The organism is Methylobacterium sp. Leaf106 (genome assembly GCF_001422895.1).
GTDB lineage: Bacteria > Pseudomonadota > Alphaproteobacteria > Rhizobiales > Beijerinckiaceae > Methylobacterium > Methylobacterium bullatum.
Genome location: NZ_LMNB01000031.1, coordinates 172,127 through 283,234 on the forward strand (window position 1 = coordinate 172,127; position 111,108 = coordinate 283,234).

The 111,108-nt window shown below is 67.5% G+C and carries 108 protein-coding genes (1 of these 108 running past the window's edge); 59 read left to right on the forward strand and 49 right to left on the reverse strand.

The window, feature by feature from the left end:
* The 7 genes from ASF34_RS16315 to ASF34_RS16345 form a co-directional block, all read right to left on the reverse strand.
* Nucleotides 1–251, reverse strand: partial view of a F0F1 ATP synthase subunit B family protein gene (locus tag ASF34_RS16315; protein ID WP_198290853.1) — the 5' portion only. Its footprint begins 235 nt before the window's first position; only the first 251 of its 486 coding nucleotides appear in the window; the start codon lies at nt 249–251; its stop codon lies beyond the left edge, outside the window.
* A gap of 73 nt (nt 252–324) precedes the next feature.
* On the reverse strand, nt 325–888 hold the full coding sequence (locus tag ASF34_RS16320) for a F0F1 ATP synthase subunit B family protein (protein WP_018044494.1): 564 nt from the start codon (nt 886–888) through the stop codon (nt 325–327).
* 106 nt (nt 889–994) lie between these two features.
* Nucleotides 995–1,222, reverse strand: a complete 228-nt coding sequence (locus tag ASF34_RS16325) for a F0F1 ATP synthase subunit C (RefSeq protein WP_018044493.1) — start codon at nt 1,220–1,222, stop codon at nt 995–997.
* A 90-nt stretch (nt 1,223–1,312) separates the two neighbouring features.
* The gene (locus tag ASF34_RS16330) at nt 1,313–2,068 is read right to left on the reverse strand and encodes a F0F1 ATP synthase subunit A (protein ID WP_018044492.1); all 756 of its coding nucleotides are present in this window, start codon (nt 2,066–2,068) and stop codon (nt 1,313–1,315) included.
* Nucleotides 2,069–2,150: 82 nt separating this feature from the next.
* A complete protein-coding gene (locus ASF34_RS23795; protein ID WP_443136545.1) occupies nt 2,151–2,369 on the reverse strand; it encodes an AtpZ/AtpI family protein in 219 nt (72 codons plus the stop codon).
* Between the two features lie 381 nt (nt 2,370–2,750).
* On the reverse strand, nt 2,751–3,404 hold the full coding sequence (locus ASF34_RS16340) for a DsbA family protein (RefSeq protein WP_026176049.1): 654 nt from the start codon (nt 3,402–3,404) through the stop codon (nt 2,751–2,753).
* Nucleotides 3,405–3,534: 130 nt separating this feature from the next.
* The gene (locus tag ASF34_RS16345) at nt 3,535–4,026 is read right to left on the reverse strand and encodes a DUF721 domain-containing protein (RefSeq protein ID WP_056162477.1); all 492 of its coding nucleotides are present in this window, start codon (nt 4,024–4,026) and stop codon (nt 3,535–3,537) included.
* Nucleotides 4,027–4,162: 136 nt separating this feature from the next.
* On the opposite strand from ASF34_RS16345, the gene mutY reads away from it, so the two are divergent.
* Nucleotides 4,163–5,488, forward strand: a complete 1,326-nt coding sequence (gene mutY / locus ASF34_RS16350) for an A/G-specific adenine glycosylase (RefSeq protein WP_056162634.1) — start codon at nt 4,163–4,165, stop codon at nt 5,486–5,488.
* Between the two features lie 62 nt (nt 5,489–5,550).
* Here the strand turns inward: mutY and ASF34_RS16355 are convergent, their stop codons facing one another.
* The gene (locus ASF34_RS16355; RefSeq protein ID WP_274533764.1) at nt 5,551–6,744 is read right to left on the reverse strand and encodes a site-specific DNA-methyltransferase; all 1,194 of its coding nucleotides are present in this window, start codon (nt 6,742–6,744) and stop codon (nt 5,551–5,553) included.
* 646 nt (nt 6,745–7,390) lie between these two features.
* On the opposite strand from ASF34_RS16355, the gene ASF34_RS16360 reads away from it, so the two are divergent.
* From ASF34_RS16360 to ASF34_RS16385, 6 genes are all read left to right on the forward strand, one after another.
* Entirely contained in the window at nt 7,391–7,696 is a 306-nt protein-coding gene (locus ASF34_RS16360; RefSeq protein ID WP_018044485.1) for a septal ring lytic transglycosylase RlpA family protein, read from the forward strand.
* 213 nt (nt 7,697–7,909) lie between these two features.
* Entirely contained in the window at nt 7,910–8,227 is a 318-nt protein-coding gene (locus ASF34_RS16365; protein ID WP_018044484.1) for a polyhydroxyalkanoic acid system family protein, read from the forward strand.
* Between the two features lie 82 nt (nt 8,228–8,309).
* Nucleotides 8,310–8,540 (forward strand): hypothetical protein, encoded by a 231-nt coding sequence (locus ASF34_RS16370; RefSeq protein WP_056162480.1) that lies wholly within the window; start codon nt 8,310–8,312, stop codon nt 8,538–8,540.
* Nucleotides 8,541–8,597: 57 nt separating this feature from the next.
* Nucleotides 8,598–10,412 (forward strand): ABC-F family ATP-binding cassette domain-containing protein, encoded by a 1,815-nt coding sequence (locus ASF34_RS16375; RefSeq protein WP_056162483.1) that lies wholly within the window; start codon nt 8,598–8,600, stop codon nt 10,410–10,412.
* Between the two features lie 809 nt (nt 10,413–11,221).
* Complete coding sequence (locus ASF34_RS16380; protein WP_244479022.1) at nt 11,222–13,219, forward strand: BON domain-containing protein; 1,998 nt, start codon at nt 11,222–11,224, stop codon at nt 13,217–13,219.
* Between the two features lie 12 nt (nt 13,220–13,231).
* Entirely contained in the window at nt 13,232–13,618 is a 387-nt protein-coding gene (locus tag ASF34_RS16385; protein ID WP_056162488.1) for a hypothetical protein, read from the forward strand.
* Between the two features lie 29 nt (nt 13,619–13,647).
* On the opposite strand, the gene ASF34_RS16390 is transcribed toward ASF34_RS16385, so the two are convergent.
* Entirely contained in the window at nt 13,648–15,954 is a 2,307-nt protein-coding gene (locus ASF34_RS16390; RefSeq protein WP_056162491.1) for a lytic transglycosylase domain-containing protein, read from the reverse strand.
* A 185-nt stretch (nt 15,955–16,139) separates the two neighbouring features.
* Between ASF34_RS16390 and dapA the strand changes: the two genes are divergently transcribed.
* Nucleotides 16,140–17,039, forward strand: coding sequence for a 4-hydroxy-tetrahydrodipicolinate synthase (gene dapA / locus ASF34_RS16395; RefSeq protein WP_056146379.1), 900 nt, complete (start codon nt 16,140–16,142; stop codon nt 17,037–17,039).
* A 137-nt stretch (nt 17,040–17,176) separates the two neighbouring features.
* Entirely contained in the window at nt 17,177–17,650 is a 474-nt protein-coding gene (smpB, locus tag ASF34_RS16400; protein ID WP_018044478.1) for an SsrA-binding protein SmpB, read from the forward strand.
* Nucleotides 17,651–17,870: 220 nt separating this feature from the next.
* Here the strand turns inward: smpB and ASF34_RS23025 are convergent, their stop codons facing one another.
* Nucleotides 17,871–18,080 (reverse strand): hypothetical protein, encoded by a 210-nt coding sequence (locus tag ASF34_RS23025; protein WP_056162494.1) that lies wholly within the window; start codon nt 18,078–18,080, stop codon nt 17,871–17,873.
* Between the two features lie 129 nt (nt 18,081–18,209).
* Between ASF34_RS23025 and ASF34_RS16410 the strand changes: the two genes are divergently transcribed.
* Nucleotides 18,210–18,833, forward strand: a complete 624-nt coding sequence (locus tag ASF34_RS16410) for a prephenate dehydrogenase/arogenate dehydrogenase family protein (RefSeq protein ID WP_018044476.1) — start codon at nt 18,210–18,212, stop codon at nt 18,831–18,833.
* Nucleotides 18,834–18,896: 63 nt separating this feature from the next.
* On the opposite strand, the gene ASF34_RS16415 is transcribed toward ASF34_RS16410, so the two are convergent.
* The 4 genes from ASF34_RS16415 to rpoZ all read right to left on the reverse strand — a co-directional run bounded on the left by ASF34_RS16415 (nt 18,897) and on the right by rpoZ (nt 23,544).
* Nucleotides 18,897–19,595 carry a LabA-like NYN domain-containing protein gene (locus ASF34_RS16415; RefSeq protein ID WP_018044475.1) on the reverse strand — a complete coding sequence of 233 codons (699 nt, stop codon included), beginning with the start codon at nt 19,593–19,595 and terminating at the stop codon, nt 18,897–18,899.
* A 348-nt stretch (nt 19,596–19,943) separates the two neighbouring features.
* On the reverse strand, nt 19,944–20,534 hold the full coding sequence (gene pyrE, locus ASF34_RS16420) for an orotate phosphoribosyltransferase (RefSeq protein WP_018044474.1): 591 nt from the start codon (nt 20,532–20,534) through the stop codon (nt 19,944–19,946).
* Between the two features lie 165 nt (nt 20,535–20,699).
* Nucleotides 20,700–22,937: a RelA/SpoT family protein gene (locus ASF34_RS16425; RefSeq protein WP_018044473.1), complete on the reverse strand. Its 2,238-nt coding sequence runs from the start codon at nt 22,935–22,937 to the stop codon at nt 20,700–20,702.
* Between the two features lie 196 nt (nt 22,938–23,133).
* Nucleotides 23,134–23,544, reverse strand: a complete 411-nt coding sequence (gene rpoZ / locus ASF34_RS16430) for a DNA-directed RNA polymerase subunit omega (protein ID WP_018044472.1) — start codon at nt 23,542–23,544, stop codon at nt 23,134–23,136.
* A 256-nt stretch (nt 23,545–23,800) separates the two neighbouring features.
* Between rpoZ and ASF34_RS16435 the strand changes: the two genes are divergently transcribed.
* The 11 genes from ASF34_RS16435 to ASF34_RS16485 all read left to right on the forward strand — a co-directional run bounded on the left by ASF34_RS16435 (nt 23,801) and on the right by ASF34_RS16485 (nt 33,451).
* A complete protein-coding gene (locus ASF34_RS16435; RefSeq protein ID WP_018044471.1) occupies nt 23,801–24,523 on the forward strand; it encodes a carbonic anhydrase in 723 nt (240 codons plus the stop codon).
* A gap of 84 nt (nt 24,524–24,607) precedes the next feature.
* On the forward strand, nt 24,608–25,549 hold the full coding sequence (fabD, locus tag ASF34_RS16440) for an ACP S-malonyltransferase (RefSeq protein WP_056162638.1): 942 nt from the start codon (nt 24,608–24,610) through the stop codon (nt 25,547–25,549).
* A gap of 14 nt (nt 25,550–25,563) precedes the next feature.
* Nucleotides 25,564–26,304 (forward strand): 3-oxoacyl-[acyl-carrier-protein] reductase, encoded by a 741-nt coding sequence (gene fabG / locus ASF34_RS16445; protein WP_018044469.1) that lies wholly within the window; start codon nt 25,564–25,566, stop codon nt 26,302–26,304.
* Between the two features lie 269 nt (nt 26,305–26,573).
* Nucleotides 26,574–26,810, forward strand: a complete 237-nt coding sequence (locus ASF34_RS16450; RefSeq protein WP_018044468.1) for an acyl carrier protein — start codon at nt 26,574–26,576, stop codon at nt 26,808–26,810.
* A 92-nt stretch (nt 26,811–26,902) separates the two neighbouring features.
* The gene (gene fabF, locus ASF34_RS16455; protein WP_026176042.1) at nt 26,903–28,162 is read left to right on the forward strand and encodes a beta-ketoacyl-ACP synthase II; all 1,260 of its coding nucleotides are present in this window, start codon (nt 26,903–26,905) and stop codon (nt 28,160–28,162) included.
* A 605-nt stretch (nt 28,163–28,767) separates the two neighbouring features.
* Nucleotides 28,768–30,144: an endolytic transglycosylase MltG gene (mltG, locus tag ASF34_RS16460; protein WP_056162642.1), complete on the forward strand. Its 1,377-nt coding sequence runs from the start codon at nt 28,768–28,770 to the stop codon at nt 30,142–30,144.
* Nucleotides 30,145–30,302: 158 nt separating this feature from the next.
* On the forward strand, nt 30,303–31,181 hold the full coding sequence (locus ASF34_RS16465) for a YicC/YloC family endoribonuclease (RefSeq protein ID WP_056162497.1): 879 nt from the start codon (nt 30,303–30,305) through the stop codon (nt 31,179–31,181).
* Between the two features lie 11 nt (nt 31,182–31,192).
* The gene (gene gmk / locus ASF34_RS16470) at nt 31,193–31,846 is read left to right on the forward strand and encodes a guanylate kinase (RefSeq protein ID WP_018044463.1); all 654 of its coding nucleotides are present in this window, start codon (nt 31,193–31,195) and stop codon (nt 31,844–31,846) included.
* Nucleotides 31,847–31,859: 13 nt separating this feature from the next.
* Entirely contained in the window at nt 31,860–32,249 is a 390-nt protein-coding gene (locus ASF34_RS16475; protein WP_056162500.1) for a glyoxalase superfamily protein, read from the forward strand.
* A 149-nt stretch (nt 32,250–32,398) separates the two neighbouring features.
* Entirely contained in the window at nt 32,399–32,857 is a 459-nt protein-coding gene (locus tag ASF34_RS16480; protein WP_056162501.1) for an excisionase family DNA-binding protein, read from the forward strand.
* Between the two features lie 126 nt (nt 32,858–32,983).
* The gene (locus ASF34_RS16485) at nt 32,984–33,451 is read left to right on the forward strand and encodes a PIN domain-containing protein (RefSeq protein WP_244479029.1); all 468 of its coding nucleotides are present in this window, start codon (nt 32,984–32,986) and stop codon (nt 33,449–33,451) included.
* Between the two features lie 57 nt (nt 33,452–33,508).
* Here the strand turns inward: ASF34_RS16485 and ASF34_RS16490 are convergent, their stop codons facing one another.
* From ASF34_RS16490 to ASF34_RS16535, 10 genes are all read right to left on the reverse strand, one after another.
* Complete coding sequence (locus ASF34_RS16490; protein WP_018044459.1) at nt 33,509–34,588, reverse strand: lysylphosphatidylglycerol synthase domain-containing protein; 1,080 nt, start codon at nt 34,586–34,588, stop codon at nt 33,509–33,511.
* Between the two features lie 196 nt (nt 34,589–34,784).
* On the reverse strand, nt 34,785–35,111 hold the full coding sequence (locus tag ASF34_RS16495) for a (2Fe-2S) ferredoxin domain-containing protein (RefSeq protein ID WP_018044458.1): 327 nt from the start codon (nt 35,109–35,111) through the stop codon (nt 34,785–34,787).
* 117 nt (nt 35,112–35,228) lie between these two features.
* The gene (flbD, locus tag ASF34_RS16500; protein ID WP_018044457.1) at nt 35,229–36,593 is read right to left on the reverse strand and encodes a sigma-54-dependent transcriptional regulator FlbD; all 1,365 of its coding nucleotides are present in this window, start codon (nt 36,591–36,593) and stop codon (nt 35,229–35,231) included.
* Between the two features lie 52 nt (nt 36,594–36,645).
* Nucleotides 36,646–36,990 (reverse strand): flagellar motor switch protein FliN, encoded by a 345-nt coding sequence (fliN, locus tag ASF34_RS16505; protein ID WP_018044456.1) that lies wholly within the window; start codon nt 36,988–36,990, stop codon nt 36,646–36,648.
* 47 nt (nt 36,991–37,037) lie between these two features.
* The gene (locus tag ASF34_RS16510; protein ID WP_056146408.1) at nt 37,038–37,631 is read right to left on the reverse strand and encodes a FliH/SctL family protein; all 594 of its coding nucleotides are present in this window, start codon (nt 37,629–37,631) and stop codon (nt 37,038–37,040) included.
* Nucleotides 37,628–38,677, reverse strand: a complete 1,050-nt coding sequence (fliG, locus tag ASF34_RS16515) for a flagellar motor switch protein FliG (RefSeq protein WP_018044454.1) — start codon at nt 38,675–38,677, stop codon at nt 37,628–37,630. The genes ASF34_RS16510 and fliG overlap by 4 nt, the downstream gene beginning before the upstream one ends.
* 61 nt (nt 38,678–38,738) lie before the next feature.
* Nucleotides 38,739–40,298: a flagellar basal-body MS-ring/collar protein FliF gene (gene fliF / locus ASF34_RS16520; protein WP_244973620.1), complete on the reverse strand. Its 1,560-nt coding sequence runs from the start codon at nt 40,296–40,298 to the stop codon at nt 38,739–38,741.
* Between the two features lie 307 nt (nt 40,299–40,605).
* Nucleotides 40,606–40,881 (reverse strand): CtrA inhibitor SciP, encoded by a 276-nt coding sequence (gene sciP, locus ASF34_RS16525; RefSeq protein WP_018044452.1) that lies wholly within the window; start codon nt 40,879–40,881, stop codon nt 40,606–40,608.
* A gap of 104 nt (nt 40,882–40,985) precedes the next feature.
* Nucleotides 40,986–41,666 (reverse strand): flagellar hook assembly protein FlgD, encoded by a 681-nt coding sequence (locus ASF34_RS16530; protein ID WP_018044451.1) that lies wholly within the window; start codon nt 41,664–41,666, stop codon nt 40,986–40,988.
* Between the two features lie 10 nt (nt 41,667–41,676).
* Nucleotides 41,677–42,852, reverse strand: coding sequence for a flagellar hook-length control protein FliK (locus tag ASF34_RS16535; protein WP_244479023.1), 1,176 nt, complete (start codon nt 42,850–42,852; stop codon nt 41,677–41,679).
* Between the two features lie 744 nt (nt 42,853–43,596).
* Here ASF34_RS16535 and mnmA point away from each other — a divergent pair.
* From mnmA to ASF34_RS16555, 4 genes are all read left to right on the forward strand, one after another.
* Entirely contained in the window at nt 43,597–44,754 is a 1,158-nt protein-coding gene (gene mnmA, locus ASF34_RS16540; RefSeq protein ID WP_056162510.1) for a tRNA 2-thiouridine(34) synthase MnmA, read from the forward strand.
* A 48-nt stretch (nt 44,755–44,802) separates the two neighbouring features.
* Nucleotides 44,803–45,453 carry a class I SAM-dependent methyltransferase gene (locus ASF34_RS16545; RefSeq protein ID WP_018044448.1) on the forward strand — a complete coding sequence of 217 codons (651 nt, stop codon included), beginning with the start codon at nt 44,803–44,805 and terminating at the stop codon, nt 45,451–45,453.
* A gap of 22 nt (nt 45,454–45,475) precedes the next feature.
* Nucleotides 45,476–46,327 (forward strand): TVP38/TMEM64 family protein, encoded by an 852-nt coding sequence (locus tag ASF34_RS16550; protein WP_056162513.1) that lies wholly within the window; start codon nt 45,476–45,478, stop codon nt 46,325–46,327.
* A 110-nt stretch (nt 46,328–46,437) separates the two neighbouring features.
* Nucleotides 46,438–47,922 carry a sensor histidine kinase gene (locus ASF34_RS16555; protein WP_082494206.1) on the forward strand — a complete coding sequence of 495 codons (1,485 nt, stop codon included), beginning with the start codon at nt 46,438–46,440 and terminating at the stop codon, nt 47,920–47,922.
* 2 nt (nt 47,923–47,924) lie between these two features.
* On the opposite strand, the gene bioB is transcribed toward ASF34_RS16555, so the two are convergent.
* From bioB to ASF34_RS16570, 3 genes are all read right to left on the reverse strand, one after another.
* Nucleotides 47,925–48,956: a biotin synthase BioB gene (gene bioB, locus ASF34_RS16560; protein WP_056162518.1), complete on the reverse strand. Its 1,032-nt coding sequence runs from the start codon at nt 48,954–48,956 to the stop codon at nt 47,925–47,927.
* A gap of 91 nt (nt 48,957–49,047) precedes the next feature.
* Entirely contained in the window at nt 49,048–50,040 is a 993-nt protein-coding gene (locus tag ASF34_RS16565) for a DUF808 domain-containing protein (RefSeq protein ID WP_056162520.1), read from the reverse strand.
* A 212-nt stretch (nt 50,041–50,252) separates the two neighbouring features.
* Entirely contained in the window at nt 50,253–51,137 is an 885-nt protein-coding gene (locus tag ASF34_RS16570; RefSeq protein ID WP_056162523.1) for a fumarylacetoacetate hydrolase family protein, read from the reverse strand.
* 389 nt (nt 51,138–51,526) lie between these two features.
* On the opposite strand from ASF34_RS16570, the gene ASF34_RS16575 reads away from it, so the two are divergent.
* Complete coding sequence (locus ASF34_RS16575; protein WP_056162648.1) at nt 51,527–52,849, forward strand: OmpP1/FadL family transporter; 1,323 nt, start codon at nt 51,527–51,529, stop codon at nt 52,847–52,849.
* A gap of 200 nt (nt 52,850–53,049) precedes the next feature.
* Here ASF34_RS16575 and ASF34_RS16580 read toward each other — a convergent pair whose 3' ends face one another.
* Nucleotides 53,050–54,852, reverse strand: coding sequence for a PHA/PHB synthase family protein (locus ASF34_RS16580; RefSeq protein ID WP_056162525.1), 1,803 nt, complete (start codon nt 54,850–54,852; stop codon nt 53,050–53,052).
* A 115-nt stretch (nt 54,853–54,967) separates the two neighbouring features.
* Between ASF34_RS16580 and ASF34_RS16585 the strand changes: the two genes are divergently transcribed.
* The 3 genes from ASF34_RS16585 (at nt 54,968) to ASF34_RS16595 (ending at nt 57,006) form a co-directional block, all read left to right on the forward strand.
* Entirely contained in the window at nt 54,968–55,339 is a 372-nt protein-coding gene (locus tag ASF34_RS16585) for a hypothetical protein (protein ID WP_056162528.1), read from the forward strand.
* Nucleotides 55,340–55,446: 107 nt separating this feature from the next.
* Nucleotides 55,447–56,664 carry an LL-diaminopimelate aminotransferase gene (locus tag ASF34_RS16590; protein ID WP_018044439.1) on the forward strand — a complete coding sequence of 406 codons (1,218 nt, stop codon included), beginning with the start codon at nt 55,447–55,449 and terminating at the stop codon, nt 56,662–56,664.
* A gap of 129 nt (nt 56,665–56,793) precedes the next feature.
* Nucleotides 56,794–57,006 (forward strand): hypothetical protein, encoded by a 213-nt coding sequence (locus tag ASF34_RS16595; RefSeq protein WP_018044438.1) that lies wholly within the window; start codon nt 56,794–56,796, stop codon nt 57,004–57,006.
* An 86-nt stretch (nt 57,007–57,092) separates the two neighbouring features.
* Here ASF34_RS16595 and ASF34_RS16600 read toward each other — a convergent pair whose 3' ends face one another.
* Complete coding sequence (locus tag ASF34_RS16600) at nt 57,093–57,386, reverse strand: hypothetical protein (protein ID WP_018044437.1); 294 nt, start codon at nt 57,384–57,386, stop codon at nt 57,093–57,095.
* 226 nt (nt 57,387–57,612) lie between these two features.
* Between ASF34_RS16600 and ASF34_RS16605 the strand changes: the two genes are divergently transcribed.
* Entirely contained in the window at nt 57,613–57,933 is a 321-nt protein-coding gene (locus ASF34_RS16605) for a hypothetical protein (protein WP_043764740.1), read from the forward strand.
* A gap of 3 nt (nt 57,934–57,936) precedes the next feature.
* Here ASF34_RS16605 and ASF34_RS16610 read toward each other — a convergent pair whose 3' ends face one another.
* Nucleotides 57,937–58,362: a ribosomal maturation YjgA family protein gene (locus ASF34_RS16610; protein WP_056162530.1), complete on the reverse strand. Its 426-nt coding sequence runs from the start codon at nt 58,360–58,362 to the stop codon at nt 57,937–57,939.
* A gap of 127 nt (nt 58,363–58,489) precedes the next feature.
* On the opposite strand from ASF34_RS16610, the gene prfB reads away from it, so the two are divergent.
* A protein-coding gene (prfB, locus tag ASF34_RS16620; protein WP_147830138.1) for a peptide chain release factor 2 occupies nt 58,490–59,618 on the forward strand; the annotation gives its coding sequence in 2 pieces (ribosomal slippage) (nt 58,490–58,558 and nt 58,560–59,618; 1,128 coding nt in all).
* Between the two features lie 27 nt (nt 59,619–59,645).
* On the opposite strand, the gene ASF34_RS16625 is transcribed toward prfB, so the two are convergent.
* Both ASF34_RS16625 and ASF34_RS16630 read right to left on the reverse strand, forming a co-directional pair.
* Nucleotides 59,646–60,881 carry a M23 family metallopeptidase gene (locus ASF34_RS16625; RefSeq protein WP_082494207.1) on the reverse strand — a complete coding sequence of 412 codons (1,236 nt, stop codon included), beginning with the start codon at nt 60,879–60,881 and terminating at the stop codon, nt 59,646–59,648.
* Nucleotides 60,882–61,005: 124 nt separating this feature from the next.
* On the reverse strand, nt 61,006–61,473 hold the full coding sequence (locus ASF34_RS16630; protein ID WP_056162536.1) for a peroxiredoxin: 468 nt from the start codon (nt 61,471–61,473) through the stop codon (nt 61,006–61,008).
* Nucleotides 61,474–61,640: 167 nt separating this feature from the next.
* Here ASF34_RS16630 and ASF34_RS16635 point away from each other — a divergent pair, with 167 nt between their 5' ends.
* Nucleotides 61,641–65,099 carry a YhdP family protein gene (locus ASF34_RS16635; RefSeq protein ID WP_056162538.1) on the forward strand — a complete coding sequence of 1,153 codons (3,459 nt, stop codon included), beginning with the start codon at nt 61,641–61,643 and terminating at the stop codon, nt 65,097–65,099.
* A gap of 403 nt (nt 65,100–65,502) precedes the next feature.
* Here the strand turns inward: ASF34_RS16635 and tyrS are convergent, their stop codons facing one another.
* Nucleotides 65,503–66,792: a tyrosine--tRNA ligase gene (gene tyrS / locus ASF34_RS16640; RefSeq protein ID WP_056162541.1), complete on the reverse strand. Its 1,290-nt coding sequence runs from the start codon at nt 66,790–66,792 to the stop codon at nt 65,503–65,505.
* Nucleotides 66,793–66,915: 123 nt separating this feature from the next.
* Between tyrS and ASF34_RS16645 the strand changes: the two genes are divergently transcribed.
* The 3 genes from ASF34_RS16645 to ribB are packed head-to-tail and all read left to right on the forward strand — an operon-like array spanning nt 66,916 to nt 70,333.
* On the forward strand, nt 66,916–68,055 hold the full coding sequence (locus tag ASF34_RS16645; RefSeq protein ID WP_200913312.1) for an anhydro-N-acetylmuramic acid kinase: 1,140 nt from the start codon (nt 66,916–66,918) through the stop codon (nt 68,053–68,055).
* A gap of 49 nt (nt 68,056–68,104) precedes the next feature.
* Complete coding sequence (gene aroC / locus ASF34_RS16650; RefSeq protein ID WP_018044427.1) at nt 68,105–69,208, forward strand: chorismate synthase; 1,104 nt, start codon at nt 68,105–68,107, stop codon at nt 69,206–69,208.
* Between the two features lie 48 nt (nt 69,209–69,256).
* On the forward strand, nt 69,257–70,333 hold the full coding sequence (gene ribB, locus ASF34_RS16655; RefSeq protein WP_018044426.1) for a 3,4-dihydroxy-2-butanone-4-phosphate synthase: 1,077 nt from the start codon (nt 69,257–69,259) through the stop codon (nt 70,331–70,333).
* 7 nt (nt 70,334–70,340) lie between these two features.
* On the opposite strand, the gene ASF34_RS16660 is transcribed toward ribB, so the two are convergent.
* Nucleotides 70,341–71,276 carry a histone deacetylase family protein gene (locus ASF34_RS16660; RefSeq protein ID WP_018044425.1) on the reverse strand — a complete coding sequence of 312 codons (936 nt, stop codon included), beginning with the start codon at nt 71,274–71,276 and terminating at the stop codon, nt 70,341–70,343.
* A gap of 184 nt (nt 71,277–71,460) precedes the next feature.
* Here ASF34_RS16660 and ASF34_RS16665 point away from each other — a divergent pair, with 184 nt between their 5' ends.
* From ASF34_RS16665 to ASF34_RS16680, 4 genes are all read left to right on the forward strand, one after another.
* The gene (locus tag ASF34_RS16665) at nt 71,461–72,144 is read left to right on the forward strand and encodes a L,D-transpeptidase (RefSeq protein WP_056146459.1); all 684 of its coding nucleotides are present in this window, start codon (nt 71,461–71,463) and stop codon (nt 72,142–72,144) included.
* Between the two features lie 204 nt (nt 72,145–72,348).
* Nucleotides 72,349–72,801, forward strand: a complete 453-nt coding sequence (locus ASF34_RS16670) for a hypothetical protein (protein ID WP_018044423.1) — start codon at nt 72,349–72,351, stop codon at nt 72,799–72,801.
* Between the two features lie 250 nt (nt 72,802–73,051).
* Nucleotides 73,052–75,055, forward strand: coding sequence for an acetyl-CoA carboxylase biotin carboxylase subunit (locus ASF34_RS16675; protein ID WP_056162543.1), 2,004 nt, complete (start codon nt 73,052–73,054; stop codon nt 75,053–75,055).
* Between the two features lie 124 nt (nt 75,056–75,179).
* Entirely contained in the window at nt 75,180–75,611 is a 432-nt protein-coding gene (locus ASF34_RS16680; protein WP_056162546.1) for a gamma-glutamylcyclotransferase, read from the forward strand.
* Nucleotides 75,612–75,698: 87 nt separating this feature from the next.
* Here the strand turns inward: ASF34_RS16680 and ASF34_RS16685 are convergent, their stop codons facing one another.
* The gene (locus ASF34_RS16685; RefSeq protein WP_056162548.1) at nt 75,699–76,790 is read right to left on the reverse strand and encodes a DUF4272 domain-containing protein; all 1,092 of its coding nucleotides are present in this window, start codon (nt 76,788–76,790) and stop codon (nt 75,699–75,701) included.
* 319 nt (nt 76,791–77,109) lie between these two features.
* Between ASF34_RS16685 and ASF34_RS16690 the strand changes: the two genes are divergently transcribed.
* From ASF34_RS16690 to ASF34_RS16700, 3 genes are all read left to right on the forward strand, one after another.
* On the forward strand, nt 77,110–77,367 hold the full coding sequence (locus ASF34_RS16690; RefSeq protein ID WP_082494208.1) for an acylphosphatase: 258 nt from the start codon (nt 77,110–77,112) through the stop codon (nt 77,365–77,367).
* Between the two features lie 158 nt (nt 77,368–77,525).
* A complete protein-coding gene (locus ASF34_RS16695) occupies nt 77,526–78,263 on the forward strand; it encodes a DUF599 domain-containing protein (protein ID WP_018044418.1) in 738 nt (245 codons plus the stop codon).
* A complete protein-coding gene (locus ASF34_RS16700; RefSeq protein WP_018044417.1) occupies nt 78,260–78,556 on the forward strand; it encodes a DUF3253 domain-containing protein in 297 nt (98 codons plus the stop codon). The genes ASF34_RS16695 and ASF34_RS16700 overlap by 4 nt, the downstream gene beginning before the upstream one ends.
* 20 nt (nt 78,557–78,576) lie before the next feature.
* Here ASF34_RS16700 and ASF34_RS16705 read toward each other — a convergent pair whose 3' ends face one another.
* From ASF34_RS16705 to epmA, 3 genes are read right to left on the reverse strand one after another with little or no spacing between them, the layout of a single operon-like run.
* Nucleotides 78,577–79,389: a YdcF family protein gene (locus ASF34_RS16705; protein WP_018044416.1), complete on the reverse strand. Its 813-nt coding sequence runs from the start codon at nt 79,387–79,389 to the stop codon at nt 78,577–78,579.
* A 49-nt stretch (nt 79,390–79,438) separates the two neighbouring features.
* Nucleotides 79,439–80,500, reverse strand: coding sequence for a lysine-2,3-aminomutase-like protein (locus tag ASF34_RS16710; RefSeq protein ID WP_056162658.1), 1,062 nt, complete (start codon nt 80,498–80,500; stop codon nt 79,439–79,441).
* 20 nt (nt 80,501–80,520) lie between these two features.
* Nucleotides 80,521–81,591 (reverse strand): EF-P lysine aminoacylase EpmA, encoded by a 1,071-nt coding sequence (gene epmA, locus ASF34_RS16715; protein ID WP_056162551.1) that lies wholly within the window; start codon nt 81,589–81,591, stop codon nt 80,521–80,523.
* 160 nt (nt 81,592–81,751) lie between these two features.
* On the opposite strand from epmA, the gene efp reads away from it, so the two are divergent.
* The gene (gene efp / locus ASF34_RS16720; RefSeq protein WP_018044413.1) at nt 81,752–82,318 is read left to right on the forward strand and encodes an elongation factor P; all 567 of its coding nucleotides are present in this window, start codon (nt 81,752–81,754) and stop codon (nt 82,316–82,318) included.
* A gap of 104 nt (nt 82,319–82,422) precedes the next feature.
* Here the strand turns inward: efp and ASF34_RS16725 are convergent, their stop codons facing one another.
* Nucleotides 82,423–83,460: a heparan-alpha-glucosaminide N-acetyltransferase gene (locus tag ASF34_RS16725; protein ID WP_056162662.1), complete on the reverse strand. Its 1,038-nt coding sequence runs from the start codon at nt 83,458–83,460 to the stop codon at nt 82,423–82,425.
* A gap of 443 nt (nt 83,461–83,903) precedes the next feature.
* Between ASF34_RS16725 and ASF34_RS16730 the strand changes: the two genes are divergently transcribed.
* The 9 genes from ASF34_RS16730 to ASF34_RS16770 all read left to right on the forward strand — a co-directional run bounded on the left by ASF34_RS16730 (nt 83,904) and on the right by ASF34_RS16770 (nt 89,974).
* The gene (locus ASF34_RS16730) at nt 83,904–84,521 is read left to right on the forward strand and encodes a cold-shock protein (protein ID WP_018044411.1); all 618 of its coding nucleotides are present in this window, start codon (nt 83,904–83,906) and stop codon (nt 84,519–84,521) included.
* A gap of 12 nt (nt 84,522–84,533) precedes the next feature.
* Nucleotides 84,534–85,019, forward strand: a complete 486-nt coding sequence (locus tag ASF34_RS16735) for a DUF192 domain-containing protein (protein ID WP_056162554.1) — start codon at nt 84,534–84,536, stop codon at nt 85,017–85,019.
* Nucleotides 85,020–85,176: 157 nt separating this feature from the next.
* Complete coding sequence (locus ASF34_RS16740) at nt 85,177–85,638, forward strand: hypothetical protein (RefSeq protein ID WP_056146474.1); 462 nt, start codon at nt 85,177–85,179, stop codon at nt 85,636–85,638.
* A gap of 70 nt (nt 85,639–85,708) precedes the next feature.
* Nucleotides 85,709–86,608, forward strand: coding sequence for a dienelactone hydrolase family protein (locus tag ASF34_RS16745; protein WP_056162557.1), 900 nt, complete (start codon nt 85,709–85,711; stop codon nt 86,606–86,608).
* A 236-nt stretch (nt 86,609–86,844) separates the two neighbouring features.
* Nucleotides 86,845–87,279, forward strand: a complete 435-nt coding sequence (locus ASF34_RS16750) for a response regulator (RefSeq protein WP_026176030.1) — start codon at nt 86,845–86,847, stop codon at nt 87,277–87,279.
* Nucleotides 87,280–87,390: 111 nt separating this feature from the next.
* Nucleotides 87,391–87,600: a hypothetical protein gene (locus tag ASF34_RS16755; RefSeq protein WP_244479026.1), complete on the forward strand. Its 210-nt coding sequence runs from the start codon at nt 87,391–87,393 to the stop codon at nt 87,598–87,600.
* Nucleotides 87,601–87,758: 158 nt separating this feature from the next.
* On the forward strand, nt 87,759–88,940 hold the full coding sequence (locus tag ASF34_RS16760; protein ID WP_056162560.1) for a poly(ethylene terephthalate) hydrolase family protein: 1,182 nt from the start codon (nt 87,759–87,761) through the stop codon (nt 88,938–88,940).
* A 114-nt stretch (nt 88,941–89,054) separates the two neighbouring features.
* A complete protein-coding gene (locus tag ASF34_RS16765; RefSeq protein WP_056162667.1) occupies nt 89,055–89,666 on the forward strand; it encodes a glutathione S-transferase family protein in 612 nt (203 codons plus the stop codon).
* A gap of 74 nt (nt 89,667–89,740) precedes the next feature.
* Nucleotides 89,741–89,974 (forward strand): hypothetical protein, encoded by a 234-nt coding sequence (locus ASF34_RS16770; protein WP_056146480.1) that lies wholly within the window; start codon nt 89,741–89,743, stop codon nt 89,972–89,974.
* A gap of 36 nt (nt 89,975–90,010) precedes the next feature.
* Here ASF34_RS16770 and ASF34_RS16775 read toward each other — a convergent pair whose 3' ends face one another.
* Together ASF34_RS16775 and ASF34_RS16780 are read right to left on the reverse strand one after the other, a co-directional pair.
* Nucleotides 90,011–90,838 (reverse strand): MipA/OmpV family protein, encoded by an 828-nt coding sequence (locus ASF34_RS16775; protein WP_018044402.1) that lies wholly within the window; start codon nt 90,836–90,838, stop codon nt 90,011–90,013.
* A gap of 181 nt (nt 90,839–91,019) precedes the next feature.
* Entirely contained in the window at nt 91,020–92,201 is a 1,182-nt protein-coding gene (locus ASF34_RS16780; protein ID WP_056146623.1) for a hypothetical protein, read from the reverse strand.
* A gap of 213 nt (nt 92,202–92,414) precedes the next feature.
* Here ASF34_RS16780 and ASF34_RS16785 point away from each other — a divergent pair, with 213 nt between their 5' ends.
* The 6 genes from ASF34_RS16785 to hpnK all read left to right on the forward strand — a co-directional run bounded on the left by ASF34_RS16785 (nt 92,415) and on the right by hpnK (nt 98,972).
* The gene (locus tag ASF34_RS16785; protein WP_056162565.1) at nt 92,415–93,566 is read left to right on the forward strand and encodes a flippase-like domain-containing protein; all 1,152 of its coding nucleotides are present in this window, start codon (nt 92,415–92,417) and stop codon (nt 93,564–93,566) included.
* Entirely contained in the window at nt 93,557–94,180 is a 624-nt protein-coding gene (locus ASF34_RS16790) for an MlaC/ttg2D family ABC transporter substrate-binding protein (RefSeq protein WP_056162567.1), read from the forward strand. Before ASF34_RS16785 ends, ASF34_RS16790 begins: the two co-directional genes overlap by 10 nt.
* A 106-nt stretch (nt 94,181–94,286) precedes the next feature.
* Nucleotides 94,287–95,501: a bacteriohopanetetrol glucosamine biosynthesis glycosyltransferase HpnI gene (gene hpnI / locus ASF34_RS16795; RefSeq protein ID WP_056162570.1), complete on the forward strand. Its 1,215-nt coding sequence runs from the start codon at nt 94,287–94,289 to the stop codon at nt 95,499–95,501.
* A 58-nt stretch (nt 95,502–95,559) separates the two neighbouring features.
* Nucleotides 95,560–96,993 carry a hopanoid biosynthesis associated radical SAM protein HpnJ gene (gene hpnJ, locus ASF34_RS16800; RefSeq protein WP_056162575.1) on the forward strand — a complete coding sequence of 478 codons (1,434 nt, stop codon included), beginning with the start codon at nt 95,560–95,562 and terminating at the stop codon, nt 96,991–96,993.
* A gap of 336 nt (nt 96,994–97,329) precedes the next feature.
* Nucleotides 97,330–98,121, forward strand: a complete 792-nt coding sequence (locus tag ASF34_RS16805) for an SPFH domain-containing protein (protein ID WP_056162579.1) — start codon at nt 97,330–97,332, stop codon at nt 98,119–98,121.
* 2 nt (nt 98,122–98,123) lie between these two features.
* Entirely contained in the window at nt 98,124–98,972 is an 849-nt protein-coding gene (hpnK, locus tag ASF34_RS16810; protein ID WP_056162582.1) for a hopanoid biosynthesis-associated protein HpnK, read from the forward strand.
* Nucleotides 98,973–99,059: 87 nt separating this feature from the next.
* On the opposite strand, the gene ASF34_RS16815 is transcribed toward hpnK, so the two are convergent.
* A complete protein-coding gene (locus ASF34_RS16815; RefSeq protein WP_056162585.1) occupies nt 99,060–101,726 on the reverse strand; it encodes an MMPL family transporter in 2,667 nt (888 codons plus the stop codon).
* Nucleotides 101,727–102,330: 604 nt separating this feature from the next.
* Here ASF34_RS16815 and hpnH point away from each other — a divergent pair.
* On the forward strand, nt 102,331–103,494 hold the full coding sequence (hpnH, locus tag ASF34_RS16820) for an adenosyl-hopene transferase HpnH (protein WP_018044393.1): 1,164 nt from the start codon (nt 102,331–102,333) through the stop codon (nt 103,492–103,494).
* A gap of 95 nt (nt 103,495–103,589) precedes the next feature.
* Here the strand turns inward: hpnH and ASF34_RS16825 are convergent, their stop codons facing one another.
* The 7 genes from ASF34_RS16825 to ASF34_RS16855 form a co-directional block, all read right to left on the reverse strand.
* Nucleotides 103,590–104,270, reverse strand: coding sequence for a phosphorylase (locus ASF34_RS16825; protein ID WP_056162588.1), 681 nt, complete (start codon nt 104,268–104,270; stop codon nt 103,590–103,592).
* A 147-nt stretch (nt 104,271–104,417) separates the two neighbouring features.
* Nucleotides 104,418–106,415: a squalene--hopene cyclase gene (gene shc, locus ASF34_RS16830; protein WP_018044391.1), complete on the reverse strand. Its 1,998-nt coding sequence runs from the start codon at nt 106,413–106,415 to the stop codon at nt 104,418–104,420.
* Nucleotides 106,416–106,453: 38 nt separating this feature from the next.
* On the reverse strand, nt 106,454–107,770 hold the full coding sequence (gene hpnE, locus ASF34_RS16835) for a hydroxysqualene dehydroxylase HpnE (protein WP_056162591.1): 1,317 nt from the start codon (nt 107,768–107,770) through the stop codon (nt 106,454–106,456).
* Nucleotides 107,770–108,624 (reverse strand): presqualene diphosphate synthase HpnD, encoded by an 855-nt coding sequence (hpnD, locus tag ASF34_RS16840; protein ID WP_056162594.1) that lies wholly within the window; start codon nt 108,622–108,624, stop codon nt 107,770–107,772. Before hpnD ends, hpnE begins: the two co-directional genes overlap by 1 nt.
* Nucleotides 108,621–109,535 carry a squalene synthase HpnC gene (gene hpnC, locus ASF34_RS16845; protein ID WP_056162597.1) on the reverse strand — a complete coding sequence of 305 codons (915 nt, stop codon included), beginning with the start codon at nt 109,533–109,535 and terminating at the stop codon, nt 108,621–108,623. The genes hpnD and hpnC overlap by 4 nt, the downstream gene beginning before the upstream one ends.
* Complete coding sequence (gene hpnA, locus ASF34_RS16850; RefSeq protein WP_056162600.1) at nt 109,532–110,572, reverse strand: hopanoid-associated sugar epimerase; 1,041 nt, start codon at nt 110,570–110,572, stop codon at nt 109,532–109,534. Before hpnA ends, hpnC begins: the two co-directional genes overlap by 4 nt.
* A gap of 152 nt (nt 110,573–110,724) precedes the next feature.
* Nucleotides 110,725–111,108, reverse strand: a 384-nt coding sequence (locus tag ASF34_RS16855; protein ID WP_274533765.1) for a transketolase C-terminal domain-containing protein, incomplete at its 5' end; no start/stop codon positions are given.

Below are 111,108 nucleotides of genomic sequence, written 5' to 3' on the forward strand. Positions count from 1 at the left end.
CGCTGGGCCTCTTCGCGGGCTCCGGCGACGATCGCTTCGGCTTCGGACTCAGCCTGGCTGCGGCGCTTCTTGTAGTCGGCCAGCACCGTGGCGGCCTCCTCGCGCAGGCGGCGGGCCTCGTCGAGTTCGGAGCGAACGCGGCGGCCGCGGGTGTCGAGGGCCTTGGTGATCTGAGCGAAGCCGCCGACCTTCCACACGACGCCCATGAACAAGACGAAGGCGACGGCGACCCAGAACTCGGCATCCAACAACATTCTCGTCGTCCTATTTCGTTGGCGTCCGGCCGGTCAGGGGCCGGACCGGTCACGTCTGCTGCTGGCGCACTCAGTGCGGGATGGCGACGCGGTTCAGTGCGGTATCGAGGCTGGCCTGGTCGGGAGCCGTCCCGGTGAGGCGCTCGACGATGGCGGAGGCCGTTTCGCCGGCGATGGAGCGAACGCTGCCCATGGCTTCGGCGGTGCGGGTGCGGATCGTGGCTTCGGAGGCGGCGATCCTGTCGTTGAGCTCGGCCTCGAGCGTCTTGCGACGGATTTCAGCCTCGGAGGTCAGGGCAGCGCGGGTCTCGGCGGCTATGGTGCGGGCCTTCGCCTGGGCATCGGCCAGCGACTTCTCGTAGGCGGCGCCGGCTGCCTCGGCCTCGGACTTCATGCGCTGGGCCTCGTCGAGATCGGACGAGAGGCGCGTGGCGCGATCGTGCAGGATCGCCTGGATGCGGGGCAGGGCCACCTTGTCCATCAGGTAGTAGAGCAGGCCGAAGGCCAGCGCGAGCCAGATCAACTGCGAGAGAAAGGTATGGCTCTCGAAGGGCGGAAAGCCGCCGCCATGTTCGGACGCGGGCGATGCCATGATGCCTTCATGGGTTGCGGTCGGATGGGCCGGCTGAGCCATGACGTCCTTCGCTCAAAGTAAGTTCGTGAATGAGGACCGGGCGCGCGTCCAGAAGAATGGGGCGCCCGGTCCGGGTCTGCTGTCGGATCGACGAACGTCGTCGGTCTCAGACGGCGAACAGGAGGAGCAGCGCGACGAGCAGCGAGAAGATGCCGAGCGCTTCCGTCAGCGCGAAGCCGAGGAGCAGGTTGCCGCGCTGGCCGTCGGCAGCAGACGGGTTGCGAAGGGCACCGGCGTAGAACTGGCCGAAGAGATTGCCGAGGCCGATGGCGGCGCCCGCCATTCCGAGGCAGGCGAGGCCGGCGCCGATGTACTTAGCGGCTAAGGGATCCATCAAATTGCTCCTGGTGTCGGTTCGTTCGTTGCGTGGAGAGAAATCCGGCCGCAACCGCGGACCGGGGACGGAAGGGGATACCGCCGGGGCCTAGTGGCCGGGGTGGAGGGCATCGCTCAGGTAGATCGAGGCGAGCGTCGCGAAGACGTAGGCCTGCAGACCGGCGACGAGGAACTCGAGGGCCGTGACCGCGACGCTGAGAGCCAGCGGCAACGGCGAGATCGCACCCCAGGCGCCCGCGGCGAGGAGCGCCGGAACGAAGCCCGCGAAGATCTTGAGGGCGATGTGGCCGGCGAGCACGTTGGCGAAGAGACGCACCGCGAGGCTGATCGGCCGCGAAACGAAGGAGACGATCTCGATGGCGACGATCATCGGCATCAGCCAGCCCGGCACGCCGGAGGGCACGAACACCTTCAGGAACTTCGTGCCGTGGGCCATGAAGCCATAGACGATGACGGTGGTGATCACGAGGAGCGCCAGCGCAAAAGTCACGATGATGTGGCTTGTCACGGCGAACGCATAGGGGATCATGCCGAACATGTTCAGGACGAGGACGAACATGAACAGGGAGAAGATCAGCGGCATGAACCGCTCGGACCCGTGCCCGGCCGACTGACGGAGGGTCGATCCGATGAACTCGTAGAACACCTCGGCCACGGACTGCATCCGGCCCGGCACCACCGAGCGCTGCGCCGTCGCCACGATCGTGATCAGCGCGATGATCCCGACAGCGGCGAACATGTACAGCGCCGACTGGGTGAACGCGATTTCCTGATTGCCGATATGACCGAAGGATACGAGCGGCTTGAGCTCGAACTGGTGGATCGGATCCATCTTTACGGCCATTGCCGCTACCGTCCTTCTGTCCACGAGCGGGCGAGATGCCCGCTTTGCCTCAGGACCGCTCGAAAGCGGCAAAATTCGCCGATCAGGACCGTTCCCGATCCTGGTTCTTGTCGACCGCGCTTTTCGCGACCGGCCTCGAGAGCGAGCCCGAGACACGCATGACGTTATAGACGCCAGTTGCGAAGCCCAGCATGATCAGAACGATCAGACCCCAGGGCTTCGTCCCCAGAAACTGATCGCACAACCAGCCGAGAATGCCTCCGGCGAGGACACCGGCGATGAACTCCGTGGAGAGTCGCATCGCCAGACCCAAGGATGACGCCCCGTTGGAGGCACCGGCACCCGGCAAGGGGCGGGAAGGAGCGGCGGGCCGCTTCTCCTCGATCCGCCTCTCGAGATGCTTCAGTCTCGCCGAGAGATCCTCGTCCGGCTTCTGCCGTCCATCTCCATTCCCATCCCCTGCGTCGTTACCGCTCACGGCGAAAACTCACATTGGCGAGAGTGGAGGGAACCGGCCTGAAAACCCCGTCAAGCGCGGCGCACCATAGTTTCGCCTATCTTGAGTGTCAAGGCGCGCCGAATAGGCTCTAAGTTGCTGTAATATATAGATAAACATGCCCTTGCGGCGATCCTGCGGGATGCGCCCGGTGCATGAAGGGCAAGCGGCGGCCAAGCTTGGGTCTCAGGCGCCCAGAATCGGCTTGATGACCTTCTCCATCCCGTCGATCGTCATCTCACCCTTGAAGCGCTCGCCATTGATGAAGAAGGTCGGCGTCGAGTCGACCTTGAAGGTGTCGAGCCCCTTCTGCTTCACCGCGTTCACGGCGGCGTAGAGCTTCTGATCCTTGAGACAGGTCTCGAATTTCTCCTTCGAGAATCCGGCCTGCCGCAACATCTGCTCCAGGGCATCCACCGGCGATTGCGGCTTCTGCACGTAGGCCCAGCCCTGCTGCTGGTCGAACAGCAGATCGGTGATGGGATAGTATTTCGCGTCGCCATCGCAGCGGGCCAGCATGAAGGCTGCGGTCGCCAGCGGATCGAGCGGGAATTCACGCAAGGTGAAGCGCACCTTGCCGGTGTCGATGTAGCGCTCCTTCAAAGCCGGCCAGGTGTTCTTGTGGAACGCGGCGCAGTGGGAGCAGGTCATCGAAGCATATTCGATGATCGTCACCTTGGCGTCCTTCGGACCCAGCCAGACGTCGCCGAGGGGGCCCGGCTCCATGAGGGAAGCGAGGTTCGCATCCTGGGCGAAGGCGTCGAGGGTCAGCCGGGGCAGGAGCGCGGCTGCGCCGATCGCCATGCCGGTGAGTTTCAAGGTGTCGCGACGGGTGATCATGATGTCGACGGGCTCCGCTCGCAGATCCGATCCATGCGGCTTGCGGTAGAGACCTGCGGACAATCTGACAAGACGCGACAGGCGGCTCCGCTTCCATGCGCCGCGACAAGCGCGGGGCCGAATGCGGAATTCAGCCCGATCGCGGCGGTGCGGAGGCGACGATCGCCACGCCGAGCCTGTCGAGCGCATCGCGCAGCGCATCGTCGTCGATGGAGGAGACCGCCAACGCGACTTCGCCACGCTTCACCGGATCGAGGGGCGGCACGACCCGCTTGCGAACGGCCTGATGAACGCGCCCCTGCTTGAGGACGAGCTTGCCGATGCAGGCCCAGCCATAATGGGCGTTGATGCGCTGGATCACCACGGGAGCCAGATGCTGCAATTCCAGGGCGAAGACGCCCTCCACCCGCACCACGAGCGTGCCTGGATCCGGCCGACCCTGCTCCTCGCGGCGGGCGCGGCGGGGCCATTCGAGCTTCGAGGGCTGGCAGAAACGGGCGAGGCGTTCGCCGACAATATCGGGCCAGGCCGCGAGGATATCGGTGGAGGCGAATCCCTGCGCGGCGAAAGCCGGTCCGATGCAGGTCTCGATCAGCTCGGCGAGGGGTTTGATGCGGGCCATGAGCTCCGAGGGATTCCGATGCGGGCGGACGCCGCATGATAGCGTGAACGGTGCCGGCTTTCGAATGCTTTGATCGTTCGCGGCCACCCTGTATGGACGGGCGCCCAACACGCCGGATCTCATGTCGCGGGATTTCATGTCACCGGACTTCACGGCAGCGACGGGGGCATCCGCCCGAGACCCGCGAGCCACCGACCTCCTCGCCTGGTACGACAGGCATCGCCGTGTGCTGCCGTGGCGTGCCTTGCCGGGCGAGACGCCCGACCCCTATCGGGTCTGGCTGTCAGAGGTGATGCTGCAGCAGACCACGATCGCGGCGGTCAAACCCTATTTCGAGCGCTTTCTCGAACGCTTCCCCTCCGTGGAGGCCCTCGCGGCGGCGCCGGAGGAGAGCGTCATGTCGGCTTGGGCCGGCCTCGGCTATTACTCCCGCGCCCGCAACCTCCATGCCTGCGCCAAGGCGGTCACGGAGGCCGGCGCCTTCCCCGACACGCTCGACGGCTTGCGCAAGCTGCCCGGCATCGGCGCCTATACGGCCGGCGCCATCGCGGCCATCGCCTTCGACAGGCAGGAAGCGGCGGTGGACGGCAATGTCGAGCGGGTGGTGACCCGGCTCTTCGCCATCAAGACGCCGATCCCCGCCGCGCGTCTCGAGATCCGACGGCTGACGCAGAGCCTCGTGCCGGCACAGCGGCCCGGTGACTTTGCCCAAAGCCTGATGGATCTCGGTTCGACCATCTGCACGCCGAAGCGGCCGGCCTGCGCCCTCTGCCCCTGGATGGCACCCTGCGAGGCCCGCACCCTGGGGCTGCAGGAAACGTTTCCCCGCAAGATCAAGAAAACCAAGGGCGTCGAGCGCTATGGCGCCGCCTTCGTGGCGATCCGTAGCGGCGACGAGGCCGTATTGCTGCGGACCCGCCCCCCCGAGGGGCTGCTCGGGGCCATGGCGGAGCCTCCGACCAGCGCATGGGAGAGCGGTTACGACGTCGCCCAGGCCCTGCTCGACGCTCCGCTGGACGCGCGATGGAAGCGGCTGCCGGGCGTCGTGCGCCACGTCTTCACGCATTTCCCGTTGGCACTGACCGTCTTCGTCGCCCGCGTCGGCCTCGCCACGAAGGCACCGGCCGGCATGCGCTTCACGCCCAGGCGCGACCTCGACGAGGAACCGTTGCCCGGGGTCATGAAGAAGGTGCTGGCCCATGCGTTCGATCCGAAGCCCGAGGCCGTGAGGCGCGGACGGCCCAAGGCCATGCGGGCGGTCCAGGACACGCCACTCTTCGCAGACGTCGAGGCTCCGCCGCCCGAGCCGCGCCCGAGCTTTCGCCCGGTGCCCAAGCCGGTGCCGCGTGCGGTGGCAAAGCCGCCGATCGAGGACGGGGAGGGGTTCTTCAACGAGCCCGAGGAAGCGCCCCCGCCCGTGGCGCCGCGCAAGCGCGGCAGGCCGAAAACGCGTCCTCGATAGGACAAGCGCGCCCCCCTGCGGGAGAAGTCGGCTCGCGGCCGATCCTCTCAGCTTCGAAAGAACTAGGCGGCCGAGCCCATCGCGGCCCGCATCCGGCCGCGGAACACGTCGATCAGAACCAGTTTCCCGTCACGCTTGGCGTGCCAGAAATCCCAACCGTTGCAGGAGGGGAAGCCCTGGACGAGGGCGCCGATCTTGTGGATCGAGCCCATGGCCGGCCCGACCATCAGCGTCCCGTCGGGACGCACCACGGCTTCGTGGCGACCGCGCGCATCGGTGAGGATCTCACCCGCGCGGATATGGCCGGCCTCGATCACGCTGAGGAAGGCGACGCGCGGCTCGGCGCGCTTGGTCGGGGCGACGAGGAGGGCCGCCTGGGACAGGGGCTCCACGGCGTCGATCCGGGCGCGGGCCGCCTCGGCATAGACCGTCTCCCGCTCGATGCCGATGAAGCGCCGGCCGAGCCGCTTGGCGACGGCCCCGGTGGTGCCCGTGCCGAAGAACGGATCGAGCACCACGTCGCCGGCATTCGTCGCCGAGAGCAGGGTCCGGGCGAGCAGGGCTTCGGGCTTCTGGGTCGGGTGGACCTTCTGGCCGTCGGCGCCTTTCAGGCGCTCGTCGCCGGTGCAGAGCGGGATGAACCAGTCCGAACGCATCTGGACGTCGTCGTTACCGCCCTTCAGCGCCTCGTAATGGAAGGTGTAGCCCTTCGATTCCGCCGAGCGGGACGCCCAGATCAGGGTTTCATGGGCATTGGTGAAGCGCTTGCCGCGGAAGTTCGGCATCGGGTTGGCTTTCCGCCAGACGATGTCGTTGAGGATCCAGAACCCGAGGTCCTGAAGCACCGAGCCGACGCGAAAGATGTTGTGGTAGGAGCCGATGACCCAGAGGGTGGCGTTCGGCTTCATCACCCGGCGGGCGGCGGTGAGCCAGGCACGGGTGAACTCGTCATAGGCAGCGAAGCTCGAGAACTGGTCCCAGGCGTCGTCGACGGCGTCGACCCGGCTCTGGTCGGGCCGCAACAGCGAGCCGTCCCCGAGTTGGAGATTGTAGGGCGGGTCGGCAAAGACGCAGTCGACGCTTGCCGCCGGAAGGGCGTTCATGGCGGCGATGCAATCCCCGACGAGGATTTCGTCGAGGGGGAGACGCTGGGCGGCGGGTACGAGACCCATCCGCGGCGCCGACACGAGTCGCCCGGTACGCGAGACACTTTTCCGGGCGACGGTGTCGGCAACCGCGGTACGCAGGGAAGCCATGGCAAACACCGGTTACGCGACTGACCGGCAGACCATGGGGCCGTTAACGTAAAGGGCGGGTTGCCGGGGTGCAGACAATGCGTCTCGATTTGGGGCTGCAGATTTTGCCTACCCGCTCCGATACTGACGAATTTCCAGCTCTTGCTTGATGGATTTAACTATCTGTTCACCCTGAAATAACGGCCGAACGTAGATCACGCAGCCGATTGCGAGTTCGACTTGGATGTTCGTCCGAGCCCGTCGCGGATGCCTTCAGCCCTCACGCATTCCATCGGCCGCCATTCCGGAACCGATAGGGTCACGGGCGACGCGCGTCTCCCATGCACGGCGCGCCGGGTTACGGCGATGTCTCGCCATCGATGTGGCGGGGGCCGTGACGGCGTTGGAGAACGGGACCAAACCTGTCGACGACCGCCTCCCTCCGCTCTCACTATAGAATTTCAGCACACGTCTGATTTGCAAGATATTTAGATTTTATTCACACATTCTGAGACCGTCGGAGGCTAAAGAAGGCAGCCTCTGCCACATTCTACTGATCTCATTTCAGCCTTCATTGGCTCTATGTTCCGCGGCCTCTGCAACAGCAAAGGGAATGCGGATGAATATGAAGCCTGTTCGTTGGACCGCTGCCGCTATTGGAACCGCCATGTCTCTCGCCGCGCTCAGTGCACCGGCCGCAGCCCAATCCGGCGCGGCCTCCTGGTACGGCAGCGGCCGCAAGACGGCGAATGGCGAGCGCTTCAATCCGAATGGGATGACCGCCGCCCATCGCAGCCTGCCGTTCGGCACCCGTGTCCGGGTCGAGAACAAGCGCAACGGCCGCTCGGTGGTGGTGCGCATCAACGATCGCGGACCTTTCGTGCGCGGCCGGATCATCGATCTCGCCAAGGGCTCTGCCCGAGCGCTCGGCATGGGCGGCACGACCTACGTCTCGCTCAAGGTCGTGAACTGATGCGGAACCCGTGAGATCATGGGCATGCCAGAGGATGGCGGTGCCGGGTCGCGACGACGTGCGGCATGCCTCATCCTCCTGACGCCGCATGGTGATTCCGCGCGAGGCGTGTTTCACTGCCGCGCTTGATCGACTAAGGGGCCGGTCGCCGTTGCATGGATGGCAATCGGCCCCATCTTGACGGCTGGATGCGTGTTTGAGGATGGTCCCCCCATGGCAAAGCCCCTGATCGTCGAGATTCCCCACGAGATCGGTCCCGTCGAGGCGAAACGGCGGATCTCGAACGGGCTGGACAAGGCGAAGGCGGCCTGCGCCAAGGCCGGAATCAATGTCGAGCACATGACCTGGACGGACGACCGCCTGAACTTCGCCATGTCGGCCATGGGCCAGAAGGTGGACGGCGAGGTCGACGTCCTCCCTGAGACGGTCCGTATCGAAGTGCGCCTGCCGATGCTGCTGGCTCTGTTCGCCGAGCGGATGAAGAAGATCATCGGCAAGGAAGGCAACCAGCTCCTGATCAAGAAGGGCTGAGGAGCGCCATCGGGGGAACGGCAACGGGCACTCGCCCGTTTCCAGCCCTCTCCCGAAACCTCGCGAGCAGGTGGCGTCGCCCATGTCGAATCCCGGCCCGATAGATCCCGCGCCCATCCCGGAAGCTCCGGTTCCCGATACGCCCTACGAGGCCCCCCAGACGCCGCCGCCGGCGCCCGGGCCGGATATCCCCGCATCGACTCCGGCCGAGGCGCCCACCGAGAGCCCGACGGAGATCCCCGTGATCGATCCGAGCCCCGCTCCCGTCTCGCCCGATCCGTCGCCAACCGGCCCGGCTAACCCGACGATGTAGCCTCACAGGCAAAACCGCATTTGTTCGGGAGCGGCTGCGCTGCCATAAGCCCGCATCATGGCTGCTCCCCCGCTTCTCACTCTTCAGAACGTCGCGCTCACATTCGGCGGCACTCCGCTGATCGAACAGGCAGATCTCGCGATCTCTCCCGGCGAACGGACTTGCCTCGTCGGCCGCAACGGTTCAGGCAAGTCGACGCTCATGAAGATCGCCTGCGGGCTCATCGAGCCCGACAAGGGCGTGCGCTTCGTCCAGCCCGGCACGACCATCCGCTACCTCGCACAGGAACCGGATTTTTCGGGTTTTTCCACCACCCTCGATTTCGTCGAACACGGCCTCACCCATGGCGACGACGCCTATCGCGCCCGCTACCTGCTGGAGAGTCTGGGCCTGACCGGCGCCGAGAACCCGGCGAGCCTGTCGGGCGGGGAGGGGCGGCGCGTGGCCCTGGCTCAGGCGCTGGCACCCGAGCCCGACATCCTACTGCTCGACGAGCCCACCAACCATCTCGACCTGCCGGCCATCGAATGGTTGGAGGCGGAATTGAAATCCGTGCGCGGCGCGCTCGTGCTCATCAGCCACGACAGGCGCTTCCTGTCCGCACTCTCGAAGACCACCGTCTGGCTCGATCGCGGTATCACGAGGCGGATCGAGCAGGGCTTTTCCACCTTCGAGGCCTGGCGCGACGCGTTCTTCGAGGAAGAGGAGCGCGACCGGCACAAGCTCGATCGCAAGATCGCCGACGAGGAGCATTGGCTGCGCTACGGCGTCACGGCGCGCCGCAAGCGCAACGTCCGGCGGCTCGGCAACCTCCACGCCCTGCGCAAGGACCGGCGGGAGGACCGCCGCCCCGTCGGCACCGCGACGATGACCTCTACCGAGGCGGAGAGTTCCGGCGCCCTGGTGATCGAGGCCAAGAATGCCGCCAAGGCCTATGGTGAGCGCCGCATCGTCGACGATCTCTCGATCCGGGTGATGCGTGGCGACCGGCTCGGCATCGTCGGCGCCAACGGTGCCGGCAAGACCACCCTCATCAACCTGCTCACGGGACAGTCGGCACCGGATTCCGGCACCGTCGCCTTGGGCACGAACCTCAAGATGATGCTCCTCGACCAGGCTCGGGCTGTACTGGACCCGTCGATGACGGTCACCGAGGTGCTCACCGGCGGTAGCGGTGACAGCGTGGTCGTCGGCGGCGTGAGCCGCCATGTGATCGGCTACCTCAAGGACTTCCTGTTCGCCCCGGAACAGGCCCGGACCCCGGTGAGGGTGCTCTCCGGCGGCGAGCGCAACCGCCTTCTCATCGCCCGGGCACTGGCCCAGCCCGCCAACCTCCTGGTCCTCGACGAGCCCACCAACGACCTCGACCTCGAGACCCTCGACCTTCTGCAGGAGATGCTGTCCGATTATTCCGGCACGCTGATCCTGGTGAGCCACGACCGTGACTTCCTCGATCGCGTCGTCGGCAGCGTCCTCGTCAGCGAGGGGGAGGGGCGCTGGGTCGAATATGCCGGCGGCTATACCGACATGGTGACGCAGCGCGGCCAGGGCGTCGAGGCGCGCAAGAGCGCCACGGCGCCTCGCCCCGACGGCAAGGTCAAGCCGGGCCGCCTCGCCAGCACGTCCGCGCCTCCGGCGCCCAAGACGAAGATGGGGTTCAAGGACCAGCACGAGCTGAAGACCCTGCCGGAGCGAATCGCGAAGCTGCAGACCGAGATCGCCAAGCACCGCGCCGTCCTCGCCGATCCGCATCTCTACAGCCGCAATCCGGCCCTGTTCCAGAAGGCTTCGGCGACCCTCGCGGCGGCGGAGGCCGACCTCTCGGCGGCCGAGGACCGCTGGCTGGAGCTAGAGATGCAGCGGGAAGGGTGAGGCGGGTCGCCCTCCGCACCGGATGCCCGGCAGAGCGTGTCGGCTCGGGCTCCCCGCTCGGTGACGCGCCCCCCTCGACCGGGGGAAGACGGAGCGTTCTCGAGACCTTCGCCCCCGATGGGACGCGAGAGATCGCCGAGGCTTCCCGATCGCGGTCCCATGGCCGAGACCGTTCTCCCCGACATGGAATTTCTTGACAAAATTCCTATTTTCTGCCCATATCCCCACACCTGCCGCCCGGCGAAGGGGGCCTGCCCGGTGACCGACCGGGTGGGCCGAAAGGGGCGGTGGGGCGGTGCCTGCGTCGGTGGTGTCGGTCACCATCGCCCCGGGCGGCGGCTCGATAGTCTGGGGGCTCGGATGGGGGCGCGGTAGGTCGGGAGTTAAATGCCCCGGCACTGACCCTGATCTCGGCTGCCATGATGAGGTTTGCGGCCCCTCCAATACGAGAGGGCGTGCGGGGCAAAGTCCGTTCGAACAGCCGGGCTGGGATGCAACACGACCACCTCAGGCGCGACGCAACGCGAGGACCGCTGGAGACACCGCGACGCAAAACAGGCCCCGGCGGGAACGCCGGAGCCTGACGGGACGCCGGGGGACCGGCAAATACTTATAGCGCTCAATGGGTTCCGCGGCGTCCCGCGTCCCCCTGTTGGGACTTTTCTTGGGCCATGCCCCCGGCGTTGTCGCGCGCGGGGGTGAAGGCATGTGGACAAGGAAGCAGGCGGCAATCGATGGGAATGAGCCTGCGTCGTCTTCAAGATGCCGCGAAGCGGGTGTCTGGTGGCGGCCGATCCCCGAGGTTCGCATTGCCCGCCCTCCCGTCCTCCCCCTTGCTCCGGAAATTCGGCTGGGCCGTCGGCCTGCCCGGACTGGCGCTCATCGTCGGCGTCGCGACGCCGTTCCTCGCCAGCCGCGCGGAGCGGCGGCTCGATGAGACCGCCGGCCCGGTCGTGCGTGCGACGGCCGAGACGGGGTTGGAGCCCTGGCTGCGCCTGACGGTGCGGGGCCGTGACCTCATCGCCACCGGGGAGGCGCCGGACGAGGCCGGGCGCGTGGCGGCCCTCGACAGGCTCAAGCGCCTGCCCGGCCTGCGCCACGTGGTCGGGCGTATCGGTATCGTCGAGGATGCCTCTCCCTTCGTCTGGACGGCGACGCGCACGAGCCCGGAGCGGATCGAACTGACCGGCAACCGTCCTGTCGAGATCGGCCCGCGGGCGCTTGCCGCGAAGCTCGCCCCGGAACTTCCCTACGAGACCAGGATCGTCGATCAGGCCAAAGCCGCGCGCGGGGCACCGCCGGACTTTTCCACCGCTTCCGCCTTCGCGCTCGAACAACTGAAGCCGCTGGCTCCGGGCGCCAGCGCCACCATCGCCGATACCACCGTGTCGCTCAGCGGCGAGGCATCGACGGTGGCCGATTACGAGGCCGTCAGGCAGGCCTTGGCCCATCCTCCGACCGGCTTCACCATGGGCAAGATCGACATCCGGCCGGCGGCGACCCCCGATTTCCGGTTTGCGGTGACCCGCGAGCGCGGCGGCAGCCTCGTCCTTTCGGGGAATGTCGTCTCGGAGACGGCACGCGAGGAGATCCGCGCCATGGCGGACGATGCCGCCGATGGCGCCACGGTGGACGACCGGATGCAGACCGCCCGTGGTCTCGCGGATGGGATCGATCCGACCACGCTCGGCCGCTTCGCCTTCCGGCTTTCCTCGCTGTTGCAGGATGGCAGCGTCACCTATGCCGACTCGCGCCTGTCGGTCTCGGGCACCGCCCTCGACGGGCAGGCCATCGGCGAGATCGACGCGCTGCTGCGCGACGGGCGACCGTCCGGTACCAGGGCCGGGCCGGTCGATCTCGCCGCCATGCCGCTCTCGCCCTATCGGTTCATGGTCCGCCGCGAGAGCGATGCGGTGACGCTGACCGGGCACCTTCCCGACGGCGCTACGCGCGACCGTATCCTGGCGACGCTGCGACCACGCTTCTTCCGCGAACGCATCGTCGACAAAAGCCGCATCGCCGAGGGCGCACCGCCTAACCTTGCCGGCGCCGTCGAGGCCGGCATCACCGGCCTCGCCATGCTCGCCACCGGCGACCTCCGCCTCTCGGACAGGAGGCTCGCCCTGACCGGCGACAGCCTCTACCGCGAGAGTGCCGGTCGGTTCGAGGCCGATCTCGCCCGGCGGATGCCGGCCGGCTGGCAGGCGCAGGCCGAGGTGAAGCCGCCGCCCGGCACGACCCTGGACGACCCGGCGGCCTGCCGGAATTCGTTCGACCGCGCGACAAACGGGAGCCGCCTCGTCTTCGCACCCGGCGGCGTCACCCTGAGAGCGGAGTTCTATCCGACCCTCGACGCAGTGGCCTCGGCGGCGAAAGCCTGCCCCGGTCTGCGCATCGAGGTGACGGGTCATAGCGACCCGGCCGGTGCCGCGAGCGCACCGAAACCCGCCCTGGACGCGGGCGTGGAGAACACCTCTTCGGTCGATTCGGGAAAGTCTCGGGACGCCGACAAGGCCTCGAAGCCGGTGGTCGCGAAGGCCGACAAGCCTAATACGAAGCCCGCCGATCCCAAGCCCGCCTCTGTGAAGGACGGCAAGGACAAGGCGGCGAAGGACAAGGATGCCAAGGCGGAGGCTCCGAAGGAGGCGAAACCGGCGGAGCCTGAACCCGACATCGCTCGACAGCGGGCGCTTGTGATCGTCGAGTATCTGCTCCAGGCCGGCATCCCGGCGGACAGGATCGTCGCCGCGCCCGCCGGTCGCGCCAATGCCACCGGGCAGGGCGTCGGCCTCGCCCTGCGCTCCTGAGAGATCGTCCCGATGCTCCTGCTGTTGACGATTCTCTGGCCCGCGCTCGCCGCCAGCCTCGCGCTGGGCACCGCCATCGGATGGCACTTCGGACCGCCACGCGACCGACTTTCGACCGCCATCGGGCTCGGACTCGGATCCGGGGCGGTTGCGCTCGCCGGGCTCGCTTTCAGCGGGCTCGTACCGGGCCGCCCCGGCTTCTGGGTGGAGAGCGCGGCGCTGAACCTGGCGGCCTACCTCGTCGGCGCCGGGACCGGAGCCCTGGCGAGACTGGCCCGTCCGTCGCCGCCGAGGGCGTCGGGCATCGACAGTGTCGGCGGCTCCCCTGACCGCCTCGCTCCATCACCTCGACCCGCTGCCGGTGCCGAGCGGAGGCTTCGAGGGAAAGCTTCGGGATGAGATGGGTCGGGGGAGGATACCCCCTCCGCTCACCGCGCCCCGCGCTGAAGGTCGCCCTCGATCAGCAAGGCGCTCTTGCCTTCCAGGCGGCTGCGGTAGACCTGCAGGTTCTCCATCACGCGCTGGACGTAGTTGCGGGTCTCGGTGAAGGGGATGCGCTCGACCCAGTCGATGGGATCGACCCCGGTCCTGCGCGGATCGCCATAGGCGTCGATCCACTTCTTCACGTTGCCGCCGCCGGCATTGTAGGAGGCGAAGGCGAGGATGTAGGAGCCGCGCCAATCCTCCATCAGCTCCCCGAGATGGGCCTGGCCGAGGCGGGCGTTGTAGGCGGGATCGCTGGTGAGGCGGTCCTGGTCGTAGGAGGCGCTGACCCGCCGGGCCGTGCGCTGGGCGGTGGCCGGCATCATCTGCATCAGCCCGCGGGCGCCGACGCTGGATTGGGCACGGGGATCGAACTGGCTCTCCTGGCGGGCGATGGCGAAGACCATGGCCTTCTCCACCAGGGGAACGGCGGCGGAGGCCTCGTAATCGGGAATGCCGATGGTCGGGTAGGCATGGGCGTCGAGGGGCAATCCGCGCTGGACCGCGAGCTTGCCGATGGCCACGAGGGCGCGGGAATTTCTCACATCGACGGCGAGGTTGCCGAGCGCGCTGATCTCGGCCGGGTTGGTGAGGCGGTTCGCCGTGTCGATGTAGAGCGGCAGCGCCAGATCCTTGAGCGAGGCCGCCTCGAGCATGCGCAGGGCCCGCGTGGTCAGGCGGTTCTCGAACGCCGTCGCGGCGGCGGGCTCGAGTTCCGAGACGACGCGCAGCGGCAGGCTCGCCTGTCCGAGCTTCGCCCGGGCGAGTTGCCCGTAATAGGCGATGGGCTGGAGCGCCGCGCGCTCGTAGAACGTCTTGGCGAGGCCGGCATCACCCGCCGCCTCGGCGGCACGGCCCTGCCAATAGGCGACACGGGCGAGCGAGATCGGCGTCTCGGCGATGGTCGCGGCCTTGGCGAAATGGCTGGAGGCCTTGGCCGGATCGTCGAGGAAGCGCAGGGCGATCCAGCCGGCATGGAACTCGGCTTCGATCCGCTTCTCCACCGTGCGGCCGCTATGGCCGGCGGCGACCTCGTAGGCGAGGCTCGGATTGCCGATGTCGATGAGCTTGCGGGCGACGATCCGGCGCTCGACCCACCATTCGTCGCCATCCACGAGGACGTCGCCGTTGGTGGGGGCGGTGGCGAGGATCGCGGCGGCCTCCACCGGCTTGTCGGCCCGGCGGAGATACTGCGCCCGCGACAGGATGTAGGACGGATCGCTGCGGAGCGACGGCGGCACGGCGTTGAGCGCGGAAGCGGCCGTGGAACTCTTGTCCTCCACGGCCCGGCGAGCCCGCACCAGGCTGGCGTAGCCGCCGCCGGCATAGGCAGCGGCCCGGCCGGCCGACTCGTAATCCTCCTTCAGGAGGGCGCGCTCCATGCGGAAGCGGTGATCGACGCGGGTGAGGACACCCGGAAAGGCGTCCATCACCTTGGTCTCGAGGGCGCGCCCGAAGGTCTCGGAGCGCCACAGGTCGCGGACCAGAGAGGCGGCGTCCTCGTCGAGGGCCTCCGCCCGGAAGGCGAGGGCGAGGGCGAACTTGCCCGGAGCGCTCGACGGACGGGTGCCCGCGAAGAAGGCGCGCACGGTCGCCGGGTTCTTGCGCTCGGTGAGAAGCGCCTCCTCGGCGCGGCGGCGCAGGAGCGGACCCGCCGGCCATTCCGGGTTCGTCCGGGTGAAGGAGACCGTGCGCTCGAAGCCGATGCCGGAGCCGGCGCGGATCGCCACCCATTCGAGCAGAGCGAGGGCGGCGGGATCGGTGAAGCCGTCGCGCAGGCGGTCGCCCTCGGACACCTTGCCGCGTCGATAGGCATCGATGGCCTGGCGCAGAGCGGGGAGATCGACATCCGGCGCCACCTGGGCCGCGCGGGCGGGATCGGGCACCTCCGGAACGGGCGCGGCCGGAGTCATCGCCGCATCGGGAAGCGGGAAGGCGATCGGCGCTTCAGGATCGGCGGAGGCATAGGCCTTGGCGGCGGCGGGCAGGGCCTTGCTCGGCGCGGTCTCGGCGCTGCGATCGTCCAGCTTCAAGGCGTCGGCCGCGACCGCATCGGTGGCGGCGGCCCGGCTGTCCGGCACAAGGACGGACGGGGCGACGGCATCGCTCGACGGCCGGGTGACGATGTCGTCCCCCTGGCCGGCCGCCACGGGGAAAACCGAGGCCGGCCCGATCCACATCGTCGTCCCCGCCAAGGCGACGGCGAGGGACACGGGGAGGGCGGCACGATAGGAGCGCGTCCAGAACGCCATGGTTCTTCCAGTCCCGTCGGATGCGGACATGCTTAAGCTGTCCCAGAGGGCATTAAGAAGTCATTAACTGCGCCGACGGACCGTTTGCGCGCGTGCAAGCGAGGCCCTATGTCTGCCCGTCCGCGAGAGCGGTGACGCGGCCGGCACACCGGCCCACCGAAAGATCGACGGCCGGGAACGCCAGGATGACCGACACCACGACCCAACGCCTCAAGGGCGCCATGACCGCCCTCGCCACGCCGTTTCGCGACGGCGCCTTCGACGAGGACGCCTTCCGCAAATTCGTGGTCTGGCAGATCGAGCAGGGCATCCATGGCCTCGTGCCCGTGGGCACCACCGGCGAGACGCCGACCCTGAGCCATGACGAGCACGACCGTGTCGTGGCCGCCTGCATCGCCGAGACCGCCGGCCGTGTGCCGGTGATCGCGGGCGCGGGCTCCAATTCCACGGCCGAGGCCGTCGAACGGGCCGTCAACGCGGAGAAGGCCGGCGCGGATGCCGTGCTCGTGGTGACGCCCTACTACAACAAGCCGACGCAGGCGGGGCTCTACGCGCATTTCAAGGCCGTCAACGACGCCATCGGCATCCCGATCATCATCTACAATATTCCCCCGCGTTCGGTAGTCGACATGAGCGTCGACACCATGGCGCGGCTATATGAGCTCAAGAATATCGCCGGCGTGAAGGACGCCACGGCCAAGCTCGACCGTGTCAGCCTGCAACGCCAAGCCATGGGTGAAGACTTCATCCAGCTTTCGGGCGAAGATGCGACGGCGATCGGATTCAATGCGCAGGGCGGCGTCGGCTGCATCTCGGTGGTCTCGAACGTCGCACCGCGCCTCTGCGCCAAGTTGCAGGAAGCGACCCTGTCGGGCGATTACGCCACGGCTCTGCGGTTTCAGGACCAGTTGCTGCCGCTGCATGTGGGATTGTTCGCGGAATCGAACCCGTCGCCGGTGAAATATGCCCTGTCGCGGCTCGGCCACATGAGCGACGAGGTGCGCCTGCCGCTCCTCACGGTCAGCGACGCCACCAAGGGCATCGTCGACGCCGCCCTGCGCCATGCCGGCCTGATCGACGGCTGATCACCCCTCGCAGGCGAAACGCCGGCGAACCATATGAATGTCGATCGGCCGCATTGCGCGGCCGATGACGGCACCAGCTTCCTTCCAGACAAGGGGTATCGGCGCGGACAGGCCGATGCCCCAGAACCGACGATGTGATGGCTCCCAAACCGCAAGACACCCGCCGCGTCGTTGCCGACAACCGCGCCGCCCGCTTCCACTACGAGATCTCGGACGTCCTCGAGGCGGGCATCGCCCTGACCGGGACGGAGGTCAAATCCCTGCGCAAGGGCAAGGCGGCCATCGGTGAGGCCTATGCCGGGCCGTCGGGCGATGAGCTGTTCCTGTTCAACGCCTACATCCCGGAATATCTCGAAGCCAACCGGTTCAACCACGAGACCAAGCGTCCGCGCCGTCTGCTGCTCCACCGCAAGCAGATCAACAAGCTCATCGGCGCGACGAAGCGCGAGGGCTACACGGTGGTGCCGTTGAAGATCTACTTCAACGAGCAGGGCCGCGCGAAGATCGAACTCGGCCTCGGCCGGGGCAAGAAGCTCCACGACAAGCGCGAGAGCGCCAAGGAGCGTGACTGGGAGCGCGACCGCGCCCGGATCATGCGCGACAAGGGCTGATCGGCGCACGCTCCATTGACGGGCGATGCCCGTCCTGCCAAGACACCGCCCATGACGACGAGCCCGATCCTATCCGGATTGTATTACGCGCCGCTCCCTTAGCGGCGAGGTGCTTTGTCACGTCTCAACCGCCCCGGTCGTCGGCGGTTGACCCTCTTCCAAGCACCGCTGGCCCCTCGGCTTCATCGAGGTCAGTTCCGTGTCTTGTGTCATCTCCCCTTCATTGAGCATTCCCATTGGGATCATCGGCTTCGGCGCATTCGGCCGGCTGATCGCCGAGCATCTCGGTCAGCATTTCCCCCTGCACGTCTACGATCCCGCCCTGCCGCAAGGCGACGATATTCAGGCACCTCACGGGATGCGCGGAGCCCCTCTCCTGGAGGGAAAGGGACAGGATCGGGTGTGCGACTTCTCCGGTGATGGACCACACCTAACCCCATGCCGCTCCTTCCAGGACAGGGAGCCCGTCGAGCCTCATGTCGAATCCGATTGCGAAGCGAGAACCGCTGGCGACCGCGTCTCCGAATCCAAGAGACTGAAGGGTGGAAGTCAAGCCGGGGTGCGGCTCGGCTCGCTCGCCGAGGCGGCTTCCTGTCCCGTCGTCGTCCTGGCCGCTCCGGTCTCCAAACTCGCCGAGGTGGTCTCCGCCATCGGACCCCACCTGCGGCCGGGCGCCCTCGTCCTCGATGTCGGTTCGGTGAAGATGGTCGCCGCGCGGATCATGGCGGACGGGTTGCCCGATCACGTCGAGATCGTTGCGACGCATCCGCTCTTCGGACCGCAGAGCGCGCGTTCGGGCGTGAAGGGGCTGAAGATCGCCGTATGTCCGATCCGGGGGAGGGGAGGCTGGCGTGCCGCGGCTTTCCTGCGCAAGCAGCTAGGCCTCGACGTCATCCTCACGGACCCGGAGGCGCACGACAGGGCCGCCGCCTCTGTCCAGGGGCTGACCCATCTCATCGCCAAGGTCTTCGTCGAGATGGAGCCGCTGCCGACCCGCATGACGACGAAGAGCTTCGACCTGCTGATGCAGGCGGTCGGCATGGTCAGGCACGATGCGCCGGAAGTCTTCGACGCGATCGAGCGCGCGAACCCCTACGCGGCGGATGTCCGCCGCCGGTTCTTCGCGCACGCCTCGCGGTTGGAAGCGGAGCTGTCGGCTCAGGGCGCGGACGCCACGGGCTGAGAGCGATGCTCCGGATCGCTGCCGAGGAGGCGGTCTGCCGCGCTTCCCCGGTGACAGATGTCGTTACTGTTCGGTCGCGTCGTCGCCCTGGCGGATACCGTAGCGGGTTTCCAGACCGGGATTGGGACGCGCCGCCGGCCGTTCGGCCACGTCGCGCGGCAGGTCTCGTGGAATGTCTCGCGGCAACTCGCGCGGACCGCGCGCCGGACCGTCGCCCTGGCTTCGGACGCCACGCTCGCCGGGGTCGCGACCGACCCGGGGAATGAGATGGACGAGGTCGACGAACTCGTCGGCCTGCCGACGAAGGTCGTCGGCAATCATGGCCGGCTGTGTCTGGATCGTCGAGACGACGGTGACGCGGACGCCGCGCCGCTGCATCGCTTCCACCAGGGAGCGGAAATCGCCGTCGCCGGAGAACAGCACCATGTGGTCGATGCGGGGCGCGAGCTCGAGGGCATCGATGGCCAGCTCGATGTCCATGTTGCCCTTGATCTTGCGACGGCCGGCGGAATCGGTGAATTCCTTGGCCGGCTTCGTCACCACGCGGTAACCGTTATAGTCGAGCCAATCGATCAGCGGACGGATCGATGAATACTCTTGATCTTCCACCATCGCGGTGTAGTAGAAAGCTCGTATCAAATTATCGCGAGCCTGAAATTCCTTGAGCAGCCGGCGATAGTCGATATCGAAACCGAGTGCCTTCGTCGCCGCATAAAGATTTGCCCCGTCTATGAACAGGGCGCTGCGCTGTTGTGCGCTCATTGAATGATCCATTTTCTCATCAGATTTTTCACATGTAAGGCAAGAAAGTCCGAAAGCTCAAAGCTTCACCAGAAGACTTGCAAACCCGAATGCTTGATAACGCGAAGAATTTGATCCTAATAATCAAATCATAAATAAAACCAAGAATTAGCGGGCCACCGAAGCTACCCGCCTATCGTATCCTTTGTTATTGTCCGAGCGCGGCGCTTGTCAACCATGACCTGTATGCAATCACCAGAGAAATCGATTGAAAGCTAGGTCTGCCTACAATATTCCACTTTGCGCAACTGATATGCCTAATTGCATGTCAGAAAAACGACTACCTTAAGTTTCTAATCTTGCTTAGGATCAGCCCGGTGCTTTCACTCGGCTGCCGGGCTTGACGGCAGGCAGCGCGGCGAGTTCCGGCGGCAGCGCGTCTGCAGGATAGACCGGAATGTCGAGGGTGACCAGGGAGACGAGGGGAAGGCCGATTTCGCCGCGCCCGCCCGAGCGGTCGATGAGACACGCCGCGCCGATGACCTCTCCGGCCTCGGCCTGGAGGGAGGCGAGGCATTCGCGGGCGGAGAGGCCCGTGGTCACGATATCCTCCACGATCACCGCGCGCTGGCCGGCCGGGATGCTGAAGCCGCGACGAAGGGAGAATGGCCCGCCGGGATCGCGTTCGACGAAGATGGCGCGCGCCCCGAGATGGCGGGCCGTCTCGTAGCCGGGCACGATGCCGCCGATGGCGGGGGACACGACGATGTCGATGGGGCCGAAACGGGCGACGATGACCTCAGCCAGGGCCTTGCACAGTCGCTCCGTCCGGACCGGGTCGGAGAAAATCGCCATCTTCTGCAGGAAGACACCGGAATGGAGCCCGGAACTGAGGACGAAATGCCCTTCGAGCAGGGCACCCGCCTCGCGGAATTCCGCGAGCACCGCGTCTGGCGTCATGAGAAAAGTGTTCCTAGGATGAGACGGTCCAGCGGGGTTTGTGGCAGCGTGGACCACGAGGCGCAAGGCGCCCCGACCCGCCGGGGGCCTTCCCACACCAAGGCTTGGTAAACAGAGCGTTGCGCGGCGGTGATGGCCGACGACGCGTCGCGGGAGCCCGGCCGTTCAGCCGTTGACGCGGTCGACCCTGCTCACGGTGCGCTTGCCACGCAGCTCGGCGACGATGGCGTTGAGGTGCTTCAGGTCCCAGACGGAGAGGTCGATGACGATCTCGGTGAAATCCTGGGTGCGCCGCTTCATCGAGACGTTGTCGATATTGCCGTCGTGATCGGCGATGACCTGCGCGATCTGGGCGAGGACGCCGGGCTCGTTGATCGATTGCAGGGCGAGGCGCGCGGGAAACCGCTCGCTCCCTCCCGCCTCGACGTCCCAGCGCACGTCGAGCCAGCGCGCCGGCTCGTTGTCGAAATCGGCGAGCGCCGCCGACTGGATCGGATAGATCGTCACCCCGACGCCGGGCGTCAGGATGCCGACGATGCGGTCACCCGGCACCGCGCCGCCATTCGGGGCGAAGCTCACCGGCAGGTCGTTGTCGAGGCCGCGAATCGGGATGGCGTCGGCACGGCCCATATCGGCGGCGCCTTCGGGGAAGGTCAGGCGCATGGCCTGCCCCTTGGCGAGGCTGAGACGCCCCGCCCCTCCATCCATGGGCTGCTGCAGCGCGGCCGGGCCCGTGCGACGCTCCTCCTTGTGGTCGGGATAGACGGCGCGCACCACGTCGCCCGAGAACATCTCGCCACGGCCCACCGCCGCGAACACGTCCTCCGTGCTCTGGCGCGCCAGACGGGGGAGCGCGCCCCGCAGCTTGTCCTCGGAGAAGCTCTTGGCCGCCCGCTCGAAGGCGCGGTCGAGGATCTGGCGACCGAGGCCGGCATATTGCCGCCGCACGGCCGAGCGGGTCGCCCGCCTAATCGCGGCGCGTGCCTTGCCGGTGACCACAAGGGATTCCCAGGCCGCCGGAGGCGATTGCCCGTCGGCCCGCGCGATCTCGACCTCGTCGCCATTGACGAGCTCGATCAGCAGCGGCGCCATGCGGCCGTTGATCTTGGCCCCCACCGCCGTGTTGCCCACATCGGTATGGACCGCATAGGCGAAATCGATGGGCGTCGCGCCGCGCGGCAGGGCGATGAGGCGCCCCTTCGGCGTGAAGCAGAACACCTGGTCCTGGAACAGTTCGAGCTTGGTGTGTTCGAGGAACTCCTCCGGGCTGTCGCCCTCGGCCAGGAGCTCGATGGTCCGCCGCAGCCATTGATAGGCGCCGCTTTCCGTGGCGAGGCGCGGATGAACGCCGCCGATCTCGTCCTTGCCGCCGCTCTCCTTGTAATGGGCATGCGCGGCGATGCCGTATTCGGCGATCTCGTCCATGGCCGCGGTGCGGATCTGCAGCTCGACGCGCTGGCTCTTCGGCCCGATCACCGTGGTGTGGATCGAGCGGTAATCGTTCTGCTTCGGGGTGGAGATGTAATCCTTGTAGCGGCCCGGCACCATCGGCCAGGTAGTGTGGACGACTCCCAGGGCGCCGTAACATTCGGACAGGGATTCCACGATGATGCGGAATCCGAAGATGTCCGAGAGCTGCTCGAAGGCGACCGATTTGCGCTCCATCTTGGCGGAGATCGAGAAGGGCCGCTTCTGCCGCCCGGTGACCACGGCGTTGATGCCCTGCGCGGCGAGCTTGGCGGTGAGATCCCGCTCGATGCTCTCCACCAAGCGCTCCGACTTCACCGCGAGATCGGCCAGCCGCTGGGCGATCGTCGCGTAGATCTCGGGCTTGAGGTTGCGCAGCGCGAGGTCTTCGAGTTCCTCGCGCAGTTCCTGCATGCCCATGCGGCCGGCGAGCGGCGCGTAGATGTCCAGCGTCTCCTGGGCGATCCGCTCGCGCTTCTCCGGCTTCATGTGGTGGAGCGTTCGCATGTTGTGCAGGCGGTCGGCGAGCTTCACCAGCAGCACGCGCACATCCGCCGCCACGGCGAGCAGGAGCTTGCGGAAGTTCTCACCCTGGACCGCGCGTTTCGACACGAGGTCGAGGCGCTTGAGCTTCGTCAGCCCGTCCACCAGGGCGCCGATCTCGGGGCTGAAGAGCTCGCGGATCTCGTCGAGGGTGGCGGCCGTGTCCTCCACCGTGTCGTGGAGGACGGCGGCGACGATGGTGGCGTCGTCGAGCCGGAGATCGGTGAGGATCGCGGCGACTTCGAGGGGGTGGGCGAAGAAGGGATCGCCCGATGCCCGCTTCTGCGTGCCGTGAGCGCGCATGGCGTAGACATAGGCGCGGTTGAGAAGGGCCTCGTTCACGGCGGGGTTGTAACGCCTCACCCGCTCCACGAGCTCGTACTGGCGCATCATCCGCCGCAACACCCTTCACACATCGTGACTGCCCGCCTTTGTCTTATGTTGTCCCGCATCGCGGCCGGGCACGCCAGACCCATGGCGCCGCATGACACCGGTTTCTCGCGCCGAAAAACGAAAAACCCGGCGCATGGCCGGGTTTTCGCGAGATTGTCAGTCAAACAGGATCGTCAGTCGAAAATGGGTCGTCCGATCACTCGGCCTCTTCGTCCGTCTCGGTGGGCGGAGCGAGGTTCTCGAGGCCGCGCAGCAGATCCTCTTCGCTCATCCGGTCGAACTGGACGGCGCCGTCGTCGCTGGAGGATTGCGGCGCCACGGCGGCGGCGGCGGGCGAGCTCGACAGCAGCGGCACCGTCTCGGCCTCCGGCTCGTCGACCTCGACATATTTCTGCATCGAATGGATGAGCTGTTCCTTGAGGTCGTCGGCCGTGATCGTCGCGTCGCCGATCTCGCGCAGCGCGCAGACCGGGTTCTTGTCGCGGTCGCGGTCGATGGTCAGCGGCGCTCCGGCGGCCAGCAAACGGGCGCGGTGGCTCGCGAGCAGGACGAGCTCGAAACGGTTCTCGACCTTGTCGATGCAGTCTTCAACGGTGACGCGAGCCATGCGGGAGGGCTCCTTCCATAGACCGGGAATGTAGAGATTGATCCGGTTCTATACACCGCCTCGCGCGGCGCAACAAGCGCGACCGGCATATTGCATCCGCCGCCCACACGGGCAGCACGTTCGGGACCGGCGTTCCATCCCGGCCCGGGGCCGCTGCTTATCGCCAGGGCGACAGCACTCCGCGCCACGGTTATGCGTGGCCCTGGTCAAGCTCATGCGAGCCTTCGCATGGCGATTGGAAGAGGGCCCAAACCTCATGACGAAGACGCTCAGCCGCCGCGGCCTGTTCAGCTGTGCCTGCCATCTCGGCGCAGCGGCCTTCGCCGCCACCGCCATGCCGAATCTCGGTCTGGCGGCCAGCCCGTCCACGAAGAAGACGGACCTGACGGCCGACCAGGCCCTCGAGCTGCTGAAGGAAGGCAATCGCCTCTACAAGACCGACAGCCCGGTGCGCTCTGTGCAGGGCCGCGACCGCCGGATCGAGATCGCCCTCGGGCAGACGCCGTTCTGCGTGCTGGTGAGCTGTTCGGATTCCCGCGTCTCGCCGGAGATCCTGTTCGGGCGCGGTCTGGGCGAGCTCTTCATCGTCCGCAATGCCGGCAACACCGCCGATACCGCCGCCCTCGGGTCGGTGGAATACGCCGTGTCGCAGCTCGGCGTTCCGCTGGTGCTGGTCATGGGCCACAGCCGCTGCGGTGCCGTGCTGGCGGCGGCCGACGTGGTGGAGAACAACACCGTCTATCCCGGCTCCATCGGCCGGATGATCGAGCCGATCGTGCCGGCGGTGCTGTCCGCACGCGGCAAGCCCGGCGACTTCATCGAGAATTGCGTGCGCGCCAATGTCGACCGGGTCGTCACCCGTATGCGCACGGCCTCCGAGCCCGCCCTCCTCGATCCGCTGAAGGCGGGCAAGCTGCGCATCGTCGGCGCCTCCTACAGCCTCGATACCGGGGTGGTGGACTTCTTCAACGAGGCCTGACCCGGCCCGCGATGGCGGCGCCTCGTGTTGACACCCGGAGCGGGCGGTGCGACTGCGCCGCCCTTTCCGTGCGAGAACATGACCATGGCGCGCGCATTCATCTTTCCAGGCCAGGGTAGCCAGGCCGTGGGCATGGGCCGGGCCCTGTCGGAGGCCTTCCCCCAGGCGAGGGCGGTCTTCGACGAGGTCGACGAGGCGCTCGGCCAGTCGCTCTCGACGCTGATGTTCGAGGGACCGGTGGAGGAACTGACCCTCACCGCCAACGCCCAGCCGGCCCTGATGGCGGCCAGCATCGCCACCCTGCGCGTACTCCAGGCGACACGCGGTCTCGATCTCGTCCGCGACGTAGCGGCGGTGGCCGGCCATTCCCTCGGCGAATACACGGCGCTCGCCGCCGCCGGGACCTTCACCCTGGCCGACACCGCCCGCCTGCTGCGCATCCGCGGCGAGGCGATGCAGGGCGCGGTGGCGCCCGGTGCCGGGGCCATGGCGGCCCTCATCGGCGCCGATGCCGAACTGGCCGGCTCCGTCGCCGTGGAGGCCTCCGAGGGCGAGGTCTGCGACGTCGCCAACGACAACGGAGCGGGGCAGGTGGTGCTCTCGGGCGCGAAGGCCGCCGTGGAGCGCGCGGTGGCGATCGCGCAAGCGCGCGGGATCAAGCGCGCGGTGATGCTCAACGTGTCGGCGCCGTTCCACTGCTCGCTGATGGTGCCGGCGGCCGAGGCGATGCAGGACGCCCTCACCCGGGTGGCGATGAAGCCTCCCCTGGTGCCGGTCTATTCCAATGTCCTGGCCGCGCCGGTGCTGGAGCCGGCGGCCATCCGCCAGGCCCTCGTCGCCCAGGTGACGGGCACCGTGCGCTGGCGCGAATGCATCGCCGCCATGGCCGCCTCCGGCATCGATCAGTTCCACGAGATCGGCACGGGCAAGGTGCTCTCCGGCCTCGTCAAGCGGATCGCCCCCGGCGCCACCGCCATCCCCGTGGGCACGCCCGACGACGTGGCCGCCTTCCCGACGCTCAGCTGACAACAGGATTGCCCATGTTCGACCTGACCGGCCGCAAGGCCCTCGTCACCGGCGCGACCGGCGGCCTCGGCGGCGCCATCGCCCGGGCGCTCCACGCCCAGGGTGCCACCGTCGCCGTCTCCGGCACCCGCGCCGAAGCGCTGGACACACTCTCGGCCGAACTCGGCGGCGAGCGCGTCCATGCCCTGACCTGCGACCTCTCCGACAAGGACGCCGTCGAGGCCCTGGTGCCGGCGGCGGAAGCCGCCCTCGGCGGCCTCGACATCCTCGTGAACAATGCCGGCATCACCCGCGACAACCTCTTGCTGCGGATGAAGGACGACGAGTGGGACGCGGTGATCGCCGTGAACCTCTCGGCCGCGTTCCGCCTCTCGCGGGCGGCGGTGAAGGGCATGATGAAGCGGCGCCACGGCCGCATCGTCAATATCGGCTCCGTGGTCGGCGCCACCGGCAATCCGGGCCAGGTGAACTACGCCGCCGCCAAGGCCGGCCTCGTCGGCATGACCAAGGCCATGGCGGCCGAGGTCGCCACCCGCAACCTCACCGTCAACTGCATCGCGCCGGGCTTCATCACCTCGCCGATGACCGACGCCCTCAACGAGAAGCAGCGCGAGGGCATCCTCACCCGCGTGCCGATGAACCGCCTCGGCACCGGCGAGGAGATCGCGGCCGCGGCCGTCTACCTCGCCTCGAACGAGGCCGCCTACGTCACCGGCCAGACCCTGCACGTGAACGGCGGCATGGCGATGTACTGAGAGGGTCTCCCGACACGGCAGGCGGGAAAACCCAACGATTGTCCGGGAAAAAGCCACGGCGATGAACGGTTTGTGAACCGGCCCTCGCCAGCGCCAAAACCCTGTGCTACCACCCCGGCTGCCGTGCGAGGGGGGTTGACGGTTCAGCGTGTTGCGGGTTCTCAAGACCACGCGCGATCGGACACCGGCCGCTTCCAGAGATCCGCACCAGCGGGACGGCGGCCACGGCACCTTCACCATCACGATCGAATAACCAAGGACCAAGAACGATGAGCGATATCGCTGAGCGCGTGAAGAAGATCGTTGTCGAGCACCTCGGCGTGGAGCCGGAGAAGGTGGTCGAGGGCGCCAACTTCATCGATGACCTCGGTGCCGACAGCCTCGACACCGTCGAGCTCGTGATGGCCTTCGAGGAAGAGTTCAACGTCGAAATCCCGGACGACGCTGCCGAGACCATCCAGACGGTCGGCGATGCCGTGAAGTTCCTCGAGAAGAACTCCGCGTAAGCACGACGGGACGAGAGGCGCGAGGAGCGGGGTCCACGTGACCCCGCGCGCCGAACGACAGTGACATGACGGGACTGGTTCGGGATAACGCGATGCGTCGGGTGGTGGTGACGGGCTTGGGTATGGTGACGCCGCTGGGAAGCGGGGTCGAGGCCACCTGGAGCCGGTTGATCGCGGGAGACAGTGGAGCGTCGCAGGTGACAGCCTTCGACGTGTCCGATCTCGCCTGCCGCATCGCGTGCTCGGTCCCGTTCGGAGACGGCAGCGACGGCACCTTCAATCCGGACCAATGGATGGAGACGAAGGAGCAGCGCAAGGTCGATCCGTTCATCGTCTACGCCATGGCCGCCGCCGGCCAGGCGCTGGACGATGCCGACTGGCATCCCAAGAGCCACGAGGATCAGTGCGCCACCGGCGTGATGATCGGCTCCGGCATCGGCGGGATCGGGGGCATCTACGACGCCTCCGTGACCCTGCACGACAAGGGGCCGCGACGGATCTCGCCGTTCTTCATTCCCGGGCGAATCATCAACCTCGCCTCCGGGCAGGTCTCCATCGCCCACGGCCTCAAGGGGCCGAATCACGCGGTGGTCACCGCCTGCTCCACCGGAGCGCATGCCATCGGCGATGCCGCCCGGCTGATCCAGTTCGGCGATGCCGACGTGATGGTGGCCGGCGGCGCCGAATCTCCGGTGAACCGCCTGGCGCTCGCGGGCTTCGCCGCCTGCCGCGCCCTCTCCACCGGCTTCAACGACCAGCCCACCAAGGCTTCGCGCCCCTACGACAAGGACCGTGACGGCTTCGTCATGGGCGAGGGCGCCGGCGTCGTCGTGCTCGAAGAGTACGAGCATGCCAAGGCACGCGGAGCCCGGATCTACGCCGAGGTGGTCGGCTACGGCCTCACCGGCGACGCCTATCACATCACCTCGCCGGCCCCGGACGGCGACGGCGCCTTCCGCTGCATGAGCGCCGCGGTGAAGCGCGCCGGCCTCCAGGCCTCCGACATCGACTATATCAACGCCCACGGCACCTCGACGCCCATGGGCGACGAGCTCGAACTGAAGGCCGTGGAGCGGCTGCTCGGCGAGCACGCCGCCAAGGCCGCCATGTCCTCCACCAAGTCGGCCGTGGGACACCTGCTGGGCGCGGCCGGTGCCATCGAGGCGATCTTCTCGATTCTCACCATCCGCGACGGAGTGATGCCGCCGACGCTGAACCTCGACACCCCCTCGGTGGAAACGGCCATCGACCTCGTGCCGCACGAGGCCAAGCGCAAGCAGGTGGATGTCGTGCTGTCGAATTCTTTTGGATTTGGCGGGACGAATGCCTCGCTGGTGATGCGCCGGGTCTAAAAGACCCGGCCCGGTCCGACGTTCCCGCCAGGATCGCCCGGATATTGGCCGGGACCTCACCGAAAACGACCACCTCGCCCTTTTGGCGCTAGTGGGCGTGGTCTTCCAGCCGGCGGACGCGATCCTCCGTCAATGAACAACGCCGCTGCTGTTAGAATTCGCCGCCGGGCTCGCGCTCGCCGCTGGATTCGGCCCTCAGGCACCGGCAGGGGCTTGGTGATGCTCGGTATCGGCGTGATCTGGGCCGGAGGGCTCGCTCGCCTCGGCATCTACGACCAGCATGACCGCCTGCTCACCTGGGTGTCCGGCCGTCCTCATCGTGTGCGGCGCGCTGGCCATCGTGCGGGCGGGACGGTGGAGCGATAATACGCCTTTTTGCCACAAAACCGGTTCAATCCGGCTCGCACAACCCGCCCGCCCGGGTGTAGTCAGGTTTGACGCAAGGATCCCGAAGCTTCTTGGCGAGAAGCCCATCCATGCGTCGGCACCTATTGCCTCGAGTCTCTTGGCCTGAGTCTCGTGCCCCGGTCGGCCAGGACGACACGACGGTCGCATCGTCGGGCCGAGACAAGGTTGGCGAGAGGCGAGGCCCGAACAGGATGTCCATGTTCTTCCGCAAGCGCAAAGACCCGGAGCAGGCGGCGATCGCGGTCCCGTCCGACGAGCCGTCCATGCCGCACCGGGTGTCCCCGCGCAGCCCCAGCGAGGCGATCAAGCCCACGGCCGCGCCGCCCCCGCCGGACCGCCCCGTGCGCGAGCGCGGCGGGTTGCTGAGCACGATCAGCGGCCTGCTCACCGCCGCCGTGGTCCTCGCCATCGCGGCGATGATTGGCGTGACGCTGTTCGACCGGCAGATCCGCGAACCCGGCCCGCTCGCCGCCGACAAGGTCGTGGTCATCCCGCCCCGCAGCGGCACCTCCGAGATCGCCGACGCCCTCAGCCGCGAAGGCGTCATCGCCCATACCGCCCTGTTCGAATGGGCCTCCCGCTTCTCCGGCAAGGCCCTGAAGGCCGGCGAGTACACATTCAAGGCCCATGCCAGCATCGGCGACACGATCGAGACCCTGTCCACCGGCCGGCAAGTGCAACACGCCATCACCTTCCCCGAGGGCCTGACCTCCGAGCAGATCGTGGTGCGCCTCAACGACAACGACATCCTCACGGGCGACCTCAACGAGATCCCGCCCGAGGGCTCGCTCCTGCCCGACACCTACAAGTTCGAGCGCGGCGCCACCCGCCAGCAGATCGTCAACCTGATGCGCGCCAAGCAGCGCGAGGTGCTCAACCAGATCTGGCTGCGCCGCTCGGCCGAGATCCCGGTGAAGACCCCGGCCGAGATGGTGACCCTGGCCTCCATCGTCGAGAAGGAGACAGGCCGGGCCGACGAGCGGCCGCGCGTGGCCGGCGTCTTCGTCAACCGCCTCAACAAACGGATGAAGCTGCAATCGGACCCCACCATCGTATACGGGCTGGTGGGCGGGCGCGGTACCCTGGGGCGCGGCATACAGCGCTCCGAGATCGACCGGGCGACCCCCTACAACACCTACGTCATCGAGGGCCTGCCGCCGGGCCCCATCGCCAATCCCGGCCGCGCCGCGCTCGAGGCCGTCGCCAACCCGTCACGCACCAAGGACCTCTACTTCGTCGCCGATGGCACCGGCGGCCACGCCTTCGCCGACAGCCTGGAAGGCCATTCCCGCAACGTCGCCCGCTGGCGGCAGGTGGAGCGCGCCCGCAAGGAGACGCCCACCGACGCCGCCCCCGTGGACAAGGCCGAACCGCCGTCCGATCCCTCGGCGGTCCCGGGCCGGGCCTCGGCCTACGCACCGGACGGCACCAATTTCGCCGGCAGCGCCCCGGACCCGTCGGCCCCGCGCCCGAAAGCCTTCGACGCCTCGGAAGGCACCAAGCTCGACCCGCTGCGTAACAAGACCTTCGACCTCAACTCGGCCAAAAGCGTCCCGGCGCTGAAGGCGCAATAGGGCACTGCCGTCACTCTCCTCCCACGTGTGAGGAGGAATTGGCGGTGGGGAGGGTGGCGGTGGCCTCCACTGCCTAAGGGTCGCCCAACCACCCCCACCCTTAATCCCTCCCCACAAGGGGGAGGGAGGTTCGCACGACCGACTAAAGTTCAGACATCATGATCCTCTCCAGCATGACGGGCTTTGCCCGCGCCACCGGCACCACCGGCCCGGTCCAGTGGGCCTGGGAGGTCCGCAGCGTGAACGGGCGTGGGCTCGACGTGCGCCTGCGCGTGCCCAACGGCCTGGAATCGGTGGGCGAGGTGGCCCGCACAGCCCTGCAGAAGACCCTGACGCGGGGCCAGTGCCAGCTCTCGCTCAACCTCACCCGGCCCGAGACCAGGGCGCGGGTGCGCATCAACGAGGCCCTGCTGGCAGAACTCGCCGCCGCCACTGCCCGCGTTCCGCGCCCCGAAGGCCTCGCCCCGGCCTCCCTCGACGGCCTGCTCGGCATCCGCGGCGTCATCGAATCCGAGGACGAGCCGGCGGCGGAATCGGACAGCCTCGCCCATGACCTCGCCGAGGGCGTGGTGCGCCTCGTGGCCGACCTCGTGGAGGCACGCCGCGCCGAGGGGCGCCAGCTGCGCGCGATCATCGAGGGGCAGCTCGTCGCCATGTCACGCCTCCGCCAAGCCGCCGAGGCCTGCCCCGGCCGCCAGCCCGAGGCGGTGAAGGCACGGCTGGCGGCCAGCATCGCCGCGCTGTTGGAAGCCGGCGGGCTCGATCCCGACCGCCTGCACCAGGAGGCCGTCCTCATCGCCGCGAAAGCCGACGTGCGCGAGGAGCTCGACCGCTTGAGCGCCCATCTCGACAGCGTCGGCGAGTTGCTGGCCAAGGGTGGCGCCATCGGCCGCAAGCTCGATTTCCTCGCCCAGGAGCTCGGCCGCGAGGCGAATACCCTCTGCGCGAAGGCCGGAGACATCGCGTTGTCGCGGATCGGACTCGACTTGAAGGCCGTGGTGGAGCAATTCCGCGAACAGGTTCAGAACGTCGAGTAGGTTTTTCGGACATGCAGGCCACGACGATCGGGCGGCGCGGGTTCATCCTCATCCTGTCCTCGCCCTCGGGAGCGGGGAAGACCACGCTGACGCGCGCGGTCGCCAGCGACCCGAAATGGGGGCTCGACCTCTCGATCTCGGTGACGACGCGACAGCGCCGGCCCTCCGAGATCGACGGGAAGCACTACAATTTCATCGACCGCGAAGCCTTCGACGCCCTGCGCGGTGCCGACAACCTCCTCGAATGGGCGGAAGTCCACGGCAATTTCTACGGCACGCCGCGCCGCCCGGTGGAGAAGGTCCTCGGCGCCGGCCGGGACATGATCTTCGACATCGACTACCAGGGCACGCGGCAGGTGCGGGCAAAGCTCGCCGAGGACGTGGTGACGGTGTTCATCCTGCCACCGAGCCTCGCCGAGTTGCGCCACCGCCTCGAACGCCGGGCCGAGGATTCGCCCGAGACCATCGAAAAGCGCCTCGCCAATTCCCGCGTCGAGATCCAGCGCTGGAACGAGTACGATTACGTCCTCGTCAACGACGACCTGAACGACGCCTTCGCCAAGCTCCAGGGCATCCTCGTCGCCGAGCGCCTCAAGCGCGTCCGCAACACCGGCCTGTCGGATTTCGTCGACGGGCTTCTGGCCGAGCCCGACAGGATCGCCTGAGGAGCCGAGCCCGATGTCGACACCCGACCGGACCATCCGCTTCGACCAGACCTGCCCGGTCCTGCGCATCTTCGACGAAGCGAAGGCGCGCGAGTTCTATGTCGACTTCCTCGGCTTCAGCCTCGATTGGGAGCATCGCTTCGGCGACGACTTTCCGCTCTACGCCCAGGTCTCGCGCGCCGGCCTCGTCCTGCATCTCAGCGGCCATCACGGCGATGCGACGCCGGGCTCCACGAGCTTCGTGCGGATGGCGGGCATTCATACCTTCCAGGCGGAACTCGGCGCCCATAACTATGTCCATGCGAAGCCGAGCGTAGAGAGCCTGCCCTGGGGGCTGGTGATGACGGTGACCGACCCTTTCGGGAACACCTTGCGTTTCTGCGAGGTCAAGCCCGAGCCGTAGGGCGGAGGCGCGGCTCGATAACGGCGATCTCGTCCTGTATCGCCCGGACGTCATCGCGAACGCGCCACGACGGACGGCATTTCGCTTGTTGCGCTGGTTTCGTTTATTGCAGATATATCGCAGGAACGATCCAAGGGAGTCGGCTCACGATGACACTGCCCGCCTCCGCTCAGGGCCTCGGCGGCCGGCTACCGTCGGACGGCGAGCGCAAGACCGCCAACACCCTGCGCCGCCTCCTGGCCACTCAATCATCCGAGCAGACGAAACTGCGCGTGTTCGACGACGTTCGCAAGGAATCTGCTGAGATCACGCTCACTCCGGCCATCTCGAACCTTCTGATCGATCTCCTCCGCCATATCGGCCGGGGCGACGCGGTGACGCTTGTTCCGGTGACCCAGATGCTCACGACGCAGCAGGCCGCAGATATCCTCAACGTGTCGCGTCCCTATCTCGTATCGCTTCTGGAGCGTGGCGAGATCGCTCACATCACGGTCGGGCGCCATCGCAGGATCAAGGCCGAAGACTTGTTCGCGTACAAGGATGTCCGGGACGGAACCCGGAGCCAGGCGCTCTCGAACCTCGCCGCCCTCGATGGCGAGTTCCTGTAAGCGGTGTTCGCCAACCGCTTCACCGCGCTCGTCGATGCCTGCGTGCTCGCGGGTGCCCTCAAGTGAAACCTGCTTCTGACCCTAGCGGAACGAGAATTCTTTCGCCTGCGGTGGTCGATACCGATTCTGGATGAGACCGAACGCGCGATTTCGGACATCCTGGCGAAGAGGAGTGTCGCCGATAGCGAGGAGCGGGCTCGCCGGGCGCGGCTCTGCATGGAAACCGCTTTCGACGATGCGATGGTCTCCGATTTCGCCCGCTTTCTCGGCGCCTGCGAAGGGCTGCCCGACATAGGCGATGCCCACGTCGTCGCGGCGGCCCTGAAAACCCAGGCAGCGACCATCGTCACGGGCAACATCAAGCATTTTCCGGCGTCGGTTCTCGGTCCGTTGAATCTCGAAGCGCGAACGGCCGACGCCTTCATCGCCGACACCATCGCTCTCGATGAGGGCAAGGCGGTCGATGCCGTGCGGCAGCTTCGCCTGCGTCTGCGCCGACCAGAGAAGAATGCAGGGCAGTTGCTTCTCGATATGGAGGCTGTCGGACTGACCTCGACCGTCGATGTTCTCCGCTCGCATGAAGCGTCCCTGTAGACGGTACGCCCCGGCTTCTAGACGGGACCAAATCGCCGGCCTCTCGGCGACGACGACCTACCCCCGCGGAGGAGCCATCACCGTCGCCCGGCGGGCCTCTAGGGTCTGCCACAGGATCAGGGAGGGCAGGCCGAGCACCACGTCCGGCACGCGCTTGGCCAGCGACAGGGCGATGGCGGTGCCGGGATCGATGCCGAACAGGCCGCCCACGAGGACGAACCCGCCTTCCTGAACCCCTAATCCACTCGGCACCGGGAAGGCCGCCGATTTGATGGCCTGGCTCAGGGCCTCGATGATGACGACTTCGGCGAGGCCCACGCCCTCCACGCCCATGCAGGTCAGCGCGATCCAGATCTCCACGGCGCCGAGCATCCAGGCGAGGAGGTGGAGGACGATGCCCTGGAACAGCAGGGGCCAGCGCTTCGGAGCCCAGACCGTATCGAGGGCGCCATGCACACCGGCGTCGCCGGGCGCCGAGCCGGGTGCCGCCTCGCCCGGGTCGCGCAGGAAGCGCCGGCCGAGTTCGGCGACGCGGCGCTCGACGCCGCGCATGAGCGGGCTGCGCTGGAACAGGAAGAAGGCGGTGAGCACGATGGCGGTGACGCCGAGCGCACGCAGGGCCCAGGCCGCGAGGGACGCGGCGGACTCGCCTTCCATCTGCATCAGTAGCGTGACGCCGATGAGCACGAAGATGGCCTGCGTGCCGACCTGGATCAGCATGTCCACCAGGATCGAGGCTGCAGCGAACGTGCCCGACACGCCCCAGAAGGTGAGGAGACGCCCGCCGACGACGTCGCCCCCGACGGAGGCCACCGGGAGGAGCACGTTGATCCCGTCACGCACGAAGCGGAGGATGAGGAAAGCACCCGCCTCGGCGGTGGTGGAGAGCCGGTGCAGCACCCGCTCCCAGGCGAGACCACAGAGGGACAGGACGACGACGCGCATGAGCACGATGCCGGCGAGCCCGACGATTCCGATCCGTCCGAAGGCATTGGCCACCGAGGCGAGATCGTGGGTCGCCACCAGCCAGATGGCGAGGCCGAGGCCCAGCACCGTCCCCAGGACGGGCAGGTAGCGCAGGGCCTGTCTTCCGAGGCCCGCTCGGGCGGGCGGAGGCGCCACGACGCGGCGGGTCAAAGGGCCGGACTTCTGAAATGGACGAGCGCCAACGGAGACGATCCTCTCAATGCGGGTTTCGCAGACATGGACCCCGGTTCTACGATGACGATCTGCGACACATCGAAGGGACAGCGCATCCGGCGCTCCGCCTGTCACGCACAATCGAACTCGGGCCGATCCTATCGTGGCATTGGGGCTGAAATCGGAGACCGCCTCACTCGGACCGGCGGGCGGGCGGATAGACCGTGTCGAGGGCCTGCTCGGCATTGCCCTCCGGGTCGATCAGGACGATGCGGTTGCGCGATAGGCTGAAGGAGGTCGCCACCGCCACGAACCGCTTCGGGCAGGGGCCGAGGCAGCCCGTGGACACCACGCGGGTCATCCCGCCGAGGCCGCGCCTTTTCACCTCCCGCTTGAGCCGCCCCCGGATCTCGTCCTTCTTCAGGCCGACACGCTTGGTGCATTTCGCGCAGACCAGGACGATGTCCGAATAGCCGGACTTCGCCGTGCGAACGGTCGTGTCCTTCTCGTGTTTTGCCAAATCCGGGTGCCCGTTCCGTGCCCGGCGAGCCGGGGACCGGGACGCCATCCGGGCCACACCTAAGTCAAAGGGGGGAGGGGCGGCAACGGGGCGTGATGCCCCGCCGGCCAGCGCCCCTCAGCCATAGGCCGCCACGGCCCGGACGCTGCCGGGCTCCGCGACGCTGATGCCGGCATCGACATATTCGTTGAGCTTGTTGCGCAGGGTCCGGATCGAGATGCCGAGAATCTTGGCGGCATGGGTGCGGTTGCCGAGGCAATGGTCGAGCGTGTCGAGGATCAGCTCGCATTCCACCTGCGCCACCGTCCGTCCCACGAGACCGCGGGTGGCCGCCTCGGCGACCTGGGCGGCGCGCTCCACCGGCCCGGCGGAGCGGGCGAAGGATTCGCCCTCCGGGGTGGAGATCGCGTCGGCGTCGATCTCCGCTCCCGTCGCCAGCAGGACCGCCCTGTGGAGGGTGTTTTCGAGTTCGCGCACGTTCCCGCGCCACGGATTCTCACGGATGATGGCCTGCGCCTCGCGGCTCAAGGACCGGACCGGCACGCCGTTCACCTCGGCGTATTTCTTGGCGAAATGGGTGGCGAGTTCGAGGATGTCGGCCGGGCGCTCGCGCAGCGGCGGCAGGCGCAGGTGCACCACGTTGAGGCGGTAGAACAGATCCTCGCGGAAGGTGCCCTTGCGGACCTCGTCGATGAGATTGCGGTTGGAGGTAGCGAGCACCCGGATGTCGACCTTCACGGGAGCGGTGCCGCCGACCCGGTCGATCACCCGTTCCTGCAGGGCGCGCAGCAGCTTCGACTGGAGGCGGACATCCATCTCGGAGATTTCGTCGAGGAGCAGCGTGCCGCCATTGGCTTCCTCGAACCGGCCGATCCGGCGGGCGACGGCGCCGGTGAAGGCCCCCTTCTCGTGGCCGAACAGTTCGGATTCGAGCAAAGCTTCCGGGATCGCGGCGCAGTTGACCGAGACGAAGGGCCGGCTCGAGCGGGTGGACTTCACATGGACGTGGCGGGCCAGCACCTCCTTGCCGGTGCCGCTCTCGCCGGTGATCAGCACCGAGGCCTCCGACCGCGCCACCTGCTCGGCGAGCTTCACCACCCGCTCCATGGAGGCGTCGCGCCAGACGAAGGCGCGCCCGTCCTCGGAGACCGCCTGCAGCACGGCGGCGATCAGTTCGGGATCGGGCGGCAGGGGGATGTACTCGCGGGCGCCGGCCTGGATCGCGGCCACCGCCGCCTTGGCATCGGTGGCGACGCCGCAGGCGACCACCGGGGTGCGGATGCGCTCGTCGGAAAGCGCCGTCACGAGTTCGCGGATCGGCTGGCCCACATCGATCATGACGAGGTCGGCGCCCTTGGCGCGCAGCACGGCGAGGCCCTGCGGCACCCCGTCCGCATGGGTCACGGCCGCGCCGCGGTTCATGGCGATCTTGGAGGCGGTGACGAGTTCGCCGCTCAAGCGTCCGATGATGAGGAGCCGCATGGTCTAGTATCCTGTGTCGGTGGAGCCTCGCGCAGCAGCGCGGCGGGCGGGATCAGTGGTCGCTCTTGATGATCTCGGTCATCGTCACACCGAGGCGCTCCTCGACGAGGACGACCTCGCCGCGGGCGACGAGGCGGTTGTTGACGAAGATGTCGATCGCCTCGCCGACCTTCCGGTCGAGTTCCAGCACCGCGCCCGCCTGCAGCCGCAGCAGATCGCCGATGGGCATGCGCGACGAGCCGAGCACGGCCGAGACCACCACGGGGACGTCGAAGACCTGTTCGAGGTCGGAGGCGCTCTTGGGGGTCGTGGGCGCCTCGCGGATCGATTCGGAGCCGAGCCCGTCGAAGGACGAGTCGACGCCATTGAGCTGCGGCAGGCTGAAATTGTCGGACATCACGGGCTTTCAAAGTCGAAGGCGTTGCGGGGGCGAGGGGCGAGGGATCAGGAGTCGAGAGGGTGGCCGATGGCTTCGAGCACGGCGGCCTCGATACGGGCGCGGTCGCGCACGACCCCGCCATCGGCCCATTCCATCCGGGCATCGCCGGGGGCGAGGTCGGGCTCGCCGAGGACGATGAGACGACCCTCGAAGCCGCGCTCGCGGGCGAGGCTCTTCACCAGCGCCTCGGCCTCGTCCACCAGCCTGTCGTTCACGCGCACCACCAGATGCGGCACGCCGCGCAGGTGCTGCAGGGCCGTGCGGGCCGCGTCGCCGATGGCCGCGAGCGGCTGGGTGTCGAGGGCATCGCCGGCGATGCGTCGCGCCAGGGAGACGGCGAAGGCCAGGGCCTCCTCCTCGCGCGCCGCATCCCGCGCGTCCGCCTGACCGATGAGGCCGGCCGCGGCGAGGCCGACGCGGGTGAGGGCATCGGCCATGCGGGCCTGGGCCTGGGCCTCGGCCTGGGCGCGCCCTTCCTGAACGCCGCGGGCATGGGCCTGCGCCACGGCCTCGGCCAGGGCCGCCGCCTCCTTGGGCGGGACGGTCGCGCCCTCGCGCGGCCGGAAATCGGTGTCGAAGAGGAACCGGCGGGCGTTCAATAGACCAGCTCCTCTTCGCCGCTGGACTTAGCGATCATGATCTCGCCCTTCTCGGCCAGTTCCTTGGCGAGCTCGGTCATCTTGGCCTGCGCCTCATCGACGTCCTTGAGGCGGATCGGGCCGAGCGAGCCCATCTCGTCGGTGATGTTCTTGGCCGCGCGGGTGGACATGTTCTTGAGGAAGAAGTTGCGCACCCGTTCGTCGGCGCCCTTGAGGGCGCGGCACAGGGTGTCGTTGTCGACCTTACGCAGCAGCGTCTGCACACTGCCCGCATCGAGCTTCAGCAGGTCCTCGAAGGTGAACATGAGCTGGCGGATCTTCTTGGCCGAGCCGCGATTGGCCTGGTCCAGGGCCGCGAGGAAGCGGCCTTCGGTCTGGCGGTCGAACGCATTGAACACGTCCGCCATCAGTTCGTGGGCGTCCCGCCGTGTGGTCTGCGCGATGGTGGAGACGAACTCCACCCGCAGGGTCTCTTCGATGTGGCGCAGGGCCTCCTTCTGCACCGTCTCCATCCGCAGCATGCGGTTGAGGACGTCGATGGCGAAATCCTCGGGCAGGATCGTCAGGACCTTCGCCGCATAGTCGGGGCGCACCTTCGACAGCACCACCGAGACCGTCTGCGGATACTCGTTGCGCAGGAACGAGGCGAGGATCTCCGGGTCGATCTGCGTCAGGCTCGCCCAGACCCGCTTGCCCGAAGCGCCCTTGATCTCCGCCATGATCGCCGAGACCTGCTCGGTGGGAAAGATCTTGAGAAGCAGCGATTCGGTGCGTTCATAGTTCGAGGTGATGCCGCCGCCCGAGGAGAGCCGCGAGACGAAGTCCACGATCAGCCTCTCGACGGTCTCCGCCTCCAGCGATCCGAGCTGGACCATGGCGTGGGAGACCATCTTGACCTCTTCCTCGTCCAGCATCTGCCAGATCGGCGCGCCCTCCGTCTCGCCGAGGAGCAGGAGAAGCGCAGCCGCGCGCTGGGCGCCGGTCATGGCGCTCAAGCCCGCCTTGCCGAGATCCTGATCCGCGATGACGCTCAACCCCGAGGCCATGCCTCACTCCTCTTCGCCGTTGCCGTTGCCGCTACCGTTTCGAATGCCGTCGCCGTCCCGCTCAACTGTCGTGGATCCAGTTGCGCAGGACCTCCACCGTCTCGCTCGGGCTGCCGCGGACCATGTCCACCACCCGCTGGACGGTCTCCGCCTGCACCTTGCCGTTCAACTGCGCGAAGTCGACGAGGCGGGCCGTGGGGTTGTCGCGAGCCGGAAGCATCTGATCGGCGCCGGGATCGCCACCGGCCAGTGCCGGTCCTGAGACCAGAATGGCCTGGGTCGGTTCGGCGGTGAGGATGCGGCGCACGAGGGGACGGACCACGGCGAGGAGAACGATCACCGTCAGGAGGAGAAGCACCGACAGTTCGACCATGCGCATCACGTCCTCCTTCGACGGAGCCATGAGCGACTGGATCAGCGAGGGCTCGGTGAACTCGACGGGCGCCGGCGTCTCGGCGAAACGCAGGTTGACCACTTCGACCTGATCGCCACGATCCTTGTCGAAGCCGATGGCGGTGCGAACCAGGGTGGCGATCCGCTCGATGTCGTTGGCCGGGCGCGGCTGATAGACGGGGCGGCCATCCGCTCCCGGGACGTAGGCGCCGTCGACGAGGACCGCCACCGACAGGCGCTTCAGACGTCCGCCTTCCTCGACCACCGTCTTGGTGACGCGGGAGATCTCGTAATTCGTGGTCTCCTCGTCCTTCTTCGAGGAATCCTTCGAATTGGGGTTCGGGTTCGGCTGGTTGGCGCCCGGCAATTCGTTTCCGACGGTCACGGCGCCCTCGTTGCCCCCCGTGAGCGCGCTTTCGCTGCGGGTCTGCGTCGAGCGCACGACCTTGCTCTCCGGATCGAAGGTCTCCGAACGGCTCTCGATGCGGTTCCGGTCGAGTTCCGCCGTGACCTGCACCCGCGAGCGGCCCGCGCCGACGATGCCGGCCACGATCTCCTCGATCTGGGACCGCAGGCGGCGCTCGAGGCCGACCTGCTTCTCCTCCATGCCGGCGCCGGTCTCGGCCTCCGCACCCCGAGCCCCGTCCGCCAGCAGGCGGCCACGCTCGTCGACGATGGAGATCCGCTCCGGCTTCAGGCCCTCCACCGCGGAAGCGGCGAGATGGCGGATGGCGCGAACCTGGGAGGGGTCCATGTCACCGACGAGCTTGAGCACGATGGCGGCGCTGGGCAACTCGCGGTCGCGCTCGAACAGGCGGCGCTCCGGAATGACGAGGTGGACGCGCGCGGCCTGGACCCGTCCGATGGCCCGGATGGAGCGCGCGAGTTCCCCCTCCAGGGCGCGCAGGTGATTGACGTTCTGGACGAAGTTGGTGGACGAGAACGCATCGCCCTTGTCGAAGATCTCGTAGCCGACGCCCGAGGCGCTGGGCAGGCCCTTGCCGGCGAGGTCCATCCGCAGGCGGGGCAGGTCGGCGCGAGGCGCCATGATGGTCTGGCCCGCATCGCCGCGCGTCTCGTACTTGATGCCGCGCGCATCGAGGTCCCGGATGACAGCCCCCGAATCCTGCATCGACAGGTCGGCGAAGAGGACGCCCATATCGGGCTTCGACACGCGAAGGATCACGAAGGCGAAGAAGCCGATCAACGTCAGGGTCACGGCCGCCATGGCCGCGAGCCGCGCCGGTCCCAACTTCGTCACCACTTCGAGAACGGACTTCACGACGCGACGTACCCACCCGAACCGGAGCGGCGGAAGGGCCGCGCTCGCTCGGCAAAATTTGCCCAGGTCGTGGTTAGCGTCCGGTTAACGATTTCCTTAACCCAGGAAAAAAGGATGGTCGGCGTTCGTCCGTTTCGAGCCGCCCCCGAAACGGAAAGAACCGCGCCCCGGGGAGGGCGCGGTTCTTTTTCAAGGAGATCGTTGCTCGAAGGGGACTTCCGGAACCCGGCCCGGATGCCGACCCTCCTCGATCTCAATGGCGGTAGTGCTGAATACGGGTGGTCCGCAATCCGGCCAGGCCATGCTGGTCGATGGAGAACTGCCAGCTCAGGAATTCCTCGGTGGTAAGGGTATAACGCTGGCAGGCTTCCTCAAGGCTGAGAAGACCGCCGCGGACGGCTGCGACGACTTCGGCCTTGCGGCGGATGACCCATCGTCTGGTCGTGGTCGGCGGAAGATCCGCGATCGTCAGCGGGCTTCCATCTGGCCCGATGACGTATTTGACTCTCGGGCGGCTTGGTTCGGTCATGATACGCTCTACAACTCGACTGACCTGTCGAGGTTGGAAGCTACTTGCGCCCGCTTAAGATATGTTGAAGCGGATCGATTGCATCTGATTCGTTTTTTCCAGGATCATGTGGACAACCCGGATCCGATGTTCTGCACGCCCGATATCGGCAGCCGCGATTTGCCGATCAGCAGCACCGGCTCGCTGCCGCTGAGATCGACGCCGTCGACTTTTCCGGCGACCTGCGTGTCGACGCTAACCTGTGCACCAGTGGCGTCGAAGGCATCGATCTTGATCGAGTAGCTGCCGTTGGCGGAGGTGAAACCGGAGGTGGACCGTCCGTCCCAGGCGAAGGTCTGCGCCCCGGCGGTCAGGGCCTTCGTCTGTGTGGCCACCACGTTGCCCTTGGCATCGCTGATCGTCATCGTCGCCTGCTTGGCGGCACGCGCGGGCGTCAGGGTCCAGACGGCCGAGCCGTCCTTCAGGTTGGCGACCCGACCGTCCGCCGTCACGCTCTGGCCGATGAAGCCCGTGGCGGCGGCCGCGCTCGATGCCTTCGCGTTGTTGAGGATGGAATCGAGCCGGTCGTTCGACTTCAGCTGCTGCTCGACGCCGGCATATTGCACGAGCTGCTGCGTGAACTGGTTGGTGTCCAGGGGGTCCATCGGGTTCTGGTTCTTGAGCTGCGTCGTCAGCAGGGTCAGGAACTGCTGGAAATTGCCGGCGATCTCCTGGGAAGCGCCGGTGGCCGTGCTCGGGTTCGTGATGGAGGAGCTGCTCGAAGCTCCGGTGATGCCGGCTGTCATGGCGGTCTCCTCAGATTCGGATGTCGATGCCGCCGAGGCCGCGCAGCATACGCAGCGGCACGACGTCGTTGGAAAGGCGCGGGTCCTTCAGGTCGGAACCGGGCGTGCCGGAGCGGCCATCCCGGCCGCCCCCGCCATCCCGCTCGGCGCCGTTGCCCCCATCGGAGCCGGTGTCGCTGCGCAGGGACAGGTTGATGGCGGCCTCACCCGCATCGAAGCCGGCCTGCGACAGAGCTTGTTGCAGGTTGCCGACATCGCGCTGGAGCAGGGCCAGGGTCTCCGGCCGGTCGACCGTGAGATATGCGGTGACGGTGCCGCTGTCCTTGTCGATATCGAGATTCACGTCGATCCGCCCGAGATCCTTCGGATCGAGGCTGATCTCGAAACGGTTCGACCCGGCCAGCGACCGGAGCCCGATGGTCATCGGCACCGCGCCGAGGGGCACCGGCGCCGCCTGGGCCTGGGGGAAGGCGCCGGCGGGGTCGGGCACCGGTGCGGAAATGTGGGCTGCCGGCACAGGGCTGAACGTCGCCGTAGGAGCCGAAGCGAGATCGTCGGCAGCCACGGTCGAACCGGGGGCTAGCTCGTCGAAAGCCTTGGCCGACGAGGTCTCGCGCTCGGAGGAGGCCGGGTGATCGGTGCCGGGTACGGCGACCGGACGACCGGCGGCAGCTTGCGCGCCGCCCGCGCCGGGTGCAACGATTGCGCTCGGTTTCGGAGACGACACGGCACCGGCCTGAACCGCCATCGCGGGAGCGTTGGCCGGGGGCGGAGGCGCGAGGAGTTCGGGCGGGGCGAGGGCGGACATCGCCGTCGCGGTGGGGTCCGCAACCGCGCCGTCCGCCGGAACCTCCACATCGTCGTTCCGCTCTTCGGTCGCCGTGACCGCCTCGGCAGCGACGGCCGCAGACGCGATCGCCTGAACCGGAACGGGTATCCCACTCTGTCCAGCCATCGAAGGCGGCAAGGCATTCCCAGCCTGAGGCGGGGCGGCGGATTGAGGGGTCTCACGTCCTGCCTGCACGGAAGAGGCGGACAATGGTCCGGCGCCGCCGGTCATCGGCAAGCCTGCCTTGCCGGCTGGCTGCGGGAAGCCCGGCGCCGCCATGATCGATGGATCTCCCCCCTGTTGCGGCAGGGTGGGCTGCATGTCCGTCCCCTGCGCCGCCGAAGCGTCACGCTGCACCGGCAAACCTCCGAGACCGGCCTCGTTGGGCGGCGTAGCCTGATCCTCGTCCCTTCGGGCTCGCAGCGGCCGTGTCTCGGCCAAGTCTTCTATCTGCCCTGAAACCGGATCCTGTTCTCGCAGCGCCGCTTCGGCCGCGCCCATGCCTCCGGCATCGACTTGGACCGGCCCGCGATAAACGCTCCGCTGCGAAAGCGCCCCCGGCCGTGCGGCATCGCCCTTCGGCCGCGGCGAGGACGGTTCCGCGGTCGGCGAAGCCACCGACGTCGCGACGCCGGTCTTGGCCGCATCACGCTCGCGGATGGCCGTCTTCGGCTCCAAGGCCCTGCGTGAGGCCGGCGCCGGATGCGACTCGCCTGCGGGGATACTGAAACGTTCGAGGTCCGCCGCATCGGTGGCAGGAATCGGGGCGGAACGCGGGGCGACCGCGCTCGCGAACCGCGAGGCCTGGTCTCGGTTGATCGACGTGGTGGCCATTCGGCGTAGTCTCCTCGCCCCCCACCGCGCAAACTTCGAGCCACGCATCGCACTTGATAACCCGTTGTTTCGACAGGAAAACTTTTTCGTCGCTCGCAAACCGATCCTCCGCGACCCGGCGAAATCGTCCCTGTCCAGGCAGGATTTGCCGGGTCCGGCGCGTCGGCATGCGAGACCTGCTCCCGGCCTGCCTGGAAGTTCCACCTCAGGATCGCTATAGACTCCGCATGTGCGGGCGCTGCGGCCTGCCGGCGAACCCGTGACGTGATGAACTCCCTCGACCTTCCCAAGGCCCCGCACGAGACGCGCGTCGTCGTCGCCATGTCCGGCGGCGTGGATTCCTCCGTGGTGGCCGGGCTGCTCAGCCAGCAGGGCTACGACGTTGTCGGGATCACGCTGCAGCTCTACGACCATGGCGCGGCGGTCCATCGCAAAGGCGCCTGCTGCGCCGGTCAGGACATCCATGATGCGCGCCGCGTCGCCGAGACGCTCGGCATCCCGCATTACGTCCTCGATTACGAGGACCGCTTCCGGGAATCGGTGATCGACCGTTTCGCCGAGAGCTATCTCGCCGGTGAGACGCCGATCCCCTGCGTGGAGTGCAACCGGTCGATAAAGTTCCGTGATCTCCTCGCCACCGCCCGCGACCTCGATGCCGACGTGCTGGCCACCGGCCATTACGTGGCCAGTCGCCCCCTCGAAGCCGGCGGGCGCGGCCTCTATCGCGCCCTCGATCCGGCCCGTGACCAGAGCTACTTCCTCTACGCCACCACGGCCGAGCAGCTCGATTTCCTGCGCTTTCCCTTGGGCGAACTGCCCAAGGACGAAACCCGACGCCTCGCCCGCGAGCTCGGCCTCGCCATCGCCGAGAAGGCCGACAGCCAGGACATCTGCTTCGTGCCCCAGGGGCGCTACGCCGACGTCATCGCCAAGCTGCGGCCGGATGCGGCGCGCGCCGGCGACATCGTCGATCTCGAGGGCCGGGTGCTCGGCCAGCACGAGGGCATCATTCATTACACGGTCGGACAGCGGAAGGGTCTCCGCCTCGCCGTCGGCGAGCCGCTCTACGTGGTCCGACTGGAGCCGGGTTCCGCCCGGGTGGTGGTGGGGCCGCGTTCCGCCCTCGCCACCAGCCGCATCCGCCTCGACGATCTGAATTGGCTCGGGATCCTGCCGTCCGGCGGGGTCGTCGACATGCCGGTGGCCGTGCGGGTCCGCTCGACCCGTGAGCCGCGCGCCGCGCATCTGACGGTCGATTCCGGTGGAGCAGCAGCCGAGGTCGTGCTGGCCACACCGGAAGACGGCGTCTCTCCGGGCCAGGCCTGCGTCATTTATGCCGATGACAGCCCACGCTCGCGTGTGCTCGGCGGCGGCACCATTCGTCGCATCGACGCGTTGGCAGCCGGAACGGCGCAAGCCGCCTGACGCCGACCCGAGCCAGAACCTTCCCCATCCGCAGGATCTAGAGACGATATGCTGAGCGAGCCGCAGGCCGGTCCGAGCACGGCCCTGATGCGCAAGGCCTATGCCCGCTGGGCACCGGTCTACGACGTCGTCTACGACAAGCTCACCGAGCCCGCCGCGCGCGACGCGGTGATGGCGGCCACCGCCTGCGGGCCGCGTATCCTGGAAGCCGGCGTCGGCACGGGATTGTCCCTCGGCTATTATCCGGCGGGCAGCTTCGTCTGCGGCGTCGACCTGTCCGAGGACATGCTGAAGCGTGCCCGCGCCAAGGTGCTGCGCCGGCGGCTCACCCATGTCCGTGGCCTTCAGGTGATGGATGTGTGCCGCCTCGGCTATGCCGATGCCAGCTTCGACGCGGTGGTCGCGCAGTTCCTCATCACCCTGGTGCCGGACCCCGAAGCCGCGTTGTCGGAATTTCTCCGCGTGGTGCGGCCGGGCGGCGAGATCGTCCTCGCCAACCATTTCGGCCAGACCAAGGGCGCGGTCGCGAAGGTCGAGGAGATCGTGGCGCCGCTCTGCACCAAGATCGGCTGGTCCTCGGCGTTCAAGTCGACGCGGATCGAGGCCTGGGCGCGGCGCAACGGCGTCGAGTTCATCGGCGTCTCGCCGACCTTTCCCGGTGGTTTCTTCAAGATTTTGAGGATGCGGAAGCCCGGCTGATCCGGCCCGGTGAAGCGGGGACATGACACGCAACTCGAGCGGCGTCCTCCGCCGCGCCCTGCGGTGGCTTCCGATCCTCGCCCTCGTGGCCATCTCGCTGGGCGTCCTCATCTCCGGCGCCCCGCACCTTCTCAGCCTCGACCGCCTGCTGTCCTATCGCGCAACGCTGATGGAGGCTGTGGCCGCAGACCGGTCGCGAGCCATCGGTGTCGCCTGCCTCGTCTATATCGGCTGCGTGATCGTGTCCGTGCCGGCCTCGCTGGTGCTGACCATCCTGTCGGGTTTCCTGTTCGGGGCCGCCACAGGCGCGGGGATCGCCCTCGTCTCGGCGACGACCGGCGCGGCCATCGTCTTCTCCATTGGCCGTGGGCCGATGTCGGAGTTTCTCGTGACCCGCGCCGGACCGCGCCTCGGCCGCCTCGCGGCGGGGTTCCGCGACGACGCGTTCGGCTTCATCCTCGTCCTGAGGCTCCTGCCGATCTTTCCGTTCTGGATGACGAATCTCGCCCCGGCGGCCTTCGGCGTTCCCCTGCGCACCTTCGTGCTCGCGACCTTTCTGGGCCTCGCCCCCGGCGCCGTCGTCTATGCGGCAGCCGGATCGGCGATCGAGGATGTCGTCGCGGCCAACGAGGCGGCCAAGGCGGACTGTCTGGCGAGCGGCGCCGAGGCCTGCGACGAGGCCCTGTCCCTGCGGTCTCTCGTCACCGTCAAGACCCTGGCCGGCCTCGGCGGCCTCGCCGCCTTCGCGTTGCTCTCCATAGGGCTGAGACGCCGGTTCGCCCGCAAGCGTAGCGTCACGTCGCAGATCCCTGTGGCCGGGCAGTCGACGGCGCGGCGGCCGGAGCGTAACCGTGATGTAAATCAATCGCATTAAGACGTAGAGTTGATCGCCGAGAGATCGGAATGACCGCCGCGGGAGGCACTGCGCCGGGGAGACCGGGACGAGCCAAGAAGCCCGGGATGAGGGATGATCGGAACCCCGTGATGGACGCGACGCCACGCGCCGGCATGGAACTGCCTGTCCCCGCCGAGGCGGAGGCGCGGGCGGGAATCGGCCGTCATCTCGGCCTGTCGGGACGGCTGTTCCTCGTGACCATCGCCTTCGTCGCCCTGGTCGAGATCCTGATCTACGTGCCGACCGTGGCGAACTACCGGCGCATGTGGCTGTCGGACCGCATCGCCGCCGCCCAGATCGCTGCCCTCGTCCTCGAAGCCTCGCCGGATCAGCACGTCTCGGAAGACCTCGCGCGCCATCTCCTGAGGGGGGTCGGCGCCAGCGCCATCGCGGTGCGCGGCGACGGGACGCGCCGCCTCCTTGCCGTGGACACGATCCCCTCGGAGGTCGCAGGCCTCGTCGACCTGCGTTCCCATGACTGGATCGCCTCCATCGGGGGGGCATGGCGCACCGTCTTCACCGTGAGCAACGGCCCGGTCCGGGTCATCGGCCATGGCCGGGACGGGTTCGACCTCGTGGAGATCCTCCTCGACGAGGCGCCCCTGCGCGAGGCGCTGATCGACTTCGCCGACCGGCTGCTGCTCTCGTCGCTGGCGATCGCCGCGGCCGTGGCCGGCCTCGTCTTCCTGATGCTGCAGCGGATCATCGTGCGCCCGGTCCGGCGCCTCGCCCGCAACATCACGGAATTCGCCGACGATCCCCAGGGGAGCGACCGCATCATCACGCCGTCGCGCCGGACCGACGAGATCGGTCACGCGGAGGTGGCGCTCGCCCGCATGGAGACGGCGTTGGCCGGCGAGCTGCGCCAGAAGCGCCGCCTCGCCGAGCTCGGCCTGTCGGTGAGCAAGATCAACCACGAATTGCGCAACCTCCTGACCACGGCGCAGCTTCTCGGTGACCGGCTGGAATCCGTGTCGGACCCGGCGGTGGAGCGCATCGCCCCCCGCCTCCTCGCCACTCTCGGCCGGGCGATCCGCTTCTGCGAGGAGACGCTGGCGTATGGCCGGGCGAGCGAGGCCGTCCCGCAACGGCGCAAGGTCGAGCTCGCGCCGATCCTGGCCGAGCAATCCGACCTGTCCAGGCTCGACGGCGCGTCTCGGGTGACGATTCGCGTGGCCTGCGACGAGAATGTCGAGGTGGAGGTCGATCCCGACCAGTTCTCGCGGGCGCTCACCAACATCGTGCGCAACGCCGTTCAGGCCATCGGTTCGGACAAGGCGCGGCTGCTCGATCCGGTGATCGAGATCGAGGCCACGCGCCACGGCCGGCCGGGGGCGGGCGGGGTGACGATCCTCATCGCGGATAACGGGCCGGGGCTTCCCGAACGGGCGAGGGCGAACCTGTTCTCGCCGTTCGAGGGGTCGACGCGCGCGGGCGGGACCGGGCTCGGGCTTCCGATCGCCGCCGAACTGATCGAGCTTCAGGGCGGCTCTCTCACGCTGGATCCGACGGGGGAGGGGGAAGGCGCCCGCTTCCGGATCGTGATCCCGGACCGCCCGACGACGTCGCCCTGAGCCTATTCCGCGGCCGCCAGGGTCAGGCCCGGCACGGTGATGCCGATGTCGCGAAGCAGTTCGGCATCGGCATCGGTCTCGTTATTGGCCGTGGTGAGGAGGCGCTCGCCGTAGAAGATCGAGTTCGCGCCGGCGAGGAAGCAGAGGATCTGCGCTTCGCGGGTGAGCCCCTTGCGGCCGGCGCTGAGACGCACACGCGCCTTCGGCATGACGATGCGGGCGGTGGCGCACATCCGCACGAGATCGAGCGGGTCCACGGGCGGACGGTCCTCGAGAGGGGTCCCCTCGACGGCCACCAGGGCGTTGATCGGCACGCTCTCGGGATGGGGGGCGTGGTTGGCGAGCACCTGAAGCATCGCCGCGCGGTCCTTCACGCCCTCACCCATGCCGACGATGCCGCCGCAACAGACGCCGATCCCGGCATCGCGCACGTTCTGAAGGGTGTTGAGGCGATCCTCGTAGGTCCGCGTCGAGATGATGTCGCCGTAGAAATCCGGGCCGGTATCGAGGTTGTGGTTGTAGGAGGTCAGCCCGGCCTCGGCGAGGCGGCCCGCCTGAGACGGGGTGAGCATGCCGAGCGTGACGCAGGCTTCCATTCCGAGGCCGCGGACACCGCGCACCATGGAGAGGACGGCATCGAATTCCGGGCCGTCCTTGGGCTGGCGCCAGGCGGCGCCCATGCAGAAGCGATGGGCCCCGGCGGCTTTCGCGGCGGCGGCCTCCTTCAGCACCTTGTCCACCGCCATCAGGCGCTCGCGCGGCAGGCCGGTGCCCTTGTGGTGCGCCGATTGTGGGCAATAGGCGCAATCCTCGGGACAGGCGCCGGTCTTGATCGACAGCAGGGCGGCGCGCTGGATATCGGCCGGGTCGTTATGGGCGCGGTGGACCTGTGCCGCCCGGAACACAAGGTCGAGGAGCGGCAGGTCGTGGATCGCCTGGATCTCGGCCACGATCCAATCGTGCCGGATCGCGGGGATCTCGGTGGCGGGCAAAGGGGTGGGGAAGGGGGCGAGGGGGGCCACGGTGTCAGTCATGGCCCCATGAGGCGAATCTTCGCCGGAAAATCAAGCCGGGCCGGCCGCATGCCCCGATGCATTTGGCTTCAGGCCGGCCAGGATCGCCCCCTCACGCCGTCTTGCCGCGCAACCCCGACAGGCCCGACCAGAGCGGCGCGAAGAGGTAGCTGGTGATCGGAATCAGCGCGGCCCCGACCACGAGGCCCACAATGCCGGAGCCGATGGCGGTGACGATCCATTCGACGACGGGTCCGACCGGCGGCACCATCTTCGCGCTGCCGGCAGCGGCGTCGTGGATCACGTGGGCGACCTGGGGCAGGCCGTAACCTTCGAGACCATGGACGAGGATGCCGCCGCCGACCCAGATCATCGCGGCGGTACCGATGATGGCCAGAAGCTGCAGGAAGACCGGCATGCCCTTGACCAGGGCACGGCCGAAACCGCGGATCGCGCTGCCGAACACGGACGCCGAAGTGTTCTTCGCCATCGCGACCCCGGCATCGTCCGCCTTCACGATGAGCGCCACGCCGCCATAGACGAAGACCGTGATGCCGATGGCGACGACCGCGAGCACGATCGCCTTCGTCCAGATGCTGCCTTCGGGAAGAGAGGCCAGGGAGATCGCCATGATCTCGGCCGACAGGATGAAATCCGTCTTGATCGCGCTGGAGACCTTGCGCGCTTCCAGAGCCGCGCCGTCCCCGGCATCGGCATCGAGCTTGGCCTCATGCGCATGCGCCTCGTGCGGGAACAGCGCCTCGTAGACCTTCTCGGTGCCCTCGTAGCAGAGATAGGCCCCGCCGAGCATGAGCAGCGGGGTGATGGCCCAGGGGGCGAAGGCCTGCAGCAGCAGGGCCGCCGGCAGCAGGAACAGCATCTTGTTGCGCAGCGAACCGACGGCGATCTTGCCCACGATCGGCAATTCGCGCTCGGCCGCGAAGCCCACGACGTAGCGCGGCGTCACGGCGGCGTCGTCGATGACGACCCCTGCCGCCTTCGCACCGGCCTTGGCGGCTTGCGCGGCGACGTCGTCGAGGGAAGCGGCCGCGACCTTGGCGAGCCCCGCGATGTCATCGAGGAGGGCGATCAGTCCGATGCTCAAGGTTAGGTCCTTCCAACTACCAGGGGCCGAGCCGTGCGATGCGATTTACCGGCCAAGCTGCCTCTAAGCAGGTTTCGCAGAAGGGGCCCCCGGTTCTGCGACAAAACCCTGCGACACAGCAAAGAGCCAAGAAGGGTGAAGCGTTGGCTTGCCAACGCGAACCCGCTTAGGAGAGGAGACGAGCGAGCGGGGATTTCGATCCCCGCCCCGTTTCAATGAGTGGATTCGCCGGCGGCGACCTTCGCGGTCCAGTCGTCGAAGGCGACGATTTCCTGGCGCTGCTCACCGAGGCCGGTGATGCCGAGGGTCATTACGTCACCGTTCTTGAGGAAGCGGGGCGGCTTGCGTGCCATCCCGACACCGGGGGGCGTGCCCGTGGTGATGACGTCACCGGGCTCCAGCATCATGAAATGCGAGAGATAGGCGACGATCTGGGCGACGCCGAAGATCATCGTCGATGTCGAGCCCGACTGCATCCGCTCGCCATTCACGTCGAGCCACAGGTCCAGGGCGGACGGGTCGGGGATCTCGTCCAGCGTCACCAGCCACGGCCCGAGGGGACCGAAGGTCGGGCACCCCTTGCCCTTGGTCCAGGTCCCGCCGCGCTCCATTTGAAACTCGCGCTCGGAGACGTCGTTGCAGAGGCACAGGCCCGCCACATAGGACAGGGCCTCGTTGGCATGGACGTAGGATGCGCGCGCGCCGATGACGATGGCGAGCTCCACCTCCCAATCCGTCTTGGCCGACCCCTTCGGCAGAATGACCCGGTCGTTGGGGCCGGAGATGCAGGAGGGCGCCTTGTTGAAGACGATGGGCTCGGCCGGGATGTCGGCACCGATCTCCGCCGCGTGATCGGTATAGTTCAGCCCGATCGCGATGAAGTTGCGGGTGCCGCCGACGCAGGGGCCGAGCCGCGTCTCCGCGGGGAGGAGCGGCAGCGTCTCGGGAGCGATGGCGCGCAGGCGCTCCAATGACGTCGTGGCGAGGGCCGCGCCGGAAATATCGCGCAGGATGCCCGACAGATCGCGCAACCCGCCCTCGGCATCGATCAAGCCGGGCTTCTCGTCGCCCACATCTCCGTGACGCACAAGTTTCATCGGTTCTCGCTCCGCTTCGATCCATTGTCAGCCCGAGACATCGGTCCCTCCACCGTCCCTGGCAAGGTGTCGAGACCGTACAGAGACATGTTGCATAATTCATACATCCCTTTGAAAATTCCGCGCGATACGCATTTTTCTGCAGGATATGAGATACGTAAATCGAACAGTTTAGATGTGAACGATTCGCTGCGATGCCTTTCGGTGACACGGGCGACGATGTCGGCGAAGGCATAGCCAAAGTAAATCGCAGCTTATGAAACGATTAACACTTTGCCGCACATGGATTGCATAGACCGGCCAAGAACGGCACTCTTCTGCTCAAGATGCCGGCCGGGGATCACGCCGCGGTAAATCCGAGCATCGCAAGCAAGGGTCGGGAGCAGGACATGGCCATGACGATTCGCAACACGGCTCTGGCGGGACTCTCCGCCGCCGTCCTGACCCTGACGGCAGGGGACGCCATGGCCGGCGCGTTCGGCATCCGCGAACAGAGCACCCTCGCGCAGGGTCAGGCTTTCGCGGGCGCCGCGTCCGGCTCCGGCGGCGTCTCCTCGATGTTCTGGAACCCGGCCACGATCACCATGAACCCCGGCTGGGTCAGCGAGCAGAATCTCAGCTTCATCAACCTCTCCTCCAAGATCACCCCGACCGACGGCACCTCGCCATTGTTCGCGCCGCTGGGCGGCAGCGGCGATATCGGCCAGGGCGCCGTGATCCCGGCCGGCGCCACCTCCTACCAGCTCACAGACCGGCTCTGGATCGGCATCCAGACCGGCGCTCCCTTCGGCCTCGTGACCAAGCCTCGCGACGACTGGGCCGGCGAAGTCTACGGACGATCGAGCCGCATCTTCTCGCTTTCGTTCAACCCGACCATCGGCTTCAAGGTCAACGAGTGGCTCTCGATCGCCGCCGGGCCGAACATCGAGTATTTCCGGCTGACCCTTCGCCAGGCCTTCCCGCTCTCGTTCAGCCCGCTCATCGCCCCCAACGCGTCGCTCAAGGGAGAATCCTGGGGCGTCGGCTTCACGGCGGGCGTGCTCATCACCCCCTGGGCCGGCACGGCGTTGGGCGTCGGCTATCGCTCCTCCGTGCATCACGACATCGAAGGCGCCTTCCTTTTGCCGGGGCCGGCGGCCTTCCTGAGCCAGCAGGTCACCGCCAACCTCAATACGCCGGAGAAGTTGAGCGTCGGCCTGACCCAGGCCGTCAGCCCGGTCGCCCGCGTCAATCTCGGTTTCGAGTGGGACAATTGGTCGAGGCTCGGCGATGTCGGCATCGTCGGCCGCACCACCGGCGGCATCGCGACCACGCTGCCCCTGAACTACAAGGACGGCTACACCTATTCCGTCGGCGGCGAGTACGATTGGTCGCCGGCCCTCACCGTCCGGGCCGGTCTCGCCTACGAACAATCGCCCATCGATTTCTCGAACCGCTCGGTTCGGCTGCCCGACAGCGACCGCTTCAACGTCTCGCTCGGCGGCAGCTATCGCTGGAGCGAGAAGCTGACCCTCAACATCGCCTATTCTCACCTCTTCCTCGTGGGCGATTCGAAGCTCCTCGCCGGTCCGGGCCGCGACTACAACTTCCGCGACATTCCCTTCGCCGCCGATACGAGCGGCAGCGCGGACATCGTTTCGGTGGGCTTCCGCTACGTCTTCGGCACGCCATCGGCGCCGGTCGCTCCCGCTCCACTGGTGCGGAAGTTCTGAGGGTATTCGGCCGGAACACCGAGGCAGTGTGGAGATCTTCCCCTCGTCGACCTCATCCTGAGCTGCGGCGACAGCCGCCTCGAAGGATGAGGTGAAGGGGATCCTAAAAAAACACACCCGACTAACCATCATCCGGCCGCAGGGACCACCGACGATCTCGTTCTCGACTTGGCCATTCGAGCCGAATGGCGTCTGACGGATCACGCCTTCATGCGGACATAGGTTCCGGGCGCCGGCCCCAGGGAGGCGAGGCCTCCTTCTCCCGGAATTCTGGCAGGCACACGGGCGGGCGCCTGCTTTTCCAGCCATTCGAACCAGTAGGGCCACCATGACCCTTTGTGCTCGGTCGCCGCCGAAATCCAATCCTCCAGGCGGCCCTTGGCGGCCCCGCCGGTCCAGAACCCGTATTTCGGCTTGGAGGGCGGGTTGACCACGCCCGCGATGTGACCGGACCCGGCCAGCACGTAATCGACCTTGCCGCCGAACTTCGACGACCCTTCGAAGACGGAGATGGCGGGGGCGATGTGATCCTCCCGGGTGGCGAGGTTGAAGATCGGCACCTTCACCTTCTTCAGGTCGAGACGGACGTTGCCGAGGATCATGCGCCCCTGGGCCAGGGTGTTATCGAGGTAGCAGTTGCGCAGGTAGAAGGAATGGTTGGCCGCCGGCATCCGCGTGGCGTCGGCGTTCCAGTAGAGCAGGTCGAAGGCCGAGGGCGTCTGCCCCTTCACGTAGTTGTTGACCACGTAGGACCAGATCAGGTCGTTCGGCCGCAGCATGTTGAAGGCGGTCGCCATGCCCGAGCCTTCGAGGTAGCCGCGCTTCTTCATCCGCGCCTCGATGCTGCGGATCTGCTCCTCGTCGGCGAAGACCTTGAGGTCGCCGGCATGGGTGAAGTCCACCTGCGTCGTCAGGAAGGTGGCGCTGTTGATGCGCTTGTTGCCCGTGGCCGCCTGCATCGCCAGGGTCACCGCCAGCAGGGTGCCGCCGACACAATATCCCGCCGCCGCCACCTCGCTCTCACCGGTGGCGACACCGATCGCGTCGATGGCCGCCTCGATGCCCTCGCGCATGTAGCTCTCGAAATCCTTGTCGGCGTGGCGCTCGTCGGGGTTCACCCATGAGATGCAGAAGACCGTGAGGCCCTGCGACACCATCCAGCCGATCAGGCTCTTCGACGGGTTGAGATCGAGGATGTAGAACTTGTTGATCCAAGGCGGCACGATCAGGAACGGGCGCTTGAGCACCGTCTCGGTGGTCGGCGAGTATTGAATGAGCTCCATCAGGTCGTTGCGGAACACCACCTCGCCGGGGGACACCGCGACGTTGACTCCGACCTCGAAGCCGGACGGATCTGTCTGGCGGACCCGCAGTTGGCCTTTCCCGGCCTCGATGTCCTCGGCGAGCATCTTCATGCCGCGCACGAGATTGGCGCCGTTCTCCTGCAGCGTGTGCCGAATCAGCTCGGGATTGGTCATCACGAAATTGGAGGGCGAGAGCGCGCCGACGATCTGGCGCAGGTAGAACTGCGCCTTGTGCCGCGTATGCTCGTCGATCCCGTCGGCCTCGTCGACGAGCTCTTCCGCCCAGCGGGAGGTGATGAGGTAGCTCTGCTTGATGAAGTCGAAGATCGGGTTGGTGGACCATTCCGCGTGTTTGAAGCGGTTGTCCTTCGCCTCGGGCAACGCCACGGGCGACGCTTCCTCGCCCTGGAGGCGATGCCAGGTCGAGCCCCAGAGGGTGATGAACGCGTCGCTGAGCTTCTTCTGGGCTTCGAGGGACTTCTGCGGGTCGACCATCCAGCGCTCGACCACGGTGCCGAGGGTCTTGACGACGTCGTTGACCTCTTCCGGAGGCTTGGCCAGTTCGGGATCGAGCGGGTCCGCCTGGCTGATCGGCTTCATGTAGGCGCCGGCGGTGCGGGTGAACTCCTCGATCAACAACGTCGCGTTGCGGGACAAGGCGTCGATATCGGGAAGCGGTGTCGTCCTGTCGGTCGTCACGCGTTGATTTCCCCTCTATTTCCGCGGGACGGCCCGGCCGAACCGTCCTCGTTCTCGACAAATTAACGCGGCACCTCGACTTTCCGCCAGGGCGCGGCTTACGTTTCAGGTCATTATGTCAGAGCCTTCATCACGGAATCACAGGCGGTGCGGCTTCGTCCCCCGTCTGGCCCTCGTCCTCGGCGGCCTTCTCGCCGCGGGAGGATGCTCCGGCGACCTCAACGCCATGCGCGGCGCCTATACGCTCGCCGGGGGCGGGCCGAAGGATGTGAAGGCGCCCGATTTCGTGGTGCAATCCCGCAAGACCGACGCCGAATACCTGCCCGTCGGCGTCGCAGCACCGGCCAGACCCATCAGCGCCCGCACCGCCGAGGGGACCAGAAGTCTCGAGAACGATCTGATGGGCGCGCGCGGGCGTAACGAAGCCAAGGGCCGTGCCGCCGAGAGCGCCGCCCGCGCCACGGGCCAGATCCAGCCTGCACAATAACGGTCGGCTCCGGGCCGCCGAGATGGTAGACAGGTCGACCACGTCAGAGTGATGACAGTTTTGAACGCGCGAATCATGCGATTGGCGCATCGGACCCCGTGAAGCCCATGACCGATTTTCACCGCATCAAGCGCCTGCCCCCTTACGTGTTCGAGCAGGTCAACCGGATCAAGGCCCAGGCGCGCGCCAATGGCGCCGACATCATCGATCTCGGCATGGGCAATCCCGATCTCGACGCCCCGCGCCACGTCATCGCCAAGCTGGTGGAGACGGCCGGCCGGCCGCGCACGGACCGCTATTCGTCCTCGAAGGGCATCGCGGGTCTCCGCCGGGCGCAGGCGAACTACTACAAGCGCCGTTTCGGCGTGAGCCTGAACCCCGACACGCAGGTGGTGGCGACGCTGGGTTCCAAGGAGGGCTTCGCCAACATGGCGCAGGCGATCACCGCGCCGGGCGACGTGGTGCTGGTGCCGAACCCGAGCTACCCGATCCACGCCTTCGGCTTCCTGATGGCGGGCGGCGTGATCCGCTCCGTGCCGGCCGAGCCGACCCCGGCCTTCTTCCCGGCCGTGGAAAAGGCCATGCAGCACTCGATCCCCAAGCCGGTGGCGATCGTGGTCTGCTACCCTTCGAACCCAACGGCCTATGTCGCGAGCCTCGATTTCTACCGGGACCTCGTCGCCTTCGCCAAGCGCCACGAGATCATCATCCTGTCGGACCTCGCCTATGCTGAGGTCTATTTCGACGGCGAGCCGCCGCCCTCCGTGCTGGAGGTGCCGGGCGCCATCGACTGCACGGTGGAGTTCACCTCGCTCTCCAAGACGTTCTCCATGGCCGGCTGGCGCATGGGTTTCGCGGTGGGCAACGAGCGCCTGCTCGCCGCCCTCACGCGGGTGAAATCCTACCTCGATTACGGGGCGTTCACGCCGATCCAGGTGGCGGCCACCGCCGCCCTCAACGGACCCGAGGATTGCATCGTGGAGATGCGCTCGATCTACAAGAAGCGCCGCGACGCGCTGATCGAGTCGTTCGACAAGACCGGCTGGAAGATCCCGAGCCCGTCGGCTTCGATGTTCGCCTGGGTGCCCATCCCGGAGAAGTATCAGGGCCTCGGCAGCCTCGAATTCTCCAAGCTCCTCCTAGAGAAGTCGGACGTGGCGGTGGCACCGGGCATCGGCTTCGGCGAACACGGCGACAATTACGTTCGTATCGCGCTGGTGGAGAACGAGCAGCGCATCCGCCAGGCGGCCCGCAACATCCGCCGCTTCTTCGAGACGTCGGACCGCACGCTCCACAACGTCGTCCCGCTCACGAAAGCGGGCTGAATCGCGTCATCGGTGATGTTGCGGGGGGGAGACAGGTCGCGCCAAAGCGGCCCGAGCCCCTCTCATGTGCTTGTCACATGCCGTCCCGGTGAGCAGGGTCGCGCCATGTCGCCTGCCACCGAGGATCGTATGCGCGGATTGACCCTAACCGTCGCGCTGCTGCTGGCCGGATCGGCCGGTGCCTGCGCGCCGAACCCGATCGTCGCGCGTGATCCGGTTCCCGCACCGGATCCGGGTCTCAGCTATGTCTGCGATTCGCAGCCCCTCGTCCTGAACGCGGTCCGCACCAATTGCGTGCCGGTGGAACGCGAGCCTCAGGTCGTCCTGCGCGCCAAGGGCTGAGCTGCGCGGACACGGCGTCCCATCCATAGAAAAAGGCCGGAGCATCGCTCCGGCCTTTTTCTTTTGTCAGGCGCTGGCCCCTGATCTTAGCGGACGGCCGGTGCCGGCGAGACGGGCCGCGGCGCTGCGCTCGGATCGTTGGTGGTCATGCCGGGAGTGGAGGGCATGGCGTTGCCCGGTGCCGTGCGGGCGCCCGGCGCGGTCGCGGTGCCTGTGGTGGCGGGGCCTGCCTCCATGCTGTCCCCCTTGCCGACCACGCCCGACTTCGAACCGGCGGCGTTCGTGCCATGACTCTCGGGCATTCCGGTCTGCGCGAAGGCGGCGCCGGACAGGGCAACGACCAATGCGGCGGCGGCGGTGGAGATCTTGATGGCGGTCATGGTGGGCTCCTTGCTGAATGCGCTTATCGGTTGCGCTTGCTGGTTCAACGCGGAGAATCCGGGCTGGTTGCCCCCTGGATCGGGAAGCATCTCCCCCGTGCGGGACCGGCCGGCATCGAAAAAGATGGATCTTGGAGCGGCGAGGACACGGACAGGCAACCTCTCATGGGGCATGGTAGGGCATGAGCGGCTGCGGCCGCATGTGAACACCGCGACGGAGCGACCCGTGCAGCATCTCTCGACCTTCGCCGCCGCAGGCCTGATCGGCCTCGGCCTGTCCCTCGCCTCCGGCGCCGTTGCTCAAACGTCCTATACGGCGGCGAATGGCCCCTACATCCTGCCCACAGACCGGGCGACGGGCCGTCCCGTCCCGGACGATGCGCGCGCCATTCCGGTGCCGAGCGTCATGAATGGCGGCGGGTTCGGCCTCAGCGGCAACAGCTATTTCGAGGATTCGCCAACGGAAGGTCCGCTGAACGGGCGCCGTCGGCCGCACGAGTTCGTCCTGGCCCCGGCACGCGTCGCGCCTCCCGCCTACGGCCGCTGACACCTATCCGCCTTTCGCGCGGAGGCCGGCCCACCGATCCACGAGGGCAGATGCGGTGAGGCCTGCGGCATAGGCGACGAGGTTCCAGGGCGAGAAGATCCGCCCGAGCAACAAGGCGCCGGGGAGCGTCAGTCTGAACGCGTCGAGCCACGGCGTATGGACGAGGCGGGAGAGCTCCACCACCAGGGCGATCGCACCGGCCACGAGGAGGATCGCCTGCCCATTCCGGTGCGGCAGCAACGCCGCGACCAAGGCGTAGACCATTGCCGCCCACAGGGCCGAACCGCCGTATTTGACGATCCCCATCGGCAGACCGAGGGGCACGAAGCGCAGGCTCAGCCCCACGACGATGATGGCGAGACCCGCCGCGAGACAGCCCCCTCGCGACCGAATGCGGCCCGTGGGTCGAGAGGTGGTGGCTGGCGTCATGCGGGGGACCGTCCCGGACCTAAGGGAAGAGGAAGACGGGCGCCGCCGTTTACACCGGGCGGGCGTCTCGGTATCACCCGCGCTCACACGCTAAGCCCTGTACCTTCACCACGAGCCGAAACACCAGATGCGCGCCGAGATCGAACAACTCTCGGATGCCGCCAAGCAGTCGATCGGACTGCTGAGGAGGCATCTTTGACTGGGATACCGTCGAGAAACGCCTCGCGGAGCTGAACGCAGCCTCCGAGGATCCCAACCTGTGGAACGACGCCGAGGCGGCGCAGAAGGTCATGCGCGAGCGCGGCGCCCTTGAGGACGCCGCGGGCGCGATCAAGAAGCTCAGCCAGGATCTCGATGACGCCGCGACGCTCATCGAGCTCGGCGAGATGGAAGGCGACCAGGACACCATTCTCGAAGGCGAGAACGGCATCCGCGCCGTCGAGAAGGAGGCCGCGCGCCGCCAGATCGAGACGCTCCTCTCCGGCGAGGCCGACGGGCTCGACACCTATGTCGAAGTCCATGCCGGGGCCGGCGGCACCGAGAGCCAGGACTGGGCGAACATGCTCCAGCGCATGTACGGCCGTTGGGCCGAGCGCCGGAAGTACAAGGTCGACATCGTCGAGTGGTCGGATGGCGACGAGGCCGGGATCAAGGGCGCCACGCTCATGGTCAAGGGCCACAACGCCTATGGCTGGCTCAAGACGGAATCCGGCGTCCACCGCCTCGTGCGCATCTCTCCCTACGATTCGAGCGCGCGGCGCCATACCAGCTTCGCCAGCGTCCGGGTCTATCCGGTGATCGACGACCGCATCGTCATCGAGATCAAGGAATCGGATTGCCGCATCGACACCTATCGGTCGTCGGGCGCCGGTGGCCAGCACGTGAACACCACCGATTCGGCGGTGCGCATCACCCACAACCCCACCGGGATCGTGGTGGCGTGCCAGCAGGAGCGATCCCAGCACAAGAACCGGGCCACGGCCTGGAACATGCTGCGCGCCCGGATGTACGAGGCCGAGCTCAAGAAGCGCGAAGAAAAGGCCAATGCCGAGAACGCGGCCAAGACCGATATCGGCTGGGGCCACCAGATCCGGTCCTACGTGCTGCAGCCCTACCAGCTGGTGAAGGACCTGCGCACAGGCACCCAGTCGACGGATCCCGACGAAGTGCTGGATGGTGCACTCGATCCCTTCATGGAAGCGTCGCTCGCTCAGCGCGTCTATGGCGGGGCCGGCGAAGTCGAGGACATCGATTAGTCCTCGCTTCCCTTCAGTTGGGCTCTCCTATCTAGCGGCGAGGAACTGCGCGTCCGATCCGCCGAGGACGCGCAGGAAGCGCTGCGGGTCCACGGGCTCGCCGTCGATCCTCGTCTCGTAATGCAGATGACTTCCCGTCGAGCGGCCGGTGGAGCCGACACGGCCGATGGCGGCTCCGGCCTCGACCCATTCTCCCGCGCCTACCGCGATGGATGACAGATGGGCGTAGCGCGTCACGAGCCCGCTGCCGTGATCGACCTCCACTATGTTGCCGTAGCCGCCATTGTAATCGGCGACCGTCACCCGGCCGGCCGCCGTCGCGCGCGCGCTTTCCCCGAACTCGGCCTTCATGTCGAGGCCGGTATGCAGGGCGAGCCCGCGCGTGAACGGATCGAGACGGGGTCCGAAACCGCTCGACAGGCTGTAATTGCCGGCCAGGGGCTGCCGCACGGGGAGGGCGGATGCGATGCGGCGGAGGCGGTCTTCCTCTCCCAGAGCCCGCCGGACCTGCCCGACCGCGATGCCGAAGGGATCGGCAGAGAGCGGCACGAGCGGCCCACCAATCCCCGCCTCGCGCTGGCGCTCGAAACGCTGCGGGTCGAGGCCGACACGGATGACGATGTCACGCAGGCGCTGCGAGCCGCGGATCGCGCGCACGCCGAGCGCGTCCAGGGTTCGGATCTGGTGCGCGCCCAGACCATCGAGGCGCCGATCCAGCCCCGCCAGAACCTGCTCGGTCTCTCGCAGGGACTGCCGGCCGGGCGCGTCGTCCCGTGAGCGCAACTCGAAGGCGTCGGGCGTCGGAAAGGGTTTTGGCGCAGGCTTGGCCGGAGTTTTGGCGACAGGGTCGGTGATCGTGGCCGCGTAACCGAGCGCCCCGGTCTCGGCGGGATCGTCCGCCGCACTCCGGCCGGCACTCGCGATGGGGTGTCCTGCCTCGCTCGCGAGGAGCGAAAGCTGGGCCTGACGCTTTTCCATCGCGGCTTGGCGCTGGGACAGATCGGCCACCCGCGCGACCAATCCCTCGCGCGTGGCGAGATGCTCCATCGTCGCCCGGTCGAGCTGAAGCCTGAGGGCTCCGATCCGCTCCTCGTAGGCATATTGCAGGGCGGTCTGCTGGGATACGAAGCGGGCCAGGATCTCGTCGTGGAACACGAGGTACCATGTGGCGGCACCGGCCCAGAGCGTGGCGATGGCGAGGCCACAGACGAGGGCCGGCACGAGGCGTTGTCCCGCGTTCGGCAGGCGTATTCCACCGATCATGGGAAACGAAAAACGCATCCGGGCCCACCCCACTCCAACTCCCGCCATTGGAGGGGATCAGGGTTAACGAAGCGCAAAATCCCGCCCGCGAGACGTCGACCTCGAGACGCGCGCGGCAGTGGCTTCAGGCCAGCGCGCGCGCCGCGGCGAGAACCTCCTCCGCATGGCCGGGCACCTTCACCTTCGACCAGACGCGCGCGATGCGCCCCTCGCCGTCGATGAGCACGGTGGTGCGCTCCACCCCCATGTACTTGCGGCCGTACATGCTCTTTTCCACCCAGACGCCGTAGGCTTCGAGCATCGACTTGCTCTCGTCGGAAGCGAGGGGGAAGGTCAGATCGTACTTCGCCCGGAACTTATCGTGGCTGTTCACGCTATCGGGGGAGACGCCCACCACCACGGTATTCGCTTCCCCGAAGGCGGCGCCGAGGGCGTTGAAGCCTTGTGCCTCCAGGGTGCAACCGCTGGTATCGTCCTTCGGGTAGAAGTAGAGTGCGACCTTGCGACCCTTGAGCGCGCCGAGGCTGATTTCCTCACCGCCCGCGCCCGGTAATGTGAAGGCGGGAGCGTGATCTCCGGTGTCGAGAGGCATGATGCCTTCCTTTCGGCCGATTGATAGTGTGCCACAAGAGACGTTGATCGAGGGGCACATGACCCCTCGGCTGAGGACCAAAAGATTGCCGGGTCAAGGCAACCCCGAATCCCGGACACCTGCTCGATAGCGTGAGCGGCCCGTCCGATCCAGCGGCTCAAGGATCGATGAACCAGGACACCGCCACAGCTTTGCGACGGGGTAGGTCGCCTCGGCGGCGGCGGCGGCCGCTGCTATGGCTTTCGCTCGTTCTCGTGGCCGCCCTCACGCTCGCCGTTTCCGGGGCATTCTGGCGTCTGACCAACGGTCCCCTGCGCATCGACGGCATGTCCGAGCGCGTGGCCTCGGCCATCGCGGGCAGTATCGGCCCCGGTTGGCGGGTGGACCTGCGCGACAGCACCATCGAGCTCGATTCCGAGAATTCCCTGGCGCTTCAGGTCGCCGGCCTCGACATCCACAACCCGGACGGCGCCCTCGTCCTGCGCGCTCCCATGGCGGTGGTGAGCCTGGATACCTGGGGTCTGCTGCGCCTCGCGGTCCAGCCGAGGGCCATCGAGTTCCGCGACCTGCAGATGACGGCCCTGGTCCACCGCGACGGGTCCATCGCCTTTGCCGGTTCCGATCCGGCCCATGCCGCAGCGGAGCCTCATACGCTGCCCAGCGTCGATAGTGCCCGGGGAACTTCGTCGCCGATCTCGGCCGCCATCGCCTCGATCTTCGGCATCGTCCTCGATCCGGCCGGAGTGGTCGGAGCCCTCGACCGGGCGCGGATCACCAATGGGCGCCTGACGCTGATCGACGACGACGCCCGCCAGCGTGGGGTGTTCGAACACGTCAACGGGCTGTTCCGACGCGACGCGGTGCGGGATTCGCGGGTGTTCGAGTTGCGCATCGACGGCCCTCACGGGGAATGGCGCTTCGGCGGTGACCTGCACGAGGGCGGCAACGGAAAGCGCAACGGCATCATCACCCTGGACGATCTGCCGGTCACCGATCTGCTCCTCCTCTCGGGGCAATCGAAACTGCCGATCGAGACCGACCTGAAGGTCTCGGCCAAGGCGGAGGTCGGGCTCGACAACGGTCGGGTCGAGGCCCTGAAAGCGACGGTCAAGACCAGCGACGGCAATTTCCTCATCGAGGAGAAGGACTTCAACCCGGTCACCATCGAAAGCCTGACCGCCTCGGTCAGTTGGGACGAGGCCAAGCGGGTCCTGAACCTCGACAGCATCGATTATCTCGGAGCCGGCAACGCGGTGCATCTCGCCGGTGTCTGGACCGCGAGCCCGGTGGGCGGCCCCACGGCCTGGACCCTGGCCCTCGCGGGCAAGGATGCGATCCTGCGCGGCGCCGCCAGGACCGACAAGCCGGTCAAGCTCGACGCCCTCTCGGCCCATGTCACGGGGCGCGACGGCGGCCTCTCCATCGACGAGTTCACCGTGGCGGGGGCCGGCGGAGCCACCGGCCGGGTCACCGGCACGGTAGACACCAGCGCGGATGAAGGCGGCCTTACGCTGAAGATCAACGCCGCCCATACCGATGGGCGCATGGCCCTGCGCCTGTGGCCGGAGCATATCGCTCCGCCCGCCCGCGAGTATCTGGTGGACAACCTCCAGGGCGGCCTCGTGGACAAGGTCGACATCACCGTGGACATGAGCGGCAGCGAGCTCGCCGCCGCGACGCGTGGCGAGCCGATGCCGGACAGCGCCATCCATATCGATTTCGCCGTCTCCAACGCGACGCTGGCGGTGAGCGAGGGCGCTCCCCCCCTGAGCCGCGGCCGGGTGACGGGGACCATCACGGGCCTGACCACGAACATCCGCGGCGTCACCGCCGACATCAAGATGCCGGACGACCGGACGCTCTTCATCACGGACGGATCCTTCGTGATCCCGAAGATCACGCCGGACACCGTCGTCGCCCAGATCGGCCTCAAGCTCGGCGGCGGGGCGGACGCCCTCGTCGCCCTGCTCCAGACCAAGATGTTCAAGAACCTCACCGGGGTCGAGATCGACCCGGCCTCGGTCAAGGGGAACGCCGACCTGCGCATCGACTTCCCGCTGAACCTCAAGCGCATCCCCGACCTGCCGGACCTGCCCGTGAGCCTCACCGGTACCCTGAGCGACCTCGCCGTCGAGAAGGCTTTCGGAAAGGAGAAGCTCGAGAACGGCCGCTTCGCCGTCACCTACGAACGGGGCGGTTTCACCCTGAAGGGCGACGGCCGGGTGCTCGGCTCGCCGCTCACCCTCGACCTGCGTCAGCCGAAGGCGGGCGCGCCGGGCGAGGTCAACGCCACGCTCCTCCTCGACGAGGCCCTGCGGGCGAGGCGAGGCCTGCCGGTGGCGCCGCAGCTCGCCGGGCCGATCCCGTTGAAGATCAACCTCGCCATCGGAAAGGGCAGCCCGGCGCGCTCGCCCATCCGCATGGAAGCGGATCTGTCCCGCGCCTCCATCGATGGCCTGATCCCGGGCTTCGTCAAACCGGCCGGCAAGCCGGGGCGCGTCAGCTTCGTCATGACCGAGGTCAGCCCGGGCGGGGCCATGGACCTGCGCGACATCGTCCTCGACGCCGGCAGCGCCAGCGCGCGCGGCACGGCGGCGATCAATGGCGATGGGCAATTCGACCGGGCCGACCTCTCGAGCTTCAAGCTGTCGCCCGGCGACGACATGCGCATCCAGATCGACCGCAGCGGCAACCTCTACAAGGTGGGCGTGAAAGGGGCCGTGGCCGATGCGCGGCCCTTCATGAAATCGCTCGGAGGACCGGAGGGCAAGGCCGGCAAGGAAAGCGGCCGAGACCAGTCCAAGGAGATCGAGGCCGATATCAGCTTAGGCATCATCACGGGATTCAACGGCGAGGCCCTGACCGGCGCCAGCGCGAAGCTCTCGATGAAGGGCAAGGATTTCCGCTCGGGCCGCCTGCAGGGCCGCTTCAACGGAGCCGGCTTCTCGGCGGTGGTGTCCCGCTCGGGCCGCGGCGATCCCTCGATCAACATCGAGACCACCGATGCCGGGGCTACCCTGCGCTTCGTCGATATCTACAAGCGCATGTATGGCGGGCGCCTCGTCCTCGGCAGCACCCTCGGGGACGGGCCGCAGACCGGCGTGGTCCAGATCCGCGATTTCACGCTGCGCAACGAGCCGGCCCTGTCGAGCATCATGGCGCAGGGTCCGGCGACCAGCGAGGTCGTCGATGCCAAGGGCCGCAAGCAGATCATCCAGAACGCCGGCAACGACGTGAGCTTCGACCGCCTGCGGGCGAACTTCACCCGCACCGGCAGCCGCGTCGACTTCACCGACGCCGCCATCTCCAACGCGGCGATGGGCTTCACCATGAGCGGCTACCTCGACACGGCCAAGGAACGCGCCGACATCAACGGCACCTTCGTCCCGCTCTACGGGCTGAACAACGTCGTCTCGCGGCTCCCCCTGTTCGGGCAACTCCTCGGCGGCGGGAACAACGAGGGCCTGTTCGCCCTGAATTTCCGAGTCTCGGGCCGCCTGTCCAAGCCGGATGTGAGCGTGAACCCGCTCTCCGCTTTGGCGCCCGGCATCCTGCGCCGTCTGTTCAGCGCCGGAGGAAATGACGGCTTTCCCGGCGCGACCTCCGCCGGAGAAACCGAACGCTGAGCTAGCCGGCCGCTTCTTCCCTCTGCGGGCCACTGAATTGACGCAGCTGCTCTTTTAGGCAGAGCGCGTCCCTCTTCCCCTTGTGGGGAGAGGTTAGGAGTGGAGGTGGCTTCGCCAGCCTCCGCAGCAGCAGGAGGGGCACCCGACCACCCCCACCTCCAACTCCTCCCCACAAGCTCGACGGATCTCGGGCAGGCCCGAGATCCGCTGGGGAGGAGGGCAGGGTGGCGCATCCCGCGAACGATGTGAATGCCGTAGCGCCGCCAGCGGGAGAGGGGGCGATCTCTCCGAACAACGCGCTCCGCTCATCCGACCCTCTGCGCGGGCCACCTTCCCCCGCAGAGGGGGAAGGGAGACGCGCCACACTTTCGAAACCCGCGCTTGAGGTTCTACCCCCGTCGCCTCACTCGACCCGGAGAAGCACGTGCTTCTTGCGGCCGAAGGAGAGCTTCACCACCCCATCCTGGCCGAGATCGGCCAACGTCAGCACCGCCTTCTCGTCGCTGATCTGCACGTCGTTGACACGCAACCCGCCGCTCTTGATCTGGCGCCGCGCCTCGCTGGTGGAGGGGACGAGCCTGGCGTGGTCGGGACCGAAGGCCGAGAGTACGCCGAGACCGGCCTCCAGGACGGAGCGGGCGACGGTGACGCTCGGCAGGTCCTGCGCCACGGCGCCTTCCACGAAGGTCTTGCGCGCGGTCTCGGAAGCGGCGTCAGCCGCCTCGCGTCCGTGCATCAGGGCCGTCGCCTCGGTAGCGAGCACCTTCTTCGCCTCGTTGATCTCGGCGCCCTGCAGCGCCTGAAGCCGGGCGATCTCATCCATCGGCAAAAGGGTGAACAGCTTGAGGAACCGCGCCACGTCGGCATCCTCGGTGTTGCGCCAGAACTGCCAGTAATCGTAGGGGCTCAGCATCCCGGCATCGAGCCAGACTGCGCCCGCCGCCGTCTTGCCCATCTTCGCGCCGGACGCCGTGGTGAGCAGCGGGCACGTCAGCCCGTAGAGCTGCGGCGTGCCCATGCGGCGGCCGAGATCGATGCCGTTGACGATGTTCCCCCACTGGTCCGATCCGCCCATCTGCAGCACGCAGCCGTAGCGGCGGTTGAGCTCGACGAAGTCGTAGGATTGCAGGATCATGTAGTTGAACTCGAGGAACGACAGTTCCTGGTCGCGCTCCAGACGCATCCGCACGCTGTCCATGGACATCATGCGGTTGACCGAGAAGTGCCGGCCGATATCGCGCAGCATCTCGATGTAGTTGAGCTTGGTCAGCCACTCGGCGTTGTCGACCATGGCGGCAGCATTGCCGCCGCCACCGAAGGTCAGGAACCGCGAGAAGGTCTTCTGGATCCCGGCCTTGTTCTCCTCGATCTGCTCCAGCGTCAGGATCTTTCGCGACTCGTCCCGACCGGACGGGTCGCCGACCCGGGTGGTGCCGCCGCCCATCAGGGTGATCGGGGTGCCTCCCGTCGCCTGTAGCCAGTGCAGCATCATGATCGAGAGCAGATGCCCCACATGGAGCGAGGCCGCCGTGCAATCGTAGCCAACATAGGTCGTCAGTCGGCCTTCCAGGGCCGCCGCGTCGATCCCGGCGAGGTCCGATCCCTGGTGGATGTAGCCGCGCTCGGACAGAACCCGCAGGAAGTCGGATTTCGGCGCGAAGGTCTCGGGCTGGTTCGGCGTGGCGGTGGACATGCGGGGTTCCGGATTCGACTGGTCGCGGCGCGGGACAGGAGAAACGCCGGCGTGATAGCAGCAGGTCAAGTGATGCGCGGCTCTTAGCAGGGCTCACCGCGGAAGGCACGGGGCGTAAACGGCATGACCATGATGCGGGCGATCGGCCTGATGAGCGGCACCTCCCTCGACGGCGTCGATGTCGCCCTGATCGAGACCGACGGCGAGGACGTGAAGGTGGTCCGCAGCCATAACGGCTATCTCGAACCCCTCGGCCCCACCGGCTATCGCGGCTACACCGATGAGGATCGCGAGTTGCTCCGCCGAGCGCTGTCCGATTCCGAAGCGGTGGTCGCCCGCGAGGATCGGCCCGGCTGCCTCGCGGAGGCGGAGGCCTTCGTCACCGCGGCCCATGCGGAGGCGGTGGAGGCCTTCCTCTCCGCGAACGGCCTGAGCGCCAGCGATATCGACGTGATCGGCTTCCACGGCCAGACCGTAGTCCATCGCCCCGACCAGCGCATGAGCGTGCAGATCGGCGATGGCGCCGCACTGAGCCGCCGTCTCGGGATTCCGGTGGTGTCGGACCTGCGTCACGCGGACATCGCCGCGGGAGGGCAGGGGGCGCCGCTGGTGCCGGTCTTCCACAAGGCGCTGGCCAAGGCCGCCGGGTTCGAGGGTGCGCTCGGCATCCTCAATATCGGCGGGGTCGCCAATGCCACTCTCATCGCCTCCAACGGCGACGTGATCGCCTTCGACACCGGCCCCGGGAATGCCCTCATCGATGACTGGATGCGCGAGCGCACCGGCCGGCCCCTGGACGATGGCGGGCGCACGGCGGCGCGGGGACGGCCGGACGAGCCGCTCCTCGCCTGGCTCCTGACCCATCCGTTCTTCTTCCGCCGGCCGCCGAAATCGCTGGACCGCAACTGGTTCTCGCATAAGCTCGCCGGCCAGCTTTCCACCGAGGACGGGGCGGCGACGCTCACCGCCTTCACCGCCCGCGCCGTGGCACGCGCCCTCGACCACGCGCCGGAGATCCCCACGCGCTGGATCGTCGCCGGCGGCGGCGCCCGCAACGGCGAGCTGGTGCGGCTCCTGAACTACCATCTGCGCGCCGAGATCACGACGGCGGACGCCATCGGCTGGTCCTCGGCCTATCTCGAAGCCCAGGCCTTCGCGCATCTCGCCGTGCGCTCGCTGACGGGCCTGCCGATCACCTTCCCGTCGACGACGGGCGTGCGGGAGGCGATAACCGGCGGGGTGCTGGCGCGGCCGGACGCATGAGCCCGGCGCTTTGCCCTCAGCCGAAACCCGCGCTAGAGCGTCTTCCACCATGTCGCACAACACTTTCGGCCATCTCTTCCGCGTGACCACCTTCGGCGAGAGCCACGGGGTGGCCCTCGGCTGCGTGGTGGACGGGTGCCCGCCCGGGATTGCCATCGAGGCGGCGGACATCCAGGCGGAGCTCGACCGGCGCAAGCCCGGCCAGTCGCGCTTCACCACCCAGCGCCGCGAGCCCGACCAAGTCCGCATCCTGTCGGGCGTCTTCGCCGACGACCGCACCGGCGGCGTCCAGCTGACCACCGGTACGCCGATCGCCCTGGAGATCGAGAACACCGACCAGCGCTCGAAGGATTACTCCGAGATCCGCGACAGCTATCGGCCGGGCCACGCCGACTACGCCTACGACGCCAAATACGGTATCCGCGATTATCGGGGAGGCGGGCGCTCGTCGGCCCGCGAGACCGCCGCCCGCGTGGCGGCCGGGGCCATCGCGCGGCGGGTCCTGCCGGCCGACATCGTCATTCGGGCCGCCCTGGTGCAGATGGGACCGCATGCGGTCGACCGGTCGCGGTGGGATTGGGACGAGGTGGCGCGCAACCCGTTCTTCTGCCCCGATGCCGAGACGGCCAAATTCTACGAAGAGTATCTCGACGGTATCCGCAAGGACGGCTCGTCCATCGGCGCCGTCATCGAAGTGGTCGCCGAAGGCGTGCCGCCGGGCCTCGGAGCGCCGATCTACGGCAAGCTCGACGCGGATCTCGCCGCCGCGATGATGTCGATCAACGCGGTGAAGGGCGTCGAGATCGGCGACGGCTTCGCCTCGGCGACTCTGCGCGGCGAGGAGAATGCCGACGAGATGCGCTCCGGCAATGCCGGCGCGCCGACCTTCCTCGCCAACCATGCGGGCGGCGTCCTCGGCGGCATCTCCACCGGCCAGCCGCTGATCTGTCGCTTCGCGGTGAAGCCGACCTCCTCGATCCTGACGCCGCGCATGAGCGTGACGACCAACAATCGTGACGTCGACCTCGTCACCAAGGGCCGCCACGACCCCTGCGTCGGTATTCGCGCCGTCCCCGTCGCCGAGGCGATGATGGCATGCGTGCTGGCCGATCACTATCTGCGTCACCGGGGGCAGGTCGGGACGCGGGGGTGACCCGGCGCGCCGCAGCCCATCCGCCCAGCGAATTTCAAGAGATATCCCGTGCCCCATACCCACGTCACGCAGGCCATCGAGGCCTATGCCCGCGGCGAGATCGTCGTCGTCACCGATGACGACGATCGCGAGAACGAGGGCGACCTTGTCGTCGCGGCCTCCCTCTGCACGCCGGAGAAGATGGCCTTCATCGTCCGCAACACCTGCGGCATCGTCTGCGCGCCCCTGACCCGCGCCGAGGCGCGGCGCCTGCGCCTCGACCCGATGGTGGCCTCCAACGATGCGCCGCTGGGCACCGCCTTCACCGTCACGGTGGATGTGAAGCACGGGCTGACCACCGGCATCTCGGCTGAGCAGCGCTGCAACACCGTGCGGGCGCTGGCCAACGGCAATATGGGCGAATCCGATTTCGTCCGTCCCGGCCACGTCTTCCCTCTCATCGCCAAGGATGGCGGCGTCCTCATGCGCTCCGGCCACACGGAAGCAGCCGTCGACCTGTGCAAGCTCGCCGGGCTGCCGCCCGTGGGCGTGATCTGCGAACTGGCCAACGATGACGGCACGGTGATGAAGGGGCCGCAGATCACGGCCTTTTCGGAACTGCACGGCCTCAAGCGCGTCTCGGTGGCCGACCTCATCGCCTACCGCCAGGCGCGCGAGAAGCTGGTGGAGCGGGTCGGGACCTTCCCGGTGAAGTCGGAATTCGGCGAGCTCACGGGCTTCGCCTACACGACCCCGTTCGAGACGGTTCAGCAATTCGCCTTCGTCCAGGGCGATATCGGCGACGGACGCGACGTGCTCGTCCGCCTGCATCGCTCCAACGTGGTGGCCGACGTGATCGGCGGGGGCAAGTCGATCGACTGCGTCCTGCGCCGTTTCGCCAAGGAAGGACGCGGCGTCCTCGTCTACCTGCGCGACGGCACCGCCGGCGTGCCGCTCTCGTCCTATGCGGAGGAGGGGGCGGAGGCCCAGCGTGTGCGGCAATGGCGCGAGGTCGGACTCGGCGCCCAGATCCTGCGCGACCTCGGCATCGTCTCGATCCGCAACCTCTCGACCTCGTCCCGCTCCTATGTCGGCCTGTCGGGCTTCGGCATCGAACTGCTGGGCGAGGTGCCGCTGGACGGGTGAGTCCTCCTCACCGTCCCATCAGCGCATCCATATGGGCGGTGACCGAACGGGCGAGACCGTCCAGGCTGTAGCCGCCCTCCAGCACTGAAACGATCCGGCCGCCGGCATGCTTGTCGGCGATCTCCATGAGCTTCCGGGTGGCCCAGCCGAAATCCGCCTCGTCGAGTTCGACGCTGGCCAGCGGATCGAGGCGGTGGGCGTCGAAGCCAGCAGAAATCACGATCAGGTCGGGGGCGAAGGCGGAGAGGCGGGAGAGAACCCCCTTCTCGAACTTCTCGCGGAAGATTGCGCTGTCGTCGCCGGCCCGTAACGGCACGTTGACGATGGTGTCGTGGGTGCCACGCTCGCCCACCGCGCCCGTGCCGGGAAACAGCGGCATCTCGTGGGTCGAGGCGTACATCACTGCCGCATCGTCCCAGAAGATATCCTGCGAGCCGTTGCCGTGGTGGACGTCCCAATCCACCAGCGCCACGCGGCTGGCTCCGTGGCGTTCCCTGGCGTGGCGAACGGCGATGGCGGCGGAGTTGAACAGGCAGAAGCCCATCGCCTGCATACGCTCGGCATGGTGGCCCGGCGGCCGCATGGCGACGAAGGCGTTCGAACAGGCCCCGCTCATCACCGCGTCCACGGCATGGACGGCGCCGCCGACGCCGCGCAGGGCCGCGTCGAGGGTGCCGGGGGACATCAGCGTATCCGAATCGATCTGGATATAGCCGGATCGCGGGGAGGCCGCGATGATCGCCTCCACATAGGGAACGGGATGGGCCAGGGCGACGGTTTCCGTTTCGGCGCGGGGCGCCGATTCGCGCAGCAGACCGGAGAACCGCTCCTTCTCCAGAGCGGCCTCCACGGCGCGGATCCGGTCCGATCGTTCCGGGTGCCCCTCGGGCATCTGGTGATCCAGCGCGGCGGGGTGGCTTACGTACAGGGTCGTCACGCTCATCCCTCCGAACGATCCCGGTCGTTCCACCCGACCCGACTGTGCTTTTCGCACAACATACGATGCAAATGCGCCACGGTTCAGGGTAGCGAGATTACGCGCCGATCAGTCTGCGAGTTAGATGGCGACATAATCCATCAACCACATTCTTCGAAGCCCTTTGGCTTCGAGACAGGCTCACTCTCACATGTCGCCCACGACCCGGTCGCCCATCCTCTCCCATTACGGCGTCCTGCGCCGCTCGCTCGGCGCCGCGACGATCCTGTCCGCCCTCGCTCTCGGCGCCTGCAACACGCAGACGGCGACCACCCCGCTCAGCCCGCCCACCGCGCATACGGCCCTGGCCCAGCCCGCCGCCCTCACCGGTGAGGCCCGCGACAAGGAATGGCTGAAACAGGCACCGCAAGGCAATGTCGATCCCAAGATCGCCCGCACCACCGTCGACTACAAGACGAACGAGCCCCCCGGCACCGTCATCGTCGTGACGAAGGAGCGCCGCCTCTATTACGTTCTGCCGGACGGTAAGGCGATGCGCTATCCCGTGGCCGTGGGCCATGCGGGCATGGCCTGGGCCGGCACCGCCAATGTCGACCGCAAGGGCGAGTGGCCGGATTGGAACCCGCCGCCCGAGATGATCGCCCGCCGCCCGGAACTGCCCAAGCGCCTCGAGGGCGGTCCCACCAGCCCGATCGGAGCCCGCGCGCTCTATCTCGCCGAGGGCAAGAAGGACACGCTGTTCCGCATCCACGGCACCAACGAGCCGGAGAAGATCGGCCAGGCGGTGTCGTCGGGCTGCATCCGCATGCTCAACGCGGACGTGGTCGATCTCTACGAGCGCGTTCCGATCGGCGCCAAGGTGGTGGTCCGCTGAGGCGAAACTGGACCCAGGCTCCGTCGCCGAGGCGGCGGAGCCTGGGTCCAATGATACGATTCGGAAAGGCTCATTCGTGAGCAGGCTTTAACCTGAACGTTGATTCAGATTTGGCCGTTAACTTCTTGAATGGGTGCCTCCTGCATAGTCATCGACATGCAGAAACACAGACCGGCGCAAATAAATCCGGGGAGGCACCAACCAATGATCAACCATTCGCTTCAGCTTTTCTGTAACCGTGTCGTCGCCGCCGGCCGCATCAGCGCCGCGGACGTCGTGATCCTCGGCCGCGACATCCTCCCGGACGGCATCTCGCATGCAGACGAGGCCGACATGCTCATCGCCCTCGACCGGGCCGTGCCGCAGAGCGATGCCTCCTATGCCGACCTGGTCAGCGCCGCAGTGGTGAATTTCGCCGTCTGGGGCGAGCGCCCGACCGGCTACGTCGATATCGAGATCGCCCGCTGGCTCGTCGGCTCCCTGCGCAGCGATGCCGGCCCGACCCCGCTCGCTGCCCGCATCGCCTTCGAGATCGTGCGTGAAGCCGAGACCAGCCACGAGATCCTCGTGGCCTTCGCCATCGGCAGCGCACACCGTCGCGTCCATGCGGAGGATTCCGCCTCGGCCCCCGTCGCAGAACTGCTCGAAGCCGCCTGAGGATCGGGCTGTCAGAACTTGTCTGCGGGCCGACGACGCGCTCTCTCGGGCCAAGGAAAACCGGCGCAACCGCTGCGCGGCCGTGTGGTCGCCATCCCCCGTGATTTTGAATACACATGCACCCCGGCGCAGCGCATGAACAATCCTTCATTGGCCCAGCTTTGCGAAGCCGCACAACTGCTTTAACGGGAGCGAGCTTGAGCGCGACGGCGCTCGTGACCTTTCCTGCTTCACCAGAGTGCCTGGACCGATGTTCGAGAAAATCCTGATTGCGAACCGCGGCGAGATTGCGTGCCGCATCATCAAGACCGCGCGCAGGATGGGCATCAAGACGGTCGCCGTCTATTCCGATGCCGACAGGGACGCCGTGCATGTGGCGATGGCCGACGAGGCCGTCCATATCGGCCCCGCTCCGGCCGCACAGTCCTACCTGATCATCGACAAGATCATCGAGGCCTGCAAGCAGACCGGCGCCCAGGCGGTCCACCCCGGCTATGGCTTCCTGTCCGAGCGCGAGGCGTTCCCGCGCGCGCTGGCCGAGGCCGGCATCGTCTTCATCGGCCCCAATCCCGGCGCCATCGCCGCCATGGGCGACAAGATCGAGTCGAAAAAGGCCGCGTCGGCCGCCAACGTCTCCACCGTGCCGGGCTTCCTCGGCGTCATCGAGAGTCCTGAACACGCCGTCACCATCGCCGACGAGATCGGCTATCCGGTGATGATCAAGGCCTCCGCCGGCGGTGGCGGCAAGGGCATGCGCATCGCCTATTCCTCCGACGAGGTCGCGGAGGGCTTCGCCCGCGCCAAGTCCGAGGCCGCGTCCTCGTTCGGCGACGACCGCGTGTTCGTGGAGAAGTTCATCACCGACCCGCGCCACATCGAGATCCAGGTGATCGGCGACAAGCACGGCAACGTCATCTATCTCGGCGAGCGCGAATGCTCGATCCAGCGCCGCAACCAGAAAGTCATCGAGGAGGCGCCGTCGCCGCTCCTCGACGAGGCGACCCGGAAGAAGATGGGCGAGCAGGCCGTGGCTTTGGCCAAGGCCGTCTCCTACGATTCAGCCGGTACCGTCGAGTTCGTCGCCGGCCAGGACAAGTCGTTCTACTTCCTCGAGATGAACACCCGTCTCCAGGTCGAGCATCCGGTCACCGAGATGATCACCGGCCTCGATCTCGTGGAGATGATGATCCGCTCGGCCTATGGCGAGGCGCTGCCGCTGACGCAGGATCAGGTGAAGCTCAACGGCTGGGCCGTGGAGAGCCGCGTCTATGCCGAGGACCCGACCCGCAACTTCCTGCCCTCCATCGGCCGCCTGACCACCTACCGGCCGCCGGAAGAGGGGTCGTTCGGCTCGGCCATCGTGCGCAACGATACCGGCGTGGAGGAGGGCGGCGAGATCGCGATCCACTACGATCCGATGATCGCCAAGCTGGTGACCTGGGCGCCGACACGCGCCGAGGCGATCGAATCGCAGGGCGAGGCGCTGGATTCCTTCGCCATCGACGGCATCCGCCACAACATTCCGTTCCTGTCGGCCCTGATGGCGCATCCGCGCTGGCGCTCGGGCAACATCTCCACCGGTTTCATCGCCGAGGAATTTCCGGAGGGCTTCTCGGCGCCCGAGCCGACGGGCGAGATCGCCCAGCGCATGGCCGCCGCCGCCGCCGCGATCGACCACAAGCTCAACACCCGCAAGCGCGGCATCTCGGGCCAGATGCGCGATCCGGCCCTGCTCCATTTCGAGCGCGACCGCGTCGTGATCCTCGCCGGTCAATCCTACCCGGTGACGGTGGACGATCTCGGCGACCAGATCGTCGTCACGGCCGAGGACGGCAAGACCTGGACGGTGGAGAGCGACTGGCGTCCGGGCGAGCCGGTCTGGTCGGGTGAGATCGACGGCACCCGCGTGGCCATCCAGGTCCGCGGCCTCCTCAACGGCGTGGCGCTCCAGCACGGCGGAGCGGCGGCCGAGGCTCGGGTCTTCACCCGGCGCGAGGCGGAGCTCGCCGCCCTGATGCCGGTCAAGGAGAATGCCGGCTCCGGCAAGCAGGTGCTCTGCCCGATGCCCGGTCTGGTGAAGGCCATCCTGGTCAAGGAAGGCCAGGAAGTGAAGAACGGCGAACCCCTCGCCATCGTCGAGGCGATGAAGATGGAGAACGTCCTGCGCGCCGAGCGTGACGGCACGATCTCCAAGATCGCCGCGAAGGAAGGCGACAGCCTGGCGGTCGACGCGGTCATCATCGAATTCGCCTGAAGGCGACTTCCTCCGGACCGGCGGAGTGGGCATCGTCTCACCCAGCCGGTCTGTGCGCTTCACCGTTCCGGGACAGGGGACCGGAGGCGGGGCGCTCGACAACACCCACCCGGTCACCCAGCCCATGCCCCTCTATTTTTCCTACGGCGCCAACATGGATGCCGCCGCCATGGCGGCGCGCTGCCCCGGCGCGACCTCCCTCGGCACGGCACGACTGAACCGGCACCGCTTCATCATCATGCGGGAGGGCTACGCCTCGGTGGTGCGGGCCCCCGCATCCACCGTCTGGGGCGTCCTCTGGGATCTGGCGCTGGCCGATGTGCCGGCCCTCGACCGCTACGAGGGTGTCGCCGGGCGGCTCTATACCAAAGCCTATCAGCCGGTGACGACCTCGACCGGGGTGAAACGCGCTCTGATCTATCTCGGATGCAGTGCCGTTCCGGGCGCTCCGAGACCCGATTATCTTCAGCCCGTCCTGGCCGCCGCCGAAGCCGCCTCGCTCCCGCCCGCCTATATCGCGGAGATGCGCCGCTGGCTGCGGGCGCCGCGCGGCTGAGGAGAATCCATACCAAGCCTCTGCGGGGGCAGACGATCCGGCCGTCGCGAAGGAGATCGCCCCGCACCCGCGCGCCGGCGCCTACCACTACGTCGGGGTGTCGATGTCGTCCCACGCGGTCTCGTGCCCATTCTGGAACCCGGTGAGCCAGTTCATGGCGACGTGGCGTTCCGCGACGACGTCGCCATTGAGGCTCTTGAGGCGGAGGTCCTTCTGACGGGCCTGCCGCACGATCCAATGCTCCCGCCACACTCGGTCGAGGGCGTCGAGAATCTCTCCGGACGGGCGAAGACGCAATTCCCCCGAAGCGCTTCCGTCTCTGGCGAGAGCCGCGACGGACCGCCAGAGGGCGTCGACATCGATCAGCCGATCGCTTTCGGCGATCCGCGCGGCATCGATGCCCAAAGCCCAGAACAGGGTGTTGGCCGCCTCGTAGCGCCACGTCATGGCGAAGGCGTCCTCAGCCGCGACGGCTCGGACCTGACCCGTCTCGCGAGGCGTCAGGGCATCGAGGCCCACCGGATTGCAGGCCGGCTGCCCCGCCGCGATCGGCTCGCCGCCGGTCGCGTGCGCCTGGCCGTGGGCGGCGACATACAGCAGCGCGAGGGCACGCCGGAGCACGTCTCCCGGGCGTCGCAGGACGAGTTCGGCCTCCCCGATGGCGGGCGGCATGGCGGCCGGTGGTTTCGGCTCCATCTCTTGCAGGCGGTCGAGGGTCCGCGCGCGGCGCGCGACGGCGTCGGGCGGATAGGGCAGGACGGCAGCCGGGTCGGATTCACCCTCGGCCGAGATGACGACCTTCATGTCGGGCGCTCGCACGGACCCGTCCGGGAGGAACAGGACCGCATTGGCGGCGTTCGCCCAGGCTTCCACGTCGTCGAGATCAACGGTCACCACCTCGAAACTCACGTGGTTTCGAACGCGTTGCAGATGACGCCAGAGATGGTAGCGAGAGGCCGTCATCTGGCCGTCTCCGCGTCCCATCACGTAGCCGATGAACCCTTCGAGATGCGGCGCGAGTTCGGGATCGGACAGATCGCGCCGTCCGAACAATTCATGCGGAAAATCGAGCGGCGGCAGGTCGCGGACGGTGGCATAGGCATTGACGATGAGCGTCTCGACCGGGGCTGCCTCGGACCGCTCCCGGCTTCGCCCGAACAGTCGCCTGAGAATGTCCATCGTCGCTCCTTATCGACACTTCGCGCGTGTCCCGACCGCGCCGAAGGGGGCCGGGACCTTCGCGTCGCCGCGATCGCCCCATGACGGCGGCCGGATATCTCGCGTCCATCTTCGACTCAAGCGCCCACCGCGATGCCGTCGATGGCGGACCCGGCAGGACGTGCTTGCCTGATGTCCCGCACCCATCATGTTCGGACGAAAGTCATCGCAACACCATTTGCTTGTTGAGTCGAGCCGAGTTTCCAGCCACGAGATCGCCCCGGTTCGAGCGCGCGGACCTGAGAGGAGCGTTTCCCTGGATACGATCAGAACCGTCGACGTGGTGATCCGCGGCCGGGTGCAGGGCGTCGGCTACCGGTACTGGACCTCGCGCGAAGCGGAACGTCGCGGCCTGAACGGGCATGTCCGCAACCGCGCGGATGGCGGTGTGGAAGCCAGGTTCAGCGGAGCGTCCGAGGCGGTCGCCGCCATGCTCGATGCCTGCCGGCTGGGGCCCGCCGGTGCCGCCGTGTCCTCGGTCGAGGCGATCGACGCGGCCGATCCGCCCGATGCGGGATTTCGCATCCTGCGAGACTGATCTCCCTCCGCCGTCGTCCATGACAGCGGGTTACTCCGATCCGTCACCGTCAGAGATTCGTTTCCCACGGATCGGGCCGATGCCCTATGGTCCGCGCCGCAGGCGGACAGGTGAGACCGGGTTCCGGTCGGCCACAAGCCGGGAAGCGATCAGAGCCCATGCAGCACCCGTTCACCCTCGCGGATTTCTCGCCGCTCGACATTGCCGGCCTCCTCTACTTCGTCACCGCCTGGGCCGGCTACGGCATAGCGGTGGCGCGGATGCGCGGGCGGCGCACGAGTCTGAGCCAGATCATGAACCGCCAGCGGGAGGAATGGTCGCGCCAGCTCACCGTCCGCGACAACCGCGTGGTCGACACCACGATCAACGCCTCCCTCCAGAACGGGACGGCCTTCTTCGCCTCGACCTCCCTCATCGCGCTCGGCGGCGTGCTGACCCTGTCCCGCTCCGGCGACGACGTGCTCACCCTGTTCGGCGCGCTGCCCTTCGGCGCCATCGCCACCCGCGTCACCTGGGAGATCAAAGTGGCGGGCCTCGCCATGGTCTTCGTCTACGCGTTCTTCAAATTCGCCTGGGCCTACCGCCTGTTCAATTACGGCGCGATCCTCATCGGGGCGGTGCCTCCCAAGGGCACAGGCGCCCCGAAAGCCGACATGGACCGCGCCGCCCGCCGGGCCGCCGCCATGAACATCGCCGCCGGCAGCCATTTCGCGAAGGGGCAGCGCGCGTTCCTCTTCGCGCTGGCCTATCTCGGCTGGTTCGTGAATGCCTGGTTCCTGATGATCGCCACCACGGCCGTTATCTGTGTCATGTGGCGCCGGCAATTCACCTCCGACATCCGCGCCATCCTCCTCAACGAGGACGACGAGGCCACCCTGCAGGACACCGAGTCATGAGCACAGAGCGCAAATCCGTGAGCGAGGAGGAGATCGGCGAATCGATCCTCCGCCTCGTCGCCGAGCGAGGCGAAGGCAAGACCGTCTGCCCCTCGGAAGTCGCGCGTCATCTCGGCGGGCCGCATCCGGACGCCTGGAGCCCGCTGATGCAGCCGGTTCGCCGCATGGCCGTGCGCCTCACCAAGGAAGGCCGCATCGCCATCCTGCGCAAGGGCAAGCCCGTGGCCGACCCGGACGACTTTCGCGGGATCTACCGCCTCGGAATGCCCGCCCCGGACACCGGGGAAGCCTGAGCCGCGCCGCCGCGAAGGGGTCAGTCGGACTTCGCCTGCGGCGCCGGCAGCAGCGCGTCGGTGTAGCCGGCGAGCCGGTAGACGATCAGCCCGATCCATTCCTTGACCACGAGGTCGAGGACCAGCAGCCCGTCGGAGGCGAAGCTCTTCGGCTTCCACGCGTCGCTCCATCCCACCGTGCGGTAATCGACCGGATAGGCCGTCACGTCGAAACCGGCCTGGCGGAAGCAGCCGATGGCGCGCGGCATGTGCCAGGCGGAGGTGACGAGCAGCCAGCGTTCACCCGTCACCGGCTTGACCAGATCGGCCGAGAAGCGCGCGTTCTCGTGGGTGTTGCGCGAGCGGTCTTCCAGGATCAGGCGCGTGCGCGGCAGCCCGAGCGTATCGGCGAAGCGGCTGACGATCGCGGCCTCGGACGTCCCGTCGTTGCCGAGCAATCCGCTCCCCCCGGAGAAGAGGAGCCGCGCCTGCGGGTAGAGGCGGGCGAGATCCGCGAAGGCGATCTGGCGCTCGCCAGCATCGTTCACCGAGAGCTGGCCGCGCGCCAGCGTCGTCTGGGTCTCCACCGCGCCACCCAGCACGATCACGCCCGTGATCGGTGCACCGTCCTCCGCGAAGCGTGGGAACCGGTTTTCGAGGGGCAGGGCGATCCAGGCGGAGAGAGGCAGGAGACCGCCGAGGAAGAGCCCGGCGAAGCCGAGGAGGGCCAGCCCGCGCCCGAGGCGCGGCGTCCAGCCGCCGAACATCAGGACGCAGCCGAGAAGCCCGATCAGGATGAAGAAGTTCGACGGCGTGATCACGAAATAGATCAGTTTCGAGAGCGGAAAGAACATGTCTGGACCCTGAAGCCTCGTATCTGCCGGACGATTCCGCGTGTGTGGGTCAGTCCCGATCCGGTCCGTCCGCATCCGGCGGGTAGGGATGCTCCTGCCCCTGCGGGTCGGTGACCCGCCAGCCGGATTCGTCGGCCCCGAGATAGGACGGCCCCACCGGCACCTTGCCGTGGCCGCCGGGAATATCGAGGACGTAGAGCGGCTGGGCGAGGCCGGACAGGCGCCCGCGCAGGCGCCCCATGAGATCGCGCCCCGCCGCCAATCCGGTGCGCAGGTGGCCGGTACCTGGCGCGAGATCGCCGTGATGGAGGTAGTAGGGCTTCACCCGGTTCTCGACGAATCTCCGCATCAGGCTCGCGAGGGTCTCCGGGTCGTCGTTGACCCCGGCGAGCAGCACCGTCTGGCTCACCATCGGGATGCCGGCATCGACGAGACGGGCGATGGCGCCTGTCGCGGCCGGCGTGAATTCGCGCGGATGGTTGGCGTGGAGCGCGACGTAGACCGCGCCGCCGAAGCGCTTCAGGGCAGCGACGAGATCGTCGTCCACGCGGGCGGGCTCGACCACCGGCACGCGGGTATGGATCCGCAGGACCTTGACGTGCGGGATGGCGGCGAGGGCCTCGGCGATCTGCCCGAGCCGGCGGCCCGAGAGCGCGAAGGGGTCGCCGCCGGTGAGGATCACCTCCCAGATGTCGGGCCGGTCGGCGATATAGGCGAAAGCGGCGGCGAGTTCGTCCTCGCTCAGGGTGCCGAGCCCGTCCGGCCCCACCATCTCGCGGCGGAAGCAAAAGCGGCAATAGACCGGGCAGACATGGAGCGGCTTCAGCAGCACCCGGTCGGGATAGCGGTGGACGAGGCCAGGAAGCGGCGAATGCGCGGCATCGCCGATCGGGTCCGAATCCTCCTCCGGACGTGTCGCCAGTTCCTCCGCGCGCGGCAGGAACTGTCGGGCGATGGGGTCGGCGGGATCGGTGGGGTCGATGAGTTCGGCCATGTCCGGCGTCACCGAGACCGCGTATCGCGCCGCCACGGCTTCGAGCGCGGGAAGATCGGAGGCCGCCACGAGCCCGGCTTCGACGAGCTGCGCGGGGTCGCGGAGGGAGCGGGGCAGGGAGCGAGGAAGCGGCCTGTTCACGCGTTGCCATCCATCGCCGCCGGCGTCTCCGCCACGGGCGTCCAGATCACGTCGTCGATGCGCGGCGCGCCGACCGCGAGCATGACCAGCCTGTCGAGGCCCAGCGCGATGCCGCTCGCTTCCGGCATGATGGCGAGAGCCGAGAGGAAATCCTCGTCGATCGGGTAGGTCTCACCGTAGATCCGCGCCTTCTCCGCCATCTCGATCTCGAACCGGCGCCGCTGCTCGTGCGGGTCGGTGAGCTCGCCGAAGGCGTTGGCGAGCTCGACGCCGCAGGCGTAGAGCTCGAACCGCTCCGCCACCCGGGGATCGCGGGCGCTGGGACGGGCCAAGGCCGCCTCGCTCACGGGATATTCGTAGAGCAGGGTCGGCCGCCCGTCGCCGAGCCTCGGCTCGATCAGGGCGACGAGGACGCGGCTGAACAGGTCGGCCCAGGAATCGTCGGCCGCCACCCGCAGGCCGCAGGCGGCCACGGCGGCGGCAAGAGCGTCCCGGTCCGTGCCGCCGGGCTCGATCGTCGCCAGGAGGTCGATGCTGGCATGGCGCTCGAACGCCTCGGCGAGGGTGAGGCGCTCGAAGGCCGCGAAAGGATCGGATTCCCGGCCGCGAAAGCGGAAGGAGCGGACCTTCGCCTCGTCGGCCGCCAGTGCCAGGATGTCGGCGCAGTCGCGCATCAACACCTCGTAGTCCTCGCCGGCCCGGTACCATTCGAGCATGGTGAATTCCGGATGGTGCAGGGGACCGCGCTCTCGGTTGCGGAACACCCGCGCCAGACTGAACAGCCGCGTCTCACCCGCCGCCAGCAGCTTCTTGCAGGCGAATTCCGGTGACGTGTGGAGATAGAGCGGGGAGGCGGCGCCATCATGGCCGATGGCCGAGGTGGCGAAGGCCGAGAGATGGGCCTCGTTGCCCGGCGAGACCTGGAGGGCGGCGGCTTCGACCTCGACGAAGTCGCGGGCCGCGAAATGCCCGCGCAGGGCCGCGACGATGCGGTTTCGCGCGAGGAGGGCCGGGCGGCGGTCGGCATGGCGGGGCGGTGCCCACCAGGGCGAGGGAGAACCGGTCACGCCCGCACGTCCCGTAGCCGCCACGCCAAATGCGCATGCCGGCGCCGTGCTGCTGGCAACAGGCCGCCGGATAGGTTAGTGGCGAGGCACAGATGTCGCTCCCGCGGGCCGAATCCGCGCCGGGGCATCGCATATATTGTCTCGAACAGGATCTGACCCCGTGAAGGTGATCGCCTCTACGCTCCGCAAGGGCAACGTCGTCGACAAGGACGGCAAGCTCTACGTCATCCTGACGGTGGAGAACATCCACCCCGGCAAGGGCACTCCCGTGACGCAGCTCGACATGCGCCGCATCACCGACGGGGTGAAGGTGTCCGAGCGCTACCGCACCACCGAATCGGTGGAACGCGCCTTCGTCGAGGACCGCGAGCACACCTTCCTGTACGAGGACAGTGAGGGCTACCACTTCATGAACCCTGAGAACTACGATCAGGTGGCGGTGCCCAAGGACGTCGTCGGCAGCGCCGCGCCTTACCTTCAGGAGGGCATGAAGGTGATGCTGGCCTCGCATAACGACGTGCCGCTCACCGTCGAACTGCCCCAGCGCGTCACCCTTGAGATCACCGAAACCGAGCCGGCGATGAAGGGCCAGACGGCCTCCTCCTCCTACAAGCCGGCGATCCTGTCCAACGGCGTGCGCACCGCCGTACCGCCGCATGTGGCGGTGGGCACCCGCGTGGTGATCCTGACGGAAGACGGTTCCTACGTGGAACGCGCCAAGGATTGAGGATCAAGGATCTCCGATCACCGTGGATCCTCGAGGCTCATGTTCATCGAAGGCTTGGGCACCCGCCTCCCTCGTGAGGCGGGTGCCTTTCGTTCAAGACGGCCTCACGGCGATACCGCTGGACCATCGGCCGTTTCGTAGCAGGATTGGGACAGAGCCTGGGCCTTCGCCCGCTCCTCCGCGTTGAAACTCCGCCCCTTGATCGCCCACAGATTCTCGCGCTGGAGGGCATCGGCGACGCAGCGGGCGGCCACTCGGCATGTCTGCGCATTGCCCCCGGTCGCCTCACACTGCGTGCGGTAATCCTGACGGAATGCAACGAGACCGGCCTTCGGATGCGGACCGGTCACGGTCACGACGCCCGTCAGCAGGGCGAGTAGAAGCGGCTGGTGCACGAGATACACCGCGAGGCTGTGGCGCCCGGCCAGGGCCAGCCCCCGCGAGGGGAGCGATCCCGGCCGCCATTGCGACAGGCCACTGCGCAGGAAGGCCGGCAGCCCGAGCCGGGCCAGCGCGAGCCCCAAGAGAACCAGCCCGAACCAGGGAAACAGGGGCACGTAATCGTTGGTGCGGGGCGGCAGCATGCCGAGGCCGAGGAAACTCAGGATCGGATCGTCGAAGACGGCGAGGTGATAATCCGGGTTCGCCATGACGGCGGGCGTTGCCAGCACGACGATGCCGACCACCAGTGCCGCCACGGGCGAGACCCGCAGAAACGGCACGGCGAGCACGCTCGATACGGCGATGCAGTGCAGGATTCCGAAGAAGATGTAGCTGTCGGGAAAGGCGTAGAATGTCGCCGCCGTGATGAGGAGGGCGGCGATGCCGATCCGCGCGAGCCGCAGGAGGAACGCGCGGGGCCGGAGACCGTCCCGGTTCATCAGGACGAGGCCGATGCCGACGAGCACGAGGAACGTGCCGGCGATGAGATGGGCCGCGACCTTGCCCAGCGGCGCCAGGGCGTAGTTCTCCGGCGTGAGCGCTAGATCTCCGAGATCCCAGGTGGTGTGGTAGGCGGCCATCGCCAGGAGAGCGATGCCGCGCGCGACGTCGATGAGATCGAACCGCCGGGCCTCGCGGAACCGGGTGGTGGATTGTGGCGCTTCGGCACCCGTGACGGGGCTCGCCGTCGAAGCGCTCATGCGCCCGACCTCGGATGGGGCTGCCGTTCGGGCCGGGCGCATGAGCGCGGGCGGGGCGAAGGCTTCGCCACGGAAAGGAAGGTCTGGATCATCCGCGTTGGCTATCGCCGGTGGTGAGCCCAACGCAAGGGCACCGCCGATCACGGGATCATCCGTTCGCTCCGGCGCGATGAACAAATGCAGGGCTTCTCCCGACATGACGGCGACCGATCGCGATCGGCCCGAACACGCCCCGCCAATCGGCAGAGAGGATCTGCGATAGAGGCCTCGGAAAAGATTCGGCGCAAATGCCGCGTCCCGGACGGCCTGTTGCGCCCGAGCCGATATGCTGAAGAATGTATCAATCGCCGCAGTCGTTGTCGGTCAAACGGGCTTCCGCCGGGTTGTGACTTTGTTAATCTGTGGTGCGGATCGCGACGCGTGATTCGGTGTGGGTTGCTTACATGTCGGACGATGTCGGATCAGGCGCGCATGGGCTTCACGCCTCGGGGGAATCGGCCAACGGGCGAAGCACCGATCTCGCCGACGGAGAGGTGCTGCGCCCCCTCGACCTCGTCGAGGTGTCAGGCCGCATCAAGTGGTTCGACGTCTCGAAAGGGTTCGGCTTCATCCTGCCGGACGACGGCTCCGCCGACGTGCTGGTTCACATCACCTGCCTTCGCCGCGATGGACATCAGGCGGCGAGCGAGGGCGCACGGATCGTGGTGGAAGCCACCGAGCGGCCGCGTGGCTGGCAGGCTTTCCGGGTGATCTCCCTCGATCAGTCGACGGCGACGCATCCGTCCGAACTCCCCATGCCCCGCACCCATGTGAGCGTGACGGCGACGAGCGGACTCGAGACGGCGGTGGTGAAGTGGTTCAACCGTCTGCGCGGATTCGGCTTCCTCAGCCGTGGCGACGGCTCTCCCGACATCTTCGTCCATATGGAAACGTTGCGTCGCTACGGCATCGCCGAACTGAAGCCCGGTGAGACCGTTCTCGTTCGGTATGGCGACGGTTCGAAGGGCAAGATGGCGGCCGAGGTTCGGCTTCTGGACGGCGCGCTGCCCGCCTCCCACTGACGGAATGACCACGTGACATCGTTCAACGACGCCCGCTCGTTCGCGCCCTTGCGCGCGCTCCTGATCCTCGTCGCCATCCTGGCGGGCCTCGGCGCGGCCACCGCTCAGGAGGTCGCAGCGACGGAACCTCTGGAAATCGCCAGCAGGGGTACCCGGCACAGCTTTTCCGTCGAGGTGATGCGGGACGACGAATCGCGCTCGCGCGGCCTGATGTTTCGCCGCTCGATGCCGCTCGATCACGGCATGCTGTTCGACTTCCAGAAAGTCGAACGCGTCGCCATGTGGATGAAGAACACCTACCTGCCCCTCGACATGCTCTTCATCCGGCCCGACGGCAGCATCGCCCGGATTGCGACGAATACCGAGCCCCTGTCGACCAAGGTCATCCCATCGGGCGAACCGGTGCTGGCGGTGCTGGAACTCAACGCCGGCACGACGGCCAAGCTCGGCATCAAGGCGGGCGATCAGGTCGAGCACACGATGTTCGGATCGCGCTGAACACTGAGTATCGGTCGTCCTCGACGGGCGGTCTTAAGCGAACGCAGCGTGAACAAGCGTCTTGACGCCCGCTCGGTTTCCCACCAATGTTCCCTCATTGTTCCATGAGTGAGTGAGCCTGCGTCAGCGCACTCCTCGACGATGGCAGGGGAACGCGATGATCGATCTCGAGGCTTCGAGCGAAGAAGTGGTCCTGTTCGAGAACGCCGACTGGCGCGTGATCGCGGATGGTCTGGAGCATCGCGGGACCGGATATTTCATCGCGCGCGACGGGTTGGGGCGGCGCTCCGAGACGGGCCTTTGGGAATGGCCGCTCCATCTTGCGGAGAAGAGCTGGTGTTCCCTGCGCCCGTTCCGTGAGGCGTTCCAGGCGGCCGCCGATCTGTTCGATGTGGAGCGCGACGAGGCTTTGGCGCAGTCCTTCGTCACCGGCTTCGGTCTCCGGATGGGGCAGGGCGGTCAGCCCGGCAGCGAAGGCTTCACCAAGCTGGCGGAACTGGTGCGTCCGAAATCCATAGCCCGGCGGCGGCCCGCCGCGTCGGATAACCGTCCGTCCCCGCATCGCAATGGTGCCGGCCGGAAGGACGAGGTCGAGATGGTGCGCGCGGCCCTGTCCTGACGTGACCTCGGCCGGTGATACTCTAGTTGTCTGAAGACGCGTCGTACGGCGCCGGGCAGGAGAGCATCCCATGGACGATCACGGGACGGACAAGGACCAGCGGAGCAAGGGACTGGGCGGCCTCGACGGGCTCGTGGTCCCGCCCTTCTCGCGGCGGGGCTTCGTCATGACGAGCCTCATCGCCGGGTTCACCCTGGCCGAGGCGAATGCGCAGGCGCAGGTGGTCACGACGGATTCGGCCGGTCTCGTTGCCGGTGAGGTGAAGATTCCGGCGGCCGACGGGCCGATGCCGGGTTATCGGGCGATGCCCGAAGGGGCGGGTCCGTTTCCCCTGATTCTCGTCATCGAAGAGATTTTCGGGGTTCACGAATACATCAAGGATGTTTGCCGTCGGCTGGCCAAGGTCGGCTATTGCGCGGTCGCGCCCGAACTTTACGCGCGGCAAGGCGATCTCTCGAAGATGACGGACGTGAAGGCGATCGTCCGCGATGTCATCCTGAAGACCCCGGACGCCCAGTGGATCGCGGATCTCGACGCCGCTTCATCCTGGGCCATCGCCGATTCGAAAGCCGATGCCGGGCGGATCGGCACGATGGGTTGGTGTCGCGGAGGACGCGGAGCATGGCTCTACGCGGCGCACAGACGCGACCTGAAGGCAGCGGTGGCGTGGTACGGCCCGCTCGGCGGCGACCGCACGGAGCTTCAGCCCAAAACGGCGGGGGACGTGGCGACCGATCTCCATGCACCACTCCTCGCGATCTACGGCGGCGCCGATACGGGCATTCCCGTGGCCAGCGTCGAGGACGCCCGCGACCGGGCGAACGCCGCGGGGCGCAGCGTCGAGCTCGTCGTGTTCCCGGAGGCGCCGCACGGGTTTCACGCCGATTACCGGCCGAGCTATCGCAAGGACAGCGCCGAGCAGGGTTGGGCTCGCGCTCTGGCGTTTCTCAAAAGCCACGGGGTCGGGTAAATCGTACCGCAGTGCACCGGCGCGAAGAATGGCTCGACGGGGGGATCAGCCACCTCCCGTGAGAGCGTTCCCTCTGCAAGAATTGAGAAACCGGCACCTTGATCATGATTTTGCGGCGCGAACCCGTCGAAATTCATGATCCGAGCGCTGGATCGACACATTGACGGGCAGGACTACATAGCGTTGCTGGGATGGCGGCCGATGCGGCCGTCAGCCTTGAAGAGCGTTCCGGACCCATGAGTGCTGTGAATCCATCGGGCGCGAAACCGGTGATCCTCGTCGTGGAGGACGAACCCGACGAGCGATTTCTCGCGGCCGCTTTACTGGAAGAGACCGGCTTCAGCGTCATCGAGGCGGAAACCGCCGAGCGAGCCTTGGCAATCCTGAACGAGAAGGACGGTGCGGTGAGCGTCGTCTTCTCCGATGTGCGTACCCCCGGTCCCATCGGCGGTTTCGAACTCGCCCGGATCATCGGCGTCACCTGGCCCCGCGTGCGGGTTCTGCTGACCTCCGGCGATGCCGGCGATCAGCCGAGTGACCTGCGGGTTTCCGCGACCTTCATCCCGAAGCCGTGGCGGGCATCGGATATCCTGGCCTGGGTCGAAGAGGCTTCAGGCCGCACGCCCGAGCAAGGGCCGGGCATCGACAGGATCGGCGGCAACACCCCCTGATGGTCGTTCGGCCGGCAGCCACAATTATCCCAGTTTAAAAGGAAACTTCTTCGGCGCCAGCCGTTGGTCAATGGGTTCATGATTGATGGAACCAGACTGCACGAGCTTCAAATGCGCACCACCGCCACGATGACCATGGCCAATATCAGTCGATCAGGACAATCGTATACCGTCTACTCGGAGTCGAGGATGATGCAGAATGTCGGCGACAATCTGCGCACGATGTACAGCGAGATCATCGACCATTCCGTGCCTGAGGAGTTGCTTCGTCTGGCGAAGCTCATCGACGACAGATGCAATCCGGGAGCGGAGACGCGATAGGGCGATGTCTCTCTTGTCGCGATCCTGATCCTACCATTGGTGCGGCCCGAATGACGCAATCCGTCAGGACTTGGTGGGAGACCGGGATCGTCTCGCCTTCATCGCTGAAAACCTGATATTCCGGGCGCGCCCCTCCGGATCGATCTGACGAGCCCGTCATGCGTTTGAAAGCCTGCCTCGTTCTCGGCGCCTCGCTTGTCGTCGCGTCGTTGTGCGAACCGGTTCTCGGCGCGACACCGCCCAATCAGCCCGCCCAAGGCCCGGGCGGGATTGGAGATCGCTCCGTCTCCATCGTGAAACGGGCGCTCGGACGCGCCAGTGCGGCGACCTTCGTCTTCCACGCGGCCGGTGCGGCACCGGCGGAAGGGCGACCCGTCGTCGTTTTCCTGCACGCCTGGGGTTCGCCCAACCCGTTGCCTTACGGAGCATGGATCGATCACCTCGCCAGGGCCGGGTATCTCGTCGTGTTTCCCCGCTTCCAGGAGATCAACCGGACGAGGCCGGCGGATGCCACCGGCAATGCGGAGAAACTGGTGAAGGCCGCCCTCGCGGATCTCGAGACCGATCCCGATGCCAAGCCCGACCTGAAGCGCGTCGCCCTCATTGGCCACCTCGCGGGTGCACCGATTGCCGCCAACCTCGCGGCCGACGCCGGGGATGCGGGCCTGCCGGTGCCTCGCCTCGTCTTCGCGATCATGCCGGGCGGGATCGCGAGCGATGCCAAATCCCGGGGGATCGTTTTGCGCGACCTGTCGAAGATCGATCCCGAGACCCTGGTCATCACCGTCATAGGCGACCGGGATGCCCGCGCCGCCGACCTTGCCGCCAGACGCCTCCTGCGCGAAGCGAGTGCCGTCGCGCCCGAGCGCAAGCTCTTCATCCGCGCGCTCTCCGACGATCACGGTTTCCCGTCGCTCACGGCGACATTGACCTCGCCGGGCGCCGTGGACACCGCCTATGACGGGGGTGCCATCAAGCTGCCGCCGGAGCCCCCGAAGGATCCCAAGCAGCCGCCGGCCCCATTCAAATGGTCGGCCGACATGTCGCTGACCGGCGAACAGACGACGCTGCTGGCTCAACTCAACAATTCCCGCGCGGACAGTCTCGACTATCTCGCCTACTGGAAGACGTTCGATCTGGCCGCGGCCGCGGCGTTCGGCGGGGATCCGACGAGCCTCAAGGCCAATCCGCGTTTCAGCGACATGGAGCGCTGGAGCGACGGCTGGCCGGTGAAACGTCTCGCCGTGGAAACGCCCCGCCCCGCGCGGGTGGCCGCGCCGGTGGCCCCGGTGCCTGCGTCCGTCGCACCGCCCAAGCCGAAGCCCGCCCGCCGGCCCTGATCGCGGCCCCTTCGCGCGCGATCGGCAGGTCGCCGGGGCTTGCCTTTGCGACAACTTTTGCCGAAAGCGGGCCGGTTCCCCCTCATGCCGACGAACCGAGCCCGGAAGGTCCCGATGAAGCTGTTCCATTCGCACTTCTCGCCCTTCGCGCGGAAGGTCATGGCCTGCGCTCATGTCCTGGGCCTCGTCGACCGTATCGAGTTGCTGCCGAGCGCCGCGCATCCGGTGAAGCGCGACGGTACCATCCTCGCCCATCACCCAATGGCGCAGGTGCCGACCCTCCTCGATGACGAGGGCCATGCCTTGGCCGACAGCCGGGTGATCTGCGAATATCTCGATGCCCGCGCCGGCGGAGGGCTGTTCCCCCCGGCCGGCCCCGCCCGCTGGACGGCGCTCAACGAGCAATCCATCGCCGACGGCATCCTCGATGCGGCCCTGCTGATCCGCTACGAACTCACGGCCCGCGACGCTTCCGAACGCTCCGTCGCCTGGATGGACGGCCAGGAGGCCAAGATACGAAGCGCCCTGGCGACCCTCGACGACCGGGCGGGAGGCTTTGCCGACCGGGTCGATATCGGGACGATCAGCATCGCCTGCGCCCTCGGATATCTCGACCTGCGCTTCACCGAACTCGGCTGGAAGCAGAAGTACCCGGATCTGGCGGCCTGGTTCACGAGCTTTGCCGCGCACCCCGCCATGGAGGCGACGAAGCCGCCGGCGGCCTGAACCGGACATCGTTCGTGGGGAAAGGCTGGCGCGCGCCTTGCTAGTTCGAAATCCGGTTCTCCGGAGGTCGTGCCATGCCCGATTTCGTCGCCGCCCTGATCACCGCCGCCGCCTTCTGCGCCGGCCTCATCCTGCTCAATGTCCTGACGCGCTGGGCGATCCAGGCACAGATCGCGCCGGCAGACCTCGCCGAGAACGGGTTGCTCCAATACGGGCTCGCCCTCGCCCTCGCCGGATGCACATGGCGACGGGCACTCGCCACGCCGCCGGTTCCGGGCGGAAGAGTCCGGCCCCGTGTCGCCGGGTGAAACAACGGCCGGGCGACACGTCTCGGACGTTGTTCTCTAGAACCAGGGCTGCGTGGTGAAGCTGTAATTCACCTTCACACCGAACGTGTACTGATTCTGCGACCCGAACTGGCGGCGCACCAGCGGGCTGTCGGCGGATGAACCGACGATGCGATTATAGCCGACATATCCCGTCGCGGCCCACCGCTCGTCGAACGTGTAGGTCGCAGCGCCCAAGGCGCCGACCGTGACGTAGCTGTCGGGTCGGAACGGGGTCAGCGTCCCGTTGAGCGCCGCCTCGAATGGCTGAACACCGAAATAGCGCCGGGCGAAGCTGGCATCGCCGAAGTTGAAGCGCGGGCCCACCGAGACCTGCCAGCGGTCGAAGGGCTGGATCACGTCCGCGCCGAGCGAGCCGACGAAGCCATGATGCCCGAAGATCCCATGGCGCAACTCGGCCCGGGCGCGAAGCCATTGCGTGGGGTAATACTCGACGAAGACACCCGGCTCGATGGCGAACTGGGCATCGCGCAGACCGAACAGGTCCCGCCGGTTGTCGCCGTAATAGCGGCCGGGCACGTACTCCGCCGTCAAACCGGCATTGAAGAGCGGCGAATCGTAGAGTGAGACGCTGATCCCGTCATCGGGCGATGAGAACCGGCGTGGCGTACCGGCCTTGGCGATGCTGATCGACGGGTAGCCGATGGCGGTATACTCGTTCGACCCAGGAAAACTCGGCGTCGCCTGCACCGTCGCCGTCACCGTCACGACCCAAAGGTTCTGGTCGAGGGCGAGGAACGTCGGCGGCCGCTCAATCTCCATGAGGTCGGCCGCTCCCGCCGCACCCGCCGCCATGAGCGAGCCCGCGAGAGCCAGGGCCGGCATGGCGCCAAGCCCCGTCCGTTGAGCAGGGCGCGAGGATGGGTTGGGAAACATCGTGTCCATGAGCGATGTCATAGACACAAATCCCTAACGCATCACGACAAACCCGACGTGACGACAGACCTATGTTGGCACTGTCGGAAAGACGCTTCGGCACGACAGGCGCGCCGAAGCGATCTCGAGGCTAGAAGTAGGACTTCAGAGCACCGCGACGGCGCACATCGAGGGTCGCGCAGTGGAACGAGCCGCCGAACGGACCGTAGGAGAGGAACGGCGCCGGGATCGGATCGAAGCCCCAATCCTTCAGGGCCTTGATCAAGGTCGGCTGGCTCGCGTCGACGACGATCTTCTTCTCGTCGATGGCGAGCACGTTGATCGAAGTCCAGGGCGAGCACATCGAGATCTTGCTCATGAAGCCCTCCACCGGATCGGGGCGGGGCGCGATCAGCACGTCCCACTTCTTGAGCACGGCTGGCAGCTTCTCGACGTCGATATAATCCGGGTTCACCAGCACCTTGCCCGGGGCCAGCGGCATGAAGGACGAGTCGATATGCATCGGCTGCGGGCAGCGGCTCTCGATCTCGTGGACGCGGAAGCCCGAGCCGAGGTGGCGGCGCAGCCACTCGATGCCCATGAGGTTCGTCACGTTGGACCGGGTGACGAAGAGGTCGCGGCCGCAGCGGACGAAATCGGCCGCGTCGAAGACCGGCTCGAACTCGTTGACCGTGAACTGCATCGGCTCGCCGGCCTTCAGGTTCGGCACGCGGTAATCGTAATTGTAGAGCTCGTCCGTCAATTGCGGCCGGGGCGCCGAGGTCCATCGTGCGCCGTTGCGAAAATATTCCTTGAACAGCGAGCGGTAGGCATCGCCCTCGAAATAGCGCGAGCGCCAGCACATCGGGCTCTCGATGATCTCGTCGCCGATCACGAGGTACGGGTCGCGCGGGCAGGCGACGCAGAAGCCGCGGGACGACCAGCGGGGTGCGTTGTACTTGCGCGAGAAATCCACCGTGTCGGGACGGCGGACTTTCACGCCCTCGCCGGCGAGGATCGTGATGAAGTTGTCCAGCTCGGCCTGGGCGAGCTTCTTCATGAACTTCGGATAGCGGAAGCCCGCGGCGAACCGGTAGAACGGCTGCGCGGCACGCGGCAGGTTGAAGATCACCGTGAGATGGTGGGACGGAATGGTCGCGCCGTCGAGGCTGCCGACGATCACCTCCTCAAGAGGGTCCCACTCGTTCCATGCCATGACCGGAGATTTCGGGGCGGGAGTGCCGCGATAGTCGGCCGGGGCGGTGTCGTAAGCATCGATCTGCGCGTCGGCGAGCACGGCGTCCCGGGCCGTGGTGAAAGCTTCGCGGTCCATCATTCGTCCCTTGGTCGCGCCTTAAAATGCGGCTGTTTCTTCGAGGCTCAGGCCCCATCGCCGCTTTGGCCCGCACTGTGTCTATCGGGTGATAGACAACGAAATCCAAAGCTGCAACTTCCGATGATGCCAACGTTTTCCGGAAGGTTTTTCGTCCGGGGGGTCGGTGAATTTCTCTAAAAAATCGTCCGCGCCGACGGTCGAAGGGGGATCATGAAGCGTCTGACGACATTGGCCCTCATCGTCGGCCTCTGCACGGTTGCAGGCCTGTTCTTGTCATCGGGACTGGATGATGTCGCCGCCGCTTTGGTGAGCGCCGGCTGGGGCGCCGCCATCGTCGTGGTTGTACGCGCCGTCGCCGTGGGCTGGGCCGGACTCGGCTGGTTCGCCGTGTTCCCGCGGGCCGACCGCCCGGGCCTGTGGAACTGCGTCTCCCTGCGCTTCGTCCGCGAGGGCATCAACACGCTCCTTCCCGTGGCCACCGTCGGCGGCGATTTCGTCGGCGCCCGGCTCCTGGCGCAGCGCGGCGTCTCCGGGGGGCTCGCCGGCGCCAGCATGTTCGTCGACCTGATGACGCAGGCGGTCACCCAGTTCCTCTTCACGGTCGGCGGCGTCGCCCTGCTCGCCTGGCTGCACGGCGACGGCCCCGTAGTGCGCACCGTCGCCGGCGGTCTCGCCATCGCCGCCCCGGCCCTCGGCGCCTTCTTCCTGATCCAGCGCCGCAGCGGCCACCGGGTCATCCAGGCCATGCTGAACCGCTTCGCCGCCGCCCGCGAATGGCGGGCCCTCGGCGCGGTCGACGTGCTCTATGACGGCCTGCGCAGACTTTATTCCTCGCCCAAGCGGGTCATCGGCGCCATGGGCGTGCACATGATCGGCTGGATCATCGGTGCGGCCGAGGTCTACGTGGCGCTGCACTTCATGGGCTATCCGGTGACCGTGGCCGAGGCCATCGTGATCGAGAGCCTGGCCCAGGCGGTCCGTGGCGCGGCCTTCGCGGTGCCGGGGGCGCTAGGCGCCCAGGAAGGCGGCCTCATCGCCCTCTGCGCGATCTTCGGCATCCCCGCCGAAGCCGCCCTGGCGCTCTCCCTGGTGAAGCGCCTGGCCGATCTCATGGTCGGCGTGCCCGGCCTGGTGGCCTGGCACTTCATGGAAGGCAAGAAGGACGCGCCGGACACGGAAGACCGGACCTCTCAGGACCCGGTGTCCGTGGAGCAGGGAACGGCGAAAGCCGGGGGTGACATCGCCCGGGCGGTGAGCCTGGACGCCATGCCGGTGTCGCGGGTGCCCGCCAACCTCGTGGGAAACCACACCGTGTTGCGGTCGATGGAGAGCGATATGGGGACGCTGCGGAAATGCGCGTGAGCGGCTTCGCATCGGGGCTCGCCGCCTCGACCCTCCTCGCCGTCACCCTCCTGTCGGGAACGGCTGCCCGCGCCGCCGAGGATGCGGCGGTGCAGACCGTGCGCGGGCTCTATGCCAGCTTCGAGGGCGCTCTCAAGGCGCCCGAGGCCGACGTGAAGAGCCGCGCGCTCGTCATCGGCCCGGTCCTCGACCAGAGCATGGACTTCGCCACCATGGCGCGGGTCGCCGTGGGTGCGAAATGGAAGGGCTTCACGCCCGAGCAGCAGGGCGCGCTGACGGAAGCCTTCAAACAGTATTTCACCGCGACTTATGCCACCCGCCTGTCCCAGGCTGCCGGCGGCAAGTTCGACATCAAGCCCGAGAGCGAGGCGCGCGGGCAGAACCGCGTGGTCCAGACCGAGGTCGCCAATGCGGATGGCGACGCCTCGCAGATCGATTACCTCGTCGGCTCGGGCAACCGCATCCAGGACGTCTACCTCAACGGCAACGTCAGCGAGATCGCCGCCATGCGCGGCAGCTTCGCCGATCCGCTGAAGGCGGGCGGGGCGGAAAGCCTGCTGAAATTCCTTCGCGATCGGACGGCGGCGATGCTCGCCGCCAAACCAAAGCCTTAGACGCAGGCCAGACGCCCCTCGCCGGGCCTGGCCGGACGAACCCACCCGTGCCGTCGTCCCGACCCAGCGGCACCCTCATCCAAACCGTGACCGAGCTTCGCCCATCATGGACCTCACCTTGACGGATCTGCCTTCGGCGAGCCTGAGCTGGCTCTCACTCGTGTTCCAGCTCATGGCCCTGGCCGGCTGCGTCTACGGGTTGACGGCTGCCTTCCTGGCCGGCCGCTACGCACGCCGCCCCCTCCCGGTCCTGACGGCGAACGCCGCGCGTCCCTCGGTGACCATCCTGAAGCCGCTCTGCGGCATGGAGCCCAATCTCTACGAGAATCTCGAGACTTTCTGCCGCCAGGATTACACCGGCCCGATGCAGGTGGTGTTCGGCGTGCAGAACGCCACGGACCCGGCGATCGCCGTGGTGCGCCGCCTCGCGGAAACCTATCCCGACCTGAAGCTCGATCTCGTCATCGATGCGCGCCAGCACGGCTCGAACCGCAAGGTCTCCAACCTCATCAACATGTCGGCCCAGATCGCCCATGACGTGATCGTGCTGGCCGACAGCGACATGGTGGCGAGGCCCGACTACCTCGAACGGATCGTCGCCGAGCTCGGGCAGCCGGGCGTGAACGGCGTCACCTGCCTCTATCACGGCGTACCGGCCCATCGCGGAATCTGGGCGCATCTCTCGGCGCTGGCCATCGACGTGCAGTTCCTGCCCAACGTCGTGATGGGCACCTCGCTCGGCCTCGCCAAGCCCTGCTTCGGCTCCACCATCGCCTTCACCACCACGGCCTTGGCCGAGATGGGCGGTTTCGAGGCCTTCCGCGACGATCTCGCCGACGATTACGCCGTGGGCGAGGCCCTCCGCGCCAGGGGCGGCCTCGTGGCGATCCCGACCTTCACCATCGGGCATACCTGCGTCGACACCGATCTCGCCGGCCTGTGGAAGCACGAGCTGCGCTGGAACCGGACCATCCGCAACGTCGATCCGGCCGGCTATGCCGGCTCCATCGTCACCCACGCCTTCCCGCTGGCCCTCATCGGTGCCCTGATCCCCGGCGCCGATACGAGCGGCCTCGTGGTGGCGGCCCTGGCGCTCGCCTGCCGCATCATCCTCTGCGTCCGCCTGGAGCGCGCCTTCGGCCTCGCTCCGCACCCCTACTGGCTGTTGCCGATTCGCGACATCCTCTCCTTCATGAACTTCTCTTGGAGCTTCGTCTCGGGGGCGGTGACATGGAAAGGTCACGATTATCGGGTGGTTGCAGATGGCACACTGATCCCCGAGCGAAGCCTCGGCCATGATGCTGGTGCATCCTCGCTCTGATCTTCGCTTTTAGCGTCCCGTCCGCCCTTTTTCCTTTCTCGCTGAGGCCTTGAACCCCATGCGCACGCTTTTCCTCCAGGCTCCCACCTTCGACGGTTTCGACGGCGGCGCGGGCTCCCGCTACCAGGCCAAGCGCGAGATCAAGTCGTTCTGGTACCCGACCTGGCTCGCCCAGCCGGCGGCCCTGGTGCCGAACTCGAAGCTGATCGACGCGCCGCCGCACAACATCAAGCTTCCCGAGATCGTGGCTCAGGCCAATGATTTCGACCTCGTGGTGCTCCACACCTCGGTGCCGTCGTTCAAGTCCGACGTGAAGACCGTCGAGGCGCTCAAGGCCGCCAACCCGAAGCTCATCGCCGGGCTCATCGGCGCCAAGGTCGCGGTCGACGCGGCCGGCGCCATGGCCCAGGCCCCGTGCATCGATTTCTGCGCCCGCAACGAGTTCGACTTCACCGTCAAGGAAGTCGCCGACGGCACTCCGATGTCCGAGATCAAGGGCCTGTCCTACCGGAACACCAACGGTGTCGTGATCCACAACGTGGACCGCGAGATCATGACCGACATGGACCAGCTTCCGTTCGTGACGAGCGTCTACAAGCGCGATCTCCAGATGGAGAAGTACTTCATCGGGTACCTCAAGCACCCCTACATCTCGTTCTATTCCGGCCGCGGCTGCAAGAGCCGCTGCACCTTCTGCCTCTGGCCGCAGACCGTGGGCGGCCACACCTACCGCACCCGCTCGGTCGCGCACGTGATCGAGGAGATCAAGTACTGCCTGAAGGAGTTCCCGCAGACGAAGGAGTTCTTCTTCGACGACGACACCTTCACCGACAACCTGCCGCGCGCCGAGGAAATCGCCCGCGAACTCGGCAAGCTCGGCGTCACCTGGTCGTGCAACGCCAAGGCGAACGTTCCGCGCGACACCCTGAAGGTGCTCAAGGAGAACGGCCTGCGCCTGCTTCTCGTCGGCTACGAATCCGGCAACCAGCAGATCCTCAACAACATCAAGAAGGGCATGCGCGTCGAGGTGGCCGAGCGGTTCACCAAGGATTGCCACGACCTCGGCATCGCCATCCACGGCACCTTCATCGTCGGCCTGCCCGGCGAGACCCGTGAGACGATCCAGGAGACGATCGCCTTCGCCAAGCGCATCAACCCGCACACGATCCAAGCATCGCTGGCAGCCCCCTATCCGGGCACCTTCCTCTACAAGCAGGCCGTGGAGAACGGCTGGCTCGACATCGCGAACGCCGAGCTCGTCGATGAGAACGGCGTGCAGATCGCGCCGCTGCATTACCCGCACCTGTCGCATTCCGAGATCTTCGCGGCGGTGGAGGAGTTCTACCGGAAGTTCTATTTCCGCGCTCCCAAGATCGCCTCCATCGTCTCCGAAATGGTCCGTTCGCCCGACATGATGAAGCGCCGCCTGCGCGAAGGCGTGGAGTTCTACCGCTTCCTCAAGGAGCGCCAGGGCACCGCCAAAGCCGCCTGAGCCTCGGCTCTCGCATCGACGCATGACGGCCGGGCTCGCTGCCCGGCCGTTTTCGTTTCCGGCAGGGACCCAGTCGTTCGCAGAGCCGCGGGCGAGAGGCGAAAAAGCCGGTTCCCCCTTTCCGAATCATGCTTTAGACGCTTTCCCCGACGGAACCGGTCGCGCGACGCCTTCCGGCGCGGTCAGCGATGAGAGGATTCGTCGTTCCGCTGTTTCGGCAGCCTCGAAAGCTCTCCGGCGCCGGCCCTCGGGCAGCCGGGATCGGGCCCTGCAGGCCACGTGCCTCCGCCCCGTCCCCGCGGCGCCGGAGGGTGATCGGCCAAGGGGAAGGGTGCGATGTCCGAGCTGTCCATCCTTTTCGTCGTCGGCGCGCTCGCCTTCGTGTGCGGCCTCGCGATCACGCGGACGCACCGCGCGTTCCGCGGCCCCCTGTCCCGCATCGTGCACGAATGGGAGCACGGGCTGCTCTATTGCGACGGGCGCTTTGCCGGAGATCTGCCGCCCGGGCGCTACCGGACCCTCGGGTGGGGCGACCGTCTCGTGGTGACCTTGCCGAACGTCCCAACGTTCGAAGGCCTGCACGGCGTCGAAGTCACCAGCGGGGACCGGCTTTCCTTCCGCCTGTCGGCCACGCTGGTCTTCGAGGTGGTGGAACCGCGCGTCGCCCATGAGAACCGCTACCGGGACAGCCTGCAGCGCGCAGGAACCGATGCCCTGATCCGGCTCGCGGCGGCCCGTACGCTCGAAACCCTGCTGTCCGAGCGCCCCACCCTCGACGCCGCACTTCTCGCCTTCCTCGACGGGCCCGTCGCCGGTTGCCGGATCACCGGTGCGACCGTCAGCGCCGTGACCCTGCCACCCGAGGTTCGCCGACTTTATGCCGAGGTCGAACGGGCGCGGCTCGAGGGCCAGGCCTCCCTGGAGCGGGCGCGCGCCGAGCAGGCCGCCCTTCGCTCCCTGGCCAATTCAGCCCGGATGCTGAAGGGCAATCCGGAACTCATGAACCTGCGCCTGCTCCAGGCGCTCTCGACGTCGGGCGGCAAGGGCGGAGCGACCTTGGTGCTCGGCCGCGAGGCCTTCGCCGCATCGGCGCCCGGTGGTGGCGCGGCTTACCCCGACGAGGACTGAGCGTGGCTCATAAGAAACGCCTGATCGTCACCGCCGACGATTTCGGCCTGAGCCCGGCGGTCAACGAGGCGGTGGAGCAGGCCCATCGCGAGGGCATCCTCACGGCCGCCAGCCTGATGGTGGGCGCGCCCGCCGCCGCGGACGCCGTGGCGCGCGCGCGGCGCTTGCCGTCCCTGCGCGTCGGCCTCCACCTCGTCATGGTGGAGGCGTGGCCGACCCTGCCCGCCGCCGACCTGCCCGACCTCGTCGGACCGGACGGCCTGATCCGCAGCGACATGGGCCGCCTCGGCCTCGACCTCGCGGTGAAGCCATCGGCGCGCCGTCAGCTCTCGGCGGAGATCACGGCGCAGTTCGAGGCGTACAAGGCGACGGGCCTCCCCCTCGACCACGTCAACGCCCACAAGCATTTCCACGTGCATCCCCTCATCGCCGGGCGCGTCCTGGCGATCGGCCGCGGCTACGGCATGCGGGCGATCCGGGTGCCGCGCGAGCCTCGCGCCGTGCTGCGCGCCGCCGAGCCGGGGGCCAAGCCGAAACCCGCCCTCGACATCGCCCCCTGGGCCGGCCTCCTCGCCGTCCGCGCCCGTCAGGCGGGCCTGCTGATCCCCGATCGCACGTTGGGGCTGGCATGGTCCGGCGCGATGACACCGCGGCGCGTGGCGGGGCTCCTCCGCCACCTGCCCGACGGCCTGACCGAGCTCTATACCCATCCCGCCACCGGCGGCGGCTTTCCGGGCGAGGCACCCGGCTATGCCTATGCCGCCGAGCGCGACGCCCTGGTCGCGCCGGAGACGATCGCGGCCCTGGCGGAATCCGGGGCGGTGAGGGGGGGGTTTTCCGATTTCGCGTAGGCGGTCGACCGCGACCCGATCCCCATCAAAGAAAAAGCGGCCGTCGCTTCACGCGACGGCCGCTTTTTTACGGACCGGTCCCTGGCCCTACTTCATGGCCACGGGCTCGGGCTTTGCCGCCCTGAACCCTGCCACGGCGTCCTCGCCCTCGGGGCGCTTCGGGTCCGGCTTTTTCGGCGGCGGGCCGAGGAAGGCCGGGACCACGAAGAACGCGGCGATGAGGGTGAAGAACAGCGACAGGGCGAGGAGCTTGCCCATGCTGGCCGTGCCGGGATGACTCGACAGGACCAGGGAGCCGAAGGCCGTGCCGGTGGTCAGGGCGGAGAAGAAGATCGCCCGCGTCAGGCTGGAGGCCAGCATGTCGGTGACGCCCGCCCGCCAGGCGATGACGTAGTAGATGTGGAAGGCCACGCCCACGGCGAGCATCAGCGGCAGGGCGATGATGTTGGCGAAGTTGAGCGGCATGCCGACCACATGCAGCGCCATCAGCGTCCATAGCGTGGCGAGCACCAGCGGGCCGAGGGTCATCGCCACGTCCCAGGGCTTCCGCAGGGCCACCGACAGGATGATGAAGATCGCCACCAGCGCCGTCAGCGCCGCCTGCACGAAGGCGCCTAGGATGGTGTAGCTCGACGAGGTCGTCGCCACTGGCGCGCCGGTCGCGTGCGGGGCAACGGTCTGCACCTCCTTGGCGAAACGGCGCAACACGACATTGTCGTTGGCGTCACCGCTCGGATGCACCTCGATCCGGGCGCGGCCGTCGGCGGCGATCCACTCGGCCTTCAGCTTCGGCGGAATGTTGGCGAGGGTGACCTTCTCGGGGGCCAGCATGCCGCGCAGGCGGTTGAGCAGGGTGGCGAGATCGGTGGTGACCGCCACGTTGGCGGCCTGACGCAGCTGCGGCGTGGCCGAAGCGAGGGAATCGAGGGTGCCGGAGAGCGCACCCGCGGCCTTGGCTCCGGCGGCGTCACCGGTGGCGATGCCCTTGAGGGCGGTGGCCGCCTCCTTCAGCGCCTTCACCGTGTCGGCGTCGGTGGGCGGCGGCGGCTTCCTCGCCGGGTTGAGGATGGGTCCGAGGAGCTCGGCCGTCTCGGCGATGGTCGCGAGCTTCTGATCCTGATCCGGGGGGACGAACGTGTCGATGTCGATCACCCGGGCGACCGAGGGCAGGGCCTTCAGCTTGGCCGCGAGCTCGGGCACCGCCTGTACGTTCGGCGCGATCACGTCGATGAGGTTGGGGCTCGTCTCCGGGTCCTTGATCAGGTCGAGATAGGTCGAGATCGATTCCACCTTGGTGCTGCGCAGGTGCATCGGGTTGGAATCGAAGGGCAGCTTGAACAGCAGCGGAATGCCCGCCACCGTGATCACGCCGACGATGATGAGCACGATCTTGCGGTTCTGGATGATCCAGTGGTCGACGCCGGCGAGCCATGTCGTCTCCACGGCCCGCGCCTCGCCCTTCGGCTTGAACACCGCGATGAGGGCAGGGAGCAGGGTGAGAGAGAAGAGATAGGCGACGATCATACCGACGCCGGCGATGAGGCCGAGCTCCGACACGCCGCGGAACGCCGTGGGCAGGAACGCGAAGAACCCCGCCACAAGGGAGATGGCGGCGAGACTCAAGGACCAGCCGACGCCCCGCGCGGCGGCACGGATGGCGTTCGCCAGATCCGGTTGCTCGAACCGGTCGGCCCGGTATCGCACCGCGAACTGGATCCCGAAATCGATCCCGAGCCCCACGAACAGGGCGGCGAAGGCCACGGAGATCGGGTTCAGCTCGCCCACCATCAGCAGGCCGAGGGCCGCGGTGACGATGAGGCCGGCGAAGGTGGTGATCAGGACGGCGCCGACGAGGGAGGCCGAACGCAGGGCCAGCCAGACGAACAGGATGATGGCGCCGGCCGTGACGCTGTAGTTGAGGAACGCGTCCTCGGCGAGGGTGGCGAATTCGTCATCCGCCACGGCCACCGGGCCGGTGAGGCGCATGCGCGGGTTGTCCGCCGCGTCGAGGCCGCCGAGCGTGTTGATCTTCAGGTCGGTGGCGATGCGCCGGACCAGGGCGGAGGCTTCGGCGCCCGGCTGGAGCGCCGCGTAATCCAGCTTGGGCTGAATCATGATGAACTTGCGGAGTTCCGTACCCTGGGCCTTGCCGTTGGAGAGAAGCAGCTGCCAGGACAGGCGGGCCGGCTCTCCCGCCAGCACCTTGCGCAGCACCTCGTCGATCCGTGTCATCGGACCGTCGAGATCCTCGAGCTTGGCGTCGCCGCTTTTGATGCCCCGGGCGCCGAGGCCGAGCACCCGCATGAGGCCGCGGAGGGACGGGTCGGCGGCGAGCGGACCGAGCAGTCCCTGCTGCTGGACGAGCTGGTCCATGGTCTTGGTGAGCTCTTCCTGCGGCATCAGCAGGAAGCCGTTCTTGTCGTAGAACGGGCCGCCATCCGGGCGGTAGACCGTCTCGATCTGATTCGGATGGTCCAGGAGGGCCTGGGCCAACGTGGCCGCGGCCTGTTCGGCGACCTCGGGCGTCTTGCCGTCGATGACGGCGACGAGGGTGCCCGTCCGTTGCGGAAACGCCTTCTCGTAGTTGATCTCGTCCTGGCGCCAGGGCACATCCGTGTCGATGAGACGCTCGACATCGGTGTTGATCCGGAAGAGATGGGCGGCGAGCGCCGCGCTTCCGACAGTGAGGAGCGCCACCAGGCCGATGACCAACCAGCGGCGTTGGACGGAAAACGCAACGAGACGTTCGATCACAAGTATCCTGCCTGACTAGCGACGCGGGCCTCACCTGAACGAGACCGCCCGGTCTCGCGGATGCGAGCGACAGGCGACGATCTCGGCGCGGAACCGGTCTTGGTCCAAGGGTCGGTTACCACCTGTCGAGGCAATCCACGAGTCCCGGCGGTATATCGAGACGTGTCATGCCTCTGCGACGGCCAGCCTCGAACGAGGGTGTCCGTACTCATCGGCAGGCGGAAATGCAACGCGGCCCCATGCTCTTGTCCTGCGGTCGAAGTCATGTGCGCCTGCGCACCGCACCATGTCGACGCCTCGACGGAACGTTGTCCAAGGCCGTGGGCGGGACACCCGTCGCTGTAAGGGCGCGCAGTTCTGACATTCGCTGGCCGAATAGGAAAAAGCACCACGCTTCGGCATAAGGACAGGATATCGCCAGTATCGGAAGCGCGACGACATGCGCCTCCCCTGTGGCCGTATTGCCCCATCACCGCTCAAACACGCATCGTGCGCTGGCCGCGCGGGCGGATCAAGATCTGTTCCAGCCTAGTGCGCTGGAATTTCGCCGCTTTTCGCGGTAATGCACCGGTTCATATCGGGGCCAAAAACAAGGAGCCGCGTCTTGGGTATTCCCCTCCGTTACGTCGCGAAGATTGGCGGCTACATTCTCAAGCAGCACCTCACCGGTCGCAAGCGCTACCCGCTCGTGATGATGATGGAGCCGCTGTTCCGCTGCAATCTCGCCTGCGCCGGCTGCGGGAAGATCGACTATCCGGACGAGATCCTGAACAAGCGTCTGCCGGTGGCTGACGCCCTGGAATCCGTGCGTGAGTGCGGCGCACCCATGGTCGTGATCGCCGGCGGCGAGCCGCTTCTGCACAAGGATCTGCCGCAGATCGTCGAAGGCATCATCGCGCAGAAGAAATTCGCGATCGTGTGCACGAACGCGCTGCTGCTCGAGAAGAAGATCAAGGACTACAAGCCCAGTCCGTACTTCACCTGGTCGATCCATCTCGATGGCGACAAGGAGATGCACGACCAGTCGGTGTGCCAGCGCGGCGTCTACGACAAGGCCGTCTCCGCCATCGCGAAGGCCAAAGAGATGGGCTTCCGCGTCACCATCAACTGCACCTTCTTCAACAATTCCTCGGCGGACAAGATCGCCGACTTCTTCGACACCGTGACGAAGCTCGGGATCGACGGCATCACCGTCTCCCCCGGCTACGCCTACGAGCGCGCTCCCGACCAGCAGCACTTCCTCAACCGCAAGGCGACGAAGGACCTGTTCCGCGGCGTGTTCCGGCACGGCAAGGAGAAGGGCCGCCAGAACTGGACCTTCCAGCAGTCGGGCCTGTTCCTCGACTTCCTGGCCGGCAACCAGACCTACCATTGCACCCCGTGGGGCAACCCGACCCGTACCGTGTTCGGCTGGCAGAAGCCCTGCTACCTTCTCGGCGAGGGCTACGCGGCCACCTTCAAGGAGCTGATGGAGGAGACCGACTGGGATTCCTACGGCACCGGCAACTACGAGAAGTGCGCCGACTGCATGGTCCATTCCGGCTACGAGGCGTCCTCGGTGGTCGATTCAGTGAAGAAGCCGTGGAAGCCGCTGATCCACGCCATCCGCGGCATCAAGACCGAAGGCGAGATGGCTCCCGAGGTCAGCCTCGAGAACCAGCGCCCGGCCGAGTTCGTGTTCTCGCGCAACGTCGCGCAGAAGCTGTCCGAGATCAAAGCTTCGGGCGTCGACACCAAGCGCGAGGCGCGCAACCGCACGGCGGCCTGAACCCGCCGCACGCGATGCGTGCCCGAAACGAAAGCCCCGCGCTGCCGATGCAGCGCGGGGCTTCTTTGTATGCGCCGAGATGATGTCCGGGCGCGTCAGGCGTCCGGAAGGCCGAGGCCGGGGCCGAGAGTGGCCCGGCACCGGGAGAGCGCCGCGAAGGCTTTTCCCGAATCCCTCGCCAGCCGGATCAGCGCGGGCAGATTGGTCGGGTTCCGGCCGAGGGCAGTGAGCACCGCGAGGATGTCGGGGTCGCCGTTCGGCTTTAGCGCCGTCGTGACAAAGGCGGGCAGGGCGCGCTCGGCCGGGTCGCAGACCACGCGAATCGCCGCGAACGGAATGCCGTGGCGAGCCGCGAAGTCCGCAGCGACGTGGGATTCCATATCGACCGCCGCCGCTCCGGTGCTGGCATGGAGTTCGGCCTTCGCGGTCACGCTCACGACCGCCGCGTCGACACCGGCGAGGTCGGCGGACAATGTCGTCAGATCGGCTCTCGACAGGGCGGAGTGAATCGCGTCGCGCAAGACGACATCGGTCTCGCGGCGTCCCGTGTCACCGACGATGCCGGTGGCGATCACCACGTCGCCGGGGAGCAGGGATGGATCGAGTCCTCCCGCGATGCCGAAACTCACCACGGCCCGGCAGCCTGCCGTCACGCGCGCGTCGAGCAGCGCACGCAGGCGCGCGGGCGACCCGCCGGCCCCCACGGCTTCGATTCCGGGACCGGCGGCGAGCCGGGCCTCCTTGGAGAGGCCGGTGACGGCGAGAATGGGAAGCATGGGATGTCCAGCCAGCGCTCCCTCCCCCTCTGCGGGGGAGGGTGGCCCTCGCGTCAGCGAGGGTCGGGAGATTTCTGGAGAGGTCGCCCCCTCTCCCGCTGCTCTGCAGGCCCCCTCTCCCACAGAGGGGAGAGGGTCGAGGAGAACCTACATCCCGTAGGCGACGGACCGAGTGTTGCTACGCTTGAGATTGCGGTAGCGCGCCATGGCCCAGAGCGGGAAGAACTTCGGGTAGCCGTGGTAGCGCAGGTAGAAGACCCGCGGGAATCCGGTCGCCGTGTAGCGCTCCTCAGACCAGAAGCCGTCGGCTCCCTGCGTGCGCGTGAGGTAGTTGATGCCCCGCGTCACGGCCGGATCGTCGGCCTCGCCGGCCGCCATCAGCGCCAGCAACGCCCAGGCGGTCTGGGAGGCGGTGGAGTAGCCGGGCTCGAAGGCCGGATCGATCTTGTAGGACGAGGCGTCCTCGCCCCAGCCGCCATCCGGGTTCTGGATACGGATGAGCCACGCCACCGACCGGCGGATCTCCGGCGAGGCCGGGTCGACACCGGCGGCGTTGAGGGCGCACAGCACCGACCAGGTGCCGTAGATGAAGTTCATGCCCCAGCGACCGTACCAGGAGCCGTCCTCCTCCTGATCGTCGAGGAGGTATTTCACCCCGCGATCGAGCGCCTTCGAGGTCTCACGGGTCTCGCCCAGCTGCGAGAGCATCGAGACGACGCGCGCCGTGACGTCGGCGGTGGGCGGGTCGAGGAGGGCGCCGTGATCCGAGAAGGGAATGTTGTTGAGGTAATGGTGGTTGTTGTCGGCATCGAACGCCGCCCAGCCGCCATCGCTCGATTGCAGGCCCTCGACCCATTCCCGAGCGCGGGCGATGGAGACGGCATAATCCGGCACATCGGCGACGAGACCGTGCTGACGCATCGCCCGGTCCATCGCCATCACCACCACGGCGGTGTCGTCGAGATCGGGGAAATGCGGGTTGGCGTATTGGAATGCCCAGCCACCGGGGCGGACATTGGGACGGCCCGCCGCCCAATCGCCCTTGATGTCGAGAACCTGGAGCGGACGCAGCCAATCGAGCCCGCGCCGGGCCTGATGCTCGGCATCGGGGCCACCGGCCTCGAGCAGGGCATGGCCGGCAAGGGCCGTATCCCAAACCGGCGAAAGGCAGGGCTGGACGTAGGCCTCGTGCTCCTTGACCACGACCAGCTTCTCGACCGCCTCGCAGGCGATCCGCACCTGCGGGTGATCGGCCGGATAGCCGAGCACTTCGTACATGAGCACGGTGTTGACCATGGCCGGGAAGATGGCGCCGAGGCCGTCCTCGCCGTTGAGGCGCTCACTCGTCCAGGCCACGGCCTTGTCGATACCGCGCTGACGGCGCTTCTTCGGGAAGTAATCCTGCGTGACCTGCAGCAGGCGGTCGATGGCGCCGAAAATGGGCGTCCAGGGCCAGGTTGCATGCGGGCTGCCGGGCCAGGAGCGCACATGCTCCGGCGGCGTCACGAACAATTCGGCGACGCCGAGACCGAGCGGGTTCTTGGCGAGCGGCTTCTTCGCCTGCAGCACCAAAAGGGGCACGATCACGCAGCGTGCCCAATAGGAGATCTTGTCGAGGTGGAAGGGAAACCACTTCGGCAGATGCATGATCTCGACGGGCATCACCGGCACGGCGCGCCAGGGCACCTCGCCGAACAGAGCCAGCAGGAAGCGCGTGAACACGTTGGAATTGGCCGCACCGCCGCGCGACAGGATGGCCTCGCGGGCACGCCGCATATGCGGGGCCTCGATCGAGTCGCCGACGAACTTCAGCGCGTAATAGGCCTTCACGCTGGCGCTCATGTCGAACGGCCCATCGTGGACCAGCGACCAGCCGCCATGCTTGCCCTGCGTGCGGCGCAGATAGTTTCCGATCTTGGCCATCAGGTCGGGCGGAATTGTCGTCGCCCGGAACTGGTGGAACATGATGTATTCGGACGGGATCGTCGCATCCGCTTCGAGTTCGAAGCACAGATGCCCGTCCGCATGGACGAGATTCGTCAGGGCCTGCGTCGCCCGCATGACTCCATGCTCGACGTCGTCCAGGGAAATCTCCTGGGTCTTGGGACGCTGGAGCGTCTCGACCTTCTTGAATGCCTCTCGCATCGTCCTCGCCTCAAGCGCCGCCTGACGCGGCCCCTCTCTCACGCCGCGCCGCGCGTCATAGCTTCACCGCGTCCACGCGCTCCCTTGAGAAGCGCCTGTGCGGCCGTCGTTCCCGAACGGATCGCTCCCTCGATCGTCGATGGCAGGCCGGTCGCGGTCCAGTCGCCTGCCAGGACGAGATTGTCGTGGGCCGTCACGGCGCTCGCGCGCCGTGCGGCCTCTTTGGGCGTTGCCGCAAAGGTCGCCCGTTTCTCCTTGACGATCTGCCAGCTTGGCAGTTCCGGTGCAAGTCCGGTCAAAGTCGAGAGCTCGGCCCAGATCTGCTTCGCCAAATCTTCGCGCGGCACGTCCAGCAGGCGGTCGGCACCGCTGATGGTCACCGACAGTCGGTCCGGATAGGCGAACAGCCATTCCGTCAGACCATTCACCACGCCGAGCAATAACGGCGAGCCCTGTGGAGGAAGGATCGCGAAGTGAGCATTGACGATCGACCGGTAGGATTGCGGAACGGCCAGGCCCGGCAGCAAATCGGACGCCACCCAGGGCGGCAGGGCCAGAACCACCGAATCGTCGGGACCGAGCGTGATGGATTCGTCGCTGAACAGCAGCGTATCGACACGGCCCGCATCGGCACCGAGTCCGCGCAGGCGACGGCCGAAACGCATCTCGGCGCCGTGCTTGGCCAGATAGGCCAAAGCGGGGTCGATGAAAGCGACAGAGAGACCGCCCACGGCGATGAGCGGCCGGCAGGCGGCGCCGCCCGCGCCCAGGGTTTCGCGCAGGATCGTGGCGGCGAGCCCGACATCGCTTTCCTGCGGATCGGTGTTGAGGGCCGCGAGCAGCACCGGATGCCAGAGGCGCTCGTAGAGCGGTCCGGAACATTCCATGCGCTCGCCGATCGTGCCCGCCCGGCCGGGGGCCTTGCCCGAGGCGGCCCTGAGGATGCTCAGGGGCGCGAGGTAATCCATGGCGCGGCTGCCGGGCACGCGGCGCGAGGCCTGCAGCACCCACCACGGCACACGGCCGGCATTCGGCCGCAGGGTCCAGCGCTCGCCGGTCTTCAGGTCGGCGAAGGGAAACTCCGCCTCGTCCGGCCCGGTCAGGGCATCGGCGGGGGCGCCCACCAGACTCAGGAAGTCGAGGGAGGAGCGGTTGCCCGACAGCAGCAGGTGGTTGCCGTTGTCGATGGTCAGGCCGAGCGTCGAATCGAAATAGGAGCGACAGCGCCCGCCCGCCTGCTTGGCGGCCTCGTGCACGATGACGCGGCGCCCCTGCTCGGCGAGCGACACGGCGGCCGAAAGGCCCGCGAGCCCCGCGCCGACGACGTGAACCGTTCCGGTCTGTTGTCCCGTCATCACAGGATCCCGTGACGAAGCGCGACGCCCAGCAGGGCGAGCTTCGAGGGTTTCACACGCGCGCGGGGCATGGCCCAGCCGCGCTTCAGCACCGCGTCGAGATAGAGCCGGTAGGCCGCCGCCATCAGGCGAGGGGCCTTCGTCTCCTTGCGGGGATTGCGGTCGATGATCGTCCAGGTGTCGCGGTAATGGGCCTCCGCCTCCCTCGCCACGGCGATGCAGACCTCGCCGATGCGGGGATGAGCGATGGCGACCTGGGGCGTCGGATCGGTCAGGCCGATGGCGGCGAGCTTTTCGCGGGGCAGGTAGAGGCGGCCGCGCTCGGCATCCTCGTCGATGTCGCGCAGGATATTGGTGAGCTGCAGGGCGCGACCCTCGTGATGGGCGAGGCGGATGCCATCGGCTTCGGGCAGGCCGAAGATGCGCACGGACAGTCGCCCGACCGCGCTGGCGACCCGGTCGCAATAGAGATCGAGGGTGGCCTCGTCGGGGGCGACGATGTCCTCGAACGCATCCATCGCCATGCCGTCGATGACCGCCTGGAAGTCCTCGCGCAACAATCCGTAGCGTCGAATGGGCACCACGAGGTCGCGCACGCGCGGAGCCGGATTGCCGGCATAGAGGGCATCGATATCGGCGCGCCAGCGGTCGAGTTCGGCCGCCCGGACGGGCGCCGGGCCACCATCGTCGGCGACGTCGTCCACCGAACGGCAGAAGGCGTAGACCGCGTACATCGCCTCGCGGCGATCCTTCGGCAGCAGCCGCATGGCGGTGTAGAACGAGGACCCGGCGGCCGGCAGGGCGGCGTCCTGCGCCATCGCGGGTTCCTGGGCGGGTGATGCGGTGGCGCTCATGACTGCGCTCCCTGACTCGCGACGCGCGTGGACTGTCGGCGCAGGATGCGCGAGCGGAACGGACGCCGCGCCAGGGTCGAGGCGATTCCGCCCAGAGCCGTCAGGGCGAAGCCCGCCTTGCCGTGATGGACCTTCTCCGAGAGCGGGTCGCGCGTGAGCAGCCCCTTCGTGAGCACCACGGCGAGGCGGTGGATCGCCGCGATCTCGAGGCTCAGGCGCAGGTCGTCGATAAGGTCGGGCAGCACCGCGCCCTCGTCGAGGAGGACCATGGTCCGCTCGGCGAGTTCACGGATGGCCGCGCGCAGGGCAGGGGTGGCCTTGTCGGCGGCGAGAGCGTCCACGGAGACGCCGTGGCACTCCAGCACGTCCCGCGGCAGGTAGACCCGGTCGTTGCGGCGATAGTCCTTCGCGCAATCCTGCAGGTGGTTGATGATCTGGAGCGCGGCGCAAATCGCGTCCGACGGTCCCCAGACCACGGCCGGGTCCTCGCCGTGGATGTCGAGGACGAAGCGGCCCACCGGCATCGCGGACAGACGGCAATAGGCGATGAGGTCGTCCCAATCCTCATACCGGTTCTTCCGCGCGTCGAGGCGGAAGGCGTCGAGGAGTTCGAGGGCATGCGTCGCCGGAAGGCCGCGCGCGGCGAGTTCCCGCTTCAGCGGCTCCGCCTCGCGGTCGGGAGGCCCCTTGCCGGTCAAGGCGTCGGCGAGATCGTCGAGAAGCTCGACCTTACGCTCGGGCGACAGCTCGGCATGGTCGGCGACGTCGTCGCCCGCCCGCACGAAATCGTAGAACGCCAGGATCGCGCCGCGATTCTTCGGATGGATCAGGTGGGAGGCGACGGGAAAGTTCTCGTCCTTGTGCCCCTTGCCCGAACGCGCGTCCGTCGCGCTGTCGAGGGTTGCGGTCACTTCAGATACCCCGATTGGCGGAACCAGCCGAGGGCGTCCGACAGCCCCTCGCGGTAGGGCCGCGCGGAATAGCCGAGTTCGGCCCGTGCCTTGGCATCGGTGAAGAACATGCGGTAGCGCGACATCTTGATGCCGTCGATGGTCGCGAAGGGCGTCTTCCCTGTGATCCGGGCCATCTGTTCGGAGATGAACGCGATCGGGTAGACCACGGCGCGCGGCAGGTTGATGGTCGGCGCCTTGCGGCCGACCATGCCGGCGATGTCGGCGAGCATCTGCGACAGCAGGACGTTCTCGCCGCCCAAGATGTAGCGCTCGCCGGTGCGGCCATGGCGCAGGGCCAGGAGATGGCCGTAGGCGACGTCGTCCACATGGGCGAGGTTGAGGCCGGTATCGACGAAGGCCGGCATCCGGCCGAGGGCCGCTTCCACGATGATCCGGCCCGTCGGGGTCGGCTTGACGTCGCGGGGGCCGATGGGCGTCGACGGGTTGACGATGACCACGGGCAGGCCGTTGCGGGCCGCCATCTCCTCGACCACGCGCTCGGAGACGACCTTGCTGCGCTTGTAGGCGCCAATGGCCGTGCCGGGGGTGAGGGGACGCGTCTCGTCGGCGGGCGTGCCGTCGTCATGCGGCTTGATGGTCGCGACGCTCGACGTGTAGACGATCCGCTCGATACCGGCCCGGAGGGCTTCCTCCATGAGGATGACGGCGCCGTCGCGGTTGGTGCGGACGATCTCTTCCGGGTCCGGCGCCCAGAGCCGGTAATCGGCGGCGGCATGGACGAGGTAACGCTGGCCGGCGAGCGCGGCGGCGACCGACGCGCGGTCACGCATGTCGCCCTCGACGATCTCGACGTCGTTCCAGACGAGGTTGGTGCGCGGCGACGAGGCCCGCACCATGATCCGCACGGAGAAGCCGGCCTTGCGGAACACGTCCACGAGGGCGGCACCGAGGAACCCACTCGCTCCGGTAATGAGAACCGGGCCGGCATCGTAACGGCTCTCGTCGAACCTGCCGGAGGAGGTGGCCTCTGTCATTTCTCTCGTAGGGTCAGGGGATTGGACAGGGAGACGCGCCGGGGCGAACCGGCATCATGCCCGGCCTTTTCTCACCGTTAGGCGGGGCGAACAAGCGCAGCGCGGCCACACACGGAGACTTCCGTGCGCGGCCACACGCCGGGGGCCTCAGGTCAGGCGAGACGCAGGCGTCCGGCCTTCTGTTCGGGCAGAGCGGCCTGGACGATCCTGACGATGCCGTCGGCGTCGAGGCCGGCCTCGGCGTACATCGCCTCCGGGCTGTTGTGGTCCTGGTAGGTGTCCGGCAGCGTCAGCGTCCGAACCCGCACCCGGCCCGTGTCGAGAGCGCCCTTCTCCGACAGGAGATGCAGCACCATTGCGCCGAACCCGCCCACCGAACCCTCTTCCAGGGTGACCAGGACCTCGTGGCTCGCCGCCAGATCCAGGATCATCGCTTCGTCCAGCGGCTTGGCGAAGCGCGCATCCGCCACGCTCACGGCGATCCCCGCCGTCTCCAGAAGGTCGGCCGCCTTCAGCGCCTCAGACAGACGCGTGCC

Excerpts from the sequence above, each read along its gene's own strand:
- ASF34_RS16585 (WP_056162528.1), top strand. The coding sequence starts at position 54,968 with ATGTCAGAGCCTTCATCACGGAATCACAGGCGGTGCGGCTTCGTCCCC.
- ASF34_RS16635 (WP_056162538.1), top strand. The coding sequence starts at position 61,641 with ATGAACCAGGACACCGCCACAGCTTTGCGACGGGGTAGGTCGCCTCGG.
- ASF34_RS16780 (WP_056146623.1), bottom strand. The coding sequence starts at position 92,201 with ATGGACCGCGAAGCTTTCACCACGGCCCGGGACGCCGTGCTCGCCGAC.
- ASF34_RS16785 (WP_056162565.1), top strand. The coding sequence starts at position 92,415 with ATGAAGCGTCTGACGACATTGGCCCTCATCGTCGGCCTCTGCACGGTT.
- ASF34_RS16685 (WP_056162548.1), bottom strand. The coding sequence starts at position 76,790 with ATGGACATTCTCAGGCGACTGTTCGGGCGAAGCCGGGAGCGGTCCGAG.
- fabF (WP_026176042.1), top strand. The coding sequence starts at position 26,903 with ATGCGTCGGGTGGTGGTGACGGGCTTGGGTATGGTGACGCCGCTGGGA.
- ASF34_RS16435 (WP_018044471.1), top strand. The coding sequence starts at position 23,801 with ATGACGAAGACGCTCAGCCGCCGCGGCCTGTTCAGCTGTGCCTGCCAT.
- ASF34_RS16745 (WP_056162557.1), top strand. The coding sequence starts at position 85,709 with ATGGACGATCACGGGACGGACAAGGACCAGCGGAGCAAGGGACTGGGC.
- ASF34_RS23795 (WP_443136545.1), bottom strand. The coding sequence starts at position 2,369 with ATGCGACTCTCCACGGAGTTCATCGCCGGTGTCCTCGCCGGAGGCATT.
- fliN (WP_018044456.1), bottom strand. The coding sequence starts at position 36,990 with ATGTCCGACAATTTCAGCCTGCCGCAGCTCAATGGCGTCGACTCGTCC.
- fabD (WP_056162638.1), top strand. The coding sequence starts at position 24,608 with ATGGCGCGCGCATTCATCTTTCCAGGCCAGGGTAGCCAGGCCGTGGGC.
- ASF34_RS16545 (WP_018044448.1), top strand. The coding sequence starts at position 44,803 with ATGCTGAGCGAGCCGCAGGCCGGTCCGAGCACGGCCCTGATGCGCAAG.
- ASF34_RS16555 (WP_082494206.1), top strand. The coding sequence starts at position 46,438 with ATGGACGCGACGCCACGCGCCGGCATGGAACTGCCTGTCCCCGCCGAG.
- ASF34_RS16575 (WP_056162648.1), top strand. The coding sequence starts at position 51,527 with ATGGCCATGACGATTCGCAACACGGCTCTGGCGGGACTCTCCGCCGCC.
- aroC (WP_018044427.1), top strand. The coding sequence starts at position 68,105 with ATGTCGCACAACACTTTCGGCCATCTCTTCCGCGTGACCACCTTCGGC.
- ASF34_RS16695 (WP_018044418.1), top strand. The coding sequence starts at position 77,526 with ATGCAGCACCCGTTCACCCTCGCGGATTTCTCGCCGCTCGACATTGCC.
- hpnA (WP_056162600.1), bottom strand. The coding sequence starts at position 110,572 with ATGACAGAGGCCACCTCCTCCGGCAGGTTCGACGAGAGCCGTTACGAT.
- ASF34_RS16670 (WP_018044423.1), top strand. The coding sequence starts at position 72,349 with ATGATCAACCATTCGCTTCAGCTTTTCTGTAACCGTGTCGTCGCCGCC.
- ASF34_RS16775 (WP_018044402.1), bottom strand. The coding sequence starts at position 90,838 with ATGCCGGCCCTGGCTCTCGCGGGCTCGCTCATGGCGGCGGGTGCGGCG.
- ASF34_RS16355 (WP_274533764.1), bottom strand. The coding sequence starts at position 6,744 with ATGGCTTCCCTGCGTACCGCGGTTGCCGACACCGTCGCCCGGAAAAGT.
- ASF34_RS16705 (WP_018044416.1), bottom strand. The coding sequence starts at position 79,389 with ATGTTCTTTCCGCTCTCGAAACTGATCTATTTCGTGATCACGCCGTCG.
- tyrS (WP_056162541.1), bottom strand. The coding sequence starts at position 66,792 with ATGTCCACCGCCACGCCGAACCAGCCCGAGACCTTCGCGCCGAAATCC.
- ASF34_RS16645 (WP_200913312.1), top strand. The coding sequence starts at position 66,916 with ATGACCATGATGCGGGCGATCGGCCTGATGAGCGGCACCTCCCTCGAC.
- mnmA (WP_056162510.1), top strand. The coding sequence starts at position 43,597 with ATGAACTCCCTCGACCTTCCCAAGGCCCCGCACGAGACGCGCGTCGTC.
- ASF34_RS16530 (WP_018044451.1), bottom strand. The coding sequence starts at position 41,666 with ATGACAGCCGGCATCACCGGAGCTTCGAGCAGCTCCTCCATCACGAAC.
- sciP (WP_018044452.1), bottom strand. The coding sequence starts at position 40,881 with ATGACCGAACCAAGCCGCCCGAGAGTCAAATACGTCATCGGGCCAGAT.
- ASF34_RS16340 (WP_026176049.1), bottom strand. The coding sequence starts at position 3,404 with ATGATCACCCGTCGCGACACCTTGAAACTCACCGGCATGGCGATCGGC.
- gmk (WP_018044463.1), top strand. The coding sequence starts at position 31,193 with ATGCAGGCCACGACGATCGGGCGGCGCGGGTTCATCCTCATCCTGTCC.
- ASF34_RS16665 (WP_056146459.1), top strand. The coding sequence starts at position 71,461 with ATGTCGCCCACGACCCGGTCGCCCATCCTCTCCCATTACGGCGTCCTG.
- ASF34_RS16360 (WP_018044485.1), top strand. The coding sequence starts at position 7,391 with ATGTCTCTCGCCGCGCTCAGTGCACCGGCCGCAGCCCAATCCGGCGCG.
- ASF34_RS16365 (WP_018044484.1), top strand. The coding sequence starts at position 7,910 with ATGGCAAAGCCCCTGATCGTCGAGATTCCCCACGAGATCGGTCCCGTC.
- bioB (WP_056162518.1), bottom strand. The coding sequence starts at position 48,956 with ATGACTGACACCGTGGCCCCCCTCGCCCCCTTCCCCACCCCTTTGCCC.
- hpnD (WP_056162594.1), bottom strand. The coding sequence starts at position 108,624 with ATGAGCGCCACCGCATCACCCGCCCAGGAACCCGCGATGGCGCAGGAC.
- ASF34_RS16625 (WP_082494207.1), bottom strand. The coding sequence starts at position 60,881 with ATGATCGGTGGAATACGCCTGCCGAACGCGGGACAACGCCTCGTGCCG.
- ASF34_RS16770 (WP_056146480.1), top strand. The coding sequence starts at position 89,741 with ATGCCCGATTTCGTCGCCGCCCTGATCACCGCCGCCGCCTTCTGCGCC.
- ASF34_RS16825 (WP_056162588.1), bottom strand. The coding sequence starts at position 104,270 with ATGCTTCCCATTCTCGCCGTCACCGGCCTCTCCAAGGAGGCCCGGCTC.
- ASF34_RS16330 (WP_018044492.1), bottom strand. The coding sequence starts at position 2,068 with ATGGCCGTAAAGATGGATCCGATCCACCAGTTCGAGCTCAAGCCGCTC.
- ASF34_RS16725 (WP_056162662.1), bottom strand. The coding sequence starts at position 83,460 with ATGAGCGCTTCGACGGCGAGCCCCGTCACGGGTGCCGAAGCGCCACAA.
- fliF (WP_244973620.1), bottom strand. The coding sequence starts at position 40,298 with ATGGCGGCCGTGACCCTGACGTTGATCGGCTTCTTCGCCTTCGTGATC.
- fabG (WP_018044469.1), top strand. The coding sequence starts at position 25,564 with ATGTTCGACCTGACCGGCCGCAAGGCCCTCGTCACCGGCGCGACCGGC.
- flbD (WP_018044457.1), bottom strand. The coding sequence starts at position 36,593 with ATGCGGCTCCTCATCATCGGACGCTTGAGCGGCGAACTCGTCACCGCC.
- ASF34_RS16765 (WP_056162667.1), top strand. The coding sequence starts at position 89,055 with ATGAAGCTGTTCCATTCGCACTTCTCGCCCTTCGCGCGGAAGGTCATG.
- ASF34_RS16590 (WP_018044439.1), top strand. The coding sequence starts at position 55,447 with ATGACCGATTTTCACCGCATCAAGCGCCTGCCCCCTTACGTGTTCGAG.
- mltG (WP_056162642.1), top strand. The coding sequence starts at position 28,768 with ATGTTCTTCCGCAAGCGCAAAGACCCGGAGCAGGCGGCGATCGCGGTC.
- ASF34_RS16630 (WP_056162536.1), bottom strand. The coding sequence starts at position 61,473 with ATGCCTCTCGACACCGGAGATCACGCTCCCGCCTTCACATTACCGGGC.
- ASF34_RS16425 (WP_018044473.1), bottom strand. The coding sequence starts at position 22,937 with ATGATGCGCCAGTACGAGCTCGTGGAGCGGGTGAGGCGTTACAACCCC.
- ASF34_RS16675 (WP_056162543.1), top strand. The coding sequence starts at position 73,052 with ATGTTCGAGAAAATCCTGATTGCGAACCGCGGCGAGATTGCGTGCCGC.
- ASF34_RS16595 (WP_018044438.1), top strand. The coding sequence starts at position 56,794 with ATGCGCGGATTGACCCTAACCGTCGCGCTGCTGCTGGCCGGATCGGCC.
- ASF34_RS16805 (WP_056162579.1), top strand. The coding sequence starts at position 97,330 with ATGTCCGAGCTGTCCATCCTTTTCGTCGTCGGCGCGCTCGCCTTCGTG.
- ASF34_RS16370 (WP_056162480.1), top strand. The coding sequence starts at position 8,310 with ATGTCGAATCCCGGCCCGATAGATCCCGCGCCCATCCCGGAAGCTCCG.
- ASF34_RS16700 (WP_018044417.1), top strand. The coding sequence starts at position 78,260 with ATGAGCACAGAGCGCAAATCCGTGAGCGAGGAGGAGATCGGCGAATCG.
- mutY (WP_056162634.1), top strand. The coding sequence starts at position 4,163 with ATGTCACCGGACTTCACGGCAGCGACGGGGGCATCCGCCCGAGACCCG.
- ASF34_RS16730 (WP_018044411.1), top strand. The coding sequence starts at position 83,904 with ATGTCGGACGATGTCGGATCAGGCGCGCATGGGCTTCACGCCTCGGGG.
- ASF34_RS16450 (WP_018044468.1), top strand. The coding sequence starts at position 26,574 with ATGAGCGATATCGCTGAGCGCGTGAAGAAGATCGTTGTCGAGCACCTC.
- ASF34_RS16760 (WP_056162560.1), top strand. The coding sequence starts at position 87,759 with ATGCGTTTGAAAGCCTGCCTCGTTCTCGGCGCCTCGCTTGTCGTCGCG.
- ASF34_RS16790 (WP_056162567.1), top strand. The coding sequence starts at position 93,557 with ATGCGCGTGAGCGGCTTCGCATCGGGGCTCGCCGCCTCGACCCTCCTC.
- ASF34_RS16375 (WP_056162483.1), top strand. The coding sequence starts at position 8,598 with ATGGCTGCTCCCCCGCTTCTCACTCTTCAGAACGTCGCGCTCACATTC.
- ASF34_RS16755 (WP_244479026.1), top strand. The coding sequence starts at position 87,391 with ATGCGCACCACCGCCACGATGACCATGGCCAATATCAGTCGATCAGGA.
- hpnE (WP_056162591.1), bottom strand. The coding sequence starts at position 107,770 with ATGACGGGACAACAGACCGGAACGGTTCACGTCGTCGGCGCGGGGCTC.
- smpB (WP_018044478.1), top strand. The coding sequence starts at position 17,177 with ATGGCTCCCAAACCGCAAGACACCCGCCGCGTCGTTGCCGACAACCGC.
- ASF34_RS16660 (WP_018044425.1), bottom strand. The coding sequence starts at position 71,276 with ATGAGCGTGACGACCCTGTACGTAAGCCACCCCGCCGCGCTGGATCAC.
- shc (WP_018044391.1), bottom strand. The coding sequence starts at position 106,415 with ATGCGAGAGGCATTCAAGAAGGTCGAGACGCTCCAGCGTCCCAAGACC.
- ASF34_RS16320 (WP_018044494.1), bottom strand. The coding sequence starts at position 888 with ATGGCTCAGCCGGCCCATCCGACCGCAACCCATGAAGGCATCATGGCA.
- ASF34_RS16415 (WP_018044475.1), bottom strand. The coding sequence starts at position 19,595 with ATGAGCGCACAACAGCGCAGCGCCCTGTTCATAGACGGGGCAAATCTT.
- ASF34_RS16465 (WP_056162497.1), top strand. The coding sequence starts at position 30,303 with ATGATCCTCTCCAGCATGACGGGCTTTGCCCGCGCCACCGGCACCACC.
- fliG (WP_018044454.1), bottom strand. The coding sequence starts at position 38,677 with ATGGCCTCGGGGTTGAGCGTCATCGCGGATCAGGATCTCGGCAAGGCG.
- ASF34_RS16480 (WP_056162501.1), top strand. The coding sequence starts at position 32,399 with ATGACACTGCCCGCCTCCGCTCAGGGCCTCGGCGGCCGGCTACCGTCG.
- ASF34_RS16680 (WP_056162546.1), top strand. The coding sequence starts at position 75,180 with ATGCCCCTCTATTTTTCCTACGGCGCCAACATGGATGCCGCCGCCATG.
- ASF34_RS16550 (WP_056162513.1), top strand. The coding sequence starts at position 45,476 with ATGACACGCAACTCGAGCGGCGTCCTCCGCCGCGCCCTGCGGTGGCTT.
- ASF34_RS16600 (WP_018044437.1), bottom strand. The coding sequence starts at position 57,386 with ATGACCGCCATCAAGATCTCCACCGCCGCCGCCGCATTGGTCGTTGCC.
- ASF34_RS16740 (WP_056146474.1), top strand. The coding sequence starts at position 85,177 with ATGATCGATCTCGAGGCTTCGAGCGAAGAAGTGGTCCTGTTCGAGAAC.
- ASF34_RS16610 (WP_056162530.1), bottom strand. The coding sequence starts at position 58,362 with ATGACGCCAGCCACCACCTCTCGACCCACGGGCCGCATTCGGTCGCGA.
- ASF34_RS16475 (WP_056162500.1), top strand. The coding sequence starts at position 31,860 with ATGTCGACACCCGACCGGACCATCCGCTTCGACCAGACCTGCCCGGTC.
- ASF34_RS16385 (WP_056162488.1), top strand. The coding sequence starts at position 13,232 with ATGCTCCTGCTGTTGACGATTCTCTGGCCCGCGCTCGCCGCCAGCCTC.
- ASF34_RS16325 (WP_018044493.1), bottom strand. The coding sequence starts at position 1,222 with ATGGATCCCTTAGCCGCTAAGTACATCGGCGCCGGCCTCGCCTGCCTC.
- ASF34_RS16345 (WP_056162477.1), bottom strand. The coding sequence starts at position 4,026 with ATGGCCCGCATCAAACCCCTCGCCGAGCTGATCGAGACCTGCATCGGA.
- rpoZ (WP_018044472.1), bottom strand. The coding sequence starts at position 23,544 with ATGGCTCGCGTCACCGTTGAAGACTGCATCGACAAGGTCGAGAACCGT.
- ASF34_RS16750 (WP_026176030.1), top strand. The coding sequence starts at position 86,845 with ATGAGTGCTGTGAATCCATCGGGCGCGAAACCGGTGATCCTCGTCGTG.
- hpnJ (WP_056162575.1), top strand. The coding sequence starts at position 95,560 with ATGCGCACGCTTTTCCTCCAGGCTCCCACCTTCGACGGTTTCGACGGC.
- pyrE (WP_018044474.1), bottom strand. The coding sequence starts at position 20,534 with ATGACGCCAGACGCGGTGCTCGCGGAATTCCGCGAGGCGGGTGCCCTG.
- ASF34_RS16390 (WP_056162491.1), bottom strand. The coding sequence starts at position 15,954 with ATGGCGTTCTGGACGCGCTCCTATCGTGCCGCCCTCCCCGTGTCCCTC.
- dapA (WP_056146379.1), top strand. The coding sequence starts at position 16,140 with ATGACCGACACCACGACCCAACGCCTCAAGGGCGCCATGACCGCCCTC.
- ASF34_RS16570 (WP_056162523.1), bottom strand. The coding sequence starts at position 51,137 with ATGAAACTTGTGCGTCACGGAGATGTGGGCGACGAGAAGCCCGGCTTG.
- hpnI (WP_056162570.1), top strand. The coding sequence starts at position 94,287 with ATGGACCTCACCTTGACGGATCTGCCTTCGGCGAGCCTGAGCTGGCTC.